Below are 115,343 nucleotides of genomic sequence, written 5' to 3' on the forward strand. Positions count from 1 at the left end.
ATCTTGGTGGTCGTCGCGGCACCGAGGTCGGCCACGAGCAGCGTGTCCTCGATCTCCTCCCAGGAGTCCTCGTCGAGATCGCCACCACCGAGCAGGCCGAGCAGGCTCTTGCCGACCGCTGACTGCGAGCGGGCCAGACGGCCGCGCAGGCGGACAAGGCGACCTGCGGTGGGTTCGATCTCCTCGATCGGGGCTGCCGGAGGAACAGCGGCCGGTCCGGCCGGTTCGACGATTTCCGGTTCGACGACCTCGGGTTCGGTGACCTCGGGTTCGGCAACGGTCTCTGTCGCCGGGGCGGGCTCGACCTCGGGCTCGACGGGCTCGGGAGCGGGACGCTCCGGCTCCGGGGCGACCTCGGGCTCGACCGGCTCCGGTTCGGCAGGCTTCGGCTCCGCAGGCTCCGGCTCGGGCTCGACCTTCGGCTCGGGCTTCGGTTCGACCTTCGGCTCGGGCTTCGGTTCCGCCTTCGGCTCGGCGGGTGCGGGTGCGCTCGGCGGAGCTTCGGTGATCTCCTCCGGCAACGGCACCGTGCGGGGCGCCGGCTCCGGCTTCACCGCAGGCTTCGGTGCCGGTTTCGGCGCAGGTCGGGGGGCCGGCGCCGGTGGCGCGGCCGTGCCCTGCGAGAAACTGAATCCGCTCTGCGCCTTGTAACCGCCCGAGCGGTCCTTTGTCTCGGCGGAATCGAGCTGCGGGGTCTCGGGCGCCTTCAGCGACACCTGCCGCCGCCGGTAGAGGGTCAGACCGACGACGAGCGCGACGAGAACGACCGCCAGCGCGGCGGCGATGACTATCCAGGCTCCGGTACTCACGCACCCATACTGTCAGGCCTGGAGCTCTTCCTCCGGTTCGGGGACCGGTGTCGCGATCTCGCGTCCGCGCAGTCGCTGCGAGATGACCCGGGTGATGCCGTCGCCCCGCATGCTCACGCCGTACAGCGCGTCGGCGACCTCCATCGTCGGCTTCTGGTGGGTGATGACGATGAGTTGGGACTTCTCGCGCAGCTGCTCGAACAGCCCGATCAACCGTCGCAGGTTGGTGTCGTCGAGCGCGGCCTCGACCTCGTCCATCACGTAAAAGGGCGACGGACGGGCCCGGAAGATCGCGACCAGCATCGCCACCGCGGTCAGGGATTTCTCGCCGCCCGACAGCAGCGACAGGCGCTTGACCTTCTTGCCCGGCGGCCGGGCCTCGACCTCGATGCCGGTGGTGAGCATGTCGCTCGGGTCGGTGAGCACGAGCCGCCCCTCACCGCCGGGGAACAACTTCGCGAAGACCTGTTCGAACTCGCGCTCGACGTCGGCGTACGCCTCGGTGAACACCTGCAGTATTCGCGCGTCGACCTCCTCGACGACAGCGAGCAGGTCCTTGCGGGCGCTCTTGACGTCCTCGAGCTGGGTAGACAGGAAGTTGTACCGCTCCTCGAGCGCCGCGAACTCCTCCAACGCGAGGGGGTTGACGCGTCCGAGCGTCGCGAGATCCTTCTCGGCGCGCTTGGCCCGCCGCTCCTGGGTGACCCGGTCGTAGGGCATCGGTTGGGGAGCGACGACCTGTTCGCCGCGTTCGCGGGCCTGCTCGTACTCGGCCATCTCCAGCGGCGTCGGCGGCAGCGGCACGTCGGGGCCGTACTCGGCCACGAGGTCGTCGAGGGCGATGCCGTGCTGCTCGAGGATGGTCTGTTCGAGTTGCTCGATCCGGAGCGAGGCCTGCGCCCGGGCCACTTCGTCGCGATGCACCGCGTCGGTGAGCTGGTCGCGCTGCACGGACAGTTCGCGGACGAGTTCGCGGGCCCGTTCGAGTTGCTCGGCGCATTCGGCGCGGCGCCGGTTCAGGTCGTCGCGCTGTGCGAGTGCCGTCGTCACGGCCACCTCGAGTTGTTCGGCGAGTCGCTGCCCTGATTCGGCCACCGCCGCGGCGACGGCCGCCGCCTGACGACGCGCGACGCGGGCACGTTCGGCACGAGCGCGGGCCTCGCGCTCGGCTTGCGCGGCGCGGCGGAGCGAATCCGCTTTGCCCCGAAGCGCTTCGGCACGTTCCTCGGCCGTGCGTGCCGCGAGTCGCGCCTCGACCTCGACGGCTCGGACCTCGACGAGCGCGGTCGCGGCCATCTCCCGCTCGGCGGCGGTGTGATCGGTGCCCGCACCGTCGCTACTTCCGGCCGAGTCGTCCTCGGCCAGGCGCAGTCGCTCCTCGAGCTCGACCAGCTTCTCCCGTGCCGCGTCGCGTTCCTTCTCTGCCTCCGTGCGTTGGGCTGCGAGGCGTCCGGATTCGGCGTGAGCGGTGCGTGCCGCCTGGCCGAGCCGACCGAGTTGTTCGTAGACGGCCGACATCGCCGCGTCGGACTCGTTGAGCGCGGCAAGGGTCTGTTCGACGTGTTCGGCGCGTTCGGCCTGTTCCGCGAGTGCGCCCGCGAGGGCTGCGGCCAGTTCCTCGGAGCGACGTTCGGCCTGTTCGAGGCCGGCACGGGAAGTATCGATCGCCGCCTGGATCTCGAGGGTGCTCGGGGCGCGGTGCGAGCCGCCGACCACCCAGCCCGCGCCGGCGAGGTCTCCTCCGCGCGTCACGGCGCGCAGATCGGGTCGGGCAGCGCAGACCCCGAGGGCAATGGGCAGGTCGTCGACCACGACGGTGCGGGCCAGCAGGCCGTCGACGCCTCCGCGCAGGTCTGCGGGGCACTCGACGACCTCGCGGAGCCATCGGGCACCGGACGGCAGGTCGCCGGTGTCGGTGGGACCGGCAGTGCCGGGCAGGACGAATGCCACCCGGCCCTGGTCGGCTTCGGCGAGCGCTGCGACCGCCGAGATCGCGGCGTCGGCCGACTCCACCTCGAGGGCGTCGGCCGCGGCGCCGAAGGCAGCTGCGACGGCGGCCTCGTATCCCGAGGACACCCGGAGCCGGTCGGCGAGGCGCCCCACGAGTCCGTCGCCGGAACGCGTGTCGATCAGCCAGGCCGCGCCGTCGGTGCGTTCGAGTCCCAGCGACAGGGCTTCGATACGGGCGCCGAGCGAGGCGACCACCTTGCCCGCGGCGCGTTCTGCCTCCTGGAGTTCGGTGACCCGCTCGTCGGCGAGCCGCTGTGCTTCCAGCGCTCGTTCGTGCTGCGCGTCGGCGTCGATCTCACCGGCGTCGAGATCGTCGATGCGTGCCTGAGCGGTCTCGAACTCGGCCTGTGCGGCGACGCCGCGGAGCCGGGCCTCCTCGATGGCGACGGTCAGGCGTGCGATCTCCGCGTCGATCGATTCGGCGCGGGTGCGCATCGTCTCGACCTGGCCTGCGAGACGCGCGAGGCCCTCGCGCCGGTCGGCGACGGCACGCACCGCGGCCAGATGTGCGCGTTCGGCGGCCGCTGCGGCCTCCTCCTGCGCGGCGAGCTGCTCGCGGGCCGCCTCGAGGGCTCCGTGCGCGATCTCGACGGCCTCGACCAGTTCCGCTTCCTCGGCGGCGATCCGGTCGGCGCGGGCTTCCATCTCGTCGGGATCCTGACCGGAGCGGTCCTCGGGTTCGGCGTGCAGGTGCCGGGCGCGTTCCTGCGCGACCCGCACGGTCGCCGAGACGCGCTCGGCGAGGGCGGACAGGCGGAACCAGGTCTGCGACGCCGCTTCGGCACCGGGAGTGAGCTGCGCGAGGGCCTGTTCGTGGCGGGCGAGTTCGGCGTTAGCGTCGTCGAAGGCCGCGAGCACGGTGTCGAGCCGCTCCCGGACCATCTTTTCCTGCTCGTCGTGCCCGGCGAGTTCGGCGCGGCGCGTGACGAGGTCGTCGGCGGCCAGACGTAACCGCGCGTCGCGCAGGTCGGCCTGGATGGTCTGGGCGCGACGCGCGACCTCGGCCTGCCGGCCGAGCGGTTTGAGCTGGCGGCGCAGCTCGGCGGTGAGGTCGGTGAGGCGCGCGAGGTTGGCCTGCATCGAGTCGAGCTTGCGCAGCGCCTTTTCCTTGCGCTTGCGGTGCTTGAGGACGCCGGCGGCCTCCTCGATGAAGGCGCGTCGGTCCTCCGGGCGGGATTCGAGGATCGCGGCGAGGCGGCCCTGACCGACGATGACGTGCATCTCGCGGCCGATACCGGAGTCGGACAACAGTTCCTGTACGTCCATGAGACGGCAGGAACTGCCGTTGATCTCGTATTCGCCCGCGCCGTCGCGGAACATACGGCGGGTGACGGAGACCTCGGAGTACTCGATGGGCAGCGCGCCGTCGGAGTTGTCGATGGTGAGCGTGACCTCGGCGCGTCCGAGCGGCGGGCGGCCGGCGGTTCCGGCGAAGATGACGTCCTGCATCTTGCCGCCGCGCAGGGCTTTGGCGCCCTGCTCCCCCATCACCCAGGTGAGTGCGTCGACGACGTTCGACTTGCCGGACCCGTTGGGGCCCACCACACAGGTGATACCCGGTTCGAAACGGAGAGTCGTCGACGAGGCGAAGGACTTGAAGCCCTTCAACGTCAGACTCTTGAGGTACATGGGTGAGAACTCTACCGGCGGGTTGTGACCGCTTTCCTAGGCCGGGTGCACCGCGCGGACCGTCCCGTCGAAACCGGTCGTGTACAGGACGTTCGGGTCCCAGCCCGGTCCCGAACCGAAGGCGAGCGAGGACATCAGTGGGATGCCCTCGGCGATGCGGCAGCTGTGCCCGGTCGCCGGATCGACCCGCAGGACCGCGCCGGCGAGGTTGAGCGCGATGTACAGCGCGCCGTCGGGACCGATCGTGAGGTCGTCGGGCATAGAGAGCAGCCCCGGCCCGGGCAGGTCGATGCTGCGCACGGGTCCTTCGAGGTCGCGTGCGTCGAGGATGTGGAGCCGGTTGACGTTCTCGAAGGTCGTCACGGTGTAGACGGTGTCGCCGTCGACGGCGATGCCGTTGACGGATCCGAGATCGGTACGGACGACGCGGGCCTCGCCACCGCCGGCGGGCACGAGGGTGAGTCCGACCTCGCCGAGATCGCGTGAGGTGAGCATCGATCCGTCCGACAGCCGGCCGAGGCCGTTGGGCATGACCAGCCCGGTGCCGTGGGTGCCGCGTTCACCCGTGTCGAGGTCGAGCGTGTCGATCGTGCCGTCGGCGATCCCGGCCAACCCCGAGACGGTCGTGTTGCCCACGTTCAGGTACACGGTGGGAACGTCGACGACGATGCCGCCCGGACCGGTCACCTCGGACAGCACGGTGGTCACGCTGCCGTCGGGAGTGATCCGGCGCAGCGCTCCGGGGCCGACGAAGGAGGTGTCCGAGACGAGCAGACCGCCCCGCTCGTCGAACGCCAGGTTCTCGAGGACACCGAGCCCCGACGCGACCGTCGTGACGGACCGCGGTGCGCAGGCAGCCGGAACGAACGCCGCCGGTGCTGTGGCAGCGGGACCGGCCGCCGCCGGTACTGCGGCAGTGGGACCGGCCGCCGCCGGTGCTGCGGCAGTGGGACCGGCCGCCGCCGGTGCAGCGGCCAGGGGTGCCACTGCCACAGCGGCGGCTGCTGCCGCCACCATCGTCGAACGTGCACGCCTGCCCATATGTCTCCCCCTCGCCGATCGCGACCCCCGGCCGCGTGAACCCGATCGCGGCAGGATACCAAGCCGAACGGACAAACAGGACGGACGTCAACGTTCGACGAAACCGTCGAGGTCGCCGCGCGCGGGATCCCACGAGTCGACGACGAGCCGCACCTCACCGGGGGTGTCGCCGGACCGCAGCCACGCGAGGAGCTGTTCGAGTGCCGGCCGGGGGCCCTCGGCCACGACCATGACGCGACCGTCGGGATGATTCGTCGCGTGCCCGACGAGACCGAGTTCGAGTGCGCGGGCACGCGTGAACCAGCGGAAACCGACCCCCTGGACGCGGCCGTGCACCCACGCCGTGAGCCGTTCGACGTCTGCGGGGGCGCTCATCGATCAGTCCTCGGGGGTGATCGTCAGCGAGACCTCGGTGCCCGCCTCGAGGGTGCGGCCCACCGTGCACACCTTGTCGACGGAGCGTTCGACGAGGGCGATGAGGCGGTCCCGTGCGTCTGCGTCGAGCTCCGACAGGTCGAGGACCATCTCCTCCTCGAGGTGCGGGTAGACCTCGTTCTCGCGGTCGGCGGCACCGGAGACGCGGATCGTCGCGTCGTAGTCGTCGCCGAGCCGGCGGGACAGCGGGAAGTCCGAAGCCATGCCGGAGCACGCGGCGAGCGCGATCTTGAGCAGCTCGCCCGGGGTGAAGACGCCCTCGACGCTCTCCGAGCCGATGAGCACCTCGGCGCCGCGGGAGCTGCGTCCGGTGTAACGGCGCGTGCCGGTGCGCTCGACCCACAGCTCGGTGGTGGGAAGGTCGGAAGTCTGGTCAGCCATGGAGGAAATCCTGCCATGTCCCGTCGACCGGGATGTCGCGCAGGATGGTCACGAAGTCCTCGACCTCGGCGGACGACGCGTCGGCACTGCGTCGCAGCACTCCGACCGGTTCGACGGTGCCCGCGGTGGGTAGGTCCAGGCGCCGGACCACGCCGTCGGCGAGGTCGTCCCGGGCCGCGCGTTCGGTGGTGATCCACACGGCGTCGCTGCGCCGCACCACCCCGCGTGCCACGGCGAGGTCGAGTGTCTCGATCAGCCCGACCGGCAGTCGCAGGCCGTGACGTTCGAACAATGCCTCGGTCGCGTGGCGCGGTACGGTTCCGCTGGTCGCGACCACCAGGGGGTGTTCGAGCGTGTCGGCGACGGAGACGGAACGCCCGGCGAGGGGGTGGCCGGGCCGGACGACGAGGATCAGCGTCTCGGCGTACAGGAGCTCGAACGACAGCCCCACCATCCGGGACGGTTCGGCCATGCGCCCGAGGACGACGTCGAGGGCGCCGGCGGCGAGCGCCGACAGCAGGACGGCATTGGGGTCGGTGCGGATCCGGATGTCCAGATCGGCGCGCACGCGGCGCAGCTCCGCCAGAGCTTCGGGGAGTACGTACCCGGCCACGGTGGGTAGGGCCCCGATCCGCAGCGGCTCGCGGGCGGGTTCGGCCGCTCCCGCCAGTGCGGCCACAGCTGCGTCCAGTGAGGTGGTGACGTCCTGCGCGTATCGCAGGAAGCGGTGACCCGCCGCGGTGAGGCGCGCACCGTGTCGGCCGCGGTCGAGGAGTTTCGCTCCGGCGAGCACCTCGAGCTCGTTGAGTGTCTTCGTGACGGCCGGCTGACTCAGCTGCAACAGCTCGGCGGCCCGACCGACCTGACCCTCGCGCGCGACGGTGACGAAACATCTCAGGTGCCGGAGGCGGATGCGTCGCACCTGCTCCGGGACGGACGAGGACGGACCGAACGCGGATTGCATTACTGAAAGTTATGAATCAACTGCCGTTTTGTCAATTTACATGAGTTTTTATTCACCTTATGGTTGTGTCCACAGCTCAGAGATCGGAGATCGCATGTCCACCGGCGAATACGTCGAGCGCGACCACACACTGCACCCACCCGCGCTCACCCCCGGCTACCGCACGTCGGTGCTGCGCGCACCGCGCAACGCGCTCATCACGCCGAAGCCGACCCTGTCGGAGATCACCGGACCTGTCTTCCGCAGCGACGAGCTCGGCGCCCTCGACAACGACCTGATCCTGAACTTCTCGAAGGACGGCCTGCCGATCGGTGAGCGCATCATCGTCCACGGCTTCGTCAAGGACGAGTTCGGCAATCCGGTCGAGGGCGCACTCGTCGAGGTGTGGCAGGCCAACGCCGGTGGCCGGTACCGCCACAAGAAGGACACCTATCTCGCTCCCATCGATCCGAACTTCGGCGGTTGCGGGCGGATGCTCACGGACGCGAACGGCTACTACCAGTTCCGGACGATCAAACCCGGCGCATATCCGTGGGGCAACAGCCGCAACGCCTGGCGCCCGGCGCACATCCACGTGTCGATCCTCGGCCGTGGGTGGGCCCAGCGCCTGATCACCCAGCTGTACTTCGAGGGCGACCCGCTCATCGAGAAGTGCCCGATCGCGCGGACGATCCCGACCGTGGATCAGCTCCGCAGCCTGATCGCCCAGGAGGACCCCGCCTCCAACGCGCCGTTCGACGCCCGCGCCTACCGCTGGGACATCACCCTGCGCGGTCGCCGCGCCACCTTCTTCGAGAACACCGACCTCCCGGGAGCCCCGCGATGAGCCTGCCCACCGATCCCTACCGGCCCGTGCCCCCGCTGCTCCCCCGCGCGATGGTCACGCGTTTCCCGGAAACGCCCTCGCAGACCGGCGGCCCGTACGTCCACATCGGGCTCGCGCCGCAGCAGGCCGGCTTCGACATCTTCGACAACAACTTCGGCAACGTCCTCGTCACCGACGAGACCGAGGGCGAGCGAATCGTGTTGGAGGGCCGCGTCATCGACGGCACCGGCACCCCGGTGCGCGACGCCCTGCTCGAGAGCTGGCAGGCGAACGCGCACGGCCGGTACGCACATCCGGACGACGCACAGGACAAGGATCTCGATCCGAACTTCCGCGGCTGGGGACGCACCGGCGGCGACTTCGAGACGGGCGTGTTCACGATCGAGACGATCAAGCCCGGGGCCGTCACCAACCCCGACGGCTCCGTCTCGGCACCCCACATCCTGCTGGTGATCTTCGCGCGCGGAATCAACCTCGGGCTGCACACGCGGGTCTACTTCGAGGACGAGGCCGGGCTCAACGCCGAGGATCCCGTCCTGAAGGGCATCGAATGGGAGGTGCGGCGCAACACCCTGATCGCGTCGCGTTCCGAGCGCGACGGACGCACCGTCTACACGATCGACATCCGGCTGCAGGACACTCCGGACGGTGGCGCCGAGACGGTCTTCTTCGACATCTGAACCACCACCTTTCCGAACGGCCCGGTATGCGCGTGCGCTACCGGGTCGTTCGCGGTCGTGGCTGACACTTCGGGCAGCTGTACGACGAGCGGTTCATGAACTTCTCGCGGCGGATCGGCGCGCCGCAGCGTCGGCACGGCTCGTTCTCGCGTCCGTAGACGTTCAGGGAACGCTCGAAGTAGCCGGACTCCCCGTTGACGTTGACGTACAGGGCGTCGAACGACGTACCACCCTGCCCGAGGGCCTCCGCCATCACCTCGGTGGCCGCATCGAGAGCCGACCGGAGCTTCGGACGCGACAGCGCGTCGGTGGGCCGGTTCCCGTGAATCCTTGCGCGCCACAGCGCTTCGTCGGCGTAGATGTTGCCGATGCCGGAGACGACGGTCTGGTCGAGCAGCGCACGCTTGATCTCGGTGTGCTTGGTGCGCAGCACGGCCACGACCGCATCCGGGTCGAACCGGGGATCCATCGGGTCGCGGGCGATGTGCGCGACCGGCAGCGGCAGACGATCACCGTCCACCTCCACGAGCGGGGCCAGGGCCCAGCCTCCGAAGGTGCGCTGGTCGACGAAACGCAGATCGGCACCGTTGTCGAGGACGGCGCGGATACGCAGATGCTTCTCGTCCGGCACGGTCGGAGGCTGCACGAGCATCTGCCCGCTCATCCCCAGATGCACCACGAGAGCCAGATCGGCCGGTTCGAGCACGAGCCACATGTACTTGCCGCGGCGCTCGACCGAAGCGACCTTCTGACCGGTCACCTGCAGTGCGAGATCGCGCGGACCGGGCTCGTGCCGTCGGACGGCACGCGGATGCAGCACCTGCACCGAGTCCACAGTCGCGCCGACGACGTGCGCGTCGAGTCCGCGACGGACCACGTCGACCTCGGGAAGTTCGGGCACCTGCGGTCAGTTGTCCTCGGTGGGCGTGTCGGCGGATCCGGACTGCTGGTCGGAAGCCCCGGCATCACCGGTCTCGGCAGCAGTGCCCTCGGTCAGCGCGTTCCATGCGGCCGACGCGGCCTTCTGCTCGGCTTCCTTCTTGGTGCGTCCGACACCGGTGCCGTAGGGATTGCCACCGATGAGGGCGGTGGCGGTGAATTCCTTGTCGTGATCCGGACCGGTGGCGGTGATCTCGTAGGCGGGAACACCGAGACCGCGCTCGGCGGTGAGTTCCTGCAGACTCGTCTTCCAGTCCAGACCGGCACCGAGGCGCGGGCCGCGTTCGAGCAGTGCGGCGAACAGGCGCAGAACCACTTCGCGCGCGACGTCGATGCCGTGCGCGAGATGGACGGCGCCGAGGAGCGATTCCATTCCGTCGGCCAGGATGCTGGCCTTGTCGCGTCCGCCCGTCAGTTCCTCGCCCTTGCCGAGCAGGAGATGCACTCCGAGCCCGCCTTCTCCGAGGCCGCGCGCCACCTCGGCGAGCGCGTGCATGTTGACAACGCTCGCGCGGATCTTGGCGAGTTCGCCCTCGGACTTGTCCGGGTGGGTGAGGTAGAGCTTTTCGGTCACCGCGAGCCCGAGGACGGCATCGCCGAGGAACTCGAGACGTTCGTTGGTGGGCAATCCGCCGTTCTCGTAGGCGTACGAGCGGTGGGTGAGCGCCAAGGACAGGAGTTCTGCGTCCAGAGGCACGCCGAGGGCGGCGAGGAGAGACTCGTGGCTCTCTTCGCCGCCCTCGGTAGCTGTTTCGGAGGACTTGCTCGTCACGTGAATACCGATTAGACGGGCGCGGTCACCTGACGGCCGTTGTAGGTGCCGCACGACGGGCACGCCACGTGGGGCAGCTTCTTCTCTCCGCAACCCCGGTTCGGGCAGGTGACGAGCGTCGGCGCAGTGGTGTTCCACTGGCTGCGCCGCGACCGGGTGTTGGAACGCGACATTCTGCGCTTGGGGACGGCCACGTCTACTTCTCCTCGTTGTTCGAGCTGTCGATTTGACTGCTGGGTTCTTCGGAGCCCGCGCCGAACTTGGCTGCCAACCCAGCCCAGCGAGGATCCATTGTCTCATGACGGTGCCCGGATTCTGCAATCGCCAGGCGAATGCCGCATTCGGGGCACAATCCCGCACAGTCGTCACTACACAACGGCTGCAGCGGAAGTTCCAGACCAACCGCGTTCACGAGGACCGGTTCGAGATCGATCAGATCGTTCTCGACGCGGTACACCTCGTCGTCCTCGGTGGTCTGCTCAGTGACGCTGTTCGGGTAGGCGAACAGCTCGGTGAGGTACACGTCCACCGGCTCGGTGAACGACTCGAGGCATCGAGAGCACTCGCCGAGGGCGTCGACACGAACACTACCGGTGACCAGGACGCCCTCGGACACCGACTCCAGGCGGAGATCGAGATCGATCTCGGAGCCTTCCTCGATCGCGATCAGATCGAGCCCGATGCGCGAGGGTGACGGCACCTTCCGCTCGACCGTACGCATCGAACCGGGCCGGCGACCCAGGGAGAGCGTGTCGAACACCAGCCCCGAGTCCCGGCCGGAACGGGACGTGCTGGAATCACGGGTGGACACGGGGAACTCACCTTCTTCGGACGACGCAGGACGCGACTCGGTCGTGATAGGGCAACCGCTCCATGATACGCGATGGGCGGCAGGAGCGAAAATCCCGCGGGTCAGCGGCGACGGCTCGCCCGGTGGTCGGCCTCCGCGAAGTCGGGAGCACCCGACAGCCGCAGCTGCTGCCGGCCGCGGCCGACGGACCGCAGCGTGGTGCCGAGCAGTTCCTCGAACTCTCCCAGCTTGCCGTCGATGTACTCGTCGCACTCCGTCCGGAGACGGTCGGACTCGGCGTGGGCCGAATCGATGACACGCGCCGACTCGGCGTGTGCGGCCTGCACGACCTCGGTCTGCGACACCAGACGTGCCTTCTCGGCCTCGCCCTCGGCCACGGAACGCTCGTAGGACGCCTGCCCGGACTCGACCAGACGGTCGGCCTCGACGCGGGCACGCCCGGTCACGCTCTCGTACTGCTTGTTGCCCTCGGCGACGAGATCGTCGGCCTCGGCCTGCGCATCGCGCACCAGTTCCTCGGCGTGGGCGCGGGCCTCCTTGACCATCCGGTCCGCTTGGGCCTTCGCGTCCGCGAGCATGCGGTCGGCGTCGGCGCGCGCGTCCTCGAGGAGGGTGCGTGCCTCCTCGTCGGCGTCCCCGACCGTCTTGTCGGCCTGAGCCCGCGCGTCGTTGATCAGCTTGTCACGGTGATCGAGGACGTCCTGCGCGTCGTCGAGTTCGGGCGGCAACGCATCGCGCACGTCGTCGAGCAATTCGAGGACATCGCCGCGCGGTACCACGCAGCTCGCCGTCATCGGAACGCTACGTGCCTCTTCGACGATTGCGACCAGCTCGTCGAGTGCCTCGAATACCCGGTACACGCCCAACCCCAATCACTCGCTCGACACGACCGGTGCGGCCGCGCCGCCGTCCAGTCTGCCGCAGCGCAGGGCACGCTCGTGTGCCCTGCGCTCGGTGTGTCGGGATACGGCCGTCACAGGCCGTGCGGAGGGTCCGGTCTATTTCGCGGCGGCCCGCTCGGCCAGGCGCGTGAGCAGACGATCGTGCACGGAGCCCGGCAGCATCTCGGAGACGTCGCCACCGTAGGTCGCGACCTCCTTGACGAGCGAGCTCGAAAGGTAGCTGTAGACCGGGTTGGTGGCGACGAACAGCGTGTCGACGCCGGTGAGCTTGTGGTTCATCTGCGCCATCTGCAGCTCGTAGTCGAAATCGTTGGCGCCGCGCAGGCCCTTGACGATCGCGGTGATCCCCCGCTCGCGGGCGTAGTCGACGAGCAGGCCCTGCCAGGCGTCGACCGTGACGTTCGGCAGGTGCGACGTGGCCTCGGTGAGCATCTCGAGGCGTTCGTCGATCGTGAACATCCCCTGCTTGTTGGGATTGATCGTGACGGTCACGACGACCTCGTCGAACTGGGCCGAGACCCTGCCGATGACGTCGAGGTGTCCGTTGGTGACCGGGTCGAAGGATCCTGGGCAGACCGCGCGGCTCATGACCCAGCACCGTAGCAGGTGGCGATTTCCACTCTCGTCTCGCCGTAGCGCTTCGACCTGCCGACCTCGAATCTCTGCGGCCACACCGTTTCCGGTGATCGCGACGACCGTTCGACCACGACGATCGAGCCGTCCTCGACCCAACCTCCGGACACCAGCGTCCCGAGCACGCCGGTGACGGCCTCCTCGGTCACGGCGTAGGGCGGGTCGGCCAGGACGAGGTCGTAGACGCGGTCGGGGGTGCCCGCAAGCACGGCGGATACCGGTGCGGTGCGCAGCACCGCACCGGACAGTCCGACCGTCGCGATGTTCTCGCGGATCACGCCCGCCGCCTTCGCGTCGGACTCGACGAGCATCGCGTGCTCGGCGCCGCGGGACAGCGCCTCGAGGCCGAGCGCCCCCGACCCCGCGTAGAGGTCGAGGACGGCGGCCCCGTCGATGTCCATGCGTGCGTCGAGCGAACTGAACAGGGCTTCGCGCACCCGTTCGGAGGTGGGCCGGGTTCCGCGGGGCGGCACCTTCAGGCGCCGCCCCCCTGCCCGGCCGGCGACGATCCGTGTCACTCGGCGCTGTCTCCCGTGGACACCTCGACGAGCAGGTCGCCACCTTCGACCTGTTGCACCGGCCCGATCGCGACGCGCGTGATGCGGCCGCCGCGCGGCGCGGTGATCGCGGCCTCCATCTTCATGGCCTCGATCGTGGCGACGGTGTCGCCCGCCGAGACGCTGTCGCCCTCGGACACGACGAGGGTGACCATGCCGGCGAACGGCGCCGCGACGTGACCGGGATGGTTGCGGTCGGCCTTCTCCGCGGCAGGGGTCTCCGCGGCCACCGAGCGGTCGCGCACCGACACCGGGCGCAGCTGCCCGTTGAGGATGCACATGACCGTGCGGTAACCCTTCTCGTCGGCATCGGAGATCGCCTCGAGGCCGATGAGCAGTTCGACACCCTTGTCCAGGCGCACCCGGTGCTCGTCGCCGTGCCGCAGACCGTAGAAGAACTGGTTGGCCGACAGCTCGGTGGTGTCGCCGTAGGTCTCGCGGTGCTGCTCGAACTCCTTCGCGGGGCCCGGGAAGAGCAGGCGGTTGAGCATGCGGCGACGCTCGTCGGACGAACCGCCGAGGGCCTTCTCCTCCTCCGGCGCGAGCGGGGTGATCGGCTTGGGCTCGGCGCGGCCCGACAGCGCCTTGCTGCGGAAGGGCTCCGGCCAGCCGCCGGCCGGGGTCCCGAGATCGCCGCGCAGGAAGCCGATCACCGAATCGGGGATGTCGTACTTGCCGGGCTCGGCGGCGAAGTCGTCGACCGAGACGCCCGCGCCCACGAGGTGCAGCGCGAGGTCGCCGACGACCTTGCTCGACGGCGTGACCTTGATCAGGCGGCCCAGGAGGCGGTCGGCGCCGGCGTAGGCGGCCTCGACTTCTTCGAATCGGTCGCCGAGGCCCAGCGCGATGGCCTGCTGGCGCAGGTTCGACAGCTGACCGCCGGGGATCTCGTGGGTGTAGACGCGGCCGGTCGGTGCGGGCAGCCCCGACTCGAACGGTGCGTACACCTTGCGCAGCGCCTCCCAGTACGGCTCGAGATCGCACACGGCCTGCAGGTCGAGACCGGTGTCGAACTCGCTGTTCGCCGCGGCGGCGACGATCGCCGACAGGGCGGGCTGGCTCGTCGTACCGGCCAGCGCCGCGGACGCACCGTCGACGGCGTCGGCACCGGCGTGCCAGGCCGCAAGGTAGGTGGCGAGCTGACCGCCCGGGGTGTCGTGCGTGTGCACGTGCACCGGCAGATCGAAGTTGCTCCGCAGCGCCGACACGAGCGTCGCGGCGGCCGGGGCGCGCAGCAGACCCGCCATGTCCTTGATGGCCAGGACGTGCGCACCGGCCTCGACGATCTCCTCGGCCAGACGCAGGTAGTAGTCGAGCGTGTAGATCGACTCGTTCGGGTTCGACAGGTCGCCGGTGTAGGACATCGCGACCTCGGCGAGGGTGGTGCCGGTCTCGCGCACCGCGTCGATTGCCGGACGCATCTGGTCGACGTTGTTCAGCGCGTCGAAGATACGGAAGATGTCGATGCCGGTGTCGGTGGCCTCCTGCACGAAGGCGCGGGTGACGGCCTCCGGGTAGGGGGTGTAGCCGACGGTGTTGCGTCCGCGCAGCAGCATCTGCAGGTTGATGTTCGGGATCGCCTCGCGCAGCGCCGCGAGCCGCTCCCACGGATCCTCGTGCAGGAAGCGCAGTGCGACGTCGTAGGTCGCGCCGCCCCACGCCTCGATCGACAGCAGTTGCGGCGTCATCCGGGCCACGTGCCCGGCCACCGTCAGCAGGTCCTTGCTGCGCACGCGGGTCGCGAGCAGCGACTGGTGGGCGTCGCGGAAGGTGGTGTCGGTGACGCCGATCGCCTTCTGGTCACGCAGCGCACGGGCGAAGCCCTCGGGTCCGAGCTCGAGCAGGCGCTGACGCGAACCGGCCGGCGGCTCGGCGTTCAGGTCGATCGCGGGCAGCTTGTCGTGCGGGTAGACCGTCGTGGTGCGCTCGCCGTGCGGCTTGTTCACCGTCACGTCGGCGAGGTACCGCAGGATCTTGGTGCCGCGGTCGGCGGACGAGCGCAGAGTCAGCAGGTGCGGGCGTTCCTCGATGAACGAGGTGTTGACGTTGCCGCCGCGGAAGTCCTCGTCGTCGAGCACCGCCTGCAGGAACGGGATGTTCGTGGCGACACCGCGGATACGGAACTCGGCGACCGCGCGGCGCGCGCGGGCGACGGCGGTCTCGAAGTTGCGGCCGCGGCAGGTGAGCTTGACGAGCATCGAGTCGAAGTGGGCGGAGATCTCCGCGCCGACCGAGGTGCCGCCGTCGAGACGGATACCGGCACCACCCGGAGTGCGGTAGCCGGTGATGCGGCCGGTGTCCGGACGGAACCCGTTGGCCGGGTCCTCGGTGGTGATGCGGCACTGCAGCGCCGCGCCGCGGATGGTGATGCCCTCCTGCGACAGGCCCAGTTCCTCGAGCGACTCGCCTGCGGCGATACGCAGCTGGGACTGCACAAGGTCGACGTCGGTGATCTCCTCGGTGACCGTGTGCTCGACCTGGATACGCGGGTTCATCTCGATGAACACGTGGTTGCCGCGTTCGTCGACGAGGAACTCGACGGTGCCCGCGCACTGGTAGCCGATCTCCTTGGCGAAGGCGACGGCGTCGGCGCAGATGCGGTCGCGAAGCTCGGGATCGAGATTCGGGGCGGGGGCGAGCTCGATGACCTTCTGGTGGCGGCGCTGCACCGAGCAGTCGCGCTCGTACAGGTGGATGACGTTGCCGTGCTTGTCGGCGAGGATCTGCACCTCGATGTGCCGCGGGTTGACCACGGCCTGCTCCAGGAAGACGGTGGGATCACCGAAGGCCGCGTCGGCCTCGCGGGAGGCGGCTTCGATGGCCTCGCGCAGTTGGGAGGGCTCGGCGACCCGGCGCATGCCGCGTCCGCCACCGCCGGCGACAGCCTTGACGAAGACCGGGAAGTTCATCGTTTCCGAGGCGGCGACCAGCTCGTCGACGTCCGACGACGGCTCCGACGACGCCAGCACCGGGAGGCCGGCGGCCTTCGCCGAGGCGATCGCGCGGGCCTTGTTGCCCGTCAGTTCGAGGATCTCCGCCGACGGACCGACGAAGGTGATGCCCGCTTCGGCGCACGCCGCGGCGAGGTCCGGATTCTCGGAGAGGAAGCCGTAGCCGGGGTAGATCGCGTCGGCACCGGCCGACACGGCCGCTTCGACGATCTTCTCGACCGACAGATATGCGCGGACCGGGTGCCCCTCCTCACCGATCTGATAGGCCTCGTCGGCCTTCAACCGGTGCAGGGAGTTCCGGTCTTCGTACGGGAACACCGCGACCGTCCCGGCGCCCAGTTCGTAGGCGGCACGGAATGCGCGGATCGCGATCTCGCCACGGTTGGCGACAAGCACTTTCGAGAACATTGGTCGACGGTACCGCGACGTAACATGCCGCCTTCGACGCGCGTTCCACATCGTGGGACAAGGCGCCCGGATGGCACGACTGGAACGATGCAGTCGGCCCCGTCGTAACACGGCGTCAACATGCCGGGCACGGCCACCGAAACCTCACCGCGGGTTCTGCGGCACGGTGTACGGAACGTAACTCAGGACTTGTCGAGATAGGCGACGCGCTCGGCGTCGAGCGCGGCCCGCACCATGCTTGCGAGCCCCGGGTGGTGTTCGAGGCCAGGATCCTTCTCCGTCACCGTCCGGGAGAAGTCGCGAGCCGCCTCGATGACGTCGGCGTCGTCGACGAGCGAGAGTAACCGCAGCGTCGACACGGTGCCGGACTGGGCGACGCCGAGGACGTCACCCTCCCGGCGCAACTGCAGGTCGAGCTGGGCGAGTTCGAAACCGTCGGTGGTGCCGGCGACGGCCTCGAGCCGCATCATCGTCGGGGTCGCGGGCTTCGCGTCGGTCACGAGCAGGCACAGGCCCTGATGGCCGCCACGACCGACGCGACCCCGCAGCTGGTGCAACTGGCTGACACCGAACCGGTCGGCATCGACGATCACCATCACGGTCGCGTTCGGCACGTCGACACCGACCTCGACGACGGTCGTGCACACGAGCACGTCGAGCTCCGCGGCGTTGAACGCCTGCATCACCGCGTCCTTCTCGTCGCCGGGGAGGCGACCGTGCAGCAGCCCCACCCTCAGATCCCGCAGCGGACCGGAAGTGAGGAACTCGAACTGCTCGAGCACAGAGACGGTCTCGGGCGGGGCCTGCTTACCCTTCCCCGTTCCCGACGGCTCGGGCCCGTCCGGATCGAAGAGCGCGTCGTCGTCGGAATCGCCGTCGCCGATGCGGGAACACACCACGTAGGCCTGCCGCCCCTCGGCGACCTCCTCGCGGATGCGTTCCCACGCGCGGTCGACCCACTTCGGATGCACCTTCGCCGGCACCACGCGGCTGACGATCGGCGACCGTCCTCTGGGGAGTTCGCGCAGGGTCGAGACCTCGAGGTCGCCGAGCACCGTCATCGCGATGGTGCGCGGGATGGGTGTTGCGGTCATCACCAGCACGTGCGGGGACGCGCCGTCGCGACCCCGCGAGCGCAGTGCGTCGCGCTGTTCGACACCGAAGCGGTGCTGCTCGTCGATCACCACCAGGCCGAGGTCGAAGAACTGCACCGTGTCCTCGATCAGCGCGTGCGTGCCGATGACGATGCCGGCATCGCCCGTCACCGCCTCGTTGAGCGCGGCCCGCTTGCGTGCGACCCCCATCGAGCCGGTCAGCAGGGTCACGCGGGTCGCGAGTTCGTGAGCGCCGAGTTCGCCCGCCGCGGCGAGATCGCCCAGCATCTTCGTGAGCGAGCGCGCGTGCTGCGCCGCGAGCACCTCGGTGGGTGCGAGCAACGCGCACTGCCGACCGGAGTCGATCACCTGCAGCATCGCCCGTAGCGCCACGATGGTCTTGCCGGAACCGACCTCGCCCTGGAGCAGCCGGTTCATGGGGTGTTCGCGTGCGAGATCGGCCGCGATCTCGTCGGCCACCGAGAGCTGTCCGGCCGTCAGTTCGAAGGGCAGCCGCCGGTCGAACTCGTCGGCGATCCCGCCCTCGCGGCGCGGGCAGGACGGCGCCGACCGCACCTCGACGTCGTGCCGGCGTCCGGCGAGCACGAGCTGCACCGCGGCGGCCTCGTCGAACCGCAGACGGTCGCGTGCCCGGTCGATCTCCTGCTTCGTGTCGGGCAGGTGGATCGAGCGGAGCGCCTCGTCGAGGCCCACGAAGCCGTGCTCGTCGCGCACCCACTCGGGCAGCGGATCGTCGACGTGGTCGAGCTGGTCGAGCACCTGCCGCACGCAGCGCATGACGGTCCACGACTCGACCTCGCGGGTCGCGCGGTACATCGGGATCAGCGCGCGGTCGAAGACCGACATGTCGACTCCCGATCCGTCCTGCGCGGTGCGGGCGAGACCCGCCAGGGCGCCGGCGCCCCGCACCCGCGCGGGGGTCGCCGAGACCAGGTCCTCGGCGTCGCGCGGTTCGGGCAGCACGAGATAGCTCGGATGGGTCAGGCTCCACTTGTCGCGGAAGTACTTCACGGTGCCGGAGAACATCGCGCGCACGCCGGGCTTGATGTTGTGCTTGACCCGGTGCGGGTTGAAGAAGGTGACGTCGATGCTGTGGCGATCGGAGCGCAACCGCACCGCGAGGCGTTTGCCGGCGCGGGATTTCATCGGCACCTCCTGCGCCGACTCGACCCGCGCGATGATCGTGATGTGCTGGCCCTCCGCGGGCCGGCTCTCGCCGAGTTCGGCGCCCTGGGTGGCGTAGCGGTGCGGATAGTGCCTCAGTAGATCCTCGACGGTGGTCATCCCGAACGCGTCGTGCAAGGCGTCCGCCGTCTTGCGGCCGAGGACATGATCGAGCCGGTCCGCGAGTGTCGCCACTGCCGTCCCTTCCGCTACTCATGCGGTGGCCTCGCGGCGCACCGGCTACTCGACGCCGAGCTGCAGCAGGTCGCTGCGCTGACCGCCCTGGTAGACCGCCACGTCGATCTCCGGGTGACGGCGATCGAGGTGGGCGGCCAGTTGCTCGACGAGTCCGTCGGGGGCGTCGGCGCCGACCAGCATCGTCACGAGCTCGCCGCCCGCGGCGAGAATCCTGTCGAGCAGCGACGCTCCCGCTGTCACCAGATCATGCTCGATCACTACGACATCATGGCCGGCCAGTCCGAGACTGTCGCCGGGCTCGCACGTTCCGACCCAGGTCAGCGCGCGTTCGTTCGCGTACCGCAGCGATCCCCAGCGCACGCACGACGCCGCCTCCGACATCGTGAAGGCGTCGTCGACCGTCGCGCGCATCGGATCGTGCACGGCCAACGAGGCCAGCCCCTGGACGACGGAGGAGGACGGCAGGAACATCACGTCACGGTCGTCCCGCCGCGCCCGGGCGCCCACGGCGACGACGTCCTGCGCGGAGAGCGCACCGTTGGGCAGCACCAGGACGTCCCGGCTCGGCAGTGCCCGGATCGCCTCGAGCAGTTCGTCCGGGGCTGAGATCTCCTCGGCCCGCAGCACCCGGGCACCCTCCGCCTCGAACAGTTCGGCCGCGCCCTCGCCGCCCACCACTGCGAGGACGGCCCGGGACTGTTCCTCCGCCGACTCGGCACGGACCCGGGCGGGGGCCGTGCCCAGCGCCACGGGACCGTCGCCGCACCCGCGACGCGCGGACTCGAGCGCGAAGCACGTGATGTCGATGCGGCTCAGCGAACCCGCCGCGAGACCGGCCTCCACGGCAGCTCCGGGCTCGCAGCAGTGCACGTGAACGGACCAGCACCCCGATCCCCCGGAAACGATCGCGACCGAGTCGCCGAGCGCGTCGAGGGAGGACCTCAAGGCATCCATGCGCGCGTCGTCGGAATTCCCGACGAGATACATCACTTCGTACTCCTGCTGGTCGCTGTCGTGACGTTCGTCGACGATCTCGGGTTCGACGACAGGCCGCGAGGTGCCGGCGAGCACCATCCGGCGATCGGGCCGTATTCCGGTGGTGACCTCCACCAGGCAGTCGAGCAGCACGAGCAGGCCGAGGCCGCCGGCGTCGACGACCCCTGCCTCGGCGAGGACGTCGAGCTGGGTGGTGGTGCGCTGCAGCGCGTCGGCGGCGGCGTCGGCACTCGCGACGGCGACATCGCACAAGGTCGCATCCGTCTCCGAAGCGACGCGGGTCGCGCCCTCGGCCGCAGCTTCGAGGACGCTGACGATGGTGCCCTTCGCGGGTGCGCTGAGCGCTCCGGTCACGAGCGTCGCGGCGTTGGAGAAGGCGGCGGCGAGGTCCCGGGCGCCGACCGTCGTCAGTCCCGCGATCGCGTCGGCGAGACCGCGCAGTGCCTGTGCCAGGATGATCCCGGAGTTGCCCCGCGCCCCGGCGAAGGCACCACGCGCGAGCCCTTCGGCGACGTCGGATGCGGTGAGCGCGCCGTCCACGGGCCCGCCGATCCGGGCCGCCGCGGCCTGCAGGGTGATCAGCAGATTGTTTCCGGTGTCCCCGTCGGGCACCGGGAAGACGTTGAGCGAGTTGATCTCCGCTCGGCGCTGTTCGAGCGCTTCCACACCGAACTCGACCCACCGGCGCAGCGCCCGCCCGTCCACCGTGTCCTCGGCTCCGAGCAACGATTCCACCCCCTTCGCCTCGTCCTGCGAGCATCGTCCACCTCTGCGATCGGTACCGTTGCGCACGGTGCCGAGCCCTGGCGAACAGGTTAGCCGCGAGTCGTCGCACCGTCCGGTTTGGCCAACCGCCCTCGAGTTCGCTAAGCTTGCCGGGTTGCCTCGCACGGGCGGCTCGTTCCCCGTGTTCGCAAGGCGAAACAACAGACAGAAGATCTATCCACTAGACACAAGGAGTTCGCGACATGGCTGCCGTCTGCGACGTATGCGCCAAGGGCCCCGGCTTCGGGAAGTCGGTCTCGCACTCGCACCGGCGTACCAACCGTCGCTGGAACCCGAACATCCAGAGCGTGCGCGCTCAGGTTGCACCGGGCAACACCCGCAAGATGAACGTGTGCACCTCCTGCCTCAAGGCCGGCAAGGTCGTCCGCGGCTGATTCCCGGTCGAGTCGTCGCGAAGGCCCCCTGCGCTGATTGCGCAGGGGGCCTTCGCCGTTCGATCCTGCGGCCCGATATCGTGCGGGAATGACCGAGAACCAAGTTTCCTTCCCCGACAGCGACTCTCTCCGTTCACTGGTGAGCGTGGAGGACCGCGTCCTGCGGATCGCCGTGGCGACCTCCGAGCACGGCACCTCCCTGTCCCCCGCAGGGATGGAGCAGGGCATCGCAGCCCTGCGTGCGGCAGGCCCGGAGATCGGCGCCGTGCTGCTCGTCGGTGAGGGTGCGAACTTCTGCGCGGGCGGCAACGTCCACGGATTCGCCGCGGCCGAGGACCGTGGCGCCCACCTGCTCGAGATCGCGAACCTCTTCCATGACTTCGTGCGCGCACTGGAGAAGGCGGCCGTGCCGGTCGTCGCCGCCGTGCACGGCTGGGCCGCCGGCGCCGGCATGAGCCTGGCGCTGCTCGCCGACATCGCGCTCGCCGGCCCCGGCACGAAGATGCGCGCCGCGTACCCGTCGATCGGCTTCTCCCCCGACGGCGGCATGTCGTGGACCCTGCCGCGGATCGTCGGCCCGTCGCGGGCACGGGAGATCATCATGACCGACGCCGTGATCGGCGCCGACGAAGCCGTGCGCCTGGGTCTGCTCAGCCGGCTCGTCGCCGACGGCGAGATCCAAAGCGAAGGGTTGCGACTCGCACGAACCCTCGCGCACGGCCCCACGCAGTCCTACGCCGCCATCCGCTCGCTCGTGGCGGGCTCGGCCGGACGATCGCTGTCCGACCACCTCGATGCCGAAGCCGCCTCGATCTCCGCGGCCGCGACGACGCCCACGGGTATCGAGGGTGTCGACGCCTTCGTCGCCAAGCGGCGTCCGGACTGGGATTCGGCCCGCGCCTGACATCCGGGCGGCGGATCGGTGGTCAGGGCAGTCGCCAGTCCACCGGTTCGCCGCCCTGCTCGACGAGCAGGGCGTTCACGCGGCTGAACGGACGCGACCCGAAGAATCCGCGTGAGGCCGACAGCGGGGACGGGTGCGCCGACTTCACGGTGGGCACACCACCGAGCATGGGTTCGAGGGTCGCCGCGTCGCGGCCCCACAGGATCGCGACGAGCGGGGTACCGCGCGCGACCAGCGCGCGGATCGCCTGCTCGGTGACGGCCTCCCAGCCCTTGCCGCGATGCGAGGCCGGCTGGCCCGGCGCGACGGTGAGGACCCGGTTGAGCAACAGGACACCGTGCTCGGTCCACGGCGACAGGTCGCCCGTGGAGGGCTGCGGCAGACCGAGATCGTCGGTGTACTCGCGGTAGATGTTGGCGAGACTGCGCGGGATCGGCCGGACGGCCGGAGCCACCGAGAAGCTCAGTCCCACAGCGTGACCCGGAGTGGGATAGGGATCCTGCCCGACGATCAGGACGCGGACGGACTCGAACGGCTGCGTGAAGGCACGCAGCACGTTCGGACCGGACGGCAGATAACTGCGGCCCGCGGCGAGTTCGGCGCGGAGGAACTGCCCCATCGCGGTGATGTCACCTGCGACGGGTTCGAGTGCTCGCGCCCAACCCGCCTCGACGAGTTCGGACAGGGGCCGACCGGAACGGGGCTCGTCCGCTCCCCCGGCCGCGGACTGTGTGTCGACGGTGTCGGCCACCTGTCACTCCTGGTCGATGCGGCGGAGGGCGGTCCGGTAGTAGGCGGCGTTCGCCGCATACATCTCGGCGTTGGCGTCGAAGTTGTTCTCGGGGATCTCGTAGCCCTCGCGGACCTTCGCGGGGATACCCATCGCCATGCGGCGGGGCGGCAGTTCGAAGCGCGGCGGGATCAGGGCGCCGGCGGCGACCTGCGCGCCGGCACCGATGACCGATCCGTTGAGGACGAGCGAACCCGAGCCGATCAGCGCGCCGTCACCGATCGTGGAGCCCTCGATGTGCGCGTTGTGCCCGACGACGCACCGCGCGCCGATGACGGTGGCCTCGATCGCGGTGCAGTGGATGATCGTGCCGTCCTGGATGTTGGTCTTCTCCCCCACGGTGATCGTGCCGTAGTCCCCGCGCAGCACCGCCGAGGGCCACACGGAGGCACCGGCACCGAGGGTGACGTTGCCGATCACGACCGCGTCGGGGTGAACCCACGCGTCGGGATGGATATCGGGGACACGCTCGCCGAGTGCGTAGACAGCCATGACTGCAGAACCTATCTCGAGCGAACCCCACCCGGAGTGAGCGGCCTAGAGACCAGCGCCCGCCGCGAAGCTCTCCCAGCCGCCGGATCCGTCGTGGCGCTGCCCGTCGACCGTGACGCCGGAGCCTTCCAGGACCACGCCGATCGGCCGCCATCCGTCCGGCAGGGTGACCTCGCGAGGGAAGCAGGCCGCGAGGGCGTGATCCTCGCCACCGGTGAGGATCCATTCCCACGGGTCGGCCGTCAGTACCCGACCGGCCTCGCGGAGTTGCGTGTCGGGAGCGAGTGCACCGGAGTCGAGGTCGATCGCGACCTCCGAGGCCGTGCAGATGTGCCCGAGATCGGCGACGAGACCGTCGGAGATGTCGGTGCAGGCGTGGGCGCCGGCTGCGGCCGCTGCAGGACCTGCGGCGTAGGGCGGAGTAGGCACACGATGCGCAGCGACGAGTTCGGGGAAGTCCCGGTTGCCGGCCAGCAGCAGGGCCAGACCCGCCGCGGAGCGACCGGTGCGACCGGCGAGGGCGACGACGTCACCGGGGCAGGCGGCGGAGCGGAGCAGCGGTGGCCGTCCGTCGAGTTCGCCGAGCACGGTGACCGAGACGATCACCTGACCCGCCTGCACGAGATCGCCTCCCACGACTCCGGCGCCGACCTCCTCCGCAGCCTCCCCGATGCCCGCCGAGATGCCGTCGAGCACGGCGACGGGAGTCTCGGGCGGACAACCGAGGCCGACGACGAAGGCCGTGGGGCGTGCGCCGACCGCGGCGACATCGGCTCCGTTCTGGGCGACCGCCTTGCGTCCCACCTCTTCCGGGCTCGACCAGTCGAACCGGAAGTGACGTCCTTCGACCAGCATGTCGGTCGAGATCGCGATGCGCCCGTCGGCCGCTGTCACGACCGCCGCATCGTGGCCCGGCCCGACGAGTGTGCTGTCGGGTTGCCGCCGTGCTCTCACCGCGCGCTCGATCACGGGGAATTCGCCGATGTCGGCGACGGTGGGTCCGGTCGGGTTCGTCACGGTGACGGTCGCCTCTTTCTCGGTCGCCGGTGGGAGAGAGCCGGCACGTGCCCTGCTACGTTCGATCACGCTACCGCCCCCTGCCCCCGAGCCCGGATGCTGGACACGATGACCGACACCTCTGCTTCCGATCGCGAACCTTCCGACGACGCCCCCGCCGAGGCACCCGGATCGGACGGGACGCGACGCAGTCCCGCTCTGATCGCCACGGCGATCGCATTGCCCGTCGCTCTGCTGGTCGGCGTGGTGGTGGCGGCCGTGATCGTGTCGCAGTCACCTGTGAACACGCCTGTCGGCCTCGGTCCCGTGCCCGCTCCGGAGGCGGAATCCGAATCCTGCTCGCAGTTGCTCGACGCGCTGCCGGAGGAGCTCGGCGACTACACGCGCGCCGAACTGGCCGACCCGGCACCGGTGGGTGCTGCGGCCTGGCAGTCGGACGACGGCGAGGAGGTCGTCCTGCGTTGCGGTCTCGACCGGCCCGACCAGTTCGACCGAGCGGCGGCGCTGCAGGTGATCGACGACGTGCAGTGGTTCGAGGTGTCGGGCGCCGAGCAGGGCATCCCGGCGAGTACGTGGTTCGCCGTCGACCGTCCGGTCTACGTGGCCTTGACCGTGCCCGACGGATCCGGGCCGACCCCGCTGCAGGACATCACGGCGACGATCTCCACGACGCTCCCGCAGCAGGAGATCGATCCGGCGCCGATCCGCTGAGCCGGACGGACGAGAAAGGTCGGCCCCGGCACCGTGATGTGGTGCCGGGGCCGACCGTGTTCGTCGCCGCGTCGATCAGGACGCGTGCATGGTCCCCGTGCGCTGGTAGCGCTCGTGGAAGGAGAACGCCTCACCGAGCAGGTGCGGGGTGTGACCTGCTCCGGGGGTGGCTTCTGCGCGCTCGATGTAGTCGAGCAGTTCGGCGCGGTAGTCGGGATGCGCGCAGCGCTCCACGACGACCCGCGACCGACGGCGGGGGGACAGTGCGCGCAGATCGGCGAGACCCTGTTCGGTCACGATGACCTGCACGTCGTGCTCGGTGTGGTCGACGTGCGGCACCATCGGGACGATCGACGAGATCGCGCCGTCGCGGGCCGTCGACGGGCTCAGGAACATCGACAGGTAGCCGTTGCGCGCGAAGTCGCCGGAGCCACCGATGCCGTTCATGATGCGGGTGCCCATCACGTGGGTGGAGTTGACGTTGCCGTACACGTCGGCTTCGAGCATGCCGTTCATGGCGATGATGCCGAGTCGGCGGACGATCTCGGGATGGTTGCTGATCTCCTGCGGCCGCAACATGATGTGGTCGCGGTAGAAGTCGATGTTCTCGACGAAGTCGTTCAGCCCCGCTTCGGACAGTGCGAGGGAAGTCGCCGAGGCGAACCGGACGGTGCCGTGTTTGACGAGGTCGAGCATGCCGTCCTGGATGACCTCCGAGTAGCAGGTCAGCCCCCGGTACGGTCCGCTGTCGAGACCGGCGAGAACGGCGTTGGCGACGTTGCCGACACCCGACTGCAGCGGAAGCAGCGTGTCGGCGGGCAGCCGTCCCGCGGCGACCTCGTGCGCGAAGAAGTCGAGGACGTGGTCGGCGATGGCCCGGCTGGTGGCGTCGGGCGCCGTGAGCGCGGTGGCGCTGTCGGAACGGTCGGTCTCGACGACCGCGACGACGCGTTCCGGATCGATCCGGAAGTAGGGCTGGCCGATGCGGTCCTCGACGTCGGTGAGGTCGATCGGACGACGGTTCGGGGGAAGCGCGGTGCCGTAGTAGACGTCGTGCACGCCGTCCATGGCGGCGGGGATCCACGAGTTGACCTCGAGGATCACCTTCTCGGCGACGTCGAGCCAGGTCTTGTTGTTACCGATGGACGTGGCGGGGATCAGCTCGCCCGTCTCCGTGATGCCGGAGATCTCGACGACGGCGACGTCGATGTGTCCGTAGTAGCCCTCCCAGACCTGCTGGGCGACGTGCGACAGGTGTATGTCGACGTAGTCCATCCGGCCTTCGTTGATCCGCCCTCGGGCGGTGGGCTCTGCCTGGTACGGCATACGCAGCGCGATTCCGTCGACGTCGGCGAGCATGCGCTCGGTGTCGGAGGCCACCGACGCTCCGGTGAGCAGGTTGATCCGGAAGTCGCCGCCGGTCGCCCGCGTGCGCCGGATGTGTTCGGCGAGGGCCGGGGTCACTGCCTTCGGGGTGCCTGCGCTGGCGAAGCCGCTGATGGCGACCGTGTCGCCGGGGCGAATCCACTGGACGGCGTCCTGAGCCGACACGATCTTCTTGCGGTAGGTCTCATGACGTACCCGAGCCTCGGCCGGGGTCACGACGACCGCCTCCACAGACGGCGCTGCGGGGGATGAAAGGGCTGCGTACATGACGACGACCATAGCGGCGCGGATGATCCGCTCATCACACTCGGTCCGGATCAGCGATCGCCGTCACCAATTCGGACACAGAGTGCCACGAGTCGCACTCCAAGATCGATGCAATCGGAAGTTGTTGTTTCGCAAGCTTTTACATCATGCTCTCTGCCACGTCGACTGACACTGGGTGCCACCCTCTTTCGTGAGAGCCACTCCGTCGCCATCTCTAGGGTATCCCCGTTCGCCGCCGCGTCAGTACCGTTCGCCGCCCCCGGAGAACCGTTCACCGTCGCCGTGACGGAACGTCGTCGGGCACGATTGCAGCATGACGAACTCCACCGACCTGTTGCGCGACGATGCCGAGCACCTCCTCCGCGAGCTGGCAGGCCCCGATGCCCGGCTCCGCGACGACCAATGGGTCGCGATCGAGGCGCTCGTGGTACACCGTCGCCGCGCCCTCGTCGTCCAGCGCACAGGCTGGGGAAAGTCGGCCGTCTACTTCATCTCCGCCAAACTGCTGCGCCGGCAGGGCCGCGGTCCCACGGTGATCGTCTCGCCGCTGCTCGCCCTGATGCGCAACCAGGTCGCGGCCGCCGAGCGGGCGGGTGTCCACGCCGCGACCATCAACTCCGGCAACGTCACCGAATGGGCGGCGATCCACGAGCGGATCGCGGCGGGTGAGGTCGACGTCCTCCTCGTCAGCCCCGAACGCCTCAACAACCCCGACTTCCGCGACCAGGTCTTGCCCTCCCTCGCCCGCGACGCCGGATTGGTGGTCGTCGACGAGGCGCACTGCGTGTCGGACTGGGGTCACGACTTCCGGCCCGACTACCGCCGCATCCGCACCCTCGTCGCCGAACTCGGCGACGACATCCCGGTCCTGGCGACGACGGCGACCGCCAACGACCGGGTGGTCGCCGACATCGCCGCCCAGCTCGGTGTCGGCGGCAACAGCGATGTCGGCGGGAGCAACGATGCCGCCTCCGGTGGCACGCTCGTGCTGCGCGGTGGCCTCGACCGTCCGTCGCTGCACCTGTCGGTGGTGCGGATCGACGAGCCGGCGCGACGCGCGGCGTGGCTCGCGCAGCATCTGAAGGATCTGCCGGGCTCGGGCATCGTGTACGCGCTGACGGTCTCCGCCGCCCGCGACCTCGCCGCGCTGCTCGCCGACCACGGTTACGCGGTGGCCGCGTACACCGGACAGACCGAACCGACCGAGCGCGAACAGCTCGAGGCCGATCTGGTCGACAACAAGGTCAAGGCGCTCGTCGCGACCTCGGCGCTCGGCATGGGCTTCGACAAACCCGACCTCGGCTTCGTGGTGCACCTCGGCGCTCCCTCGTCCCCGATCTCCTACTACCAGCAGGTCGGGCGTGCGGGTCGCTCCACCGAACGCGCCGAGGTGGTTCTGCTGCCCGGCCCGGAGGACCGCCGGATCTGGCAGTGGTTCGCCTCGGTCGCCTTCCCGGACGAGGAGCTCGTACGACGCGTGATCGCGGCGCTCGATACCGAACGGCCGGTATCGACACCCGCGCTCGAACCGCGGGTCGACCTCACGCGCTCCCGCCTGGAGATGGTCCTCAAGGTCCTCGACGTCGACGGAGCGGTGAAGAGGGTCAAGGGCGGCTGGATCGCCACCGGGCAGCCCTGGGTGTACGACGAGGAGCGCTACGGGCGCCTCGAGGAGGCCCGCGCCGCGGAACAGGAGGCGATGCTCGAATACGAGCGCACCACCGAGTGCCGCATGGTCTTCCTCCGCCGGCAGCTCGACGACCCCGATCTCGACGCTGCAGGCACCGGCTGCGGCCGGTGCGACAACTGCATCGGGTCCCGGTGGGAGACGTCCGTCGGCGACGACGAGGTCGCCCGGACCCGCGCCCGCCTCGAACGCCCCGGCGTCGATCTGCCGCCGCGCCGGCAGTGGCCCACGGGGATGTCGACCCTCGGGATCGCGCTGTCGGGCCGGATCACGGACGGTCCGCGCCCGGGGCGCGTACTGGGCCGGTTGTCGGATCTGGGATGGGGACCGCGACTGCGCGAACTGCTCGACGGGCCGGACCGCGAGGTGCCGAAGGCGGTGGTCGACACGTCGATCGCGGTGCTCGCCGCGTGGGACTGGGAGGAGCGGCCCACCGCCGTCATGGCCATGGACTCCCCCACACATCCCCTGCTCGTCGAGTCACTCGCGTTCCGATTGGCACAAATCGGACGATTACGAGATCTAGGTGTATTGCGACGCCGAAGCGGGAATACGGAGCCGACGGCAGCGAACTCGGCATATCGGGTCGCCGCACTGATCGATGCGTGGGAGCGACCCGACAACCTCGGGTCGAGTGGTCCGATCCTTCTCGTCGATGCGGTGACCGACACCGGCTGGACGTTCACGATGGCGGCGAGAACTCTCGTCGCCGCGGGAGCCGACGCGGTGTTGCCGTACGCACTCGCGAGCCCGAAGTAATCGCCACGAGGAGGACCGACGTAACATGTTTGTGACCGGCATCACAACATGCGCTCGACCTGCACGGACCACAGGGTTCCGATCCCGATTCCGGACACGGGCGTGATCTCGACACCGGAAGTTGTTAGGTTGAAAGGACATATGAGGCCCGTCAAGGAAAGAAGTACCCCGACCCCCGACTCGGCTGAATCGAATACCGCGACCACCCCTTCGGAGGTGGCCGCAACCGAGTCCGGTAGTGAGCCGGCTGCAATCGAATTCCGGCGTCCGCGTATCGCCGACGGTAGACGACTCTGGCAGATCGCGCGTGATTCGCAGGTTCTCGACGTCAATTCCGGTTACGCATATGTGTTGTGGTGTCGCGATTTCGCCGACACATCGGTCGTCGCAACGGATGACACCGATCGCCCCGTGGGATTCGTGACCGGCTACCGCCGTCCCGACTCCCCGAACACCCTGTTCGTCTGGCAGGTGGCAGTCGACGCAGACCAGCGTGGACGTGGAGTGGCCGGCCGTATGCTCGACGCTCTGCTCGACCGACTCGAGCCGCTCGGCGTGACCCGTCTGGAAACGACGGTGAGTCCCGACAACGAAGCGTCGATCGCAATGTTCACCGCTCTCGCGCGTCGCCGCGGAACGCATATCACTCGCACCGAGTTGTTCGCGCCCGACGATTTCCCCGATTCACATCTGGCCGAGGATCTCTACACCATCGGCGAATGATCGCAGCGCGTGTGCGCACGACATCTTCATAATTCTCGAATAATCACAGGAGGACCACGACATGACCATCCTGGAAAACAAGCCCGAGACCACCGGTAAGCCCGATACTGCGATTTTCTCGCACCTCGAATCCGAGGTCCGGAGTTACAGCCGCGGCTGGCCCGCCGTTTTCGACAAGGCATCGGGATCCTGGCTGCGCAGCGAGGACGGCAAGGACTACCTCGACTTCTTCGCCGGCGCCGGAGCCTTGAACTACGGCCACAACAATCCGGTTCTCAAGTCGGCCCTGGTCGACTACATCATGAGCGACGGCGTCACCCACGGCCTCGACATGTACACCGTCGCCAAGCGCAAGCTGCTCGAGACCTTCGAGTCGCACGTGCTCGCGCCGCGCGGCCTGGACTACAAGGTCCAGTTCCCCGGCCCGACCGGCACGAACGCCGTCGAGGCGGCGCTCAAGCTCGCCCGCAAGGTGACCGGTCGCGAGTCGATCATCAACTTCACCAACGCTTTCCACGGCATGACCCTGGGTGCGCTGTCGGTGACCGGTAACTCGATGAAGCGCGCCGGCGCGGGTATCCCCCTCGTCCACGCCACGCCGATGCCGTTCGACAACTACTTCAACGGCGTCACCGAGGACTTCCAGTGGTTCTCGCGCGTCCTCGACGACGCCGGCAGCGGCCTGAACCGTCCGGCCGCGGTCATCGTCGAGACTGTGCAGGGTGAAGGCGGCGTGAATGTTGCTCGCCCCGAGTGGCTTCGCGCTCTGGCCGATCTGTGCAAGGAACGCGACATCCTGCTGATCGTCGACGACGTGCAGATGGGCTGCGGCCGCACCGGCCCGTTCTTCTCGTTCGAGATCGCCGGCATCACGCCCGACATCGTGACCCTGTCGAAGTCGATCGGCGGATACGGAATGCCGCTGGCGCTCACCCTGTTCAAGCGTGAGCTCGACGTGTGGGGCCCGGGCGAGCACAACGGCACCTTCCGCGGCAACAACCCGGCTTTCGTGACGGCGGCTGCCGCCCTCGAGCACTACTGGGCCGACGACAAGCTCGAGCGCGACACCCTGCGCAAGGGCGAGCGCATCCGCCAGACCTTCATGAACCTGTCGGACATGTTCGACGGCGTCTCGACCCGCGGCCGCGGCCTGGTCCAGGGCCTGGTCTTCGACAAGCCGGAGGACGCCGACAAGGTTTGCGCCCTGGCCTTCGAAGAGGGTCTGCTCGCCGAGACCTCCGGTCCGTCGGACGAGGTCGTCAAGCTGCTGCCGCCGCTGACCATCACCGACGACGAACTCGAGTTCGGGCTGAACATCCTGGCGGAAGCGACCGCCAAGGTCCGTTCCTGAGCGGTCCCCCGCTCCGCCCGTTCCGAACCGACTTGCAGAAGAAGGACTTTCGACACCCATGATCGTTCGTACGACAGAAGAGATCACCGGCACCGAGCGCGACGTCGTCTCGGAGGACGGCCAGTGGCGCAGCAAGCGCATCGTCCTCGCCGGCGACAAGGTGGGCTTCTCGTTCCACGAGACCACCATCGAACCCGGCACCGTCAACGAGTTCCACTACGCCAACCACGTCGAGGCCGTGTGGCTCGTCGAGGGCACCGGCAAGCTCCAGGACCTCGACAACGACGTGGAGTACGACCTCGCTCCGGGCACGATGTACCTGCTCAACGGACACGAGCGTCACCGCGTGCTCCCCGAAACGCGCATGCGCATGCTGTGCGTCTTCAATCCCCCGGTCACCGGCCGTGAGGTGCACGACGAGAACGGTGTGTACCCGTTGATCGTCGAACCCGCCTGAGTGCGGTAACCACGTGACCGATGCGGGGCGGACGCTTAGAGTCGAGACCATGACTCCCGAGCGTGCGCCCCGCATCGCTGTCGGCCCCGAGCGCGACCCCCGTTTCGAACGGGCGGTCACGGGCGGGGGCGGCGTGCCCTGCGGACTCGAGGAGACCCCCGACGCGCTCGTCTGGACGGCCGGGCCGCAGGATTTCCCCGAGGTCCTCCCCGCCTCCGTCCGCTGGGTGCAGCTACCGTCCGCCGGTGTCGAGTACTGGCTGTCGCAGGGCGTCGTCAAGGCCCATCCTCGCGTCACCTGGACGTCGGCGGCCGCGGCCTACTCCACGACCGTCGCCGAGCACGCGCTCCTGCTCCTGCTCGCCGGGGTCCGGGCCCTGCCGGCCCATCTGGCGGCCACCTCGTGGACACCCGAGAGCCTCGCGCCGGCCGTCGGCACCCTCCGCGGCGCGACGGTCGGGATCATCGGTGCCGGGGGTGTCGGCCGGGCGCTGATCCCGATGCTGGCCGCGCTGGGGGCGCGCGCGCTCGCCGTCACCCGCAGCGGTCGTCCCGTGCCGGGAGCCATCGAGACGTTCCCCGTCGAACGTATCGACGAGATATGGCCTCTGGCAGATCATTTCGTCATCTCCGCGACGGCCACTCTCGACGTCGAGCAGCTCGTCGGCGCAACCGAGCTCGCAGCGATGAAGTCCACGGCGTGGGTCGTCAACGTCGCCCGGGGCGATCTCGTCGACACCGACGCCCTCGTCGCCGCTCTCCGATCCGGCGCGATCGGTGGTGCAGGGCTCGACGTCACCGATCCCGAACCGCTCCCCGAGGATCATCCGTTGTGGACGCTCCCCAACGCCGTGATCACTCCCCACGACGCCAATCCACCCCCGCTGCGCATCCCGGCCTATCTCGAGCACGTGATCGAGAACGTCACACGCTTCGCATCCGGCCTCGTGCCGATCGGGGTCGTCGATCCCAGCGCCGGCTACTAGACCACGTCTACCGGGCCACCGTTACCGGGCCATAGGGCTCACTCCGACGGCTTCTCGTCGCGTTCCGCCCATTCCAGGAGCGGATCGAGGGAGAAGACAGCGTCGTCGATACCCGAGTGCAGGTCGCCGAGTTCCTCGAACCGCTTCGGCACGGTCCGGATCGTGAAGTCCCGTGGTTCGAGGTCGTCGATCTCCTCCCACCGCACCGGAGTGGAGATCGTCGCCTCCGACACACCGCGGACCGAATAGGCACTGGCGATCGTATGGTCGCGCGAGTTCTGGTTGTAGTCGACGAAGACCGCCGACGGGTCGCGTTCCTTGCGCCACCATGCCGTCGTCACGTCGCCGGGCGCGCGTCGTTCCACCTCCCGCGCGAAAGCCCATGCGGCCCTTCGGACGTCGTCGAACTCCCATTCCGGCGCGATCCGGACGTAGACGTGCAGGCCGTCGCCGCCCGAGGTCTTCGGCCAGCCCACGGCACCGAGTTCGTCGAGCACCTCGTGCGCCACCTTCGCGACACGCCGGACCCGGTCGAAATCGCAGTCGGGCATCGGATCGAGGTCGATCCTCCACTCGTCGGGTCGCTCCACGTCGCTGCGCCGCGAGTTCCACGGATGGAACTCCACGGTGGACATCTGCACGGCCCACACGACGTCGGCGAGATGGGTCACGCACAGTTCGTCGGCATCGCGGTCGTAGCGCGGGAAGTGCACCCGAACGGTCTCGACCCAGTCCGGAGCCCCGCGCGGCAAACGCTTCTGGTGTACCTTCCGCCCTTCGAGCCCGTCGGGGAACCGGTGCAGCATGCAGGGCCGTTCGCGGAGTGCCCGGACGATCCCCTCCCCCACGCTCAGGTAGTAGTTCGCGAGGTCGAGCTTGGTCGCCCCGATCTCGGGGAAGTACACGCGCTCGGGGTGCGAGATGCGCACCGTGCGACCGTCCACGTCGAGTTCGACTGCATCGGCGTCCTTGCTCATCCGCGTCTCCCGTCCCTCCCTGCGTGGAGGCGTCCTGTGCACCATCCTGGCCTCTCGATTCCCACCCCGTGCGGAAATACACCCCGGCGCACGATTTCCTCCGCGTGGCACGTCCGGGCGCTAACGTCGAAGCGATGTTGCTGCACTCGGTTGTCGACACCTCCGTCGCCGTCGCCGCCACACGGTCACGACGCACCAAGATCGATCTGCTGCGGGAATTACTCGGGCGCGCCGAACCTCACGAGGTCGAAGCGGTGGTCTCATGGTTGTCCGGAGAGATGACCCAGGGTCGCCTGGGTGTCGGTTTCCGCACCCTCGCCGGCCTCTCCGCACCGGTCGCCGACGATCCCGTGCTCGACGTCGACGAGGTGTCCGGCTTCCTCGACCGCCTCGCCGGCATCTCCGGTTCCGGATCCACCGCCGCGCGGCAGCAACTGCTCCTGGATCTGTTCGGACGGGCCACCGAGGCCGAGCAGCGTTTCCTCGTCGTGCTCCTCGGCGGTGAGCTGCGGCAGGGCGCGCTCGAAGGGGTGATGACCGATGCGGTCGCAGCGGCAGCCGGTCTCCCCGTCGAACCGGTCCGTCGGGCGGTGATGTTGTCGGGCCGACTCGCGCAGGCCGCAGCGGCGGCCTTCGAGGGTGGTGTCGACGCGCTGGCGGAGTTCGGCCTGGAGCTCGGCCGACCGGTCCGGCCGATGCTAGCCTCACCCGCCGAGTCGCTCGAGGCGGCACTCATCGAGTTCGACGGGGCGGTGAGCGTGGAGTACAAACTCGACGGTGCACGCATCCAGGTGCACCGCCACGAGGACGCGGTGTGGATCTTCACCCGCACGCTGCGCGACATCACCGCATCGGTCCCCGAACTGGTCGAACTCGTCCGGGCGCTGCCGTGCCGCAGTGTCGTGCTCGACGGCGAGACACTCGCGCTCACCGATGCCGGCCGTCCCCGACCGTTCCAGGAGACCATGAGCCGGTTCGGTGCCCGCTCCGAACGCGAACTGCTTCTCCACCCGTACTTCTTCGACTGCCTGCACCTCGACGGCGCCGACCTGCTCGACGAGCCGCTGTCGGTGCGTCGCGACCATCTCGCCCGCGTCGCGGGTGAGCACCGCATCCCCGCGCTCGTCGCTCCGGACGCCGACAGCGCCGAGGCGCACCTCGGTGACTCGCTCGGCAACGGCCACGAGGGCGTCATGGTGAAGTCGCTCACATCGACCTACACCGCCGGCCGCCGGGGCCGAGCCTGGCAGAAGGTCAAACCCGAGCACACCCTGGATCTCGTGGTGCTCGCCGCCGAATGGGGTTACGGGCGCCGCACCGGCTTCCTGTCCAACCTGCACCTCGGTGCCCGCGACCCCGACGGTGGTCCGCCGATCATGGTCGGGAAGACGTTCAAGGGACTCAGCGACGCGCTGCTGCAGTGGCAGACAGAGGAATTCCCACGCCACGAGACACACCGCGACGAGCACACCGTCCACCTGCGACCCGCGATCGTCGTCGAGATCGAACTCGACGGAGTGCAGACGAGCAGCCGCTATCCGGGCGGGGTGGCGCTGCGCTTCGCACGGGTGCTGCGGTACCGGCCCGACAAGTCGGCCGCCGACGCCGACACCATCGATGCGGTCCGCGCGCTGCTGCCCGCGGCACCGGTTCCCGGAAGCCGCCTACCGTAGAAGGAGTGATCGACGTTCCACTCCGTTCCGACGACCTGCCCACTCTCCTGCACGGCCGTCGGATCGCTGTTCTCACCGGCGCCGGGCTGTCGACGGACTCCGGTATCCCCGACTATCGCGGACCGGACTCGCCGCCCCGCAACCCGATGACCTACCAGCAGTTCGTCGGCGACGCGGAGTTCCGGCAACGCTACTGGGCCCGCAACCACGTCGGCTGGAAGCACATGGACGCCGCCCGCCCGAATCCCGGGCACCGGGCGCTCGCGGCCCTCGAACGCGCCGGTTCCGTCGTCGGCGTGATCACCCAGAACGTCGACCTGCTGCACACGAAGGCCGGCAGCCGGCAGGTCATCGACCTGCACGGCACCTACGCGCAGGTCCGATGCCTGTCGTGCGAACACCGCATCTCGCGGTTCACGCTGCACGAACGGCTGTGCGCGGCCAATCCGGGATTCGACGATCGGATGCGCGCGACGACCGGTCTCGAGGTCGCCCCCGATGCGGACGCGGTGGTCACCGACACCGAGGACTTCGTCGTCGTCGACTGCGAGCGCTGCGACGGGATGCTCAAACCCGACATCGTGTACTTCGGGGAGACGGTGCCGCGCCCGCGCGTCGATCTCGCCTTCTCGGTGGTGGACGGTGCCGACGCCCTGCTGGTCGCCGGGAGTTCACTGACGGTGCAGTCGGGGTTGCGGTTCGTACGTCGCGCCGTGCAGCGGAACATCCCGGTGGTGGTGATCAATCGTGGCCCCACCCGCGGGGATGCGCTGGCGACCCTCAAGCTCGAGGCGGGTACCTCGGAGACCCTCGCCTTCCTGGCCGACGCGGTGACCGCACCGACTTCGTGAGGTTCTCAGACCACCCGGACGAGGTCGTCGGCGTGCACGACGGGTCGCTGGAGATCCGGCGGCAGCTGACCGGTCGAGAAGCCGATCATGAAATCGAGTTCGGACGCGTCGTAGGCCACCACCCCGCGCGCGACCGTGCGGCCGTCGGGCGCGACGATGCCGACGACGTCGCCGGCGTGGAAACCGCCACTGGTGCCGGTGATTCCGGCGGCGAGCAACGAGCGTCGCCGCTCCATCACGGCCCGCACGGCACCCTCGTCGAGATACAGCGAACCGTGGACGTCGGCGGCGTGCCGCACCCAGAAACGTCGCGCCGACAGACGCTGTGGGCGGGCCGCGAAGGCCGTGCCGACGTCGGCGGCGCCCAGCGCACGATCGGCCTGGGAGGCCGCGGCGAGCAGCACCGGCACGCCGGAGTCTGCCGCGAGACGGGCCGCGGACAGTTTCGACGCCATGCCACCGGTGCCCAGCGCGCCGCCCGACCCGGCGACCACACCGTCGAGATCCTCGGGGGTGCGGACCTCGGGGATGAGGTTCGCGGAGCCCTTGCGGGGATCCCCGTCGTACAAGCCGTCGACGTCGGACAGCAGGATCAGCGCGTCGGCGCCGATGAGATGCGCGACGAGTGCAGCGAGCCGGTCGTTGTCGCCGAAGCGCAGTTCGACGGTCGCGACGGTGTCGTTCTCGTTGACCACCGGCACCGCCCCGAGCGAACGCAGCCGGTCGAGGGTGCGTTGCGCGTTGCGGTGCTGAGTGCGCCGGCCGATGTCGTCGGCGGTGAGGAGCACCTGGCCCACCGTGCGGTCGTAGCGGGCGAAGGAGGTGCCCCAGGCGTGGGCGAGGGTGAGCTGCCCGACGCTGGCCGCGGCCTGCTTCGTCGCGAGATCACGCGGCCGACTCGTGAGACCGAGCGGTGCGAGCCCGGCACCGACCGCACCCGAGGAGACCACGATGACACTCGAACCCGTGCGGATGCGGGCCTCGATGGCATCGACGAGACGATCGAGCCGGCCACGGTCGAGTCCACCCACCAGGCTCGTGATCGCCGACGAGCCGATCTTGACCACTACGCTGCGGGCGTGGGAGACGACCTCCCGGGTGTCGCTCATGTTCTCCTCGGTACGCTTCGGGTTTCCTGAACGGTGGGGGCGCGCGGACGGTTACTCGAACTCGTCGTCGGTGGCCAGGCCGCGGCGCACCTTCTTCGCGTGGCGACGCTCGGCAGCGCCGACGCGGTCGACCTGGTCGAGACGGGCATCGGTGCCGCGACCGGTGGGCACGACGTCCACGCCGGCCTGCGTCTGCGGTTCCCACTCGAAGCCGACCTCGCCGATGGTGACCCAGCATCCGGGTTCCGCGCCGAGCTTGACGAGCTTGTCCTCGACGCCGAGACGGGCGAGTCGGTCGGCGAGGTAACCCACGGCCTCGTCGTTGTCGAAGGCCGTCTGGCGCACCCACCGCTCGGGACGGGTGCCCCGCACGATGAATCCGCCGGGCACCTCGGGATCGCGGACCACGGTGAAGGCCTCCTCGTCGCGGGCGACGGGACGGATCACCGGGCGGGTGGGCGCGGCCGGCGGATGCGCCGCCCGGTACTCGTCGACCATCCTCGCGAGGGCGAACGTCAGCGGACGCAGGCCGTCGCGGCTCACGGCCGAGATCGTGAAGACCGGCCAGCCACGGGCCTCGAGTTCGGGGGTGACGAACTCGGCGAGTTCTTTCGCGTCGGGCACGTCGGCCTTGTTGAGGATGACGATGCGGGGGCGCTCGGCGAGGTCGCCGAGTCCGCTGTCGCCCGACAGCGCAGGCTGGTAGGCGGCGAGTTCGGCCTCGAGCGCGTCGATGTCGGAGATCGGGTCGCGGCCGGGTTCGAGGGTCGCGCAGTCGACAACGTGCGCGAGCACGGCGCAGCGCTCGAGATGACGGAGGAAGTCGAGGCCGAGGCCGCGACCCTCACTGGCGCCGGGGATCAGGCCGGGCACGTCGGCGACGGTGAAGGTCGTGTCGCCCGACTGCACCACACCGAGATTCGGCACGAGGGTGGTGAACGGGTAGTCGGCGATCTTCGGCTTGGCGGCCGACAGCACCGACACGAGCGACGACTTGCCGGCCGAGGGGAAGCCCACGAGGCCGACGTCGGCGACGGACTTCAGTTCGAGGACGAGGTCGAGTTCCTCGCCTTCCTCACCGAGGAGCGCGAAGCCGGGGGCCTTGCGTGCCTTCGACGCGAGTGCGGCATTGCCGAGACCACCGCGACCGCCGTGCGCGGCGACGAAACGCGTGCCGGTGCCCACGAGGTCGGCGAGGATGCGGCCGTCGCGGTCGAGTACGACGGTGCCGTCGGGAACCTTCAGGACGAGGTCGCCGCCGTTGGCACCGTTGCGGTGGCCGCCGGCGCCCTGGGCACCGTTGGTCGCCTTGGCGTGCTGGTGGAAGTGGAAGTCGAGCAGGGTGTGGACGTTCCGGTCGACTTCGAGGACGACATCGCCGCCGTTTCCTCCGTTACCGCCGTCGGGGCCGCCGAGCGGCTTGAACTTCTCGCGGTGGACGGAGGCGCAGCCGTTGCCGCCCTTGCCGGCGCTGACGTGCAGCACCACCCGGTCGATGAAGCGGGACATGGGTGGACCTTCTCTCGTCCTAAAAAACAAACCTGGTGATCAACGCAACAAGGGCGGGTCAGGGTGTGCGACCCTGGCCCGCCCCTATTGGGAGTATGTCGCGGGAGCTGGTCCCGCGGTGTCCGTTACCGGACGGCAGATCAGGCGTCTGCCGCAGCCGGAACGATGTTGACGGTCTTGCGACCGCGCTTGGTACCGAACTCGACGGCACCGGCCGCGAGGGCGAACAGCGTGTCGTCGCCGCCGCGTCCCACGTTCACGCCGGGGTGGAAGTGGGTGCCGCGCTGGCGCACGATGATCTCGCCGGCGTTGACGGCCTGGCCACCGAAGCGCTTGACGCCGAGTCGCTGTGCGTTCGAATCGCGACCGTTACGGGAGCTGGATGCGCCCTTCTTGTGTGCCATGACGAACCCTCCTGGGGTTGAAGCTCGAAGCTCGGTTTACTTGATGCCGGTGACCTTGACGACCGTCAGCTTCTGACGGTGGCCCTGGCGCTTGTGGTACCCGGTCTTGTTCTTGAACTTGTGGATGCGGATCTTCGGGCCCTTGGTGTGCTCGACGATCTCGCCGGTGACCGAGACCTTGGCCAGCTTGTCGGCGTCGGTGGTCAGTTCGGATCCGTCGACGACGAGGACCGGGGCAAGCGAGACAGCAGCGCCGGGCTCACCCTCGATCTTCTCGACCTTGACGAGGTCGCCTTCAGCGACCTTGTACTGCTTACCGCCGGTCTTGACGATCGCGTACGTTGCCATCGGACGGCTACCCCTTGCTTCTTCGAACGTGCTCGCGCCACAGTGCTGCGGACGCGACTGGTCTGGTGTGGTTGCTGACTCGGGTCCCGCCGGCATCCTGAATCCGGACGCGGCTGGGCACTATCGCCGAGTAGCGACTGAACAAGATTACGGGAAGGTGACTCCCAGGGTCAAACCGGGTGGCACGGTAGTGCCCGCTTCCGGGCCGGTCGTGACCGGCCCGGAAGCGGAGGGTCACGCTTCGGCGTCCACCGGAGGTCCGGCGGGGCGCCCTGCGGCACGCCGCGAACGCGGTCGCCGCACGATCTCCACCGGCGTCTCGACCGGTGTGCTCGGCCGGGAGTCCGACTCGGCCCCCGTGGACGACCCGGTCGTCGCGGGGACGACGAACACCTTGGCTGTAGGCCCACCGTCCCCGGCGGGCGCTGCGGCCGCCCGGGCGACCCTGCGTGCCCGACGGCGACGCGGAGCCGGTCCTGCGGCCTCGACGGAAGCCGCTCCGTCGGTGCTCTCCCCTGCGCCGGAGACGGCCGTCTCGGACACGGCAGCCTCGGGAACAGCGGTCTCCGCGACCGCGGCTTCGGCTGCTGCGACCTCTGCCTCGATCTCGGCGGGCTCGTCGGAGGCGGTCGTCACCGTGGTGGCGTCCTCCCCTGCGACGGGCTCCTTCGTCGGTGCGGCGCCCTTCTCGGGCTCGACGGCCCGCAGCGGCTCGGTGACCTTGACCGGGTCGACGTCGCCCGCAGGTGCGGACGCCGCCTCGGATGCGGTCTCGGTCGCTGCCGGCTCTGCGGCCGGAGCGTCCGCGGCCGGTGTCGAGTTGTGCGCGGCCATCGCGAGCGCGACGGGGTGCGCGGCACGCTTGACGACCTCTTCGGGCGACGACGTCGTGTGCGTCTCGGCGGCGGGCTCCTGCGAACTCTTGTCGCGTCCACGCTTACGCCGCGAACCACCGCCGGACGAACGACCGGAGTCGTCCGAGGACTTCGACTCGATCGGCTCCGAGTGCACGATGAGGCCGCGGCCGCTGCAGTGCTCACAGGTGGTGGAGAACGCCTCGACGAGACCGGTCCCGAGCCGCTTGCGCGTCATCTGGACCAGGCCGAGCGAGGTGACCTCCGAGACCTGGTGGCGGGTGCGGTCCCGGCCGAGGGCCTCGGTCAGGCGACGCAGTACGAGGTCGCGGTTCGACTCGAGGACCATGTCGATGAAGTCGACGACGATCATGCCGCCGATGTCGCGCAGGCGCATCTGGCGGACGATCTCCTCGGCCGCCTCGAGGTTGTTGCGGGTGACCGTCTCCTCGAGGTTGCCGCCGGAACCGGTGAACTTGCCGGTGTTGACATCGATGACGGTCATCGCCTCGGTGCGGTCGATGACGAGCGTGCCGCCGGACGGCAGCCACACCTTGCGGTCGAGAGCCTTCGCGAGCTGCTCGTCGATGCGGTGCGCACCGAAGACGTCCACCGAGTTCTCCGAACGGTAGCGCTCGACGCGCGGCAGCAGGTCGGGTGCGACCGTCCGGATGTAGCTCTCGACGGTGTTCCACGCCGAGTCGCCCTCGATGACGAGCTTGGAGAAGTCCTCGTTGAACAGGTCTCGCACGACCTTCACGAGCAGATCCGGCTCCTCGTAGAGCGTCTTCGGCTGGCCCGAGGCGTCGGCCTGCAGCTTCTCGGACTGCTCGCGGATCGACTCCCACTGCGTCTGCAGGCGGGTGACGTCGCGCGAGAGTTCCTCCTCGCTCACGCCCTCGGCGGCGGTACGGATGATCACGCCCGCCTCTGAGGGGACGATCTCGCGGAGGATGTCCTTCAGACGCTTGCGCTCGGTGTCGGGGAGCTTGCGGCTGATGCCCGTGGACGAACCTCCCGGCACGTAGACCAGGAAGCGTCCGGCGAGGCTGATCTGGGTGGTCAGACGCGCGCCCTTGTGACCGACCGGGTCCTTGCTGACCTGCACGACCACCTGGTCGCCGGGCTTGAGGGCCTGCTCGATCTTGCGGGAGTTGCCTCCGAGGCCGGCGGCCTCCCAGTTCACCTCACCCGCGTAGAGCACGCCGTTGCGGCCACGGCCGATGTCGATGAACGCCGCCTCCATGGACGGGAGGACGTTCTGCACGCGACCGAGGTAGATGTTGCCGACCATCGACGCCGAACCGGAGGTCGTGACGAAGTGCTCGACGAGGATGCCGTCCTCGAGCACCGCGACCTGCGTCATGCCCGCGTGGGAACCGCCCGTGCGTTCGCGGACGACCATGACCCGGTCGACGGCCTCGCGGCGGGCGAGGAACTCGGATTCGGTGAGGATCGGGGGCCGGCGGCGACCGGCCTCGCGACCGTCGCGACGACGCTGACGCTTCGCCTCGAGACGCGTCGAACCGCTGATGCCCTGGACCTCGTCCTTGGCGCGGCTCTTCGGACGCGGCTCCCGCTCGTGGACGACCGTGGGAACCGAGTCGTCGTCGGTGCTCGCGGTGTCGGTGTCGGAACCGCGACGACGACGGCGACGGCGGCGGCGACGGGACGTCCCCCCGCCCTGCTCGTCGTCGGTGTCGTGCTCGTCGCTGCTCTGTTCGTCACCCGAGGCGGCCTCGTCGGAGGTGCCTTCCTCGGTGCCGGCGGTCTCCTCGGCGGGAGTCTCCGCTGCGGTGGACTCCGCTTCGGCGGACTTCTCCGTCTCCGCGGCGGCGGACTCGGAGTCCTCGCCGGTCGCGGTCGTCTCGTCCTGCTGGTCGGTGTCGGTGCCGTCCCCGCGTCCACGTCCACGACCGCGACGTCCGCGTCGGCGGCGACGCGGCTGGTCGTCCTGGTCTTCGTCCGCCTGGTGCGACGGCGCTTCCTCGGTGGACTCGGCGGCCGGCTCGGCGGTCTGCTGCTCGTCCTCGGCCGGTGCCTGCTCGGTGTCCTTTCCGCGGCGTGCGCGCCGGCGACGCGGGCGGGTCTCCTCCTCTCCCTCGGCAGGCGAGGGTACCTCGGGCTGGAGGAACAGCGGTGCAGCGACGATCGGCTCGGCCGTGGTGGACGGCTCGGGCATCTCGAACAGCGGCGTGCTCTGCTCCACCGACGTGAACAACCCGGTGGGTCCTCCGACGGAGGGGATCTCGACGGCCTGCGGTGCGGTCTCGTCCGCGGTCTTCTCGGCGGGTCGCAGCTCGTCGCTCTCGACCGGCTCGGCCTCGGCGGTCTCCGCAGCCTCGGCCGCAGGCTCGGGAGTCGTCTCCGCGGCAGGCTCGGGGGCGGCGGTCTCGGCCTCGGGAGCCGTCTCCGCCACAGCTTCGGGAGCTGTCTCGGCTGCAGCTTCGGGAGCCGTCTCGGCTTCCTGCACGGCGGGCTCGGCCGTGCCCGTGTCGTCGCTCAACGCAGCGTGCAGGTCCTCCGCGACGTCGCGTGGGAGGGTCGAGTGCGCACTGCGCAGCTCGGTGCCGCGCTCGGCGGCTTTCGCAATCACCTGCTTACTGGTCAGCCCCAGCAGCTTGGCGAGGGCATGGACGCGGATCTTGGCAGGCAGACCGAGGAGGTTCCGTCCCCCTGCGTCCGACGCTTCGATCGAGTTGTTCTCCGGCGGCTCTTGATCGGCCACGTAGGTCTCCTAAGGCCCCCGGGCGCGTCCACCACCGACAACAGCGATGTGAGCGGCCACGCGGGGGCGCAGCTTGTGTACTCGCGCCGGGTGGGCGCGAGTCCTTCCGGTCTCGCATCGCGCGGTCGTCCGGTGCCCGTTTTCACTGCACGGCCGAGCAATGCCTGGCTTGATCGCGGGTCGAGCGCCGGAACATCCAGCGTGCCGCCGAGCGAGGTGTCTCCTTCGTCCTCGGCCACAGCGATGTCGGGCATCGATCCGTGATGTCGTTCGGCCGCTCCGCACGCGGTGTGTGCGGAGCAACCTCTGCCAGTATCCCACACGGAGATGCACGGATACGCCAACGGCGCCCCGGAGGGCGCCGTCGGCGGTGTCGGGAGGCGCGAAGCGCGACGCCCCGAGAGGTTTCGTGAGCGACACGCCAGGCGCCGCTCGTGCGGGGCTGTTACTTCGCAGCCAGGGCGGGGAACCAGAGAGCGATCTCGCGCTCGGCGGACTCCACCGAGTCGGAGCCGTGGACCAGGTTCTCGCCCGGGTCCAGGCCGAGGTCGCCGCGGATCGAGCCGGGCACGGCCTTCTCGACCGGATCGGTGCCACCGGCGAGTTGACGGAACGCCGCGATCGCGCGCGGGCCTTCGAGGACCGCGGCCACGAGGGGGCCGCCGGTAATGAACTCGATCAGCGAGGGATAGAAGGGTTTGCCCTCGTGCTCGGCGTAGTGCGCTCCGGCGACCTCCTCCGTCGCAGTGCGCAGCTCGAGAGCCACGATGTCCAGCCCCTTGCGCTCGATGCGCGAGAGGATCTCTCCGACGTGACGGCGTGCGACGCCGTCGGGCTTGATCAGTACCAGGGTCCGCTCAGTCACGCGACAAGCCTAGAGGTCGTCCCGCTGGCCCGGCAGCAGACCCCTGGATTCGCGATCCCTGATGTCCTTGCGCAGGTAGAAGATGTACGCCCACACCGCGGCGAAGAGCACACCCACCGCACCGAACGCGAGGTCGACGAAGAAGCCGAGCACGGCGAGCACCTGCAGCGTGATGTTGAACGGGATCGCCCACGACTTCTTCTGCACCCCGGCTCCGAGGAACATGAGAACGGCGAGGCCCACGACGTAGGTCGTCGACCACGCGCTCAGTCCCCCGCCGACGGTCGCGATCACCGGCAGCACCAGCAGCACCACGATCGCCTCGAGCACGAGGGTTCCCGCCATCACGCCGCGGAAGCCCTTCCAGGGGTCCGTCGTCGGCGGCCGGAACTTCTGTTCCTCCGGCTTGTCGTTGCTCACGCGGGATCCTTTCCGAACAGACTGCGGGCCGCACCTGCGGTCACCACCGAACCGGTGACCACGACCCCGGCGCCCGACACCGCTTCACCGGGCTCGCCGACCTCCTCCGCGATCGCGATCGCGGTTTCGATCGCATCCGGGAGCGTCGCCGCGGTGACGACCCGTTCGTCGCCGAATCGGGCGACGGCGATGTTCGCGAGATCGTCGACGTCCATCGCTCGCGGCGACCCGTTGTGGGTGACGACGATCTCGTCGAAGACCGGTTCGAGCGCCTCGATCAGACCTGCGACGTCCTTGTCGGCCATCACGCTCACGACGCCCACGAGCTTGCGGAAGTCGAATTCCTGGGCGAGCGCGGCCGCGAGGGCCTTCGCGCCGTGCGGATTGTGCGCGGCGTCGAGGAAGACGGTGGGCGCATTGCGCACCCGCTCGAGCCGGCCCGGCGTGGTCACCGACGCGAACGCGTCGCGCACCGCCTCGACATCGAGCTGCTTGCCGGGGCCCGCCCCGAAGAACGCCTCGACCGCGGCCAGCGCGACCGACGCGTTGTGCGCCTGGTGCTCGCCGTGGAGCGGCAGGAAGATGTCGGTGTAGAGACCCCCGAGGCCCTGCAGGTCGATCTGCTGTCCGCCGACGGCGACCGCACGCCGCACCACCGCGAACTCCGATCCCTGACGGGCCACGGCCGCGTCGGCCTCGACGGCCTGCCGCAGCAGCACGTCCATCGCCTCCGGTTCCTGCTGCGCGATGATCGCCACGGTGTCGCGGGGCACGAGACCGTCGTCGGGTGCCTTCTTGATGATCCCGGCCTTCTCCCCCGCGATCTCCGTGAGGGTGTCGCCGAGATAGCCGGTGTGGTCGATGCCGACGGGCGTGATCACCGCGACCTGCCCGGTGACGACGTTCGTGGCGTCCCACCGTCCGCCGAGACCGACCTCGACGACCGCCACGTCGACGGGTGCATCGGCGAACGCCGCGAACGCCATGGCCGTGGTGACCTCGAATTTGCTCATCTTCGGGCCACCGGCCGCCTCGGACTGCTCGTCGATCATCCGGACGTACGGTTCGATGTCGCGGTAGGTGTCGACGTAGGTCCGCGGCGAGACCGGCGCGCCGTCGATGCTGATCCGCTCGGTGGCGAGCTGCAGGTGCGGGCTCGTCGTCCGGCCGACCCGGTGGTGCATGCGGGTGAGCAGCGCGTCGATCATCCGGGTTGTCGACGTCTTGCCGTTCGTGCCGGCCACGTGGATCGACGGGTAGCTGTTCTGCGGCGAGCCGAGGATGTCCATGAGCGCGGCGATCCGCGCCAGGGACGGCTCGATCTTCGTTTCCGGCCAGCGCTTGTCGAGCTCGGCTTCGACGAGCGTCAGTTCGGCCAGGTCCACCGGGGACGGCGCCCCCGGGGTGTCGGTGCTCACGCCGCGCCCAGCTCCTTCAGTCGTGCGGTGATCCGTGCGATCTCCTCTTCCGCGATCTGCTTGCGACCGCGGATCTTCTCGACCACCTGATCGGGTGCCTTCGCGAGGAAGGCCTCGTTCGACAGCTTCGCGGAGGTGCCCGTCAGTTCCTTCTCCGCGGCGGCGAGATCCTTGCGCAGGCGCGCGATCTCGGCGCCGACGTCGATGCTGCCGGAGGTGTCGAGCTCGACGGTGACCGTCGCGCGGCTCAGCCGGACCTCGATCGACGCGGTGGCCGAGAACGAGTCCTCCGGCGCGGTCAGGCGCGCGAGCGACTGCACGGCCGGCACCTGCGCGACGAGATCGGCGTCCTCGACACCGACGAGCCGGGCCGCGACCTTCTGCGACGGCTTGAGACCCTGGTCGCTGCGAAACCGGCGGATCTCGGTGACGAGCCTCTGCAGGTCGGCGACCCGCTGCGCCGCGGTCTCGTCGGTGGCGATGCCGGACGTCTCGGGCCAGGACGCGATGACGACGGACTCGCCGCCGGTGAGCACCTTCCACAGGGTCTCGGTGACGAACGGGATGACCGGGTGCAGCAGGCGCAGCAGCTGGTCGAGGACGGTGCCGAGCACAACCTTGGTGCCGTCGGCGTGGGCGCTGCCCTCGGCGAGCTGGACCTTGGCGAGCTCGAGATACCAGTCGCAGACCTCGTCCCACGCGAAGTGGTAGAGCGCCTCGCACGCCTTCGAGAACTCGTAATGATCGAAGGCCGCGTCGACCTCGGTCCGCACCTGCTCGAGGCGGTCGAGGATCCACCGGTCGGCGTCGGTGAGCTGCTGGCGGGCCGGGAGCTCGCCGATCACCGCGCCGTTCATCAATGCGAACTTGGTCGCGTTGAACAGCTTGTTCGCGAAGTTGCGCGACGACTGGGCGTGGTCCTCACCGACGGCGAGATCGCCACCCGGGTTCGCGCCGCGCGCCAGCGTGAAGCGCAGGGCGTCGGCGCCGAAACGCTCGACCCAGTCGAGCGGGTCGATGCCGTTGCCGCGCGACTTCGACATCTTCTTGCCGAACTGGTCGCGGACGAGGCCGTGCAGGAACAGATCCCGGAAGGGCACCTGCGCCTGGTGCACCGCGTCGTCACCCGACACGTAGGTGCCGAACATCATCATGCGGGCGACCCAGAAGAACAGGATGTCGTAACCGGTGACGAGAACGCTGGTGGGATAGAACTTGTCGAGCTCGGGGGTCTTCTCCGGCCAGCCCATCGTGGAGAACGGCCACAGGCCGGACGAGAACCACGTGTCGAGCACGTCCGGGTCCTGCTCCCAGCCCTCGGGCGCGCTCTCGTCGGGGCCGAAGCACTCGACCTCGCCGTTCGGGCCGTACCAGATCGGGATGCGGTGACCCCACCACAGCTGACGCGAGATGCACCAGTCGTGCATGTTGTCGACCCAGTCGAACCAGCGCGGTTCCTGGCTCGCCGGGTGGATGACGGTGTGACCGTTGCGCACCGCGTCGCCGGCAGCCTTGGCGAGCTTGTCTACCTTGACCCACCACTGCATCGACAGCCGCGGCTCGATGGTCTCGCCGGACCGCTCGGAGTGGCCGACGCTGTGCAGGTAGGGGCGCTTCTCGGCGACGACGCGGCCCTGCGCGGCGAGTTCCTCGCGGATCGCGATGCGCGCCTCGAAACGGTCCATGCCGTCGAAGCGGGTGCCGGAGTCGGCGATACGACCGGCCTTGTCCATGATCGTGGGCATCGGCAGGTCGTGCCGCAGGCCCATCTCGAAGTCGTTGGGGTCGTGCGCAGGCGTGATCTTCACTGCGCCCGTACCGAATTCGGGGTCGACGTATTCGTCGGCGATGATCGGGATCTGCCGGCCGGTGATCGGGTGCTCGAGCGTCGTGCCGATGATGTCCTTGTAGCGCTCGTCTTCGGGGTGCACCGCGACGGCGGTGTCGCCGAGCATCGTCTCCACACGAGTGGTAGCGACGACGACGTGCGGCTCGTCGTCGTTCAGGGAGCCGTAGCGCAGGGAGACGAGTTCGCCCTCGACCTCCTCGAACTTCACCTCGATGTCGGAGATCGCGGTCTGCAGCACGGGCGACCAGTTGACCAGGCGCTCGGCCCGGTAGATCAGCCCCTCGTCGTAGAGGCGCTTGAACATCGTCTGTACCGCGCGGGACAGCCCCTCGTCCATGGTGAAGCGATCGCGCGACCAGTCCACACCGTCGCCGATGCGACGCATCTGGCCCTGGATCATGCCGCCGGACTCGGCTTTCCACTGCCAGACCTTCTCGATGAAGGCCTCGCGACCGAGGTCCTCCTTCTTCTTGCCGTCGGCGGCGAGCTGCTTCTCGACGACGGTCTGGGTGGCGATGCCGGCGTGGTCCATGCCGGGCAGCCACAGCACCTCGTAGCCCTGCATGCGCTTACGGCGGGAGAGCACGTCCATGAGGGTGTGGTCGAGGGCGTGACCCATGTGCAGGCTGCCGGTGACGTTCGGCGGCGGCAGGACGATCGAGTACCCGGGCTTGTCGCTCGTGGGGTCGGCCTCGAAGTAGCCGGCGTCGACCCACTGCTGGTAGAGCTCCGCTTCGACGGCGCTGGGGTCCCAGCTCTTGGGAAGGGCGTCGGCGGGGTTCTGCGAGTTCTCTGGCGCACTGGTCACCCGTCAATCGTAAGCGTCGCGGCGAACCTCCTGGACACGGGCCACGACAGAGATGGACAAGGGTCGCGACAGAGCCGGACAGGGGTCGCGACAGAAGAGTGTGGCCCGCTCCCCGACCGGGTATCGCAGTGCCGGGCGGCCGAATGCGCGGACGCCGAACGGACAGGACGGAGGACACCGTCATGATGCGGGCATTGATCTTCGCTGCAGGTGCGGCCGCGGGATTCGTCGCGGGGATCCGGGCGGGGCGCGAGACCTACGACAAGATGCGGGGGCGTTCGAACGAGCTGTGGCACAACCCGGCAGTGCAGGAAAAGGTCATTCCTGCGGTACAGGACAAGGTGACGGAAGCGGCCGGCGTCGTGAAGGAGAAGGCACCGCACCTCCAGGAGACGGTCGGTGGTCTCGCCGAGAAGGTCACCCATCGCGGCGGATCGGGTCAGCACTCGGCCGGTTCCGGTTCCGCGACGAGCGAGTCGACACCGGCCACCGACGAGCCCACGCGTCCGCCGGTCTCGCCGGGCGACCAGCCGCGCCCGAATAGCGAGGCAGTAGACCCCGAGCGGACGTCCTCGGTCAGCCCAGCTCGTCCGGCAGGTCGAGCGGGCGACCGAGCACGTGCTCGGACAGGAACGCCTCGACGGCCCGGTACCAGATCTTCGAGTGCTGAGGCTTCAGCACCCAGTGGTTCTCGGACGGGAAGTACAGGAAGCGGTGGACGGTGGTGCCGTCGTCCTCGGCGGGTCGACCCGATTCGTTGAGCAGCTCGTACCACAGGCGCAGGGCTTCGCCGATCGGGACGCGATAGTCCTTGTCGCCGTGGATCACGAGCATGGGCGTGACGATGTCGGCGACGAACAGGTGCGGTGAGTTCTCGACCGCCATCTCCGGGGTCATCTCCCGCTGCCAGTACCAGGCAACGTCGGTGGTCGGGGTGAACTGGTCCAGCGCCCACAGACCCGCGTGGGTGACGACCGCGCGGAACCGGTCGGTGTGCCCGGCGATCCAATTGGCGAGATATCCACCGAACGATCCGCCCATCACCGCGGTCCGCTCCTCGTCGATATCCTCACGCGCGACCGCGGCATCCGTGACGGCCATCAGATCGGTGTACGGTTCGTTCCCCCACCGACCCCAGCCACGCCGCACGAAGTCGTCGCCGTAGCCGGTGGACAGTGCGGGATCGGGCAGCAGCACCGCATAGCCGCGGGCGACGAGGAGCCACGGGTTCCAGCGCCACGACCAGGTGTTCCAGCTGCTCAGCGGACCGCCGTGCACCCACAGAAGCATCGGCGCGGGGTCGTCGGCAGACGCCGTGTGCGGAAGCGCGAACCACGCCCGCAGCGGCGTGCCGTCGGCGGCCTCGGTGGTCAGTTCCTCGAGACGTCCCGGCAGTTCCGGAAGCGCAGCGGGAGCACGTAGCGGCGTGACGGTGCCGGCGTCCGGTCCGGTGAGGTCGATGCGCACGGGGTGCGGCGGCGCTTCGTAGGAGGCCCGCAGCGCGTATGCCGTGCTGCCGTCGGGCGCGATACGGACGTCCGTGTAGGCGGCGTCGTCCGAGGTGAGGTGGTCGGGCTGTGCGGACCCGAGCCTCTGCACGAACACCGGCGCGCGACCGTGATCGTCGGCGGTGAGCACGAGACCCGAACCGTCGGGCAACCACGTGACGGAAGTGGGACGCCTGTCCCACTCCGGGGCCTCGACGGTCGTGCTTCCGGTCGCGATGTCGAGGACGCGGACAGTTATCTGCGGCGGGTTCTCCGCGTCGCCGATCGATTCGTGCAGGTAGGCGAGCTTCGTCCCGTCATGCGAGATCACCGGGTGCGTCGCGTCGCCGGTCTCGTCGTCGACGAGCGGGGTGCGCAGGCCGGTGCCGAGATCGACCCGCACGAGCGTGACCCGGCGCGAGGCGAGCGGACCGGGGACCACCCAGGTCGCGGCGGCGAACGAACCGTCGGCAGCGATGTCGACGGAGCCATCACGCAGCGACCCTCGGATCCCGGGCGTGAGGTCGGTGAACCCGTGGCCGCAGTTGTCCGGGACGAGCAGGTGCGGCTGGTCGGGTCCGAGATCGTGGTCCCAGTAGCGCACCGGATAGCCCGTGTGCAGCACCGCGGTGACGACCTTGTCCTTACGGGCGTCCCGGATCCGTTCGTCGTCGGACTCGCTGTGGCCGAGGACGGACGCGACGAGGACGATCCGGTCGGCCTCGGATGCCGCGTGCACCGATGCGAATCCACCCTTGCGGGATCCGACCTGCTCGGCCTCGCCGCCCGCTGCGGGCAGTCGCCACAGCGACACCGGCGGATCGTCCTTGCCCCGGGCGGCGGTGAACAGCAGGTCGCCGGACGCGGTGAAGGTCGGGTTCGATTCACCCGTGGTGCCGTGAGTGAGGCGTCGCGCCGGGGCGTTGCCTTCGGGATCCACCTCCCACAAAGCCTCGGTGTACGAGGTGGCCTTGTCGTCGAGCGTCGACTGCGTGATCACCAGGCGATTCCCGTCCGGGGACATCGTGAGGGAGGTGACGCGAGGAAGCGCCAGGTAGTCGTCGAGCTCGTGGAAGGCCGTCATGCCTGGACGATATCGGGAGCGGCGGTGGGCGGTCCGCAAGGTGGCACCGAGTTCGTCTGTAACCTGGTCGTTCGGCGGGTACATCCCGTGGCAACGCCGTCACCCAGTCCGAACGGAGCACTCACATGGTCGACCTCGCATACGTCATCGCCGGCTCGGAAGCGACCGGTGGCGCCGGTCTGCAGGTCGACCTCAAGACGTTCCAGCAGCTCGGTGTGTACGGGGTGGGCACCACGACGTGCATCGTCTCGTTCGACCCGAAGAACAACTGGGGCCACCGCTTCTTCCCCGTCCCGGCCGACGTGATCGCCGAGCAGATCGAGGCCGCCACCGCCGCCCACAATCTCGACGTGGTGAAGATCGGCATGCTGGGCACGCCCGCGACGATCGACGTCGTCGCCGAGGGACTCGAGAAGCAGGACTGGCGGCACGTCGTGCTCGACCCGGTCCTGATCTGCAAGGGCCAGGAGGCCGGCGCGGCCCTCGACACCGACAACGCCCTGCGCGCGCAGGTGCTCCCCCACGCCACGGTCGTCACCCCGAACCTGTTCGAGGCACGGACGCTGTCCGGGATGGACGAGATCACCTCGGTCGACCAGCTCATCGAGGCGGCGCGTCGCATCCACGACCTCGGCCCGAAGTACGTCGTCGCGAAGGGCGGCGTCGAACTCGACGGCGAGGACGCCGTGGACGTGCTGTTCGACGGCTCCGAGGTCACCCTCCTGACGGCACCGAAGGTCGGCAACGAGCGTGTCTCCGGCGCCGGCTGCACCCTCGCCGCCGCGATCACCGCCGAACTCGCGAAGGGCGCGTCGGTCGCCGACGCCGCGGCCCGCGCGAAGGATTTCGTCACGACCGGGATCAAGGGCCGCGTGTCCGCCAACACCCCGTTCGACACCGTCTGGCAGGGCGCCTGATCCGAAGGCGGGAAGCATCCCGTCAGCGCGGCTGCCGCCACATCCCCCACAGGGTCGGCCCACCACCGGGGATGACGATGGCGCGGGTGACCTCGAACCCGAACCGCTCGTAGTAGGGAACGTTCGATTCCTTGCTCGACTCGAGGTAGGCGGGGGCGTGTTCGGCGTCGGCGCGGTCGAGGCCGGCCTTCATCAGGGCTTTGCCGAGGCCGGTCCCCCGCGCATCAGGTGAGGTGCCGATCGTCGACAGGTACCAGTGCGGTTCGTCCGGATGCGCCGCGTCGAGGGTGACGTTGACCTGCCCTCCCCGCTTCATGTAGCGGCCGAGCGCGGCGTAGAAGCCGGGCAGGAGGCGGAGGGAGGTCCACGCATCGGTGCGCCATCGTCCGGGCGGCGCCCACATCGCCGCGCCTCCGACGGTCCCATCGGACTCGGCGATGTCGGTGGCTCCCAACGGCACCATGTGGTGGCGGGCGTCGGCGGCGAAGAAACGGGTCATGCGGCGGATACGGTGCTCCTCGTCCGGGAACATCCACGCGAAGACCGGATCGTCGAAGAACGCCTCGGCGATCACCCGAGCGAAGACCGGAATGTCGCGGCGCGTGGCGGTTCTCGGTTCGACGGCCATGTCGGCAGCCTACGACGAAGACGTGCCCGACGACCTGCCTTCCGTCGCCAGTTCCTTCGCGAGGGGCGTGGGGAACCGCGGCATCACCCGCACCCCACCCAGCCAGTCGTCGAGGCGGGCGGCTTCCTCGCGTAGCACCGCGGTGCCCTCGGCGCCGATGTCCTCGAGCAGATGCAGGCTCACCGCTCCCGTGTCGGTCTGCCACCACGTGCCGACGATCCGTCCGTCCCACCAGGCGGTGGGACCGGCGTTGCCGTTGGAGTCGAACAGCGCCTCCTTGTACGGCCCGAGATACCACTCGCGTTCGGTCCACCCCATGACCGTGGGGTCCAGACCGGGCAGCAGTGCACCCCACGGTTCGACGGGAGCGGGCTCGTCCACGTCGTCGGCCAGGAGGTAGCCGGGACGGCCGTCGAGATCGACCTCCACCACGTCGAGTTCGGCGAGGGCCGCGCGGACGGCAGTGAGGGTGGAGCCGAGCCACCATTTCAGATCCCCCTCGGTGCCGGGACCGAATGCGCGCAGCCACATCCGCACGAGTTCGCGCACACCCGTCGCCTCGTCGACGGGGTCGACGGCCGAGCCCAGCCACGACTCGGTGGTCGTCCAGGTGGGGCGCGAAACCCGCCACGACCCCTTGTTCGACGCCCGGACCACTTTCCCCTCGGCGGAGAGCACCGTGAGCACGCGAGGCGCGAAGGTGACCGGCCCACCCCAGGATTTGCCGGCACCGAACTCCAGCGCGCCGTCGAGGAGCGGGATCTCGGCCTTGAGCTCGCTCGATGTCGCCTCCCGCCCGTCGGCCAGGGCGGCGAGGATGTGGCGGCTCACCTCGTCGAGCCAGCTCTCGCCGTCGTCGTGCAATCCGGCCTTCACGACGTCCTTGACGACCGTGCGCCGTTGTGCGGCGGCAACCCGGGCGCTCGCCCCGGCCTGCACCACCGGGAGGGTGTCGCGCGGGACGACGAAGACGGTGCGCCGCATGGCCATGTGTTTGACCATGGTGCGGTCGTCGTAGAGCACCCTGTCGAGGTCGGCCACGGTGAACCCGTCCACACGTGCCCACGCCGACAGGTAGACGGTCGCCGGGTCGGTGCCGTGCAGGCACACCAGGGACGTCGCCGCGTCGACGGCGTCGGGGGCGCGGTGGGCGGGATGCAACCGGTGCCGGACGGCCAGTCGTGCCCGGCGTTCGTCCACGTCGATCCTGGGTGCGGCCATGGCCGTCATCGTAGGACCGGCCACCGACCTCGGGCGCGCGGTGAAGGGGCCCCGCGGCCTCAGGCTGCTCGTTCGCGCAGCCAGGCCATCGCCTCCATCCGGTACTCGTCGATGCCCTTGTACTGCGCGATCTCGCGCGGCAGCTCCTCGACGATGTCGGCGAGCTGGTACGCCCACTGCGGGTAGGCGGCGATCTCGGCGAGGGGTGCCATGTAGGTGCGGATGTTGAACACGATCGCACCGGTCGTCGGCAGCCGGATGAGGTGCTCGAGTTCGATGCGCAGCTGGATCCTCCCCCAGTCCTTCTCGGCCATCAGGCGGGGGATGTCGTCCATCCACTCGGGCATCGTCTCGAGGCTCGTGTCGCGGCGCCGCGAGCCGACGGCCGAGAAGGTCCAGTTCACCCGTCGGTAGGGCTGGTCGGCGGTGAGCCGGCGCAGGAACTGCTCGGCCCGGTCGGTGACCCCGTCGCGCGTGAGACCGGGTACGGGACGGTGGATCTCGTGCATGCTCATGCCGATGTCGAACTTCACCGACCAGTCGGCGGAGGAGGTCACCACGGCGGCGTCGAAGTAGAGGTGGCCGTCGCGTTCGGTGACGAGCAGGACGTCGTCGGGGATCTGGCAGGCGACGAACACCAGCGGGTGTTCGGGCAGCGTCTCCGGATCACCCGGGACGAAGGTGCAGTCGATTCCGAGAGGTTGGTTGCGCCAACGGTATCCGGATCCGAGGCGGTCGAGGGTCATGAGGTCGGGATACGACGCGGCCATCTCGCGGAAGTAGAACATCAGCAGGTCCCACGAGGCCGGGGTCATGTGCGGGAGGTAGCGGACCCGGTGCGGGTCCCGCTCGAGGATCCCCTGTCGCAGGGCCATCATCTCGACGTAGTCAGGTCCGAGGTCGACGATGTGTTCGCCCCAGCCGCCGGCGAACGTGTCGACGCGGCGGCGGGCGGGTTCGACGTTGACCCCGTAGCGGAATCTGTTCTCACCTTCGAGAAAAGGCCACGGGAGATAGGACAGGTCGCTGGTAACGGTCACATTCGGTCCTTCCGGTCGGTTCTGTCAGGCGACGGCTCCGAGATAGGTGCCGTGGTGACTCGACAGGTGCGGGCGGATCTCGAGGGAGATCCCGCACCCGGCGCACGAGATCCTGTCGCCGGGTCGCGCGTCGGCCCGCTGTGTCGTCTCGCAGTGGGGGCAGAAAACCGTCAGCGTCACCGTCGACGTGACGTAGGTGATGAGTTCGCAGGGCAGGGCGCCGGCCTGCCGGGCGGCGGCGGTGTAGGCCATGGCCTCGGCGGCCGGACCGGCGACGAGGATGCGTGATCCCGCCCGCAGCGCGGCGACCGCTTCGGCGGCGCGACCGGGTGTCGGGTCGTAGAGGGCGGCGGCGTCGCGTCCAAGTTCGGAGGCGTCGGCCACCCAGTGCCGCACCGCCTTTCGCGCGAGTTCGCAGTCGCTCGCGGCGAGGACGAGGAAGGCGCGACCGGCACGGTCGAGTGCGGGTGGGTCGCCGTGGACGAATCCGGAGGCCTTCACGTCCGCACACCCCCGTAGGTGCGGAGCCAGCGCACCCCCGGTTCGCGGGTGCGGGTGATGCCCTTGTAGTCGGCCATATCCTCGGGCAGCTCCTCGAGGACACGGCACAACCGCTCGGCCCATTCCGGTACGCGGGCGATGTCCTCGAAGGGCAGCAGGTAGGTGCGGATGAGGAACATGATCGCGCCGGAGACACCGAGGCGCACGAGGTGCTGGACCTCGACGCGCAGGTTCAGCCGGCGCCCCACGTCCTCGAGCGGCCCCTCGGCGAGCAGCCGCCGGTCGCGTCCCCACACGGGATAGGTCTCGGTGGACTGGTCGAGGAGGCGGTCGACGCTGAGCGACCAGTTGGTGCGGCGGTACTGCCGGCCGGGCTGCAGGCCCATGAGGAACTGCTGGGCGCGCGGGATGACCCCTTCGGTGTGCACGCGCGGGACGGGCCCGTGGATCTGCAGGAAGCTCATGCCGACGTCGAAGCGCAGCGACCAGTCGGCGGCGAAGGTCACCAGTCCGGCGTCGCCCCAGAGGGCACCCTCACGCTGGTCGAGCAGCACGACGTCCTCCTGGAGGTGCCTGCCGACGAACAGCAGGGGTGGTTCGGGCAGGGTGGACGGATCACCGAACACGAAGGACTGTTCGACGCCGAGTGCCCGGTTGGTGAATCGCCGGGCCGCACCGTCCCCGTCGAGCGAGAACGTCTCGGGGTGGGCGTCGGTGAGCATCCGCATGAGGGTGAGCATCGCGTCCCACTGGGCGATCTCCATGTGCGGCAGAGCCTGGAACCGGGTGGGGTCCTCGGCGAGGATGCGGGTGCGTTCGGCGAGATCCTCCCGGTACCGGCCGTCGACGTCGACGGGGTGGGTCCCCCATCCCCCGACGGGTGTCTCCACGACACTGCCGGCGGGTTCGACGTTGGTGCTGTAGCGGTAGGTGTCGCGGGGGAAGGGGAACGGGAAGCGGGCGATGCGGTCGGGGATCGCCGCGCTGTCGCCGAGGGCCTCGAGGTCGATCGTGGTACTCACAGATCCAGCTCCAATCGGGGTCCGTTCGCGCGGGAGACGCACGGCATGAGGCAGTCTCCGGCCTCCTTCTCGGCGGCGCCGAGATACAGGTCGCGGTGTTCGATGTCGCCGCTCACCACGGGCAGCCGGCACTCCCCGCACACGCCCTGACGGCAGAGGCTGGGGACCGCGATGCCGCGGGATCCGAGCGCTTCGAGGAGGCTGACACCCGAGGCGACGTCCACGTCGACGCCGCTGCGGGTGAGGTGTGCGGTGAACGGTTCGCCGGGGTCGAGGTCGCCGACCCCGAAGTGCTCGTAGTGCACGCGGGCGCCGGGCCAGCCGGCGCGACCGGCACGGTCGGTGAGTTCGTCGATGAGCGCAGCCGGGCCGCACGCGTAGAGGTGGGTGCCGATCGGCTGGTCCAGCAGCGCGGGTCCCATATGCTCCCAGAAGCCGTCGCGGCCGGTGTGGAGGTGGAGGCGGTCGCCGCACAGCTGCTCCAGGTCGTCGAGGTGGGCGGCGTCGCCCTCCCGGTGGACGTAGTGCACCTCGAACGAGCGGCCCCACTGCACGGCGGCGCGGACGTGGGACAGGATCGGGGTGACGCCGATTCCGCCGGCGACGAGCAGGTGGTGCCGCGCGGTGAGGACCGGGGCGAAGGCGCTGCGCGGGGTGCTCACCTGCACCCTGTCCCCCGCTCGCAGGGAGTGGATCCAGCGGGAGCCACCGCGGCCGTCCTCCTCGAGCCGTACGGAGATGCCGTAGTGGTCGGGCTCGAAACCGGGTCCGGTGAGGGAGTAGGAGTTCCGGCGGGATTGCCCCTCCGGCCCGGTTCCGCAGGTCACGACGATGTGACTGCCCGGGGTGAAGGAGGGCAGGAGTGCGCCGTCGGACGCGACCAGCCGCATGTGCCGCACGGTCGGGGTCAGTGCGGTGACCTCGTCGACCGCCAGCACCAGGCCGGCGCCGGACGGCACGTTCGTTGCGGGGCTGTCGGACATCAGGGTCATCAGCGTTCCTCCGCGTCGATCATGTAGCCGAGGTAGGCCGCGTGGTGACGCGAGACATGGTGGTAGACCACGAGTTCCGCGCGGCAGTTCGGGCAGGTGGTGCACCGGCCGACCTCGACGTCGGCGAGATGGGTGGTGTGACAGTGTGCGCAGTAGACCGCGCGGTCGGCGGTGTCGATCGGGACGGGCATGATCTCCTCGTCGACGAGCCCGCCGGCCACCGCCACGGCCCTTGCGGCGAGGACGGCGGCCTCGGATCCGACGAGGACGAGTCGGCAGCCGACCCGGGAGGCGTCGAGCTGCCGTCGGAGGACGCGGGCAGCTGTGTCGCCCCACCCGGCGGGCAGACGCATCCAGTCCACCCGCCGACCGTCGAAGGACAGCAAGAGATTCCGCGCCTGCTCGGCGGCCTCGTCGCCGAAGGACAGGATCGTGAAGGTCCGTCCCCCGCCGGCGATGCTCCGTTCCTCGTCCCACCTCGGCACACTGGTGGTGTCCATACAGACGTTCACGGCATCTCCTAGGGAGCGAAGGAGCGGAGGCCGACGTAGAAGGCGAGCGCGCCTTCGGGGGTGGTGAAGCGGATGCGGGATCCCTTGGGGAAGAAGATCGCGTCGTACGCACGGGCGATCTCGACCTGGCCGGTGTCGAGGTTCTCGAGGCGGAACTCGCCGTCGAGGACGACCTTCATCTCGTCGTATTCGTAGGTGTAGTCGAGGGGCGCCTCGGTGGGTTCGAGACGGAAGTAGCCGGAGGCCATGGGGCAGCCTTCGGGATTCGGGTGGACGTCGTCGATGTAGCCCTTCGTTCCCGGGAACTCGTCGACCGACATCTGCGGGAGGTTCTTCCAGAAACCGGAGGTCACTCGGAATGCGGGCACGGTGGTGGTCTCGGACATGGCAACTCCTCAAAGGGAAGGAATGCGCGAACGCGCGGTGTGCAACGAGAACGTCGATCGCTGACGTGAAACAGACGATAATGGGAAGAAACGCAGCGATGGTTGCAGTTCTGTTAACGCGCGTAACCGATTCCTCTCGAGGGCAAGGGAATCCGGTCCCTCGAGGAGGTTCCCCGGAGCCGGACGGAACATCCGTCAGCGGCCGGGATCGAAGAGGGCGCGATGCCAGATACGCGTGACGATCTCTGCGGCCCGTTCGAGCGGTATGGGCGTCTCCTGCAGGGCGTCCTGCGCGTACCAGACGTAGGCCGACCCAGCGCGGGCGGATCGCCCGGTCCGACTCCGGTGCCGTCGCCCGGCTGCGCGCCGCGGACTCGGTGATGCCCGGCAAGACCCACATACCCGAGTTCTGCCAGTGCGCGACCAGCGACAACCTGCTCGGCCGGGAGACCGGGAACCCGTGGGGTCCGTCCCGTACGCCGGGCGGTTCGAGCGGTGGCGCCGCGGCTTCCGTCGGCGCCGGTCTCGCGACGATCGCGCTCGGCTCGGACGGCGGCGGGTCCATCCGCATCCCGTCGGCCTTCAGCGGACTCGTCGGGTTCATGCCGACCACCGGATCGTGCGCGGACGAACGGGGTTTCCGCGCGATGACTGATTTCGTCACTGCCGGCCCGCCGGCCTGGACGGTGGACGACGCCCGCATCGTGACGGAGATCCTCGCCGCCCAGATGCTCGGCGTCGCCGAACGCGCCTTCGACGACCCCTAGGGTCTGGCGCGGGCGTCGTCGATGGCCCAACTCGAGGCGACGGAGGTCGCCAAGAACACGGCCCTCGAGTGCATGCAGATGATGGGCGGCTACGGCTACTCCACCGAGTTCGACATGGTGCAGCACGTGCGCGCGGCCCTCGGCGCGACGATCTACGGCGGAACCAACGAGATCCAGCGCGACATCATCGGGAACTCGTTCGGTCTCCGATAGAACCCTCGCTCACACGAACATCGCAGCGGCGGGACGGTCCTTCGACCGTCCCGCCGCTGTTTGTCGTTCGCATACAGGGCGGTTTCCACGCCAAGCGTCACCGCGATCTCACGGTTGCGTAACACGCTCGTCATGGATACCGTGTTTCCTTCTATTCGACAGCGATTCCTACAGTGAAACTTCGTCGAACCGAGGAGCCCCCATGACGCTGGAAGCCACCGACACGTCCGTGCTGCGCCTCCCGTCCGCGAACGGCCGGTCCCCCGAGACCTCCGGATCCCCCAGCCTGACCGAACTCGCCCATGCCGCCGGCACCCGCTACATCCTCGCCGTCTTCACCACCCTGTCCGGAAAACCCTGCGCCAAACTCGTTCCCGTCGAATCCGTCGGTGAGCTCGAGACCGAGGGAGTCGGGTTCGCCGGCTACGCCGCCGGGTCGATGGGCCAGGTCCCGAAGGATCCCGACCTCGTCGCCATCCCCGACGCCGCGTCGTTCACGCCCATCCCGTTCGTGCGCGAAGGCCTCGCTCTCGTCCACTGCGACCCGCACGTCGAAGGCAAGCCCTGGCCGTACGCACCGCGTGTGATCCTCAAGTCCGTGCTGGCACAGGCCGCCGAACTCGGCCTCGAGGTCAACGTAGGCGCCGAGATCGAGTACTTCCTCGTCAACAAGGACGAGAACGGAACGCTGCGCACGGCCGACGCCCTCGACACCTCCCGTCAGCCCTGTTACGACGCCCGCGACGTCACCCGCATGTACGAGCACCTGACGTCGATCTCCTCGGCGATGAACACCCTCGGATGGGGCAACTACGCTAACGACCACGAGGACGGCAACGGTCAGTTCGAGCAGAACTTCCAGTACGCCGACGCCTTGACCACCGCCGACCGGGTCGTGACCCTGCGCTACCTCATCTCCGTGCTCGCCGAGCAGCGTGGCATGACCGCGACCTTCATGCCCAAGCCGTTCGCCGACCGCACGGGCTCGGGCATGCACATGCACCTGTCGCTGTGGAGCGACGGTGCCTCGGCGTTCCCCGACGCATCCGACCCGCGCGGCCTGGGCCTGTCGAAGACCGCCTACTCGTTCATCGCCGGCATCCTCGAGCACGCCTGTGCTCTGCAGGGCGTCATCGCGCCGACGGTCAACTCCTACAAGCGCACCGGCGCGACCAGCACGTCCTCCGGCGCCACCTGGTCGCCGCGCTACGCGACCTACGGCGGCAACGACCGCACCCACTACCTGCGGGTCCCCGATTCCAACCGCGTCGAACTGCGCGGCGGCGACGGTTCCGCGAACCCCTATCTCGCCACTGCCGCGACCGTCGCTGCCGGCCTCGACGGCATCGAACGCAATCTCGACCCCGGCACTCCCGGCACCGGCGGTTCCACGGAGACACTGCCGATGACCCTGCTGCACGCGATGGACGCCCTCCAGGCCGATCCTGTCGTCTCCGGCGCGCTCGATTCGGCCGGCGCGAGTGTCGCCGACTACTTCGCCTCTCTCAAGCGCGAGGAGTTCTTCCACTGGCACAACACCGTGACCCCGTGGGAGATCGACAGCTACCTGACCGCCTTCTGAGAAACCTTCGCCTACTTCCCTACCCCATCGAACAGGAGAGACGACCATGTGCGGAATCGTCGGACTTCATCTGCGGGACACCTCGCTCGAATCCCGGCTGGGCAGCCTGCTCACCGGAATGCTCGGGCAGATGGTGGACCGCGGACCGGATTCGGCGGGCGTCGCCGTCTACGGCAACCCGGTCTTCTCCCCCGCCGGAGAGTCGTCGGTCTCGGTGCTCGACGCACCCTCGGACCTCGCCACGATCGTCGGCGACGCACTGGGCGTGACCATCCGGGCACTCGACCTCGCCCCCACCACCGTGCTGCACGCTCCCGTCCCCGCGCCCCTGCTGGCCGACACCGTCCGCGCACTGGCACCCGCGGCGACCGTCATCGGCTTCGGTGACGACGTGACCGTCCTCAAGGGCACCGGCGATCCGCGTGTCCTCGCCGAGGACTTCGGCCTGCCGGCCGCATCCGGATGGCAGGGCGTGGGCCACACCCGCATGGCCACCGAATCCGCCGTCACCGCAGCCGGATCGCATCCCTTCGCCGTCGGACCGGACCAATGCCTCGTCCACAACGGCTCGTTCTCCAACCACCTGTCGATCAAGCGCGAACTCGAGGACGAGGGCGTGGTGTTCGACAGCGAGAACGACACCGAGGTCGGCGCACGCTTCGTGGCCAAGCACCTGGCGGAGGGCGCGGATCTCGAAAAGGCGTTGCGCCTCCTCGGCGAGCGCTTCGACGGGTTCTACACCCTGTTGGTCTCCACCTCCGATTCCTTCGCCGTGGTCCGCGATCCGATCGCCTGCAAGCCCGCGATCGTCGCCGAGTGCGACGCCTACGTCGCCATGGCCTCGGAATTCCGCGCCCTGGCGGGACTTCCCGGCATCGCCGACGCCCGCATCTTCGAACCCGAACCGGACCGGGTCTACGTGTGGCAACGCTGATCGCCGTCACAACTCCCGATTCCGCTGTCCGACCTCGTTCCCCGGAGGCAATCATGACCACCGAGACCCTGCTCCCGACCGCCACCTACGACCTGACGACGACCAACACCCGCGAACTCAATGCGGCACTGCACGCGACGGAGGCACCGGCCTCGGTCGAGGTGGTGAACCCGCAGGGCGCGCACGCACTCGCCTGCGGCCTGAACCGGCCGATCGACGTCCGCATCGACGGCCACGTCGGCTACTACGCCGCCGGGATGAACCAGCACGCCCACGTGACCATCGACGGCAACGCCGGCGTCGGGGTCGCGGAGAACATGATGTCGGGCAGTGTGCGCGTCACCGGCGACGCCTCGCAGTCCGCCGGTGCGACCGCCCACGGCGGGCTGCTGGTGATCGAAGGCAACGCCGCCGCACGCTGCGGTATCTCGATGAAGGGCGTCGACATCGTCGTCGGCGGTGATATCGGGCACATGAGCGCCTTCATGGGACAGGCGGGCCGACTCGTCGTCCTCGGCGATGCCGGTGAGGCCCTGGGCGATTCACTGTACGAGGTGCGGATCTACGTGCGGGGCAGCGTCGCCTCGCTCGGCGCGGACTGCGTCAAGAAGGAGATGCGCCCCGAGCACATCGCCGAACTGCAGGAACTGCTCGACGCGGCCGGTTTCGACGCCGACCCGGCCGAGTTCACCCGCTACGGCTCGGCCCGGCAGCTCTACCACTTCCACGTCGACAACGCTTCGGCCTACTGAGAGCCCCCGACGTTCTTCCGCCCGCTCGACCCCCGAGGAGACTTCCATGACCTTCCAGCCCGGACTGCGTGAGTCGGCCACCTTCGACCGCAACGTCATCCACGAGATCCAGCGCGCCGCCGCGACCGGCATCTACGACATCCGCGGCTGGGGTGCCAAGCGCAAGGTTCCCCACTTCGACGACCTGCTCTTCCTCGGCGCGTCCATGTCGCGTTACCCACTCGAGGGCTACCGCGAGAAGTGTGAGACCGACGTCGTCCTCGGCGACCGCAACGCGAAGTACCCGCTGCACCTCGACATCCCGGTCACGATCGCCGGAATGAGCTTCGGTGCGCTGTCCGGTCGCGCGAAGGAGGCCCTCGGGCGTGGCGCCAGCGAGGTCGGCACGTCCACCACCACCGGCGACGGCGGCATGACCCCGGAAGAACGTGGGCAGTCCAAGCACCTCGTCTACCAGTACCTTCCGTCGCGATACGGCATGAACCCCGACGACCTCCGCAAGGCCGACGCCATCGAGGTCGTGCTCGGCCAGGGCGCCAAGCCCGGTGGCGGCGGCATGCTCCTCGGGCAGAAGATCACCGAGCGGGTCGCGGGGATGCGTACCCTGCCGGTGGGCATCGACCAGCGCAGCGCGTGCCGACACCCCGACTGGACCGGCCCCGACGACCTCGCCATCAAAATCCTCGAACTGCGCGAGATCACCGGCTGGGAGAAGCCGATCTACGTCAAGGTCGGCGCGACCCGCACCTACTACGACGTCAAGCTCGCCGTGAAGTCCGGCGCCGACGTCGTGGTGGTCGACGGGATGCAGGGTGGCACCGCTGCCACCCAGGACGTCTTCATCGAGCACGTCGGCATCCCGACCCTGGCCGCGCTCCCCCAGGCGGTGCAGGCCTTGCAGGAGATGGGTGTGCACCGCACCCCGGGCGGCGTGCAGCTGATCGTCTCCGGCGGTATCCGCTCCGGCGCCGACGTTGCCAAGGCGATGGCCCTCGGCGCGGACGCCGTCGCCATCGGCACGGCCGCGCTGATCGCCCTCGGCGACAACGATCCGAAGTACCAGGCCGAATACGAGAAGCTGGGCTCCGCAGCCGGTTTCTACGACGACTTCCAGGACGGCAAGGACCCCGCCGGCATCACCACGCAGGATCCCGACCTGCAGGCCCGCTTCGATCCGGTAGAGGGTGGCCGCCGCCTCGCGAACTACCTGCGGGTGCTCACCATGGAGGCCCAGACCATCGCCCGGGCGTGCGGCAAGTCGCACCTGCGCAATCTCGAACCGCAGGACCTCGTCGCGGTCACGATGGAGGCCGCCGCGATGGCTCGGGTGCCCCTGGCCGGCACCGACTGGATCCCCGGCCGCAGCGCCTTCTGACCGTGGCGACAGGCCTGCCACCGCACTTCCCGAGAGGACACAAGATATGACCGCCTTCGACACGCTCTGGGCATCGATCCTGGATGTCGGTAAGCATCCGACGACCGGAGGCTATCGTCGATTCGCTTGGAGCGAAGCAGATCTCACTCTCCGCGAGTGGTTCCGCGGCTGCGCCGCCGAGCGCGGCATGGACGTCGAAGAGGACCGGAACGGGAACCTGTGGGCGTGGTGGCTCCCCGTCGGCTGGGAAGGCGATCCCACCGACGCCTTCGTCACCGGTTCGCACCTGGACTCGGTGCCCGACGGCGGCGCGTTCGACGGACCACTGGGCGTGGTCTCGGCGTTCGCCGCGGTCGATCTGGTCCGTGAGCGCGGCATCGTCCCGACCGTGCCGATCGCGATCACCGCGTTCTCCGACGAGGAGGGTGCCCGCTTCGGTGTGGCTTGCGTGGGCAGTCAGCTCACCACCGGGGCGCTCGCTCCGCAGCGTGCGCTCGGCCTGCGTGATCGTGACGGAATAACGTTGGCCGAGGCCATGACCCGCGCCGGTCGTGTGCCCGAACACATCGGCACCGACCCCACCCTCGTCGACCGGGTCGGGGTGTACGTCGAACTTCACGTCGAACAGGGCCGGGCCCTCGACCTCGTCGATGCACCGGTCGCGGTCGCGTCGTCGATCTGGCCGCACGGCCGATGGCAGTTCACCTTCACCGGTGAGGCCAACCACGCCGGAGCCACGCGCCTGGTGGACCGCCGCGACCCGATGCTCGCCTACGCCTCGTCGGTGCACAGCGCCCGCTCGTGTGCCGCGGCGGCCGGTGCGGTCGCCACCTTCGGCAAACTCGAGGTGCTGCCCAACGGGGCCAACGCGATCCCCTCCGAGATCAAGGCCTGGCTCGACGCTCGCGCCGCGGACGAGGAGACCCTGACGACGCTGGTCGCCGAGATCGAGGCCGAGGCCCGCAAGCACTGCCTGCCGGACGAGATCGGACTCGATGTCTTCGCCGAATCGATCACCCCGATCGTCGAGTTCCCGGCCGGACCGCGCGAACGGTTGCGCCGCGCGCTGTCGCATCTCGGGGACATCCCGGTACTGCCCACCCAGGCGGGACACGACGCGGGCATCCTCTCGGAGAAGGTTCCCACCGCAATGTTGTTCGTGCGCAACCCCACCGGTGTCTCGCATTCACCGCACGAGTTCGCCGAGGCCGACGATTGCAATATCGGAGCGCAGGCGCTGGCCGACATCATGGCGGACTGGACGACGGGCAGTTAGGTGGCCGCGCAGGTGATCCGGTCCGGCGAGCGGCGGCGGGTGCCCTGGCGCAACGGCGCCGGGATCACGGAGGAGGTCGCGACCGGACCCGACGGCCCCTCCGGCCGTCCACTGTGGCGGATCAGCGTGGCCGAGCTGGGCTCCGAGCCCAGCGAGTTCTCGGCCTTTCCCGGCACGGAACGGATCTTCACCGTCATCGGTGAGCACGGCGCCGACCTCGACTCGGGCCACGGACCCCGTTCGCTGGATCCGTGGCGTCCACACTCGTTCGCCGGTGAGGACGCGCCCCACTGCGTCCCCCGAGGCGCCACCCGTGCATTCAATGTCATGACCGAGCGCGGGGGCGCCACTGCGGCCGTCGGGTACTTCGCGCTCGACACGGTGTGCGACACCGCCGCAGATGGTGTCACGGCCCTCTACGTGCGATCGGGCTCGGTGCAGGCCGGTACCGAACGAGCTGCGCCCGGGGACTGCGTCCTGATCCGCGGCGAGGCCGTCACCCTACGAGGCTCGTCGGCCACCGGACTACTGGTCCGCATCGAACCCACTTCCTCCCTCTGACATCGACTCCCCCACCGACCTCCTGATTCGGAGGCCGACCGAACAAAGGATCCTCAGGTGACGGATACGACCAAGTTTCTGATCGTCGGCGGCGGCCTCGAAGGCCTGGCCATCGCCTACTCCCTCGCCGACCGCGGCGAAACCGACGTCCTCGTCCTCGAGCGCGACACCCTCTGCTCGGGCATGACCGGTAAATCGAGCGGCGTCGTGCGGTGCCACTACGGCACCCCTTCGCTGGCCGCGATGTCCTGGTACGGCGTCGATATTTTCACCAGGGCGACCGAAATCTTCGGCGACGACATGGCATTCCGCCGGTGCGGTTACGTCGTCGGTGTCGCGGAGAACAACGTCAAGCCGCTCGAGGCGAACATCGAGATGATGCAGGGCCTGGGCATCGCCACCGAACTCATCTCCCACGACAAGATGGCCGAACTGTGGCCGGGCCTGAACCTCGACGATTTCGCCCTGTTCGCCTACGAACCGCTCGGCGGTCGCGGCGAGGCCTACATGGCGGGAATGGCGTTCGGTGCAACGGCACGTCGGATGGGCGTGAAGATCCGACAGAGCACCCCGGTGGTGTCGTTGCTGCAGAACGCCGCGGGCCGGGTCTACGGCGTCACTCTCGCCGACGGGTCCGAGGTGCACGCCGAGCAGGTCGTCGTCGCGGCGGGACCGTGGACGCCGGCACTCGTCGCCGGTGTCGGCGTCGACATCGACGTCCGGGCGCAGCGCGCGCAGTTGGTTCTCGTCGACCAGGGTGTCCCGACCCCGGAGGTGCCCGTGCTGTCCGATCTGGCGGGTCTGCAGTACATCTGCCGTGAGCCGAACGGTGAACTCCTGGTGGGCAATTCCGATCATCAAACGCCGCAGTACATCGATCCCGACAAGTACGTGAACCGCGCCGACGACTCGACGATCGAGAAGAACATCATGAAGCTCGGCAACCGCCTTCCCGACATGCCGGACCCGCGGATCACCAGTTCGTACGTCGGTGCCTACGACGTCACCGAGGACTACAACCCCGTCATCGGTCCGGCACCGGTCGAGGGTCTGTTCCTGGCGACGGGATTCTCCGGGCACGGATTCAAGATCTCCCCCGCGGTGGGCAAGCTGGTCGCCGACCTGCTGATCGACGGGAAGACCGACCTTCCGAACGTGAACCCGGACGACTTCCGTTTCTCCCGCTTCGAGGAGGGTGATCTGCTCCTGAGTCTCAACCCCTACGAAGGCGCCGGCGAGATGCGCTGATCCCCACCTACTCAGCACTCGTGCCCTCCACGGACCCGGCCGGATCCCTGTCGTCCGGATCTGTGGAGGGCACCGCCATGTCTGCATTGCGGCGTTCACCACCGGTGGACACACGCTACGCTGACGAGATGGCCAGCCCAGATCGTCCCGTCTTGTACGACGATTCCGGACGCGAAGTTCCGCGCGGCACCCCGACGGGTGTGGATCTCGAGCGCGCGATCGCCCACCAGGTGCGGTCGTTGCGGCTGGCCAGCGGCCTGTCCGTCGGCGACATGGCCGCGAAGGTGGGGATCTCCAAGGCGATGCTCTCGAAGATCGAGAACGCCCAGACCTCGTGCAGTCTGTCGACGCTCGCCCGGCTCGCCGTCGGCCTCGACGTCCCCGTCACCTCGCTCTTCCGGGGCGCGGACGCGCACCGCGACGCGGTGTTCACCAAGAACGGGCACGGCGCCGAGATCGTCGGTCGCGGTACGCGGGTGGGCCATCACTACGAACTGCTCGGCGCGCTGCGGGGACAGCACAAGAGACTCGAACCGGTGCTGGTGACCCTCACCGATGCGAGCGACGTCTTCCCGCTCTTCCAGCATCCCGGCACGGAATTGCTGTACATGCTCGAGGGCGAGATGCTCTACGGCCACGGCGATTCCGAGTACCACCTGCAACCGGGCGACGCCCTGCTCCTCGACGGCGAAGGGTTGCACGGACCGAACGAGCTGCTGAAGCTGCCCATCCGGTTCCTCGCCGTCACGGCGTATCCCGACAATCACCAGCCGTGAACGACCGGCAACCGTGAACACGACGGAGCCCTCACCGCCCGGTGCGGTGAGGGCTCCTGCCGTTCGATCGGTGAAGCTCGCCGGTCAGGACTTGGGCACGATCACGTCGCGATCCTCGGCGAACGCCTCGGGACGCAGCGTCGACGGACCGGTGGGTGAGAACGAGTCCATCACGTAGGCCGTCTCCCCATGGACCGGGACGTCGATGCCCCGCATCTCCGTCTCGGTGTCGACCCGGATGCCCATGATCTTGTCGAGCGCCTTCGCGATCAGGAAGGTCACCGCGAACGAGTAGGCGAACACCGCGGCCATCGCGACGATCTGGCGTCCGAGGAAGTCGATCCCGCCGCCGAAGAACAGACCGTCGACACCGGCCGGCGCGGCGGCCGTCGCGACGAAGGCGATGAGGGTGGTGCCTACGACGCCGCCCATGAGGTGGATGGCAACGACGTCGAGTGAGTCGTCGTAGCCCATGCGGAACTTCCAGCTCACGGCGAAGCAGCCGACGGCACCGGAGACCACGCCGATCAGCAGGGCACCGAGCGGGGACACGAGGCTCGCTGCGGGCGTTATGCCCACGAGTGCGGCGATCACGCCCGAGATGGCACCGAGCGTCGTCGCGTGCTTCTCCTTGATGCGTTCGACGATCAGCCAGCCGAGCAGGCCGGCCATCGCGGCGACGAGCGTGTTGAGGACGACGACACCGGCCGTGTGGTTGGCGCCGCCCGCCGAACCGCCGTTGAAGCCGAACCAGCCGAACAGCAGGATTCCGCCACCGAGCACGACGAGGGGCAGGTTGTGGGGACGTGCCACGTGCGGGAATCCACGGCGGCGACCGAGTGCGATGGCGAGTGCCAGCGCCGCGACACCCGAGTTCATGTGCACGGCGGTGCCGCCGGCGAAGTCGTGGGCGGCGAGCGTGTTGGCGATCCATCCGCCCTTCGTGCCCGCTTCCTCGTCGTCGAAGGCGAAGACCCAGTGCGCGACCGGGAAGTAGACGAGGACGACCCAGATGCCCGAGAACACCAGCCACGCCGAGAACTTCATCCGGTCCGCGACACCACCGGCGATGATCGCCACCGTGATGCCTGCGAAGAGGAGGTGGAAGGCCGCGGTCAGTGCGGCGGGCATCCCTCCGTCCGGGTCCTCCTCGAGCAGCGAGCCCAGACCGATGTCGGTGAAGGGATCGCCGATGAGGCCGAGGCCCCCGACGCTGTCACCGAGCACGGCGGCCGGACCGAACAGCACCCACAGGACGGCTGTGACGGCGAATCCACCGAACACCATCATGATCATGTTGAGCGCGCTCTTGACTCCGAGCATGCCGCTGTAGAACAGCGCCAGGCCCGGAACCATCAGTACGACTGCTGTGAACGCCGCCAAAACCCAGGCGGTATCGGCGGCCGCGAGTGCCTGTTCCATATAAGTCCACCCTGTTCGATCCCGGGGTCCACGACCCCTACGTCAGTCGGTGACCCACATTCATCACCGTCCCCTGAGAGTGGACCCACTCTGTAATGTCCCTGCGAGGCGCGGGTGAACTTCGTGTAACGCCACCGCCGTTCACCGGACGGGGATGCCGTTGCGTCCGGGCAGGCAGTATGGAGGACGAGACGCCGCATCCCGCGGTGTGCACAACCTGTGCCACCCGGGTATCCCTGCCCTGCCCGGGTTCCGCGGGAACGACGGCTCGAACCGCTGCACGCATCTGGGAGGTAGACGATGGGACGGGTCACGACACGTCGACCGGTACTGCGCATCACTGCGGACAGGGCGACGCGACGTCCCGACACCCTCGCCGTCGAGGAACCGCTCGAGATCAGGGTCGGCGGTGAGTCGCTCACCATCACGATGCGCACCCCCGGTCACGACGTCGATCTCGTCCACGGATTCCTGCTGGCCGAAGGGATGATCGGCAGTCGCGAGGACATCGCCGCCGTTCGCTACTGCGACGGGGTGGACGAGAGCGGCGCCAACACCTACAACGTTCTCGACGTCGCCCTCGCGCCCGGCGTCACCGTCCCCGAAGGGACGGGGCGACGCGCATTCACGACGACCTCCGCGTGCGGGGTGTGCGGGAAGAACTCGCTCGACGAGGTGCGCACGCGCACGCGATATCCACTGAAGGATGCCGGCACCACCTCTATCGGAACGCACACCCTCACCGAACTGCCCGACACGCTGCGTCGGCACCAGCAGGTCTTCGAGTCGACCGGCGGTCTGCACGCGGCCGCACTGTTCACCCCCGACGGGGCGCTGCTGGCCCTGCGCGAGGACGTCGGCCGGCACAACGCCGTCGACAAGGTGATCGGCTGGGCCCTGACCGACAACCGGGTGCCGCTCTCGCACAGCGTGCTCATGGTGAGCGGACGCGCCTCGTTCGAACTCGTGCAGAAGGCGGTCATGGCCGGGATCCCCGTGCTCGCGGCGGTCTCGGCGCCGTCGTCGCTGGCCGTCGATCTCGCCGCGGAGTCCGACCTCACCCTCGTGGGCTTCCTCCGCGGCGACACGATGAACGTCTACACCGTCCCCGAACGCATCAAGACCGACTGATCGGCGGCATCAACCGCACGTGCCGTCCTGCGCCTCGCCCGCGCGTACTCCGTCGACGAACGCCCGCACGTCGTCGACGGACTCCTCGAGTACCGCTCGGTGATCGGCTCCGTCGTATACCCGATAGCTCAGGTCGGCTCCGTTGCCGCACAGCGCCGCGGTCACCTGATCGGTGACCGGACGCAGTACCAGCGCGTCGTCGCTTCCCTGCACGACGAGCGTCGGCACCCTCAGGGTGAGCGGTTCGACCTCCTGACCGGCGTAGTACTCACGGAGCGGTTCGAGGTCCGCATCCGGAGCGAACACCTGATCCACCGGTACCGTGCTCGCCACCTCGCGGATGTCGTCCATGCACCCGGTGCGCGCGGCGTCGAGCAAGGGGCGCGAGGCGTCGGTGAGCATCGCGTCGGCGTCGATGCTCGGGTCCGCCGCCTGCGCTCCGAGCAGCAGCACCGGCAGGAACCCGAGCGCCGGACCGATCGCGGGTCCGGCGGTCGCGTAGTACTCGGCCGTCTCACTCGTGCGACTGCCCGGGGCGAAGGCGACCGCGCCCTGCAGTTCGAGTTCAGGGGCGCGTTCCGTGCCACGAGCCGCCGCATACAGCGCGGCGTGCCCGCCCTGACTGTGTCCCATCGCGATCCATCGGGTGCCGATAGCCGGATCGAGTTGACGAGCGGCACGCACGATGTCGACGACACTGTCGGCTGCGCTGTCTCCGTTCATGTAGGGATGTCCGCCCGGTGTGCCGAGGCCTTCGTAGTCGGTCTGGACCACCGCGTAGCCGTCTGCGACCCACCGGTCGAGCATGGCAGTCGTCCTGCTGATGTAGGAGTGGGCGGGACCACCGGGGGTGTCGGCGGACGGCGCACAGGCGTCACCGACCCCGGTGGTGCCGTGCGCCCAGCTGATCACGGGCCAGCCTCCGGCAGGCGCTTCTCCCTCGGGGATCGCGACCGTGCCCGAAACGAGGGTGGGGCGCCGATCGGCACCATCGGACAGGTAGGTGATCAGATGCGTTCGCGACGCGCTGGGAAGCGCCGCCGTACCGGTGAGGGTGCGTTCGGTGACGAGGGAGCCGGGTCCCCCGGCAGTCTCCTCGGCGTCGTCGCCGAAGTCGGAGCAGGACGTGATGCCGAGCATCGACGCTGCGGCGAGTACTGCCATCACACGCCGGGAAGTACGAGAGAGCATGAATCCTCCGTTGGGATGTCAGTCCACGTTCGGCGCTCACTGCACGCCGTTGACGTGGCTACCGCCGTCGACGAACAGCGTGTTGCCTGTGGGATAGCGGGAGTCGTCGCTCGCGAGAAAGGCTGCGACCGTGCCGATGTCGTCGAGAGGGTCGCCGATGCGGCCCATCGGGTTCGCCGCGGCCTGCGTGGCGGCCATCTGCGGGTCGGCCGCCGCCACCCGTCGGTATGCCGCGCTCTGCACGCCGGGGCAGATCACGTTGCAGCACACCTGTTTCGGCGCCCATTCCCGAGCCGCAGTACGGTCGTGCTGCGCAGTGCCGAATTCGCGCACCGCGGCATCCACCATGGCGTGCACCTGTTCGCGGTCGGTGACGTCGGTCGGGACGAAATCCGCGGCCGATCCCCATCCCGGCGCCGGTGACGATCGCCACCCGCCCGTCCAACTTCCCCGTGCCGTTCCTTTCCGATACGACGGCGTGTGCGGCGCAGGCCGTCAGCGAGGACGGGGAACCGTCCTGTCGATGAACAGCGCTTCCACGGACACGCACACCGTGCCGTCCGCGGTCCTGATCTCGCCGACTGTGTTGATCTTGCGGCCGTCCTGCTCGACCAGACGACCGGTGATCGTCAGCGGCTCGAACAGTGGGGTCGGCCGGTGGTACCGCACGTTGAGCTGTGCGGTGGCGCCGCTGCGCCCGGCCCAGGCGTTCGCCACACCCAGCGTGTGATCGAGCAGGAGGGCGGAGACTCCGCCGTGCACGTGCCCGGGCGGGCCCTGGTACGGGAAGGTCAGTTCGACGACGCCTTCCACCGATCCGTCTTCGCGACCGGCCAACACCAGCGGCGGAGCGAGCGCGTTCTCCGGACCGGTGACCGGATCGTGCCGGGTGACGCCCTCCCCGTGCCACATGTCGATCAGTCGCTCCCGCACTTCGGGAGCGTGTTCCTCGAGGTGCTCGGCGATATTGTCGAGCTCTTCGGCGACCCGCTCGAGATTCGCGTTGCCACGGTCGGTGCGCAGCAACGCGTCCACCACGCGCCGCGCGGCGGCGGTGGCGCGGTCGACGGCGGTGTCCTGCGGTGCCGAGGTCAGAACCGTACCGTCGGGCGCGTGTCCGACGACGGGGTGGGTGTCCGGGTCGACTCTCATCGAATCTCCATCGTGGCGTGGGTGAGCACCGGTTGCCCGTCGCGCTCGGGACATGTGGCGAGCAGGGTGAGGGTGTCGTCGTCTCGCCAGACCTCCGTCTCGATCGTCTCCCCGGGGTACAGCGTGCCGGCGAAGCGGACCGAGAACGACCGGACCCGGGTCGGGTCTCCACCGAGCACACCGTCGACGACGGCCTTGCACACGACACCGTACGAGGCGAGTCCGTGCAGGATCGGCCGATCGAAACCGGCTGTCTTCGCGAATTCGGGATCCGCGTGCAGCGGGTTCATGTCGGCACTGAGCCGGTACACCAGTGCCTGTTGCGTGCTCGTAGGTGACACCAGGGTCTTGTCGGCGTCCCGTTCCGGCACTGCGTTCGACACATGGGGCCCGGCGTCTCCGCCGAAGCCGCCCTCACCGCGCGCCCAGATCTGCATCGCACTGGTCCACAACGGGTTTCCGTCGGCATCCACTGCGGACTGTTCGAGCACGATCACGGCGGCCTTGCCCTTGTCCCACACATCGGAGATGCGAGACGAGACGGTCGCCGAACCCGAGATCGGGATCGGGGCGTGCACGGTGACGGACTGGCCACCGTGCAGGATCCTGCGCAGGTCGATGTCGATTCCCGGCAGGCTCAGTCCGGCCTGTGTCACCGCACCGGCAGAGACACCCTGACCGGCGACCATCGCGAAGGTCGGCAGGACCCGCAGGTCCTTCTCGTACACCCACCGCAGTTCGGCGGGATCGAGCGAGTCGACACCCGCACCCAGACCGAGGTGGTAGAGGATCACATCGCGTTCGGTCCACGAGGCATCGCGGACGGTGGGCGCAGCGGAGAGCGCGACATCGGTATCGATGGGCATGGGGCGTCACTTTCCGGGCTCGGGATCGCGGGGCAGGCCGAGAAGCCTCTCACCGATGATGTTCAGCTGGACGTTGGTCGTCCCACCGGCGATGGACATGCACTGCACGTTGAGGAACATGTGGGTCGCCGAAGTTCGGTCCTGGTCGTCGAGCAACGACGCAGTACCGGCCCAGTCCATCGCGGTCTCCCAGACCTGCTGGAGGTGCTCGACGCCGAGGAGCTTGGCGACGGAGGATTCGGCACCCGGCTGTGCACCGGCCAGGGAGCGGAGAGCGGTGCGCAGACCCATGAGGCCACCGGACGCGGCATCGCCGAGAACCTTGCCGAGGACGGTGAGTTGTTCGTCGTCCGGCCCACCGGGCATACCGTTCGCGAGCGCCATGAGGGTCTCGCAGCCGGCACCGAAAGTCGAATCGTGCGAGAGGGAGACGCGTTCGTTCGCGAGGGTGGTACGGGCGAGCTTCCATCCGTCCCCGGGCTCGCCGACGAGGCACTCGTCGGGCACGAACACGCCGTCGAGGAACACCTCGTTGAACAAGGCTTCGCCGGTGATCTCCCGCAGCGGCCGGATGTCGAGCCCCTCGGTGTTCCTGATGTCGATCAGGAAGTAGGACAGGCCTTTGTGCTTGGGCGCTTCCGCGTCGGTGCGGGCGAGGCAGATGCCCCAGTCCGCGACCCGCGCCATCGACGTCCACACCTTCTGGCCATCGAGCCTCCATCCGCCGTCCACCTTGACGGCCTTGGTGGACAGGCCCGCAAGGTCGGACCCGGCGCCGGGCTCGGAGAAGAGCTGACACCACACGAGATCCCCGCGCAACGACTGCGGGACGAATCGCTCGATCTGCTCGGTACTGCCGTGCGCGATCAGGGTCGGCACCACCCAGTTGCCGATGATCATGTCGTGCGGTTCGAGTTCGGCGGCGCGCAGTTCCTCGGCGACGACGAGTTGCGTGACGGCGTCGGCGGCCTTCCCCCACGGTTCGGGCAGGTGGGGAGCGGTGTAGCCCTTCTCCGCCAGATACGCCTTCCGCGCTGCGTTCTCCAGCGACTTCGCCGGCTCGAGTTCGGCACGGACGTCGGCGCGGATCCGTTCCGCCTCGGGCGGAAGATCGACACTCAGTACGCGGCGGGCACCGTCGAGCGTGAGGTGGGCGACCCGGCGCCGCCACGACGCCGTGGAGCCGAGCAGGATCCGGAGGGACTGCGCGCGGCGCATGTACAGGTGCGCGTCGTGCTCCCAGGTGTAGCCGATACCGCCGAGCACCTGGATGCAGTTCTTGGTGACCTGGAAGGCGGCCTCCGGGGCGATGGACGCGGCGACCGCCACGGCCAGCGACGCCTCGTCGTCCGGCACGTCCTCGCGCCGCGCTCGCGCTGCGTCCCAGGCCACGACCCGAGCCTGTTCGGTGAGGCAGAGCATCCGGGCGACGGTGTGCTTGACACCCTGGAACTGCCCGATGACACGTCCGAACTGCTTACGGACCCGCGCATAACCCGCAGCGGTGGTGGTTGCCCAGTCCGCGAGACCGGCAGCCTCGGCGGCGAACAAGGTCCCGGCGATATCGACGATCCGATGCGAGTCCGATCCCAGTACGTCCTCGTCGGACAATGTCACGGCACTTGCGGTGATCTCGGCGTTGCGGCGGATCACGTCGTAGCTGGGCAGGTTCGTGACCTCGACCCGGTCACGGGTCACGACGACGAAGACCCGCTCACCACCGTCGTCGGCCGCGAGCAGGAACACATCCGCGACCTGGCCGCCGAGGGCGACACCGGAGGTTCCCGAGAGTGTGACGGAATCGCCGTCGCGCTCCACGCGCAGGTCCCCGGGCTGCAGGGCGACCGCACCGAACAGCGAACCGTCCGCGAGCCCGTCGAGTTCGCTGCGACGGCCGGCCTCGTCGAGGACCGCGGACACGATCACGGTCGGAAGGAACGGGCCGGGCACCATGGCCCGTCCGAGTTCCTCTGCGACGATTGCTGTTTCGAGCAGACCGAAACCGGCGCCTCCGACCTCTTCGGGCAGGTGCAATCCCAGCATTCCGAGTTCGGCGAACGAGCTCCAGTACGTCGGGCGGGCTTCCGTCTTCGCTTCGACGGCCGTGCGGATCACGTCGGGTGTGGCGTGTCGTGCCGCCCAGCCGCGTACGGAATCACGGAGCTCGCGGTCCTCGTCGCTCAATCCCAGAGTCATGATCGGGTCCCTTCGGATAGCAGAATGTCCGGCGTCAGATGCGCTCGATGATGGTGGCGGAGGCCATCGCGCCACCCGCACACATCGTGACCAGCGCAGTCGAACGGCCCGAGCGCTCGAGTTCGTGCAGGGCACTGGTGATCAGTCGCGAGCCGGTGGAACCGACGGGGTGGCCGAGCGCGATGGCGCCGCCGTTGACGTTGACCTTGCTCATGTCGGCCCCGTGGACCTGCGCCCAGGACAACACGACCGAAGCGAAGGCTTCGTTGATCTCGACGATGTCGATGTCGGACAAGGACATTCCGGTGCGCTCGAGTACCGCGCGAGTCGCGTCGATGGGGCCGTCGAGGTGGTAGTACGGGTCCGAACCGACGAGCGTCGACGCGAGGATACGGGCACGTGGCCGCAGACCCGACTCGCGCGCCTTGTCCTCACTCATCAGCAGTACGGCGGCCGCGCCGTCGCTGACCTGGGAGGAGTTTCCGGCGGTGTGGATTCCGTTCTCGATGACCGGCCGGAGACCGGCGAGTCCTTCCGCGGTGGTTTCGCGAAGACCTCCGTCACGCGTCACGGTCGCGATCTCACCGGTGGGCTCGCCCTCCTTGGTCACGACCGGCGCCTGCACCGGGACGATCTCGCGGTCGAAGCGCCCCTCGGCCCACGCGGCTGCGGCGCGACGCTGCGACTCGAATCCGAGAGCATCGACATCGTCACGTTTGATGCCGCGCTTGTGGGCGATACGTTCGGCAGAGGTGAACTGGTCGCCCATGTCGATCGACCAGTCGTCCGGATAGGGGTTGCCGGTGCCCGGGGCGTTTGCCTGGCCGAGGAACACGCGACTCATGACCTCGACGCCGCATCCGATTCCGGCGTCGATCTGCCCGGACGCGATCAGGCCCGCCACCATGTGGACCGCCTGCTGCGACGAACTGCACGCGCAGTCGATGGTGGTCGCGGCGGTCGTGTACGGGAGACCTGCGTGGAGCCAGGCCTGCCGGGTCACGTTGTTCGACTGTTCCCCCGCCTGGGTGACGGCGCCTCCGACGAGCTGACCGATCTGGTCGGCGGGGAGGCCGGTGCGGTCGAGAACGGCCTTCTGGGCGGCACCGAGCAACACCGCGGGGTGGACCCCGGCCAGCTGTCCGCGGCGACGACCGATCGGTGTCCGCGCGGCCTCCACGATGACGACCTTGCTCATGCCTACTCCCAGCTCTCGAAGATATTGAAATTTATTCTAGTGACGGTGACCGCAGTTTCCTGCGCAGTCCCAACGAGCGGGACGGACCTTGCGGAATGCGGTCTTCGAGAATTGCCCGTCAACGCGTACCGGCGGGCAGATCGACCAGCAGAAGGTCGCATGCGACGCGCAGATCGGACTCCACCTCGGGGATCGATATCCGCCCGTTGAGCGCGGACTGGACGAGACCGAACCACAGCGCCACGACCAACCGCACGACGGTCGCGTCCCGCACCGTGGGTTCCGCGATACCCGCGGCGGCCAGGAGCAGTCCGTCGAAGTGCTGGTCGATCTTCGCCACGTCGGGAATGGTGGCGGCGTTCGACGACGCGGCGGATCGGATCATCGCGTTCGCCAGCAACGGAGTGCGCACGAGCGCCCGGGTGGCCTGCAGCAACGCGTCGTATACGACGTCGACAGGCGACGAGGACGACTGCGAGCGCCTGGAGAGGTGGATTCCCATCCGATCGATCCGATCCACCATGACCGCGACGAACAGATGGGTCTTGGACGGAAAGTAGCGGTAGAGGGTCCCGATGGCGACGCCGGCGAGTTCGGCGACCTCCTGCATCCGAACGCGTTCGAGTTCCTTCACCGCCCCCAACTGTGCGGCAGCGTCGATGATCCGGCTGTATCGCGCATGCTGTTCCGCCGAACTCGGTTCTGCGGCGTCCCGGGCCTCCGCAAGTCTGGGCATGCTCGGTTCCTCCCCTTCACGACCGGTGGCGCATCGACCACTGCGGCGACGAACGTTCCAGGTGGGCACGTCTCGTATCCCGCCTGATCCCGGCCAGTGGGACCTGTCCAGTGGGTGGACCAACCACCACCCGAGACTAGAATGAATACTAATTCCGGCGCGGTGCACTGACGAACCGCCGCCATCGAAAAGGAGACGTTTCATGGGTGAATCCGTAAGTCTGGCCGGGCGCGCGGCGGTCGTGACCGGCGCCGGGGCCGGCCTGGGCCGCGCCGAAGCCCTCGCCCTCGCCGAGGCAGGCGTCGCAGTCGTCGTCAACGACGTGGGCGACGCAGCGCACGAGGTGGCAGAGGAAATCGTCGCGTCGGGAGGCCAGGCCATCGCCGTCACCGGCGACGTGTCCGACTGGGCTCTCGGCGGTCGCCTCGTCGAGGAATCGGTCAAGGCATTCGGGTCCTTCGACATCCTCGTCAACAACGCGGGCATCATCCGCGACAAGATGATCTTCAACCTCACCGAGTCCGACTGGGACGACGTGATCCGAGTGCACCTCAAGGGCCATGCCGCCACCTCACATGCGGCGGCGGTGTACTGGCGTCAGGCGAGCAAGGCTGCGGGTGGACCGGTCTACGGCCGCGTCGTCAACACCTCGTCGGAGGCCTTCCTCTTCGGTTCCGCCGGACAGCCGAACTATTCCGCTGCGAAGGCAGGCATCACGGCACTGACACTGTCCACGGCGCAGGGGCTGGCGCGCTACGGCGTCACCGCGAATGCGATCTGCCCCCGCGCACGCACCGCGATGACCGCGGAGGCCTTCGGCGAGGCCGGCGCCACGACCGGACTCGATCCCCTGGCGCCGGAGCGCGTGGCCACCCTCGTGCGTTACCTCGCCTCGCCGGCCTCCTCGGAGATCACCGGACAGGTGTTCGTGGTGTACGGAAAAATGGTCGCGCTCATGGCAGCGCCGACCGTCGAGAACCGCTTCGACGCAGCCGGTTCGGCATTCACGGTCGAGGAACTCGACGAGCAGCTCTCGTCGTACTTCATCGGCCGCGGCCCGTACGAGACCTACGCCGCCTACAGCATCGCGGAACTCGAGAAGGTCGCACTGGCCGTCGACTGATCGCTTGACACCGCACCCACGAAGGGAGCAAACATGAGACTTGCAGACAAGGTCGCGATCGTCACCGGTGGTGCCGGAGGGATCGGACGCGGCATCGTCAGAGCATTCATGGGCGAGGGTGCCCGCGTCCTGTTCGTCGACATCGACCGGCCCGCGGGTGAAGCCCTCGAAGCCGAGGTCGGCGAAGCCGGGAAGTTCCTGTACGCGGACATCTCCGACGAGTCGAGCGCCGAGACGATCGTCGCGGCGGCCGTCGAACGGTTCGGAAAGCTCGACGTGCTCGTCAACAATGCGCACGCATCCCGACAGGCGCCACTGCTCGAGACCACACAGGAGATGCTCGACCTGTCGTTCGGCACGGGCTTCTATCCGACCTTCCGATTGATGAAGGCAGCGCACGCCCAGCTCGCCGCGAACAAGGGGTCGGTGATCAACTTCGCGTCGGGAGCCGGGATCGAAGGGAGCGCCACGCAGAGTTCGTACGCCGCTGCGAAGGAAGCGATCCGGGCGATCAGCCGGGTCGCGGCGAACGAATGGGCCGCGGAGGACATCAATGTCAATGTCATCTCGCCTCTGGCACTGACCGAGGGCGTCGAGGCGTACATCGCGGCCAACCCCGGCGTCGAGGAGGCGCTACTGGCGAAGACCCCGATGCACCGCTTCGGTGACCCGCAGGCCGATATCGGCCGTGTCGCGGTCTTTCTGGCCAGTGAGGATGCGTCCTACATGACGGGCCAGACACTCATGGTCGACGGCGGGACCATCACACTGCGCTGATCCACCGACGGACCGGATTCGACCGCCAAAGACGACGAGCGCCTCGGCACTTTCGTGCCGAGGCGCTCGTGCAGTTCCGAAGGGTCTTCGGAATCAGGCGGTCTTGTCGCGCCGTTCCCGATCGGTCTTGCGCGGCACGATCGTCGGAAGGACGTTGTCGTTGACGGTCTCGGCGGTGACCACGACCTTGGCGACGTCGTCGCGGCTGGGGATGTCGTACATCACGGGCAGGAGCACCTCCTCCATGATGGCGCGGAGCCCGCGGGCGCCGGTGCCACGGAGGATCGCCTGGTCGGCGATCGCTTCGAGTCCGTCCTGGGAGAACTCGAGTTCGACGCCGTCCATCTCGAACAGGCGCACGTACTGCTTGACCAGAGCGTTCTTCGGCTCCGACAGGATCTGGACGAGTGATTCCTTGTCGAGATTGGTCACTGACGCGAGGATCGGCAGACGACCGATGAACTCCGGGATCAGGCCGAACTTGATGAGGTCCTCGGGCATGACGTCGGCGAAGTGGTCGGTGGTGTCGATTTCGGCCTTCGACCGAACCTCGGCGCCGAAGCCGATGCCGCGCTTGCCGACGCGGTCGGAGACGATCTTCTCGAGACCCGCGAATGCACCCGCCACGATGAACAGCACGTTCGTGGTGTCGATCTGGATGAACTCCTGGTGCGGATGCTTGCGACCACCCTGCGGCGGGACGGATGCCTGGGTGCCTTCGAGGATCTTCAGCAGCGCCTGCTGCACGCCCTCGCCCGACACGTCGCGAGTGATCGACGGGTTCTCGCTCTTGCGGGCGATCTTGTCGACCTCGTCGATGTAGATGATGCCGGTCTCGGCGCGCTTGACGTCGTAGTCGGCGGCCTGGATGAGCTTGAGGAGGATGTTCTCGACGTCCTCACCGACGTAGCCGGCCTCCGTCAGTGCGGTGGCGTCGGCGATGGCGAAGGGCACGTTGAGCATCTTCGCGAGCGTCTGCGCGAGGTAGGTCTTGCCACAACCGGTGGGGCCGAGAAGCAGGATGTTGGACTTCGCGAGTTCGACCGTCTCACCGCGGGAGTCGCGGCCCTTGTCGCCGGCCTGGATGCGCTTGTAGTGGTTGTAGACCGCCACGGCCAGCGTGCGCTTGGCGTCGTCCTGGCCGATCACGTAGTTGTCGAGGAAGTCGCGGATCTCGGCCGGCTTGGGCAGCTCGTCGAGCTTGACCTCGCTGGTCTCGGCCAGCTCCTCCTCGATGATCTCGTTGCAGAGATCGATGCACTCGTCGCAGATGTAGACACCGGGGCCCGCAATGAGCTTCTTGACCTGCTTCTGGCTCTTTCCGCAGAAGGAGCACTTGAGCAGATCTCCGCCGTCACCGATACGTGCCATCAGTCAGGTCCCTACTTCCTCGTGTGCGTGCAACCGGTCCCGCAACCACCACACGGGGCGGTCCCGGGGAGCGGGCCCTTTGATCGACCGTACCCGGATGTCGGCGCGCAGGTCGACCGGTTCTGCGCGTTTCCGGTCATATTTGTACACCACAACATGTGTCGGCGATCACAGTCCCGGCGTCGGTGGTTCCGGAAGGCACCGTGCCTTCCGGAACCGCCTGCGACGTTCTACTTCTGGGCCGAGAGCTTGCGGTACTCGAGGACCCGGTCGATCAGACCGTATTCGACGGCCTGCTCCGCCGTGAGGATCTTGTCCCGATCGGTGTCCTTGCGGATCTGCTCGGGATCCTTACCGGTGTGCTTCGAGAGCGTGTTCTCCATGAGGGTACGCATGCGCTCGATCTCGGCGGCCTGGATCTCGAGGTCGGAGACCTGTCCCTGGATGCCACCCGTCGCGGGCTGGTGGATGAGCACGCGAGCGTTGGGCAGCGCCAGACGCTTGCCGGGAGTGCCGGCGGCGAGCAGGACGGCCGCGGCGGATGCCGCCTGCCCGAGGCACACCGTGGTGATGTCGGCGCGGACGTACTGCATGGTGTCGTAGATCGCCATGAGCGAGGTGAACGAACCACCCGGCGAGTTGATGTACATGGTGATGTCGCGGTCGGGATCGAGCGACTCGAGCACCAGCAGCTGGGCCATCACGTCGTTGGCGGACGCGTCGTCGACCTGGACGCCGAGGAAGATGATGCGCTCTTCGAACAGCTTGTTGTACGGGTTGGATTCCTTGACGCCGTAGCTCGAGTGCTCGATGAACGACGGGAGGATGTAGCGGCTCGCGGGCGAGGCAGGAGCGGCGCCGCCGAGCTGGCGCGGATCGAACATGTTGGTCATCGCTTCTCCAAGAATTCGGTGGTGTGAGGGCAGATCGGGCCGGGACCTAGTTGGCGGTGCCGCCGGCCTGCTGCGCCCGGGAGACGACGTGGTCGACGAAGCCGTATTCGAGCGCCTGCTGCGCCGTGAACCAGCGGTCGCGGTCGGAGTCCTTGGTGATCTGCTCCACCGACTGGCCCGTGTGCTCCGCGATGAGCTCGGCCATCTCGCGCTTGGTGTGTGCGAACTGCTCCGCCATGATCGCGATGTCGCTCGCCGTACCACCGATGCCTGCGGACGGCTGGTGCATCATGATCCGCGCGTGCGGGAGTGCGTAACGCTTGCCCTTGGTACCGGCGGAGAGCAGGAACTGACCCATCGAGGCGGCGAGACCCATCGCGAAGGTCGCGACATCGCACTCGACGAACTTCATCGTGTCGTAGATCGCCATACCGGCGGTGACCGAACCGCCCGGTGAGTTGATGTACAGGGAGATGTCGCGGGTGGGGTCCTCGGCCGACAGCAGAAGGATCTGCGCGCACAGTTTGTTCGCGATGTCGTCGTCGACCTGGGTGCCCAGGAAGATGATGCGCTCGCGGAGCAGGCGTTCGTACACCGAGTCGCTGAGGTTCAGCCCAGCAGTGGCCGAGGTCATCGCGGGACCGATGGATGTCGCCGGATTCTGAGGAGTCACGGGTACCTGCCTTCTCGTCGATCGTGGGTTGCTGACACTGACACTAACGAAACGGGGCGGCACCGGATGCCCGGTGCCGCCCCTCTTCGCTGAAAGCGGAAATTCGTGACCCCTGGGGTTTCGAATCTCCGCGGGTCGCCCGACTACTCGGAGGCCGAGTCCTCGGTGGTCTCCGCCTCGGCGTTCTCGCCCTCGGCGTCATCGTCCTTCTTGGTGCCGAACAGCTCGGCGGTGTCGACGGTCGCACCCGTGGTGTCGGTCACGTTGGCGCGGTCGACGACGGTGCCGAGCGCCTTGCCGCGGCGGACGTCGGCGAAGACGGCACCGAGCTGGTTGGCCTGGCTGATCTGCTGGATGAACTGCTCCGGCGGGATGCCGTAGCGCTGCGCCTGGAAGAAGATGCGCTCGGTCAGCTCCTGCTGCTCGACCGTGGTGTTCTCCGCCTCGGCGATCGCGTCGAGGAGCAGCTGGGTCTTCACCGAACGCTCGGCGGACTCGCGTGCTTCCTTGTCGAACTCCTCGCGGCTCGAACCCTGGGCCTCGAGCAGCTCGTTCAGCTTGGTCTCGTCGTGATCGAGCTCGTGGATGGCGTCGTGCAGCGCGCTGTCGACCTCGGCCTGGACGGCAGCCTCGGGAACCGGGATGTCGACGGTCTCGAGGAGAACCTCGAGGACCTTGTCGCGGATCTGGCCGGCCTGCTCGACCTGCTTGACGCGCTGGACGCGCTCGCGGAGGTCGGCCTCGAGCTCGCCGATGGTGTCGAACTCGCTCGCGAGCTGCGCGAACTCGTCGTCGGCCTCGGGCAGCTCGCGCTGCTTGACGGTGTTGACCTTGACGGTGACGACGGCTTCCTTACCGGCGTACTCGCCGGCGACCAGCGTGGAGGTGAACTCCTTCGACTCGCCGGCGGACAGGCCGATGATCGCCTCGTCGAGTCCGTCGATGAGCTGGCCGGAGCCGACCTCGTGCGACAGGCCCTCGGTGGCGGCCTCTGGAACCTCGTTGCCGTCGACCGTCGCGGACAGGTCGATGGAGACGAAGTCGCCGTCCTGCACCGGACGCTCGACACCCGTCAGGGTGCCGAAGCGCTGACGCAGCGACAGAAGCTGCTCGGCGATGTCCTCGTCGGTGATCTCGACGGGATCGACGGTGACGGCGATCTCGGAGAAATCGGGGAGGGTGATCTCGGGACGCACGTCGACCTCGGCGGTGAACGCCAGCTCGACGTTGTCCTCGAGCTTGGTGACGTCGATCTCGGGCTGGCTGATGACCTTGACGTCGTTCGCGGTCACGGCTTCGCTGTAGCGGCTCTGGATGGCCTCGTTGATGACCTGGTCCAGGACGGCTCCGCGGCCGACGCGGGCCTCGAGGATCTTGCGAGGTGCCTTACCGGGGCGGAAGCCCGGGATGCGGACCTGGCCGGCGAGGGCCTTGAAAGCGCGGTCGAAATCAGGCTGGAGCTCCTCGAAGGGCACCTCAACATTGATACGGACTCGCGTCGGGCTCAGCTGCTCGACGGTGCTCTTCACGGACATGCTCCTTCTGTCGTGCTCTCTTGTCGGTCGTTCGTGTCACTACTGAGCGCGCTGACGCTGTTCGATCTGGTCGGGATGACAGGATTCGAACCTGCGACCCTCCGCTCCCAAAGCGGATGCGCTACCAAGCTGCGCCACATCCCGGTCGTGAAGGCACCGCATCCGACCGCGGGACCCATCGCAGAATCCTACGGCCCCCCGATTATGAAATCCAAAGCGAGGTCCGGTACAGTCTCATCTCGCAAGCCGCAGCACCGGTCGACACCGGCACTGCAGGCGCAACGGGGATGTAGCTCAATGGTAGAGCCCCAGTCTTCCAAACTGGCTACGCGGGTTCGATTCCCGTCATCCCCTCCACGGAGGAAGCCCGCCGGGTGCACACAGCACCGGCGGGCTTCGTCGTTCCGGACCGTCCCGTCCGGCCCAGCCCATCCGCATTCCGACGACCGCACGAACCACCGTGTCGTGATCCTTCGTCGCGTCCCTCCAGCGGACGCGACCGCGAACGGGTGGGGCGTCGTCGGATGACACCGTAGGGGGTGTGGAGGGACCGACCCCGCCCCACCTCCGGTCGGTCCCTCTCCACCATCGAATGCCGTTCTCCGGTGTGAAATCCGAGTATCGTCGTCTCACCCCCGTAGGTCAGCGGTCGGTCGAGAAGGCGCCGGCGTCAACGACGGCGCCGGCTGTACCGACGGCGCCTCGCTATGCAGGGAAGCAACGATGCCTCGGCGCCACAGACCGACTCCGGACATGCCCCCGACCCCCGCTCCGACCGTCGGCGTCGAGGAGGAGTTCTTCCTCGTCGACCCGACCTCCGAACGGCTGACCGCGAGCAACGACCTCGTCGTGGCCGCAGCCGCCCGGCTCGGACTCGACATGGACTACGAGCTCAAACGCATCCAGGTCGAGGTGAACACACCGGTCTGCCGCAGCTCGGCCGAGTTGCGCGCGCGTATCGTCGAGGGCCGGACCGTCGCAGCCGCGGCCGCGCGGGAGGCGCACGCGGGTCTGCTCGCGTCGGGTGTGTCGCCCACGCTCCAGAAGCTCGCGTCCGTGACGGATGTGCCGCGCTACCGGACGATGGCCGAGCGGTACGGACGTCTCGCCGAGGAGCAGGAGGTCTGCGGCTGCCACGTCCACGTCGGTGTCGCGGACCGCGAAACCGCCGTCCTGGTGTGCAATCACGTCCGGGTGTGGTTGCCCACCCTGCTGGCCGCGACGGCCAACTCGCCCATCCATCGGGGCCGCGACACCGGGTACGCCAGTTGGCGGGCGATCATGGCCTCCCGGTGGCCGTGCGCGGGTCCTCCCCCGCGGTTCACGTCGGCGGAGCACTACGACGCGATCGTCGCCATGATGATCGAGAGCGGCAACATCCTCGATCCGGGCATGATCTATTGGGACGTGCGTCCCTCGGCGCATCTGCCCACCGTCGAGATCCGGGTGAGCGACGTGCCGGCGACGGTCGACGAGACTGTTCTCCTGGCGATGCTCGTCCGCGCGCTCGTCGCCACCGCCGAACGAGAGGTCCGGGCGGGCATCACTGCTCCTCCGGTCGCCGACGAGGTCGTCCACGCCGCGTACCTGTGCGCTGCTCGTGAGGGGCCGACCGGACGTGCCGTCGACGTGTTCACCGGGCGGCCCACCACCGCGCAGCAGTCCTTCCGCGCCTTCCTCCGGTACATCGGCCCCCGACTCGAGGAGGCCGGCGACCGCCGGTGCGCGGTGGCGATGTGGGAGGCGATCCTCGCCCGCGGCACCGGGGCGATGCTGCAGCGACGCGCGTTCGCCCGCCGTCACGCCGTCGCCGACGTCGTCGACGCGCTCCACCGGGCGTTCGTCGCCGGACCGCAGACCCCTCCACTGTCCGGCGGAGCCCATCCCGCCCCGGACGTCCCCGCGCTCTGATCCCGCGACCTGCCGTTTGGAGCGCCTTCCCTCGGGTATTCGCGACCACACGAGCCAGGACGAGGGAGCACGTATGCGCGCGATGGTCTATCGCGGCCCCTATCGGGTCCGCGTCGAAGAGAAGGACATTCCCCGGATCGAGCACCCCAACGACGCCATCGTGCGCGTCGAGTTGGCGGCGATCTGCGGTTCCGACCTGCACCTCTACCACGGGATGATGCCCGACACCCGCGTCGGTACGACCTTCGGTCACGAGTTCGTCGGGGTGGTCCACGAGGTCGGGCCGTCGGTGCAGAACCTGAAACCCGGCGACCGGGTCATGGTCCCGTTCAACGTCTTCTGCGGGTCGTGCTTCTTCTGCGCGCGCGGCCTGTACTCCAACTGCCACAACGTCAACCCCAACGCCACCGCGGTCGGCGGCATCTACGGCTACTCGCACACCTGCGGCGGCTACGACGGCGGCCAGGCCGAGTTCGTGCGGGTGCCGTTCGCCGACGTCGGCCCAACGATCGTGCCCGACTGGATGGACGGCGAGGACGCCCTGATGCTCACCGACGCCCTCGCGACCGGCTACTTCGGTGCACAGCTGGGTGACATCGTCGAGGGCGACACGGTCGTGGTCTTCGGCGCCGGACCGGTGGGCCTGTACGCGGCGAAGTCCGCCTGGTTCATGGGTGCCGGCCGGGTCATCGTGATCGACCACCTCGAGTACCGGCTGGAGAAGGCCCGGACCTTCGCTCACGCCGAGACCTACAACTTCGCGGAGTACGACGACATCATCGTCCACCTGAAGAAGATCACCGGTCATCTCGGAGCGGACGTCGCATCGATGCGGTCGGGGCGGAGGCCGACGGCAACTTCCTGCAGCACGTCACGGCCGCGAAACTGAAGATGCAAGGTGGCTCGCCGGTCGCGCTGAACTGGGCCATCGACGGTGTCCGCAAGGGCGGCACCGTCTCGGTGGTGGGCGCCTACGGCCCGATCTTCAGTGCCGTGAAGTTCGGCGACGCGCTCAACAAGGGGCTGACCTTGCGGATGAACCAGTGCCCCGTCAAACGTCAGTGGCCCCGTCTGTTCGAGCACGTCCGCAACGGCCATCTGAAGCCGAACGACATCGTCACGCACCGTGTCCCGCTCGAACACATCCCCGAGGCCTACCACATGTTCTCGTCGAAGCTCGACAGGTGCATCAAGCCGATCATCGTCGCCGACGGGAGTTGAGGAGGATCCGCCATGGCCTACACCGCAGACAAGCCCGAACCCCCGGAGACCCCCGACCAACTGCGCGCCCGCATCCCCGGATGGGGAGTCGACCTGGATCCTCGCGATCGGCCCTCGGTGCCGAAGGAACGCTTCGCACCTGAGACGACCGGCGCGCACTGGGACTTCCCCGAACGCCAGCCCGGGTACGAGACCCGCGAACGCTCGATCGAGCATGCCTTCGTCACCCCGGTCTTCGGCACCACGGCGCCGCTGAAGGGACTGTCCGGCGTCGTGCGCAGGCACGCCTACCGCCGCTACAGCGAAGGCCGCGCCGCGCACTGGTTGCTCCTGATCGGCGCCGACCGCATCGACGTCGCCGAGAGCCGGGTCCGGGCCCTGATGCAGGGCCGTCCCGACAATCCCGTGACCGAGAGCGGGATCCGGTCGGAGATCACCGCGCACGGCGGGGCGTCGAGGCGGCGGAGTTCGCGTGCCGACGTCAACCACCAGTGGCTCGATCCGTTCGTCTCCGGCGCACCGTGGATCGCCGCAGCGGGTCTGGGCGCAGCGGTGGTGATACGCCGGAAAGGGCGCTCACGGAGGTGAGAACCGGCACGTGGGGAGATCCCGAATCCAGCAACGACGTGTCACCTTTTCGACTCGATAGTGCAAAGCGAGAGTCAAGCAGGGGTGTGCGTCGTTCACGATATGAGACCGTCCCTCTTGTGAAGGACACCTCCGACGACCTCCCTCGGGCCCTCTCTCCCGGCTCCTCCGTCGTCGCCGCGGTCCTTCTCGATGCCACCCCCGACTGGGATCGGGTCGCCGCCGTGCTCGCGCCCGGCAACCACGAGTCGCCCAGTTTCCGGCACCGGGTGGTGGAACTGCCGTTCGGGCTCGATCCGCCGCGCCGCGCCGGGCATCCCGACTCGGATCCGCCGTGGCATCTCGAGCGGGTCGCCCTGCCCGCCCCGGCGACTTTCGAGGAGGTACTCGCCTACGCCCGCACGGCCCCCGACCCCTCGGGTCTCCGGCACCCGCGCTGGGAACTGACCTTGCTCGACGGCCTCGGCGGTGGCCAGTCGGCGCTGGTGATCCGGCTCCGGCATCTCGGCTCGGCACCCTCACCCGGTCAGTCCGAGTCCATGTTGTCGTGGGCGAGATCGGTGTCCGAACAGGGCGTCGAGTCGTTCCGCACCGCGGCGCACATGTTCACCTCGCTGGGCACCGGATTGATCAACGCCCTGCTCGGACGCACCGGCGACCACGAGGAGCCCGCACCCCGCGCGCCGCGACTGCACGTACTCGACGCGGATCTCGCCGCCCTGCGTCACGCCTGCGAACGCGCCGGCTGCCGCGTGTCGAGCGGGTTCTCCACTGCGATGCTCCTCGCGTGCAGCGAGTACCGGCGGCGGCACGGCCGCTCGATCGACGATCTGCGTGTCGTCGTCCCCGGGCCGGACGGCGGGGCGGTGCCTATGGCACCCGAGGACGAGGCGGACATCCACGCGATGGACACGGTCGATCTCATGCGACGCATCGACATCTCGTTCCCGTCCTCCGCCGGAGCACACTCCGACATCGCCGTCGGTCCGCGGGACGTGGTGGTGTCCACGCTCCCCGGTTCCCACGCGCCGCTCTACGTCGGCGGCGCGAAGATCGAGCGGTACTACGGCTTCGGTGCGGCCGACGGCGCGATGATGACCGCGTCGGCGATGTCCTATCGCGACACCTGCTGCATGGGCCTGGCGGTGGACCCCACGGTCGTCCCCAACCGCGATTCGTTCGATTCGTGCCTGCAGGAAGGGCTGCGCGCGGTCCTCGGGGAGTGACTCCCCGCGTCGGTACGCTGGAGGACAGGACCCTCCCCCACCGGAAGGATCGGCCCGTGGAACTTCTGCTCATCCTCGCCGCCGTCGGTGCCGTGGTGTACTTCGTCTCCCGCTCCCAGAAGAGCACCACCCGTCACCGCACCGTCACCCTCGACGACGCCAAGGCCGACGCACGGCAGGCGATCGAGCGTCTCGGCGGCCAGATCTACAACCTGACCGGCACCGACGACGCCTCGCGTCAGTCGCTGGCGGACGCCTCCGAGCGCTTCACCGCCGCCGGCTCCCAGATCGAGCAGGCGAACTCGCCGATGCAGGCGCGTCTCGCGAAACAGACCGCGCTCGAAGGTCTGTACTACATCCGAGCTGCGCGCCTGGCGATGGGCATGGACCCGGGGCCGGAGATCCCAACGCTCGACGGACAGAAGTCCGCCGGCGAGGTCACCGAGAAGCGCACCGTCGACTTCGAGGGCCGCACCATCGCTGCGTCGCCGTCACCGTCCTCCGCGACGCCGAACTACTACCCCGGCGGCCGCGTCGCGGGCCGGCCTGTCCCTGCGGGCTGGTATTCGGAGCCGTGGTGGAAGCCCGCCCTGGTCGCGGGCGCGTGGGGCGTCGGCTCGATGCTGCTCTTCTCGACGATGTTCGCCGGGATGGCCGGTGTCCCCTACGACGCGCAGGCATTCGAATCCGGTGTCGGTGATCCGTCGGCGGAGACAGGTGCCGGCGACGACTTCGGCGGTGGTGACGAGTACGGCGGGGGCGACGAGTACGGCGGGGGCGACGAGTACGGCGGGGGCGACGAGTACGGCGGGGGCGACGAGTACGGAGGCGGTGACGACTTCGGTGGCGGAGACTTCGGTGGCGGCGACGGCGGCGGATTCGATTTCGGGGGCTTCGATTTCTGAGTCGGATCTGCTGAGTCGGGTCAGCTCGGCTGACAGACCGGGCACCAGAACAGGTTCCGCGCCTGCATGACCGAGTGCAGAACGGGAGTCCCGCAGATCCGGCAGGGTTCGCCGGCACGGCGGTAGACGTACGTCCGGGGCCTGTTCTTGGCGTAGGCCGGTGCGCCGTGGTCGTGTTCGGGTCGCACGACGTGCATGCGCCCGTACTCCACACCGACGTTCATCAGTTCGACGAGGTCGGCCCAGATCGCGTCGAACTCTCTGCGGGACAGCTTGTTTCCCGGACGTTCCGGGTGGATGCCGTGACGGAAGAGCACTTCTGCGCGGTAGACGTTGCCGACGCCGGCGATGACGGCCTGGTTCATGAGCAACGCGCCGATCGCGGTGCGTGATCTGCCGATACGGCGCCATGCCCGCTCGGGATCGGCGTCGGGTCGCAGCGGGTCTGGACCGAGCCGGACCTCGATCGCCTCGACCTCGCCGGGGGTGAGCACCTCGCACGCCGCCGGACCACGCAGGTCGCTGCCGTGGCGCGCGCCGATCATCCGCATCCGCACCTGTCCGACCGGTTCGCCGAGCGGCAACTCGCGGTCGGTGAACTCACCGTAGATACCGAGGTGCACGTGGACGGCGAGACCGCCCTCGTAGTGGTGGAAGAGATGCTTGCCCCACGCGTCCGCGTGGGTCAGGACGCGCCCGTCCACGGCGGCGGCACCGTCGGCGAACCGCCCCTGCGGACTGGACACCCGCACCGGCGCACCCGAGTACCACTCGTGGTGCAGCCGGGCAAGCCGGTGCAGGATGTGTCCTTCGGGCACGGATCAGGCAGGTGCGCCGGGAACTGCCGGAGCCTCGCCGGTCTTCTCGTACTCGGCGAGGATGTCGATACGGCGCTGGTGACGCTCCTCGTTCGACCACTCGGTCGACAGGAAGGCGTCGACGATCGCGAGGGTCTCCTCGAGGCTGTGCATGCGGCCACCGATGCCGATGAGCTGCGCGTTGTTGTGCTCGCGCGCAAGCTTGGCGGTGTCGACGCTCCAGGCGAGGGCGCAGCGCGCACCTCGCACCTTGTTGGCGGCGATCTGCTCGCCGTTACCGCTGCCACCGAGCACGATACCGAGGCTGCCCTCGTCGGCGACGGTGCGCCGAGCAGCCTCGATGCAGAAGGCCGGGTAGTCGTCGAGGGCGTCGTACTCGAACGCACCGCAGTCGATCGGCTCATGGCCGTTCTTCTTCAGGTGCTCGATGATCTCATTCTTCCGTTCGAAGCCCGCGTGGTCGGCTCCCAGGTAAACGCGCATGGGCCGAGTCTAACGAGACTCGTCCGCTCGCCCGCACGCGCCGTTCGCCGTGCGAGGGGCGGGTCGGAGCACACCCCGCCGGGGCGGGTCAGAGGGCACCACGCCGGGGGCGGGTCAGAGGGCACCGTAGCGCGGCGGGTGGGTGCCGCTGGCAGTCCGGAGGCCGCGAGCCGTGATGCATCACGGTAGTCCGCGCCCGACCCGAAGCCGAGAATCGAATTCGGAGTGAGCACAAGTCTGTACGGCGGAGCGTTGCGACCTTCGGTCCCGAGCGTGGCGAACCCCGCCCCGGCAGGTCAGCGGCGCATCGCCCAGACCTTCGGGCCGCCGTCCGGCAGCTCCACGACACCGGTAACGACGAATCCGAGACGTTCGTAGAGCGCGACGTTCGCCTCCGAGGAGGTCTCCAGACAGGCCGCGACCCCCTGCCGCTCGGCCGCGCGAAGTCCTGGTTCGAGGACGGCCCGTCCCAGGCCGCGCCCCTGCGAGGCGGGATCGACGCCCACCGTGGCCAGGAACCACCCTGGCTCGCTCGGTTGCAGTTCCGCGGTGGCCTGCTCGGCCAGTTCGGCGGCGCGGGCACGATCACCCCGCAGCTCCGTCACCCGATCGGAGACGGACGTGAACGCCTCCTCGAGTCCGGTGGAGCCGGGCGTCGTCCAGACGGCCACGGCGTCGACGTCGTCAGAGACCCATACCTCGCCGCAGCGCATGCCGATCTCGGCGAGGAAGAGCCCTTGGAGGTCGCGGACCCGGGTCTCGTGGTCCCGGCCGTCGACGGTGTAGCGGGTGAACGGATAGTCGCGGAACGCTCGTCCGAGCGTTGCCGTCGCCTTCTCGACATCGTGCACCGTCGCCGGCCGGACCACATGATCGTTCGACACGCCGTTGCACTCTACCGAGCGCCACGGCGGTGCCCGGTCAGGAGAAGTCGGGCTCCTCGTCGCGGCTGCGCTTGAGCTCGAAGAAGTGCGGGTAGGACGCGAGGGCAACCACACCGTCCCATACCTTGCCGGCCTCTTCCCCGCGCGGGATCTTCGACAGGACGGGCCCGAAGAAGGCGATGCCGTTGACATGGATCGTCGGGGTACCGACGTCCTGGCCCACCTTGTCCATGCCGGCGTGATGGCTCGTGCGCAGAGCCTCGTCGTAGGCGTCGCTGTCGGCGGCCTCGGCCAGCGAGGCGTCGAGGTCGAGTTCGGCGAGCGACGCGGCGATCACGTCCGCGAAGTCCTTGTTGCCCTCGTTGTGGATGCGGGTGCCCATCGCCGTGTACAGCGGGGAGAGGATGTCGTCGCCGTACTTCTGCGCCGCAGCGATCGCGACGCGCACCGGGCCCCAGGCTTTCGTCATCAGCTCGGCGTACTCCTCCGGCAGGTCGCGCCCCTCGTTCAGCACGGCCAGGCTCATGACGTGGAAACGCGCCTCGATGTCGCGCACCTTCGTGACCTCGAGGATCCAGCGCGAGGTGATCCAGCACCACGGGCACAACGGATCGAACCAGAAGTCGGCGATGTCCTTGCCGGTCGAGGACGCGGCGGTCAGGTCGCTCAAGAGATCTCCTCACAAGAGTTCGTACGGGCCGGACAACTACAAGCATGTTCAACACGGCCCCGTCGACGATTCTTCCTGAACCGGGCCGTAGTGCGGGCGGTAGCCGTAACGTCGGAGCCGGGAAGCAGGTCCGGCACGCATCACAGCGGAGGCACCACGATGTCGGGTGAGGAAACGTTTCTGATCGTCGGCGCGGGTCTGGCCGGCGCCAAGCTGGCAGAGGAACTGCGCGCCCGCGACTTTCCCGGGCGCATCCTGCTCATCGGCGCGGAGGAGCACCTGCCCTATGAGCGACCGCCGTTGTCGAAGGACTACTTCGCCGGACGCAAGCAACTCACCGACTTCACGGTGCACGACGGCGACTGGTACCGCGACCACCGCGTCGAACTGCTGCTCGGCACGAAGGTCACCGCGATCGATCCGGCCGCCCACACGGTGACGCTGCCCGACGGGTCGACGCTCCACTACGACAAGCTCGCGCTCGCCACGGGCTCGACGCCCCGCACGGTCCCGATTCCCGGAGCCGACGCCGAACGCGTGTACGTCATGCGCACCATCGAGGACTCCGATGCGCTGCTCACCGCGATCCAGGGCGAGACCGACCACGCGGGATGGCTGGCCGTCATCGGCGCGGGATGGATCGGCATGGAGATCGCCGCGAACGCCCGCGACCGGGGCGCGGGCGTGGTGGTCGCGGAGACCGCGAAGCAACCCCTGTCCGGTGCCCTCGGCGAGGAGATGGGTGCGGTGTTCGCCGACCTGCACCGCGCGCACGGTGTCGATCTGCGGACGAACACCTCGGTGCGCGAGATCGTCGCCTACGACGGTCGCGCGAGCGGCATCCGGTTCGGCGACGACAGTGTGGTGCCCGCCGACGCCGTGCTCGTCGCGGTCGGGGCGCGCCCGAACATCGAGCTGGCCCGCGACGCCGGACTCGCGGTGGACGACGGCGTGCTCGTCGACGCATCGATGCGGACGAGCGACCCGGACATCGTCGCCGTCGGCGACATCGCGTCGGCGGAGCATCCGCTGCTCGGCACCCGTGTGCGCGTCGAACACTGGGCGAACGCCCTGAACCAGCCGGCCGTCGCGGCCGCGACGATGCTCGGACGTGAGGCGACCTACGACCGGCTCCCTTATTTCTTCACCGACCAGTACGACCTTGGCATGGAGTATGTCGGGCTCGCGCCCCGCGACGCGCGGGTGGTCACCCGCGGCGACGTGCCGGGACGGCAGTTCCTCGCGTTCTGGCTCGACGACGAGCAGCGGGTCCGGGCGGGGATGAACGTCAACATCTGGGATGCCGGGGACGACCTCCGCGCACTCATCGCCTCCGGGCGGCCCGTCGACGTCGGCCGGCTGACGGACACCACGGTGCCGTTGTCCGACGTCGCTCCGTGAGGGTTCGCCGATCATGATGGGATGGACGCCGACCGACATTCCGTCGTGAGAAGGAGTTCTCCCGTGGCACCACCGAATCTGACCCGCGAGCAGGCCGCCGAACGGGCCGCGATCCTGTCCGTCGACAACTACAGCATCGAACTGGATCTCACCGACGGTGCCGGCGCGCCGGGCACCACGACCTTCCGATCGGTGACCACCGTGCGATTCGACGCGACCGAGGGAGCCTCGACGTTCATCGACCTCATCGCGAAGACCGTGCATTCGGCGACCCTCAACGGCGACCCCGTCGACGTGTCCGGATACTCCGAGGAGACCGGCATCACCCTTACCGGGCTCGCCGCTCACAACGAACTCGTCGTCGACGCCGACTGCCTGTACACGAACACCGGCGAGGGCCTGCACCGGTTCGTCGACCCCACCGACGACGCGGTGTACCTGTACTCGCAGTTCGAAACGGCCGACGCCAAGCGGATGTTCGCGTGCTTCGACCAGCCCGATCTCAAAGCCACCTTCGACCTGCAGGTCACCGCGCCGCAGGACTGGGCCGTGATCTCCAACGCCGACACCGTACAGACGGCGGCCGCGCAGCCGGGTCTGCACATCTTCCGCACCACCCCGCGGATGAGCACCTATCTCGTCGCGCTCATCGCCGGTCCGTATGCCGTGTGGTCCGACGAGTACACCGACGAGCACGGCACCATCCCGCTGCGCATCTTCTGCCGAGCGTCGCTCGCGGAGTACATGGACGCCGACCGGCTGTTCACCGAGACCAAACAGGGCTTCGGCTTCTACCACGCCAACTTCGGGATCCCCTACGCCTTCGGCAAGTACGACCAGCTGTTCGTGCCCGAGTTCAACGCCGGGGCGATGGAGAACGCCGGAGCGGTGACCTTCCTGGAGGACTACGTCTTCCGGTCCAAGGTCACCCGCTACTCCTACGAGCGCCGCGCCGAGACCGTCCTGCACGAGATGGCGCACATGTGGTTCGGCGACCTCGTCACCATGCGCTGGTGGGACGACCTGTGGCTCAACGAGTCGTTCGCGACGTTCGCGTCGGTGCTGTGCCAGGCCTCGGCCACCGAGTACACCAACGCGTGGACGACCTTCGCGAACGTCGAGAAGTCGTGGGCCTACCGGCAGGACCAGCTGCCGTCGACGCACCCGATCGCCGCCGACATCCCCGACCTCGCCGCGGTCGAGGTCAACTTCGACGGCATCACCTACGCCAAGGGCGCGTCGGTGCTCAAGCAGCTCGTCGCCTATGTGGGGCAGGAGCCCTTCCTCGCCGGTCTGCGCGAGTACTTCCGCGACCACGCCTACGGCAACGCCACCTTCGACGACCTGCTCGCCGCGCTGGAGAAGGCCTCCGGCCGCGACCTGTCGGACTGGGGTGCCCAGTGGCTCAAGACCACCGGCCTGAACATCCTGCGACCGGACTTCGAGGTCGACGACCAGGGACACTTCACGCGTTTCGCGGTGGTGCAGGAAGGTGCCCAGCCCGGCGCCGGTGAGTTCCGCGTGCACCGCCTCGCGATCGGTGTGTACGACGACGACGGCTCCGGCAAGCTCGTCCGCACGCACCGCGTGGAGATCGACGTCGACGCCGCCGAGCGCACCGAGGTCCCCGATCTGGTGGGCGTGCCGCGCGGCGCGTTCGTCCTCGTCAACGACGACGACCTGACGTACTGCTCGGTGCGGCTCGACGAGGAATCGCTCGCGACCGTCATAGACCGGGTCGGCGACATCGCCGAGTCGCTGCCGCGCACCCTGGTGTGGTCGGCGGCGTGGGAGATGACCCGTCAGGCCGAGATGAAGGCGCGCGATTTCGTCGCCCTCGTGCAGCGCGGTATCGCCGCCGAGACCGAGGTCGGTGTCGTCCAGCGTCTGCTCATGCAGGCGCACACCGCGCTGGAGAGCTACGCCGACCCGTCCTGGGCCGCGGAGCAGGGCCGGGCGGACTTCGCCAACCGTCTGCTCGAGCTCGCCCGCGAGTCCGTCGCCGGCTCCGACCATCAGCTCGCGTTCGTCAACGCGCTGACCACCGCGTACCTGTCGCCCTGGCACACCGAGGTGCTCGAGGAGCTGCTGGGCGCCGATCCGGCGACGGTCGGCCTGCCCGGGCTGACGGTCGACACCGATCTGCGCTGGCGGATCGTCCAGGCGCTCGCCGCGGCGGGTGAGGTCGACGCCGAGGGCGTGGAGTCGCCGTTCATCGACGCGGAGGCCGAACGCGACCCGACGGCCGCGGGTGCCCGCCAGGCGGCGGCCGCCCGCGCGGCCCGTCCGCAGGAGGCCGTCAAGGAGCAGGTGTGGCAGACCGTCGTGCACGACGACAGCGTCCCGAACATCACGGCGCGCGCCGTGATCGGCGGTTTCGCCCCGGCCGGTCAGGGCGAATTGCTCGAGCCGTACGTCGCGCGGTACTTCGCGGAGGTGCCGGGAGTGTGGGAGCGTCGTTCGAGCGAGGTCGCGCAGACCGTCGTGATCGGGCTCTACCCGTCGTGGTCGATCAGTGAGCAGTCGGTGGCTGCGGCAGACGAGTTCCTCGCCGGCGACCATCCGCCGGCGCTGCGCCGGCTCGTCGTCGAGGGTCGTGCCGGGGTCGTGCGCTCGTTGAAGGCACGCGCGTTCGACGCGTCCTGACGCGCCGACCTCACCGAACGACCGTGGGCGGTGCCCACATGAGACGCCCACATGAGACGACTGTGGCCCGCCGCCTCTCCTTCGCGGAGTGGCAGCGGGCCACAGATGGTCGTGGGCTCCGGACTAGGGAGCGACCATGGCGTTCGCGATGACGCGGACGGCACTGGTGATGCCGTCGAGCAGATTCCCCTGGCCGAAGGACGACACGGCCGCGGTCACGCCGAGCTGCAGCACCCGGTCGGTGGCGCGGTCGGCGGCGGTGCGACCCGAGCGGATCTCGATGCTCCGCTGGTTCGGGAAGACGGCGACGAGGACCGAGTTGTCGGCGTCCGGCGTCGTCGGCAGCAGGGCGTCGGTCGCCGCGGCCGGATTCTCGTCGTCACCGATGTAGACGGTGAACCGCACATTGGTGATCCGCGTCGCGTGCGTGAGCGTGTCGTCGAGGGTGATGAGGTCGCGGTCCTTGAAGGGCGCACCCGTGAAGGCCTGACCGAGACCGCGCACGGCGGAGATGCGTCCGCTCGCGGTGAGTGCCGCACCGTGCGGCAGGTTCTCCGGCGCGACGACCGGACGCTGGATCACGTCACCACTTGCCACTTGCGGTACCTCCGATCAGCTCCGCCGAGGTCAGAGCGGCATGACCGTGACCATGATGCGGGTATTTCCAGGGATGGGTCGATTCGTCGGTCGCGGTCCACAGGAGCGGTCCGTGCTCCCATTTCCGGTCGAGCGTGTACGGGTCGTCCGACGGCGTGGAGCCCGGGTACTTGCTCAGGACGAAGGACAGCCCACCGAAGACCAAGACGATCAGCAGCGGGATGCCGACGAAGATCAGGGTTGTCTCGAGAATGCTCACAGCCAAACGTTAGCCCAGCCGGGCCCGAAAGGCCTCATACGCCCCGGAGAACGGCCCGATCAGGCCGCGCCCTCCCCCAGATAGGGCAGCCAGGTGGGGTGCAACTCGGGCAGGTTGGCGAGCAAGCGCCAGTGCCGGCCCTTGGGCGGATTCGGCACCACACGCAGGGTCCATCCGAGTTCGGTGAGCAGCTTGTCGGCCTTGCGATGGTTGCACGGCGCGCAGCATGCGACGCAGTTCTCCCAGGTGTGCTCGCCGCCTCGGCTGCGCGGCACGACGTGGTCGATCGTCTCGGCCTTGCCACCGCAGTAGGCGCACCGGTTCAGGTCGCGGTGCATGAGCGCGGCCCGGGTGAGCGGCACCCGCGCGTGATACGGAACGCGCACATAGTTGCGCAGACGGATCACCGATGGCAGCTGCACGGACCATTCTGCCGACCGCACCAGCGGGGCGAGCGGATCGTCGTGCACGGTATCGGCCTTGCCCCCGGCCATCAGGACCACGGCCCTGCGAGCGGGCAGGGCCGTGAGTGGCTCGTAGGTGGCGTTGAGCAGCAACACTCGACGTTTCAACCAGTCGGGTACCGTCGCGGTGCTGTCGTGCACCACGCGCAGTGTGGTAGCCCCCGGCACCCCTGCAGGGGCGTCCGCGGGCGGGAGTTGTCGATGCGAGCTGCTGCTGTGCTTCATACGACCTCCGAAAAGACTGGGAACAGTGGACCACGGATGCTCCCGAATCGCACCCCGAATCAGCGGACCGGTCCAGGTCGGGCCGGTGAACATCCGGTGACGGTCCCGCCCGGCACGGCTCGTCGGGCGGTGTGCGGTCGGGAGCGGGCACAATGGACGGTCGAGAGGGACGGTGAACGAATACAGATGAGTGACGAGCAGACCTTCTACGAGGCGGTCGGTGGCGCCGAGACGTTCCGCCGGCTCACTGCACGGTTCTACGAGGAGATCGCACGGGACGAGATCGTCCGGCCCCTGTATCCCGAGGAGGATCTCGGTCCGGCCGAACGACGCATGCGGATGTTCCTCGAGCAGTACTGGGGCGGCCCGCGCACCTACTCCGAGGAGCGGGGCCACCCGCGGCTGCGCATGCGTCATCATCCCTTCCGGATCGGGCCGCTCGAGCGCGACGCCTGGTTGCGCTGCATGCACACCGCGATCGCGTCGATCGACGAGAAGACGCTCGACGACGAGCACCGCCGGCAGCTCGTCGACTACATGAACATGGCGGCCGACTCGATGATGAATTCCCCCATCTGACCGAGGTCGGCGCAGCTCAGCGGCCCAGAATCCGGCGCAGGCGGTCCTCCACCTTCTGGGTGAACCGCGCCGCCGGCGACAGGTGACGACGCAGGACGGCGTGCTTGCGCACGTATTCGGGGACCTCCCACAGAGCGGTGGTCCCGGCTCGGAAGAGCGCCGCGTCCCCGGCACGCAAGGTGCGCGGCTCGGAATCGGCGGACGAGACGACGACCGAGCCCTCCACGATGTGAACAATCTCGTCGACGCCGAAATGCCAGTCGAAGCGACCGGCCGTGCAGTCCCACACGTGTGTGGTGGTGGTGCGGTCGGCGCTGGTCGCCCACTGACCGCTGCGCGCCACGGGGGCGCCCTCGCGGATCCACGCAGGGTCGATCGGGTCGTCGCGCAGCTCCACGTCGTCCAACCGGACCGCGACGATCGATGTCGTATTCATGCCGTTCGTCCTATCATGCGGCCCGGTCCCGACGGAACGGCCGCGGGCACCGTTCGCCCTGCCTTTCGCCCTGCCGTCTGACACGATGACTCCCGTGGCCCACCCCGCAGCACCGACCTCCGGACGAGGCGACCCCACGGCGCCGTGGTGGCGCAACGCGGTCTTCTACCAGGTCTATCCCCGCTCGTTCGTCGACGCGAACGGTGACGGCATCGGCGACCTCGCGGGGGTGCGCAGCCGCCTCGGCTATCTCGAACTGCTCGGTGTCGACGCGATCTGGCTCAACCCGGTGATGCGTTCACCGATGGCCGATCACGGCTACGACGTCTCCGATCCTCGCGACATCGACCCGCTGTTCGGGGACATCGCCGATCTCGAAGCGCTGGTCGCCGACGCCCACGCGCGCGGCATCCGGGTGGTGATGGACCTCGTGCCGAACCACGTCAGCGTCGAGCACCGCTGGTTCCGGGCCGCGCTCGAAGCCGGGCCGGGCAGCCGTGAACGCCGGCGCTTCCACTTCCGCGACGGGCGCGAACCGGACGGCAGCGCACCACCGAACAACTGGCCGAGCGTCTTCGGCGGGCCGGCCTGGACCCGCATCACCGAACCCGACGGCACGCCCGGTCAGTGGTATCTGCACGTCTTCGCTCCCGGGCAGCCCGATCTGAACTGGGACGACGAGGAGGTCGTCGAGGACCTCGACAAGACCCTGCGGTTCTGGCTGGACCGGGGCGTGGACGGTTTCCGGGTCGACGTGGCCCACGGGATGGCCAAGCCCGCAGATCTTCCCGACCACGAGGGGTGGGAGACCAACGAACTGCTCGGGCACTCCCCCGCCGACCCTCGGTTCAACAATCCCGAGGTGCACGACATCCACCGCCGCATCCGGCGGGTCTTCGACGAGTATCCGGACTCGGTGGCGATCGGTGAGATCTGGGTCGACGACCACGAACGGTTCGCCGAGTACCTGCGCCCGGACGAACTGCATCTCGCTTTCGACTTCCACCTGACGCTGTCGGACTGGGACGCCGACGCCGTCCGCGACGCGATCGAGAAGGGCCTGGCGGCGGTGACGGCGGTGCATGCCTCACCGACGTGGACGCTGTCGAACCACGACGTCGACCGCGAGGTCACTCGGTACGGAGGCGGTGAGGTCGGGCTCGCGCGGGCACGCGCGATGATCCTCGTCGCCCTCGCGCTCCCGGGAGCAGTGTTCGTCTACAACGGTGCCGAACTGGGGTTGCCGAACGTCGACCTGCCCGACGAGGTGCTGCAGGATCCGGTCTGGGAGCGATCCGGCCACACCGAGCGCGGACGCGACGGATGCCGCGTGCCGCTGCCGTGGGAGGGCGAAACACCGCCCTTCGGGTTCACCTCCGCCGGGTCCGCGTGGCTGCCCCAGCCGCCGGAGTGGTCGGCGCTCACCGTCGAGAAGCAACTCGAGGATGCGGGCTCGACGCTCTCGCTGTACCGCCAGGCGATCGAGATCCGTACGGAGCGAAGGCGATCCATCAGCACGGAGCGAAGGCGATCCGAGGGCGGTGGGATCGGCTGGTACGGAAGCCCGGCGGGGTGCCTGGCCTTCCGCCGTTCCGACGGCCTGACCTGTGTTCTCAACGCCGGCGACGTCGCGGTCGATCTGCCTCCCGGCGAGGTGCTGCTCGCGAGTGCGCCGCTCACCGGACACGCACTGCCACCGGACACCGCCGCCTGGTTGGCGTGACGCTCCCTCAGAGGACGCTCAGACCGAGCCCCCCGCCGCGGCGCAGATAGACCGACCCGAAGCGGGCGTCGAGGCGCATCCAGGTGGCGGACGCCCGGACCCGGACCACCTCGGCGGGATCGATACCCGTCGAGTCGACGCTGTCACGACCGGAACCCGGCACGAAGCCCATCGCACCGAGCGCGAACACCATGCGCATCGGCACACCCACGGTCGTCCCGGCACCGCTCACCTCGAGAACCTCTTGGGCGAGCAACGACGCCGGCGGTCCCTGCGCGCCGTGCTCGCGGGTGAGCGCGACGCCGCGTTGCGCGAGTGCGACGAGGATCCGTGCCGGCACGTCGTCGACGTGGACGTAGCCGTCGTCGGGTGGAAGTGCGCCGCGCCAGGCGGAATCCATCGCCCAGCCCGGGTCGACCTCGGTGCGCGGTTCGGACCCGGCGAGAAGCGCGGCCCGCAGCGACTCGGCGGCCACGCAGGTGTCGGCCGGAGCCACGGTTCCGCGGACGACGCGTCCGGCGAGCACCTCGAAACCGGTGCGTGTCCACACACCGAGCAATCCGTCGCCGCGGCGGCGCAACCGCACCACGGCAGCCTCGTCGAGACGCGCAGCCCGGGCCAGGAATGCGGCGAGGTCGACGCTGTCGTCGGGGTCGGCGAGCGTCAGGAGGCGCTCTGCGCGTCGGATCCGGTCGTCGGTCACGTCGGCCTCGTCCCTCGTCAATTGCGGTGCCACCGTCAGTTTCGTTGCCACTGACGCAGGAACTCGCGTTCGTCGTCGCTGAGCCGGCGCAGGCGCTGGGTCTCGATGTCGAACGCCGCGATCTGGGTGGACGCGACCACCGCCGGCGCCGAGTCGACCGGGGCACCGCCCGGCCGCACCTCGTACCCGATCGTGAAGTCGACCGCGCGTACCTTCTCCGTCCACATCAGCACGTCGAGCGGACCGTCGTCGTGACGCAACTGCCCGCGATAGCGGACGTGGAGGTCGGCGATGACGGCCCCCTCGCGCAGGTCCCGGGTGGGGCGACCGTCGGCGAACAGCCACGGGATCCGTGCTTCCTCGAGGAGCGTGACCATCCGCGCGTGATTGATGTGCTGGAAGACGTCCATGTCGGACCACCGCACCATCACCTCGGTGTGGAAACCGAACTGTTCGCCCGCACCGCTCACTCGTTACCTCCGATCGGATGCGCGCGTGCGCACCATGCCCCTGATCTGTCGTGCCGCCACCGAGAGGGTGGCGAGGTCCAGACTTCCAGACGCGAATATCTCGTCGAGCGCCGCCCTCGCACGGACGAGTTTGGAGCCGTTGGACGACTCCCAGTCCTCGATTATCTCCTCGGTCGACTCCCCGGGTTCGGCGCCGGCGAGCACGTCGAGGACGAGCGACCGCAACGAGCCGTACAGGTCGTCGCGCAGCGCGAGTCGTGCCAGCGAATGCCAGCGGTCGCCCCGTTCGAGGCCGGAGACCGCCGTGAGCAGGCGGTCGACGCCGAGATGCGCGTCGAGGGCGTAGTAGAGGTCGGCGACCTCCGCCTCGTCTCGTTGTTCGATGTCGGCGATGTCGATGACGTCGAGCAGCGGGAACTGGTCGAGGAGCCGGAAGACGACGCCCGTGAGCTCCTCCGGCGCTCCTCGTTCGAGGAGCGGGCGGGTACGACGAAGGAAGTCCTCGGCGTGGTGCCCGCGCATCCAGTCCGCGACCCGCGGTGCGAGACGCGCGAAGGCATCGCGGTAACGGCTGATCTCGGCACCGACCGCGAGGGGCTGCGGTCGCGTGGCGAGGAGCCGGCGCGACGCCCGGTCGAGCACGCGGCGGGATTCGAGCAGCAGGTCGTCCTCGATGTCGACAGGCAGCCCAGCGGCCCGGATCTCGTCCCACAGGGCCGGTAGCCCGAAGATGGTGGTGACGGCGGTGTAGGCGCGGATGGCGTCGGTCGCCGACGCCCCGGCCTCCTCGGCGAGTCGGTAGACGTAGGTGGGGCCGCCGTTGTCGACCGTGGTGTTGGCCAGCATGGTCGCAACGATCTGCCGACGCAGCGGATGCGTCCGGATCCCGGCCCGGAACCGCTCGCGCAGAGCGGGCGGGAAGTAAGCGGGCAGGATCGACGCGAAGGTCTCATTGTCGGGCAGGTCCGTGGCCAGCAGGTCGTCGACGAGGGCGAGCTTGACGTGGGCGAGGAGCTGCGCCAGCTCCGGCGACGTCAATCCCTCCCCCGCCGCTTCACGACGATCGAACTCGGCCTCGTCGGGCAGGGCCTCGAGGCCGCGGTCGAGTCCACGATCGAGTTCCAGGGCTGCGAGCATCCGACGGTGCACCCCCAGCAGGGACGGCGCGACGGCCCGCTCGAGTCCGAGCACGGCGTTCTGCGAGATGTTGTCGGCGAGAACGAGTTCGGCGACGTCGTCGGTCATCGACGCGAGCAGCGGATTGCGGTCCTCCGCCGCGAGTTCGCCGGCGGTCACCATAGCGTCGAGGAGAATCTTGATATTGACCTCGTGGTCGGAGCTGTCGACGCCGGCCGAGTTGTCGATCGCGTCGGTATTGATCTTCCCGCCGGCGCGCGCGAACTCGATGCGGCCGCGTTGCGTGACACCGAGATTGCCGCCCTCGCCCACGACCCGGGCACGCAGTTCCCGCCCGTCGACGCGCACGCCGTCGTTGCTCTTGTCCCCCACGTCCGCATGGGTTTCCGTCGACGCCTTCACGTAGGTGCCGACACCGCCGTTCCACAACAGGTCGACGGGTGCGCGCAGGATCGCGCGGATCAGTTCGGGCGGTGGGAGTGCGGTGACGTCGTCGGGCAGGTCGAGCACCGCACGCACCTCGGGACCGACGGGCACCGACTTGGCCGTCCGGTCCCACACCCCGCCCCCGGCCGAGACGAGTTCGGTCGAGTAGTCCTTCCACGACGACCGCGGCAGTTCGAACAACCGGCGCCGCTCCTCGAACGACCGCTCCGGATCGGGATCGGGATCGAGGAAGATGTGCCGATGGTCGAAGACCGCGACGAGCCGGATGTGCCGGCTGAGCAGCATGCCGTTGCCGAAGACGTCACCGCTCATGTCACCGATGCCGACGACGGTGAAATCGTCCGTCTGCGGGTCGGATCCGAGTTCGCGGAAGTGACGCCGGACGCTCTCCCATGCACCGCGCGCGGTGATGCCCATCTCCTTGTGGTCGTAACCGGCGGAGCCACCTGACGCGAACGCGTCGCCGAGCCAGTAGCCGTATTCCGCCGCAACGGAATTCGCGAGGTCGGAGAATGACGCGGTGCCCTTGTCCGCGGCCACCACGAGATACGGGTCGTCGTTGTCGTGACGCACGACCCGCTGCGGCGGGACCGTGTCGTTGCGGGCGGCGTCGAGGTTGTCGGTGATGTCGAGCAGACCGGCGATGAAGCACCGGTAGCACCGCTCGCCACGCTCGCGGACGGCGCGCCGGTCCGCCTCGGCGTCACCGGTCGGACGCGGGGCGTGCTTGACGACGAAGCCACCCTTCGCACCCACGGGCACGATCACCGCGTTCTTCACGGCCTGCGCCTTGGCCAGGCCGAGCACCTCCGTGCGGAAGTCCTCCCGGCGGTCGGACCAGCGCAGACCACCGCGGGCGACGGGACCGAACCGCATGTGGACGCCCTCGACGCCCGGGGCGTAGACGAACACCTCGAAAGCCGGTCGCGGCTGGGGTAGTTCGGCGATCCGTCGCGGATCGAACTTGAGCGACAACGCCCGGCCGTCCGGGCGCTCGTGCCCGATACCGCCGGCCACGTAGAAGTTGGTGCGCAGGGTCGCACGGATCAACGAGAACAGTCCCCGGAGGATGCGGTCGGTGGCCAGGGCGGTCACCTCTGCGATCGTCGTCGTGAGTTCCTCGGCGATCTGCTGTTCGCGTTCGGCGGAGGCGTTCTCCGGATCGAATCGGGACTCGAACAGCCCGACGAGCAGCGCCGCGGTGTGGGGGGCGCCGAGCAGCACACCTTCGATGTTGTACTGGCTGTACGGAAATTCGGTCTGGCGCAAGTACTTCGCGTAGGCGCGGAGAAGCACGATCTGCTTCCAGGTGAGCCCGGCACGCAGCACGAGCTGGTTGAACCGGTCGGTCTCGACCGCCCCCCGCCAGGCCACGGTGAAGGTGTCGGTGAGACGATCCGCCAGGGTCGGATCGGCCTCCACGATGCCGTGCTCGATGTCCTCGGGCAGGCAGAGTCCGAAATCGTATATCCCGCACTCGATTCCGTCCGATCGCGGCAGCCGGTAGGGCCGCTCGTCGACGACCTCGACGCCGAGGCTCTGCAACACCGGGAGGATCCGGCCGAGGGTGACCGTCTCGTCGGCGATGTACAGGGTGAAACGCAACGACAACGGATCGTCGGAACCCGGACGGTACAGGTGCGTGTCGAGATCGCCGGAGTCGAGCGCTTCCAGACGCCGCAGGTCGTCCAGGGCACGTTCGGAGCCGAAGTCCTCCTTGTACGCCTCGGGCACGACCTCGGCGTACCGCTGCACCAGCAACGGATCGAGATCGCCGGTCGCGGCCGCCGCCTCACCGAGCCGATCGGCCCAGTTGCGGGTCACTTCCGCGAGCATCGCCTGGATCCGCAGGCGGTTCTCCTCGGAGGTGTCCACCTCGCGACGTGCGCGCCCGGAGAAACGGATCGTCACGTGCAGCAACGCGAGGTCACGTTCGGAGACCCGCGCGGTGTAGTCGAGTACGCCGCCACCGAACTCGCGCAACAGGATGTCCTGGATCGCCACGCGCACCTTCGTCGTGTAGCGGTCGCGCGGCAGGTAGACGAGGCACGAGATGTACCGCCCGTAGGTGTCGACGCGGACGAACAACCGCACCTGCCTGCGGATGCCGACCACCGCCGTGACGGTCTCGTAGAGGGTGTCGGTGTCCATGGAGAACAGTTCCGCGCGGGGCACCGTCTGCATGATCTCGAGCATCGCCTGGCCGCTGTAGGACGACAGCTCGACCCGCGCCCGCGCGACGATCTCCCGCACCCGGCGCGAGACCACGGGGATGTCGAGGATGTTCTCGTGCAGAGCGGTCACGGTGAGGACACCGAGGAAACGATCCTCCCCGACGAGCGCGCCGTCGGCGTCGAGCCGGGCGACGCCGACGAAGTACGGATAGACGGAACGGTGCACGGTGGCGGGAAGCGCGCCCTGAGTGAGCACGAGCAGCGGGCGGCGGCACGTGCCGACCTCACCGGGCAGGTCGAGCGGGTCCGCGACCGAGGCATCGGTGCGCAGCACTCCCCTGCCGCTGCCGGGCACGGGCGTCGCGCGCACGTTGTCGTCGCCGCCGTCGGGAACGAAGTCGTAGCGCCGGTAGCCGAGAAGGGTGAAGTTCCCGCCGCTCAACCAGCGCAGCAGTTCGGCGGTCTCGGTGAGCTCGTCGGCCGTGTAGTGCGCCGGCGGATCGGCGGCCAGGCCGTCGAGCGCGTCCGCGAGGTCGCGCTGCAGGGCGTGCATCTTCCCGGAGTCCGACGCCACCTGCCGCACATCGGACAGTACGCGCCGCAGGCCGTGATCGATCTCCTCGAGCGATTCGTCGTCGACGGGCCCGCGCAACTCGATGTGCATCCACGATTCGGCGACTCCACCCGAGGCCCGTCCGCCTTCGTCGGCCAGGCGCTCGAGGTCGCCCTCGGCGGTGCGGCGCGCAGACAGGACGGGGTGGATGACCGTCGCCACCGAGACACCCAGCCGGGACAGCAGTGCCAGCACCGATTCGACGAGCAGCGGCATGTCGTCGGTGACGATCTGTACGGCGACACCCATGCCCTCGGTGCGGCGCACACCGACGACAGCGGTGCCCGGTGCGCGGCGACGACCGAGACGGACGTGCTCGAGCGCGGCCGCGCCGTGGTCCGTGGTGAACTCTCCGGAGCTCTGATAGATCCACTCGAGGACCGCCTCGGGAGAGGCATCACTGTCCGTTGCATTTGTCTGCACCACAGCCGGATCGGCCATCGACACCCTTCCTGCTCTGTCGGGCGGATACTCCGCGCGCCGCGGACGGACTCGTGATCGAGCCTATCCGCGGCGCGCAATCGGGGGGTCGGAACCGGCGGGTCGGGTAACAGCCGGGCCGGTCGACAGGATGTACCCGCTCAGCCGGTGGGCGTGACGGCGCGGTGCCGGTCGAGCACCCCCCGTACCTCGTCTGTCAACGGCTGCGACGTGTCGGTCTCGGGATCGAAGCCGACGAGCACGGTGTCGGCGACCGCGCACACCACGCCGTCCCGGTCGAGGATCGTCTGACGCACCGTGAACGAGCTCGTGCCGAGACGCAGCACCGTCGTCTCGACCTCGATCGGCGCCGAGGAATCCTTGATCGGACGCAGGAACTCGACGTCCATCTTCCGGAGCACGACGGCATCGCGGGCCGGCAGCTCGCTCCGGAAGAACTTGATGCGCCCTTCCTGCAGGTATTCCACGACCTTGGCGTTGTTGACGTGCCCGAGCCGGTCGGAGTCGCCCCAGCGCACCTCGACCGGGCACCGGTAGGGCCGGTGGCCGTTGCGCTCAGTCACGCGTGAGCTTCCGGTGCGTGACGCGGTGCGGACGTGCCGCATCGGCTCCGAGACGCTCGATCTTGTTCGCCTCGTAGGCCTCGAAGTTGCCCTCGAACCAGAACCACTTGCCCTCTTCGACGTTGCCCTCCCACGCCAGGATGTGGGTACAGGTGCGGTCGAGGAACCAGCGGTCGTGGGAGATCACGACGGCGCAACCCGGGAACTGCTGCAGCGCGTTCTCGAGCGACGACAGGGTCTCGACGTCGAGGTCGTTGGTCGGCTCGTCGAGGAGGATCAGGTTGCCGCCCTCCTTGAGCGTGAGCGCCAGGTTCAGGCGGTTGCGCTCACCACCGGAGAGCACACCGGCCGGCTTCTGCTGGTCGGGACCCTTGAACCCGAACGCGCTCACGTACGCGCGCGACGGCATCTCGTTCTGCCCGACCTCGATGAAGTCGAGACCGTCGGAGACCACCTCGAAGACCGTCTTCTTCGGGTCGATGTTCGCGCGGTTCTGGTCGACGTAACTCAGCTTGACCGTGTCGCCCACCTTGACGGTGCCGCTGTCGGGCTCCTCGAGACCGACGATGGTCTTGAACAGCGTGGTCTTGCCGACGCCGTTGGGACCGATGACACCGACGATGCCGTTGCGCGGCAGCGTGAACGACAGGTCCTTGATCAGGACACGGCCGTCGAAGCCCTTGTCGAGGTGCTCGACCTCGACAACGACGTTGCCCAGACGCGGCGGCGTCGGGATCTGGATCTCCTCGAAGTCGAGCTTGCGGTACTTCTCGGCCTCGGCTGCCATCTCCTCGTAGCGGGCCAGACGCGCCTTGTTCTTCGTCTGCCGTGCCTTGGCACCGGAGCGGACCCACTCGAGTTCCTCGCGGAGCCGCTTCTGCAGCTTCTGGTCCTTCTTGCCCTGGACCTCGAGACGCTCGGCCTTCTTCTCCAGGTAGGTGGAGTAGTTGCCCTCGTAGGGATGCAGCTTGCCGCGGTCGACCTCGCAGATCCACTGCGCGACGTGATCGAGGAAGTACCGGTCGTGGGTGACGGCCAGCACGGCGCCCGGGTAGGACGCGAGGAACTGCTCGAGCCACAGCACCGACTCGGCGTCGAGGTGGTTGGTGGGCTCGTCGAGGAGCAGCAGGTCGGGCTTGCTCAGCAGCAGCTTGCACAGCGCGACACGGCGGCGCTCACCACCGGAGAGATGGGTGACGGGCTCGTCCGGCGGAGGGCAGCGCAGCGCGTCCATGGCCTGCTCGAGCTGCGAGTCGAGATCCCACGCGTTGGCGTGGTCGAGCTCCTCCTGGAGCTTGCCCATCTCCTCCATCAGCTCGTCGGAGTAGTCGGTGGCCATGAGCTCGGCGATCTCGTTGAACCGGTCGAGCTTGACCTTGATCTCGCCGAGGCCCTCCTCGACGTTCTCCCGGACCGTCTTCTCCTCGTTGAGGGGCGGCTCCTGCTGGAGGATGCCGACGGTGGCCTCCGGATCGAGGAAGGCCTCGCCGTTGCTGGGCTGATCGAGCCCGGCCATGATCTTGAGAATCGACGACTTGCCCGCGCCGTTGGGTCCGACGACGCCGATCTTCGCGCCGTGGTAGAAGCTCATGGTGACGTCATCGAGGATGACCTTGTCACCGTGCGCCTTGCGCACCTTCTTCATCGTGTAAATGAACTCCGCCATGACCACCAGCGTATCGGTCGACGGTCGATAACCCACATCGTGCGACCACGGGATGCCCGGGCCGCGCCCGCGTCAGCGCCGCAGCAGCTCCGCGACGAAGCCTGTCGTGTCGGGCAGCGACGCGAACATCGTCTCCGAATGCCCCGTCGGGTACGTCCGGAACTGCGCGTTCGCGCCCCCGGCCCACAGGCCCCCGATCAGTTCGAACGCGAGCGGCGCGGGCACCGTCGTATCGCGCAGACCCTGCGCGAGGAACAGTGGCCGGTCGTAACCACGGGTCGGCACCGCGACATAGTCGGTGAAGGCGGCGCGGAACCGGTCGTCGCTCAGTGGACGGGCGAGGACCTCACCGATGCCGACCTCGCCGTAGCGGTCCATCAGCTCGTCGTAACAGAGTCGCTCGGCGGCGTCGACCACCTCGCGACCGAGGGGAGTGAGGTATCCGTCGACGTCCAGGGAAGGATCGGCGTCGCGCAGACCCGCGAAGATGTAGGCGGCGAACGCCGTGAGCCCGTCGAGGCCGAGATCGGGGAAGCCCGGGAATCCGAGCGGGAACAGGTACTCGAGGTTGGACGGGGCGCCGGTCGTGAGCGTCCCGCGAAAGTCCAGTTCGGGCGCGCGGGAGGTCGCAGCGTGCGCGGTGTGTAGACCGGTGTGCCCACCCTGCGACTGGCCGATCACGACCCAGCGGTCGGACAGCGACGGTTCGACAGCGCGTCCCGCCCGCACGATGTCGATGACGCTGTTCGCGGCGCTCTGCCCGTCCAGATAGCGGTGCAGCCCGCCCGACCCGAGGCCCGGATAGTCGGCTGCCACGACGGCATAGCCCTGCCCGAGCCAGTGGTCGAGATAGGCAGTGTCGCGCGGTGTGCGCGGCAACCGCGAGGGCGCGCACGAATCGTCGAGACCGACGGTCCCGTGGGCCCATGCGACGACGGGCCACCCGCCCTCGGGCGGCGTGCCGGGAGGGACGAACAGTGCCCCGGTCGCCGTGGTCGGGGTGCCGTCGCGCCACTGCGTGGTGTAGGCGAGGACGCGAGCCGAGGACGCCCCGGGCAGGGACGATTCCGGGTCGAGCGTGGCGACCTCGACAACCTTTCCCGGCGCCGGGTTCGCGCCCACCGCGGGAGGTGACACGACGGTCGTCAGCAGTGCCAGAGCACCGGCGAGCAGCAGGGCGGGGACGTGCGTGGTACGGGTCACGCCGAGGACGATACGGACCGTCCGGCCGCGGCGTCCGTATTCGTCCGATTCGCCGCGGCGCGACAGGATGTGCACGTCGGATCGGCGCGGCTAGCGGCCTTCGCGGTCGCGGCGCGCCAGCTCGGCGAACATCGCGTTGTGTGCCGCGAGATCGGCGTCGTCGTCGCGTTCGGCGGCCCGGTCGACACGTCGCGCCGTGCGCCGGTCGCTGCGCGACCACTGGACGAGCAGGGCGAGCATCACGAGCACGAGCGGGATCTCGCCGGCCGACCATGCGATGCTGCCGCCGACCTTCTGATCGGAGAACAGGTCGTAGTTCCACGGTAGTGCCAGGCCGCGGTAGTAGCTCTCGGCCATCACCGTGCCCATGCTCATGAGGGTCACGCCGAAGAAGGCGTGGAACGGCAGCGAGCCGAAGACCATCGCCAGCTTCGTCACGGGCTGCAGGTCGCGTGGCGACGGGTCGACGCCGATCACCACCCAGTAGAACAGGTAGCCGCTGAGCAGGAAGTGCAGGTTCATCAGGACGTGGGCGGTGTGACTGTCGATGAACGCGGTGAAGATCCCTCCGAGATACAACGCGTAGAAACCGCCGACGAACATCACCGATGCGACGATCGGATGCGTGAAGAAGCGCGACAGCGGGCTGTGCAGGAACTCGAGGATCCATTCGCGCGGTCCGGGAGGGGCGTTGCGGCCGGCCGGCTTGAACGCACGCAGGGCGAGGGTCATCGCCCCGCCGAGCGCAAGGAGCACCGGGGCGAGCATCGACAGAGCCATGTGCGCGCCCATGTGCACGCTGAACATCGCCGGCGAGTACATCCCGACGCCCGAACTGGTGGCGACGAACAGCACGAAGCAACCCGAGAACCAGGCGATCGACCGGCCGGCCGGCCACGAGTCGCCGCGCTTGCGCAGCGTCCACAGACCGATGGCGTAGGCGGCGGCGAACACGAGAGCAGCCGTGCCGAAGATCAGGTCGAAGCGCCACTGGCCGAAGAACAGGCTCACGAACGACGGCGGTACGTCGAGCTGGTAGCCGAGCTCGACCTCCTGGATCGTCGGTACCGAGGCCGGCGGCGGCGGGGGCGTGCGGCCGAGTCCCACGGCCAGGCCGATGGTCGCGGCGAGGACGAACGCCTCGGCGAGGGTGAACCGGACGAGAGCGGACCGGCTGGTGGGGTCGGCCTCGAGGGCCGGAAGCGCCCGGCGTCGCTGAGCCCAGCCGAAGATGCCGAGCAGGACCAGCGCGACGGTCTTCGCGAGCAGCAACCCGCCGTAGGTGGTGGTCGTCAGGTCGTCGAACGACATGCGGACCGCGGCGTTGATCACGCCGCTGACAGCCATCACGACGAACGCGAGTCCGGCGACGAAGGAGAACCGCCGGGCGGCGACATCGGTGTGCTCCCCTCCCCGCATCGAATGGGCGAGCAGCGCGAACAACCCGCCGGCCCAGACGGACGCCGCGCCGAGGTGCAGCACGAGGCTGTTGGTCGCCATATCGTGCGAACCACCCGACGAGGAGTGCCCGGTCAGGGCGATCGGCATGAGGGCGACGAACGACAGCAGCAACAGATACGGCGTCCACGACCAGCGCACTGCGAGTCGGGTCAGCAGCGCGGTGATCAGCGCGAGCACGGTCGTCCAGGCCCAGGCCAGCGCGACCTCCACCTGACCGAGCGCCGAGAACAGGTTCTCCGGACGGATGGCCTCACTCAGCGGACTACCGGAAGTGTCGGACAAGGTCAGCGGCACCATCAGCGCCGCTGTCACGGCCCACACCGTCGCCGCGACGCCCGCCGTCCGCACGGCGCGATAACCGCCGACGTCGAGTACCCCGCTCCGCTGCGGGGGCACGAGGAAGGCGGCGAAGAACAGCGAGCCGATCGTGATGACCGTCGCGATCTCGGAGATCGCGCGGACCGCCGGGAGACCGTAGGTGGTGAGCGGACCGGGATCGGGGATGCCGAGCAACACCAGAGCCTGCGCAGCGGACAGTCCGACCGCGAACGCCGCGACGAGGGCGGCGAGGAGGCCGAAGAGAATCAGCAGTGCCGGCGGGTTTCCCCTCATGGGGGCGGGCGCCGGAGGCTGCGCGGGAGACGCGAGCTCGGATGTTGCCATGCCTACCAGGGTAGGACGTTCACGCCATGACCTACGACACGCCGTCGGAGTCCCCCGTCCCCCGTATCCGTGGACGTAACAACGTCGACGGCGTGCTGCAGGGCCACGAGTGTGTCGGCCGCCACCATCGCGTCGCAGTGTGGAAGCGCGGCGGACATCGACCCGGTCGAGGGCGTGAAACCGGACTGCCCGGCCCGGGGGTTGAGCCACACCAGCCGGTGCGCGCGACGCCGGATCCTGGCCAGGACGTGGGCGAGTTCGGTGGGATCGTCGCTGTCCCAACCGTCGGACGCGACGACGACGATCGCTCCGCGCATCAGGTGTCCGTGATGGGAGGCGACCACCTCGGCGAGCGAACCGGCGATGCGGGTGCCTCCGAACCGCGTCCGTACCCGCTCGTTGGCGACGCCGATCGCCTGATCGACCGACCGGTGCCGGAGGACCGGCGTCAGACGCGCAGCTGTGGTGGAGAACACGAAGACCTCAGCCGTTCCGGTGTGGGCGAGCGCACGCACGAGATGCAGATACACCCCGATGTAGGGACGCATGGAACGGCTGACATCGCAGAACACGACGACCTGCCGCCGGCGTCGACCCGGTCGCGTGCGGATCAGCCGGAGCGGCTCGAACCCGGTGCCGCGGGAGGCTGCGATGCTCGCGCGGATGTCGACGCGTCCGGTGTGGCGTTGCACCCGGCGGCGGGTGCGGCGGATCGCCCAGCGCGCTCCGGCCGCCTCGATCCATGTCTCGAGGAGTGCGAGTTGCGCCGGGTCGAGGTCGTCGAACCGCTGATCGGCGATCTCGGCCAGTGCGCTCGCCACCTCGCGCCCCGGGCGGCCGGGTGCCCGCTCCCCCTCTGCGGATTCGACGATCGTCCTGGTGACCCATGGAACGTCGTGCCCGGAAGTGGGAACCCCGATGGGCCGGCTGGGTCCGTCCGGTGTCGACGCCCCCGGCGCGCCTTCGTCCTCGGGTCCCGTGCGACGGGCGTGCGGGTCGAGCGGAACTGGTGCCTCGCCGAACACCCGGTCGAAGACCGTATCGAAGGTGGACAGGCTCTCGTACCGGTCGACGAGGGTGAGCCGCGCGGTCCAGTACAACCGAGTCCGCGTGGTTGGCGGACACGCACGCAAGCCGCGCGTGAAGGTCGCCGCTCCGTCCGCCGGGACCACGATCCCGGCGGACCTGAGCCGGTCGACCAACGCGACTGTGAAGGCGGCGTGATCGACCCCGGGGAGCAGCCCGGCGCTCATTACACTTCGGTGGAGACGAAGCGGGTCAGCGCCTCCCCCAGCGCGTCGCCGTCGTCGGGAGTCTTCGCCAGTGCCGCGAGCGACATCGCCGCTTCGGGCCGGACGAGGTCGGTGACACCGAGCGCGGCGAGGGCCGATACCCAGTCGATGGTCTCCGCGATTCCGGGTGCCTTGTCGAGATCGAGTCCGCGGGCCACCGCGACGAAATCTGTGGCACGTTCGACGAGCGCGAGGTTCGCCGATGGCACCGTGCGACGCAGGATCGCCACCGCCCGGGCGCGGTCGGGGTAGTCGATCCAGTGGTACAGGCAACGTCGCCGCAGTGCGTCGTGTAGGTCGCGGCTCCGATTCGAGGTCAGCACGACAACGGGCGGGCGGGTCGCGGTGAGGGTGCCGAGTTCGGGAATGGTGACGGCGAACTCCCCCAGGAACTCGAGCAGCAACGCCTCGAATTCGTCGTCGGCACGGTCGATCTCGTCGACGAGCAGAACGGCGGGTGTGTCGCCGCGGTGGCGGACGCAGCGCAGGATGGGGCGTTCGAGGAGGTATTCCTCGGAGTACAGGTCGGCTTCGGCGGGAACGTCGCCGCGCGCCTCGGCGAGCCGGATCGCGAGCAACTGGCGTTGGTAGTTCCAGTCGTAGAGGGCCTCGGCGACCGACAGTCCCTCGTAGCACTGCAACCGGATCAGCGGGCTGCCGAGAATCTGCGCGAGCACCTTGGCGGCAGTGGTCTTGCCGACCCCAGGTTCGCCCTCGAGCAACAGCGGTCGCCCCAATGCGACGGCGAGGTGGATCGCGGCGGCGGTGCCCTGATCGAGTAGGTGATCGTGGCTGTCGAATCTGGCCATCACGTCGTCGACGCCGGTGAAGATGCCCGGAGAGGACGGGTCGGTCACGCGACGTCGTCCTTCTCGAAGCGGCTGCGGCAACCCGGGCAGCAGAACCACATCGTCCGGCCCGCAACGACGAGGTGCGGGGTGGACTCGGTGATCGTGACGGTCATCCCGCACACCGGGTCGACGGCCGTCTGCGGCTTCGACTCCGTCTCCCTCGGCACCTCGACGCGTCGACAACTCTCCTCGGAGGGGCGGATGAGGCTGCCGCTGCGCGCGACTCGCACGATGTCGGCCACGATCGACAGACCGATCTCCGCGGGGGTGCGGGCACCGATATCGAGCCCGACCGGGGTGTGCACGTGGGCACGCTCGTCGTCGGTCGGATCCACCTCGTCGAGCACCGCGGCGCCACGGGT

Annotated in this window: 100 protein-coding genes, 2 tRNA genes and 5 pseudogenes (2 of these 107 cut by a window edge); 37 read left to right on the forward strand and 70 right to left on the reverse strand. The window is 68.9% G+C overall.

Features of this window, described 5'->3' with window-relative positions; genetic code table 11:
* The 6 genes from ftsY to M3330_RS02825 form a co-directional block, all read right to left on the reverse strand.
* Nucleotides 1-809: the 5' portion of a signal recognition particle-docking protein FtsY gene (ftsY, locus tag M3330_RS02800; RefSeq protein WP_255026923.1), read on the reverse strand. 745 nt of this gene lie to the left of the window's left edge; only the first 809 of its 1,554 coding nucleotides appear in the window; it begins with the start codon at nucleotides 807-809; the stop codon falls past the left edge of the window.
* A gap of 12 nt (nucleotides 810-821) precedes the next feature.
* Nucleotides 822-4,448, reverse strand: a complete 3,627-nt coding sequence (gene smc, locus M3330_RS02805; RefSeq protein ID WP_255026925.1) for a chromosome segregation protein SMC — start codon at nucleotides 4,446-4,448, stop codon at nucleotides 822-824.
* 36 nt (nucleotides 4,449-4,484) lie between these two features.
* On the reverse strand, nucleotides 4,485-5,489 hold the full coding sequence (locus M3330_RS02810) for an SMP-30/gluconolactonase/LRE family protein (RefSeq protein WP_255026927.1): 1,005 nt from the start codon (nucleotides 5,487-5,489) through the stop codon (nucleotides 4,485-4,487).
* 87 nt (nucleotides 5,490-5,576) lie between these two features.
* Entirely contained in the window at nucleotides 5,577-5,864 is a 288-nt protein-coding gene (locus tag M3330_RS02815) for an acylphosphatase (RefSeq protein WP_006551215.1), read from the reverse strand.
* A gap of 3 nt (nucleotides 5,865-5,867) precedes the next feature.
* The gene (locus M3330_RS02820; RefSeq protein WP_006551214.1) at nucleotides 5,868-6,305 is read right to left on the reverse strand and encodes an OsmC family protein; all 438 of its coding nucleotides are present in this window, start codon (nucleotides 6,303-6,305) and stop codon (nucleotides 5,868-5,870) included.
* Complete coding sequence (locus M3330_RS02825) at nucleotides 6,298-7,269, reverse strand: LysR substrate-binding domain-containing protein (RefSeq protein ID WP_006551213.1); 972 nt, start codon at nucleotides 7,267-7,269, stop codon at nucleotides 6,298-6,300. Before M3330_RS02825 ends, M3330_RS02820 begins: the two co-directional genes overlap by 8 nt.
* 94 nt (nucleotides 7,270-7,363) lie before the next feature.
* On the opposite strand from M3330_RS02825, the gene pcaH reads away from it, so the two are divergent.
* Entirely contained in the window at nucleotides 7,364-8,095 is a 732-nt protein-coding gene (gene pcaH, locus M3330_RS02830; RefSeq protein WP_006551212.1) for a protocatechuate 3,4-dioxygenase subunit beta, read from the forward strand.
* Complete coding sequence (pcaG, locus tag M3330_RS02835) at nucleotides 8,092-8,775, forward strand: protocatechuate 3,4-dioxygenase subunit alpha (RefSeq protein WP_006551211.1); 684 nt, start codon at nucleotides 8,092-8,094, stop codon at nucleotides 8,773-8,775. Before pcaH ends, pcaG begins: the two co-directional genes overlap by 4 nt.
* A gap of 37 nt (nucleotides 8,776-8,812) precedes the next feature.
* Here pcaG and mutM read toward each other — a convergent pair whose 3' ends face one another.
* From mutM to M3330_RS02885, 10 genes are all read right to left on the reverse strand, one after another.
* Complete coding sequence (mutM, locus tag M3330_RS02840; RefSeq protein ID WP_255026929.1) at nucleotides 8,813-9,676, reverse strand: bifunctional DNA-formamidopyrimidine glycosylase/DNA-(apurinic or apyrimidinic site) lyase; 864 nt, start codon at nucleotides 9,674-9,676, stop codon at nucleotides 8,813-8,815.
* 6 nt (nucleotides 9,677-9,682) lie between these two features.
* Nucleotides 9,683-10,486, reverse strand: a complete 804-nt coding sequence (rnc, locus tag M3330_RS02845) for a ribonuclease III (protein ID WP_006551209.1) — start codon at nucleotides 10,484-10,486, stop codon at nucleotides 9,683-9,685.
* Between the two features lie 11 nt (nucleotides 10,487-10,497).
* Complete coding sequence (gene rpmF, locus M3330_RS02850; protein ID WP_006551208.1) at nucleotides 10,498-10,680, reverse strand: 50S ribosomal protein L32; 183 nt, start codon at nucleotides 10,678-10,680, stop codon at nucleotides 10,498-10,500.
* Nucleotides 10,681-10,682: 2 nt separating this feature from the next.
* Nucleotides 10,683-11,297 (reverse strand): DUF177 domain-containing protein, encoded by a 615-nt coding sequence (locus M3330_RS02855; RefSeq protein ID WP_006551207.1) that lies wholly within the window; start codon nucleotides 11,295-11,297, stop codon nucleotides 10,683-10,685.
* Between the two features lie 101 nt (nucleotides 11,298-11,398).
* A complete protein-coding gene (locus M3330_RS02860; protein WP_006551206.1) occupies nucleotides 11,399-12,157 on the reverse strand; it encodes a DivIVA domain-containing protein in 759 nt (252 codons plus the stop codon).
* A 138-nt stretch (nucleotides 12,158-12,295) separates the two neighbouring features.
* Nucleotides 12,296-12,787 (reverse strand): pantetheine-phosphate adenylyltransferase, encoded by a 492-nt coding sequence (gene coaD / locus M3330_RS02865; RefSeq protein WP_006551205.1) that lies wholly within the window; start codon nucleotides 12,785-12,787, stop codon nucleotides 12,296-12,298.
* Nucleotides 12,784-13,350, reverse strand: coding sequence for a 16S rRNA (guanine(966)-N(2))-methyltransferase RsmD (gene rsmD / locus M3330_RS02870; protein WP_255026933.1), 567 nt, complete (start codon nucleotides 13,348-13,350; stop codon nucleotides 12,784-12,786). Before rsmD ends, coaD begins: the two co-directional genes overlap by 4 nt.
* Entirely contained in the window at nucleotides 13,347-16,748 is a 3,402-nt protein-coding gene (locus tag M3330_RS02875) for a pyruvate carboxylase (protein ID WP_006551203.1), read from the reverse strand. Before M3330_RS02875 ends, rsmD begins: the two co-directional genes overlap by 4 nt.
* 182 nt (nucleotides 16,749-16,930) lie before the next feature.
* Complete coding sequence (gene recG / locus M3330_RS02880) at nucleotides 16,931-19,222, reverse strand: ATP-dependent DNA helicase RecG (RefSeq protein ID WP_255026936.1); 2,292 nt, start codon at nucleotides 19,220-19,222, stop codon at nucleotides 16,931-16,933.
* A gap of 45 nt (nucleotides 19,223-19,267) precedes the next feature.
* Nucleotides 19,268-20,956 (reverse strand): DAK2 domain-containing protein, encoded by a 1,689-nt coding sequence (locus M3330_RS02885; RefSeq protein WP_255026938.1) that lies wholly within the window; start codon nucleotides 20,954-20,956, stop codon nucleotides 19,268-19,270.
* Between the two features lie 233 nt (nucleotides 20,957-21,189).
* Between M3330_RS02885 and rpmB the strand changes: the two genes are divergently transcribed.
* Both rpmB and M3330_RS02895 read left to right on the forward strand, forming a co-directional pair.
* A complete protein-coding gene (gene rpmB / locus M3330_RS02890; protein ID WP_006551201.1) occupies nucleotides 21,190-21,381 on the forward strand; it encodes a 50S ribosomal protein L28 in 192 nt (63 codons plus the stop codon).
* Between the two features lie 88 nt (nucleotides 21,382-21,469).
* Nucleotides 21,470-22,285, forward strand: coding sequence for an enoyl-CoA hydratase/isomerase family protein (locus M3330_RS02895; RefSeq protein WP_006551200.1), 816 nt, complete (start codon nucleotides 21,470-21,472; stop codon nucleotides 22,283-22,285).
* 22 nt (nucleotides 22,286-22,307) lie between these two features.
* Here M3330_RS02895 and M3330_RS02900 read toward each other — a convergent pair whose 3' ends face one another.
* From M3330_RS02900 to M3330_RS02910, 3 genes are read right to left on the reverse strand one after another with little or no spacing between them, the layout of a single operon-like run.
* A complete protein-coding gene (locus M3330_RS02900; protein ID WP_255026939.1) occupies nucleotides 22,308-23,036 on the reverse strand; it encodes a uracil-DNA glycosylase in 729 nt (242 codons plus the stop codon).
* Nucleotides 23,037-23,039: 3 nt separating this feature from the next.
* Nucleotides 23,040-23,567 carry a gamma carbonic anhydrase family protein gene (locus tag M3330_RS02905; RefSeq protein ID WP_120282228.1) on the reverse strand — a complete coding sequence of 176 codons (528 nt, stop codon included), beginning with the start codon at nucleotides 23,565-23,567 and terminating at the stop codon, nucleotides 23,040-23,042.
* Nucleotides 23,568-23,612: 45 nt separating this feature from the next.
* Nucleotides 23,613-24,584: a thiamine-phosphate kinase gene (locus tag M3330_RS02910; RefSeq protein WP_255026940.1), complete on the reverse strand. Its 972-nt coding sequence runs from the start codon at nucleotides 24,582-24,584 to the stop codon at nucleotides 23,613-23,615.
* A gap of 96 nt (nucleotides 24,585-24,680) precedes the next feature.
* On the opposite strand from M3330_RS02910, the gene M3330_RS02915 reads away from it, so the two are divergent.
* Nucleotides 24,681-25,295, forward strand: coding sequence for a DUF3515 domain-containing protein (locus M3330_RS02915; RefSeq protein ID WP_255026942.1), 615 nt, complete (start codon nucleotides 24,681-24,683; stop codon nucleotides 25,293-25,295).
* Nucleotides 25,296-25,370: 75 nt separating this feature from the next.
* Here M3330_RS02915 and M3330_RS02920 read toward each other — a convergent pair whose 3' ends face one another.
* Complete coding sequence (locus M3330_RS02920) at nucleotides 25,371-26,912, reverse strand: acetyl-CoA hydrolase/transferase family protein (protein ID WP_255028810.1); 1,542 nt, start codon at nucleotides 26,910-26,912, stop codon at nucleotides 25,371-25,373.
* A gap of 349 nt (nucleotides 26,913-27,261) precedes the next feature.
* On the opposite strand from M3330_RS02920, the gene M3330_RS02925 reads away from it, so the two are divergent.
* The 5 genes from M3330_RS02925 (at nucleotide 27,262) to M3330_RS02945 (ending at nucleotide 32,910) form a co-directional block, all read left to right on the forward strand.
* Entirely contained in the window at nucleotides 27,262-29,394 is a 2,133-nt protein-coding gene (locus M3330_RS02925; RefSeq protein ID WP_255026943.1) for an ATP-dependent DNA helicase RecQ, read from the forward strand.
* Between the two features lie 216 nt (nucleotides 29,395-29,610).
* Nucleotides 29,611-30,117 carry a diaminobutyrate acetyltransferase gene (gene ectA, locus M3330_RS02930; protein WP_006551193.1) on the forward strand — a complete coding sequence of 169 codons (507 nt, stop codon included), beginning with the start codon at nucleotides 29,611-29,613 and terminating at the stop codon, nucleotides 30,115-30,117.
* Between the two features lie 61 nt (nucleotides 30,118-30,178).
* The gene (gene ectB, locus M3330_RS02935; RefSeq protein ID WP_039586920.1) at nucleotides 30,179-31,468 is read left to right on the forward strand and encodes a diaminobutyrate--2-oxoglutarate transaminase; all 1,290 of its coding nucleotides are present in this window, start codon (nucleotides 30,179-30,181) and stop codon (nucleotides 31,466-31,468) included.
* A 58-nt stretch (nucleotides 31,469-31,526) separates the two neighbouring features.
* Nucleotides 31,527-31,925 (forward strand): ectoine synthase, encoded by a 399-nt coding sequence (locus M3330_RS02940; RefSeq protein ID WP_006551191.1) that lies wholly within the window; start codon nucleotides 31,527-31,529, stop codon nucleotides 31,923-31,925.
* Between the two features lie 49 nt (nucleotides 31,926-31,974).
* The gene (locus M3330_RS02945) at nucleotides 31,975-32,910 is read left to right on the forward strand and encodes a D-isomer specific 2-hydroxyacid dehydrogenase family protein (protein WP_255026944.1); all 936 of its coding nucleotides are present in this window, start codon (nucleotides 31,975-31,977) and stop codon (nucleotides 32,908-32,910) included.
* A 38-nt stretch (nucleotides 32,911-32,948) separates the two neighbouring features.
* Here M3330_RS02945 and ligD read toward each other — a convergent pair whose 3' ends face one another.
* The gene (ligD, locus tag M3330_RS02950; RefSeq protein ID WP_006551189.1) at nucleotides 32,949-33,887 is read right to left on the reverse strand and encodes a non-homologous end-joining DNA ligase; all 939 of its coding nucleotides are present in this window, start codon (nucleotides 33,885-33,887) and stop codon (nucleotides 32,949-32,951) included.
* Between the two features lie 134 nt (nucleotides 33,888-34,021).
* Between ligD and M3330_RS02955 the strand changes: the two genes are divergently transcribed.
* Entirely contained in the window at nucleotides 34,022-35,560 is a 1,539-nt protein-coding gene (locus M3330_RS02955) for an ATP-dependent DNA ligase (protein ID WP_033096701.1), read from the forward strand.
* Nucleotides 35,561-35,565: 5 nt separating this feature from the next.
* Nucleotides 35,566-36,411: an NAD-dependent protein deacetylase gene (locus tag M3330_RS02960; RefSeq protein WP_006551187.1), complete on the forward strand. Its 846-nt coding sequence runs from the start codon at nucleotides 35,566-35,568 to the stop codon at nucleotides 36,409-36,411.
* Between the two features lie 5 nt (nucleotides 36,412-36,416).
* On the opposite strand, the gene proB is transcribed toward M3330_RS02960, so the two are convergent.
* The 9 genes from proB to M3330_RS03005 all read right to left on the reverse strand — a co-directional run bounded on the left by proB (nucleotide 36,417) and on the right by M3330_RS03005 (nucleotide 48,723).
* Entirely contained in the window at nucleotides 36,417-37,520 is a 1,104-nt protein-coding gene (gene proB / locus M3330_RS02965; protein ID WP_006551186.1) for a glutamate 5-kinase, read from the reverse strand.
* A gap of 51 nt (nucleotides 37,521-37,571) precedes the next feature.
* Nucleotides 37,572-39,029, reverse strand: coding sequence for a GTPase ObgE (gene obgE, locus M3330_RS02970; RefSeq protein WP_019289071.1), 1,458 nt, complete (start codon nucleotides 39,027-39,029; stop codon nucleotides 37,572-37,574).
* A 140-nt stretch (nucleotides 39,030-39,169) separates the two neighbouring features.
* Complete coding sequence (gene rpmA / locus M3330_RS02975) at nucleotides 39,170-39,433, reverse strand: 50S ribosomal protein L27 (RefSeq protein ID WP_006551184.1); 264 nt, start codon at nucleotides 39,431-39,433, stop codon at nucleotides 39,170-39,172.
* A gap of 36 nt (nucleotides 39,434-39,469) precedes the next feature.
* Nucleotides 39,470-39,781, reverse strand: coding sequence for a 50S ribosomal protein L21 (gene rplU / locus M3330_RS02980; RefSeq protein WP_006551183.1), 312 nt, complete (start codon nucleotides 39,779-39,781; stop codon nucleotides 39,470-39,472).
* 234 nt (nucleotides 39,782-40,015) lie between these two features.
* Nucleotides 40,016-43,330 (reverse strand): translation initiation factor IF-2 N-terminal domain-containing protein, encoded by a 3,315-nt coding sequence (locus tag M3330_RS02985; RefSeq protein ID WP_219130456.1) that lies wholly within the window; start codon nucleotides 43,328-43,330, stop codon nucleotides 40,016-40,018.
* A gap of 478 nt (nucleotides 43,331-43,808) precedes the next feature.
* Nucleotides 43,809-44,228, reverse strand: coding sequence for a nucleoside-diphosphate kinase (gene ndk, locus M3330_RS02990; RefSeq protein ID WP_006551181.1), 420 nt, complete (start codon nucleotides 44,226-44,228; stop codon nucleotides 43,809-43,811).
* A gap of 9 nt (nucleotides 44,229-44,237) precedes the next feature.
* Nucleotides 44,238-44,648, reverse strand: a complete 411-nt coding sequence (locus M3330_RS02995) for a DUF4233 domain-containing protein (protein WP_006551180.1) — start codon at nucleotides 44,646-44,648, stop codon at nucleotides 44,238-44,240.
* A complete protein-coding gene (locus M3330_RS03000; protein ID WP_006551179.1) occupies nucleotides 44,645-46,066 on the reverse strand; it encodes a folylpolyglutamate synthase/dihydrofolate synthase family protein in 1,422 nt (473 codons plus the stop codon). The genes M3330_RS02995 and M3330_RS03000 overlap by 4 nt, the downstream gene beginning before the upstream one ends.
* Nucleotides 46,063-48,723 (reverse strand): valine--tRNA ligase, encoded by a 2,661-nt coding sequence (locus tag M3330_RS03005; protein ID WP_200359931.1) that lies wholly within the window; start codon nucleotides 48,721-48,723, stop codon nucleotides 46,063-46,065. Before M3330_RS03005 ends, M3330_RS03000 begins: the two co-directional genes overlap by 4 nt.
* Before the next feature lie 182 nt (nucleotides 48,724-48,905).
* Here M3330_RS03005 and M3330_RS03010 point away from each other — a divergent pair.
* A pseudogene (locus tag M3330_RS03010) lies at nucleotides 48,906-49,154 on the forward strand (YtxH domain-containing protein); the annotation flags it as partial.
* A 145-nt stretch (nucleotides 49,155-49,299) separates the two neighbouring features.
* Here the strand turns inward: M3330_RS03010 and M3330_RS03015 are convergent.
* Complete coding sequence (locus tag M3330_RS03015) at nucleotides 49,300-51,294, reverse strand: alpha/beta fold hydrolase (protein WP_006551176.1); 1,995 nt, start codon at nucleotides 51,292-51,294, stop codon at nucleotides 49,300-49,302.
* Nucleotides 51,295-51,419: 125 nt separating this feature from the next.
* Here M3330_RS03015 and thiD point away from each other — a divergent pair, with 125 nt between their 5' ends.
* A complete protein-coding gene (gene thiD, locus M3330_RS03020) occupies nucleotides 51,420-52,211 on the forward strand; it encodes a bifunctional hydroxymethylpyrimidine kinase/phosphomethylpyrimidine kinase (RefSeq protein ID WP_006551175.1) in 792 nt (263 codons plus the stop codon).
* A 22-nt stretch (nucleotides 52,212-52,233) separates the two neighbouring features.
* Here the strand turns inward: thiD and M3330_RS03025 are convergent, their stop codons facing one another.
* Genes M3330_RS03025 through M3330_RS03060 form a run of 8 tightly spaced genes read right to left on the reverse strand, consistent with a single transcriptional unit; the run spans nucleotide 52,234 to nucleotide 58,513 of the window.
* On the reverse strand, nucleotides 52,234-52,839 hold the full coding sequence (locus M3330_RS03025) for a GNAT family N-acetyltransferase (protein ID WP_006551174.1): 606 nt from the start codon (nucleotides 52,837-52,839) through the stop codon (nucleotides 52,234-52,236).
* 9 nt (nucleotides 52,840-52,848) lie between these two features.
* Entirely contained in the window at nucleotides 52,849-54,060 is a 1,212-nt protein-coding gene (locus tag M3330_RS03030) for a winged helix DNA-binding domain-containing protein (RefSeq protein ID WP_255026946.1), read from the reverse strand.
* Nucleotides 54,061-54,119: 59 nt separating this feature from the next.
* Nucleotides 54,120-55,100, reverse strand: coding sequence for a DUF3445 domain-containing protein (locus M3330_RS03035; RefSeq protein WP_019289064.1), 981 nt, complete (start codon nucleotides 55,098-55,100; stop codon nucleotides 54,120-54,122).
* Between the two features lie 24 nt (nucleotides 55,101-55,124).
* The gene (locus M3330_RS03040; protein WP_039586906.1) at nucleotides 55,125-55,601 is read right to left on the reverse strand and encodes a dimethylamine monooxygenase subunit DmmA family protein; all 477 of its coding nucleotides are present in this window, start codon (nucleotides 55,599-55,601) and stop codon (nucleotides 55,125-55,127) included.
* Nucleotides 55,598-56,623 (reverse strand): DUF3445 domain-containing protein, encoded by a 1,026-nt coding sequence (locus tag M3330_RS03045; RefSeq protein WP_255026947.1) that lies wholly within the window; start codon nucleotides 56,621-56,623, stop codon nucleotides 55,598-55,600. The genes M3330_RS03040 and M3330_RS03045 overlap by 4 nt, the downstream gene beginning before the upstream one ends.
* Nucleotides 56,620-57,615, reverse strand: a complete 996-nt coding sequence (locus M3330_RS03050) for a PDR/VanB family oxidoreductase (protein ID WP_255026949.1) — start codon at nucleotides 57,613-57,615, stop codon at nucleotides 56,620-56,622. The genes M3330_RS03045 and M3330_RS03050 overlap by 4 nt, the downstream gene beginning before the upstream one ends.
* Entirely contained in the window at nucleotides 57,615-58,115 is a 501-nt protein-coding gene (locus M3330_RS03055) for a dimethylamine monooxygenase subunit DmmA family protein (protein WP_255026951.1), read from the reverse strand. The genes M3330_RS03050 and M3330_RS03055 overlap by 1 nt, the downstream gene beginning before the upstream one ends.
* A 20-nt stretch (nucleotides 58,116-58,135) precedes the next feature.
* Nucleotides 58,136-58,513, reverse strand: a complete 378-nt coding sequence (locus tag M3330_RS03060) for an ethanolamine utilization protein (protein WP_006551167.1) — start codon at nucleotides 58,511-58,513, stop codon at nucleotides 58,136-58,138.
* A gap of 377 nt (nucleotides 58,514-58,890) precedes the next feature.
* On the opposite strand from M3330_RS03060, the pseudogene M3330_RS03065 reads away from it, so the two are divergent.
* The 10 genes and pseudogenes from M3330_RS03065 to M3330_RS03110 form a co-directional block, all read left to right on the forward strand.
* Nucleotides 58,891-59,178 (forward strand): annotated as a pseudogene (locus M3330_RS03065) (amidase family protein); the annotation flags it as partial.
* A 36-nt stretch (nucleotides 59,179-59,214) separates the two neighbouring features.
* Nucleotides 59,215-59,493, forward strand: a pseudogene (locus M3330_RS03070) (acyl-CoA dehydrogenase family protein); the annotation flags it as partial.
* A 202-nt stretch (nucleotides 59,494-59,695) separates the two neighbouring features.
* Nucleotides 59,696-61,075: a type III glutamate--ammonia ligase gene (glnT, locus tag M3330_RS03075; protein ID WP_247848855.1), complete on the forward strand. Its 1,380-nt coding sequence runs from the start codon at nucleotides 59,696-59,698 to the stop codon at nucleotides 61,073-61,075.
* Between the two features lie 46 nt (nucleotides 61,076-61,121).
* Nucleotides 61,122-62,009, forward strand: coding sequence for a glutamine amidotransferase (locus M3330_RS03080; protein ID WP_247848854.1), 888 nt, complete (start codon nucleotides 61,122-61,124; stop codon nucleotides 62,007-62,009).
* Nucleotides 62,010-62,062: 53 nt separating this feature from the next.
* The gene (locus M3330_RS03085) at nucleotides 62,063-62,761 is read left to right on the forward strand and encodes a protein glxC (RefSeq protein ID WP_255026955.1); all 699 of its coding nucleotides are present in this window, start codon (nucleotides 62,063-62,065) and stop codon (nucleotides 62,759-62,761) included.
* A gap of 46 nt (nucleotides 62,762-62,807) precedes the next feature.
* Nucleotides 62,808-64,136: an FMN-binding glutamate synthase family protein gene (locus M3330_RS03090; RefSeq protein WP_006551158.1), complete on the forward strand. Its 1,329-nt coding sequence runs from the start codon at nucleotides 62,808-62,810 to the stop codon at nucleotides 64,134-64,136.
* 46 nt (nucleotides 64,137-64,182) lie between these two features.
* Complete coding sequence (locus M3330_RS03095) at nucleotides 64,183-65,412, forward strand: allantoate amidohydrolase (RefSeq protein ID WP_006551157.1); 1,230 nt, start codon at nucleotides 64,183-64,185, stop codon at nucleotides 65,410-65,412.
* Nucleotides 65,413-65,973 (forward strand): HutD family protein, encoded by a 561-nt coding sequence (locus tag M3330_RS03100; RefSeq protein WP_024100582.1) that lies wholly within the window; start codon nucleotides 65,413-65,415, stop codon nucleotides 65,971-65,973.
* A 57-nt stretch (nucleotides 65,974-66,030) separates the two neighbouring features.
* Complete coding sequence (locus M3330_RS03105) at nucleotides 66,031-67,221, forward strand: FAD-binding oxidoreductase (RefSeq protein ID WP_006551155.1); 1,191 nt, start codon at nucleotides 66,031-66,033, stop codon at nucleotides 67,219-67,221.
* Nucleotides 67,222-67,349: 128 nt separating this feature from the next.
* A complete protein-coding gene (locus M3330_RS03110; RefSeq protein ID WP_024100581.1) occupies nucleotides 67,350-67,997 on the forward strand; it encodes an XRE family transcriptional regulator in 648 nt (215 codons plus the stop codon).
* Nucleotides 67,998-68,081: 84 nt separating this feature from the next.
* On the opposite strand, the gene M3330_RS03115 is transcribed toward M3330_RS03110, so the two are convergent.
* Nucleotides 68,082-69,419 (reverse strand): ammonium transporter, encoded by a 1,338-nt coding sequence (locus tag M3330_RS03115; protein ID WP_006551153.1) that lies wholly within the window; start codon nucleotides 69,417-69,419, stop codon nucleotides 68,082-68,084.
* Nucleotides 69,420-69,719: 300 nt separating this feature from the next.
* Here M3330_RS03115 and fdhD point away from each other — a divergent pair, with 300 nt between their 5' ends.
* On the forward strand, nucleotides 69,720-70,550 hold the full coding sequence (gene fdhD, locus M3330_RS03120; RefSeq protein ID WP_019289053.1) for a formate dehydrogenase accessory sulfurtransferase FdhD: 831 nt from the start codon (nucleotides 69,720-69,722) through the stop codon (nucleotides 70,548-70,550).
* A gap of 9 nt (nucleotides 70,551-70,559) precedes the next feature.
* Here fdhD and M3330_RS03125 read toward each other — a convergent pair whose 3' ends face one another.
* The 7 genes and pseudogenes from M3330_RS03125 to M3330_RS03155 form a co-directional block, all read right to left on the reverse strand.
* Nucleotides 70,560-71,741, reverse strand: a complete 1,182-nt coding sequence (locus tag M3330_RS03125) for a S9 family peptidase (protein WP_039586891.1) — start codon at nucleotides 71,739-71,741, stop codon at nucleotides 70,560-70,562.
* Between the two features lie 36 nt (nucleotides 71,742-71,777).
* Nucleotides 71,778-72,150 (reverse strand): annotated as a pseudogene (locus M3330_RS03130) (SDR family oxidoreductase).
* Between the two features lie 86 nt (nucleotides 72,151-72,236).
* On the reverse strand, nucleotides 72,237-72,893 hold the full coding sequence (locus M3330_RS03135) for a PaaI family thioesterase (protein ID WP_016691875.1): 657 nt from the start codon (nucleotides 72,891-72,893) through the stop codon (nucleotides 72,237-72,239).
* Nucleotides 72,890-73,759 (reverse strand): MaoC/PaaZ C-terminal domain-containing protein, encoded by an 870-nt coding sequence (locus M3330_RS03140; RefSeq protein WP_039586890.1) that lies wholly within the window; start codon nucleotides 73,757-73,759, stop codon nucleotides 72,890-72,892. The genes M3330_RS03135 and M3330_RS03140 overlap by 4 nt, the downstream gene beginning before the upstream one ends.
* 6 nt (nucleotides 73,760-73,765) lie before the next feature.
* Nucleotides 73,766-75,955: an acyl-CoA dehydrogenase gene (locus M3330_RS03145; RefSeq protein ID WP_200359919.1), complete on the reverse strand. Its 2,190-nt coding sequence runs from the start codon at nucleotides 75,953-75,955 to the stop codon at nucleotides 73,766-73,768.
* 34 nt (nucleotides 75,956-75,989) lie between these two features.
* Complete coding sequence (locus M3330_RS03150) at nucleotides 75,990-77,153, reverse strand: steroid 3-ketoacyl-CoA thiolase (protein WP_033096458.1); 1,164 nt, start codon at nucleotides 77,151-77,153, stop codon at nucleotides 75,990-75,992.
* Nucleotides 77,154-77,271: 118 nt separating this feature from the next.
* On the reverse strand, nucleotides 77,272-77,889 hold the full coding sequence (locus M3330_RS03155) for a TetR family transcriptional regulator (protein ID WP_255026958.1): 618 nt from the start codon (nucleotides 77,887-77,889) through the stop codon (nucleotides 77,272-77,274).
* A 202-nt stretch (nucleotides 77,890-78,091) separates the two neighbouring features.
* Here M3330_RS03155 and M3330_RS03160 point away from each other — a divergent pair, with 202 nt between their 5' ends.
* Nucleotides 78,092-79,012 (forward strand): 3-oxoacyl-ACP reductase, encoded by a 921-nt coding sequence (locus M3330_RS03160; RefSeq protein WP_033096456.1) that lies wholly within the window; start codon nucleotides 78,092-78,094, stop codon nucleotides 79,010-79,012.
* A gap of 33 nt (nucleotides 79,013-79,045) precedes the next feature.
* Nucleotides 79,046-79,789 (forward strand): SDR family NAD(P)-dependent oxidoreductase, encoded by a 744-nt coding sequence (locus M3330_RS03165; RefSeq protein ID WP_006551143.1) that lies wholly within the window; start codon nucleotides 79,046-79,048, stop codon nucleotides 79,787-79,789.
* A 93-nt stretch (nucleotides 79,790-79,882) separates the two neighbouring features.
* Here the strand turns inward: M3330_RS03165 and clpX are convergent, their stop codons facing one another.
* The 5 genes from clpX to M3330_RS03190 form a co-directional block, all read right to left on the reverse strand.
* A complete protein-coding gene (gene clpX, locus M3330_RS03170; protein ID WP_006551142.1) occupies nucleotides 79,883-81,160 on the reverse strand; it encodes an ATP-dependent Clp protease ATP-binding subunit ClpX in 1,278 nt (425 codons plus the stop codon).
* Nucleotides 81,161-81,390: 230 nt separating this feature from the next.
* On the reverse strand, nucleotides 81,391-82,053 hold the full coding sequence (locus M3330_RS03175) for an ATP-dependent Clp protease proteolytic subunit (protein ID WP_016691867.1): 663 nt from the start codon (nucleotides 82,051-82,053) through the stop codon (nucleotides 81,391-81,393).
* A gap of 46 nt (nucleotides 82,054-82,099) precedes the next feature.
* Nucleotides 82,100-82,687 (reverse strand): ATP-dependent Clp protease proteolytic subunit, encoded by a 588-nt coding sequence (locus tag M3330_RS03180; protein ID WP_006551141.1) that lies wholly within the window; start codon nucleotides 82,685-82,687, stop codon nucleotides 82,100-82,102.
* A 182-nt stretch (nucleotides 82,688-82,869) separates the two neighbouring features.
* Nucleotides 82,870-84,255 carry a trigger factor gene (tig, locus tag M3330_RS03185; protein ID WP_346772272.1) on the reverse strand — a complete coding sequence of 462 codons (1,386 nt, stop codon included), beginning with the start codon at nucleotides 84,253-84,255 and terminating at the stop codon, nucleotides 82,870-82,872.
* 73 nt (nucleotides 84,256-84,328) lie between these two features.
* A tRNA-Pro gene (locus M3330_RS03190) sits at nucleotides 84,329-84,405 on the reverse strand.
* A gap of 139 nt (nucleotides 84,406-84,544) precedes the next feature.
* On the opposite strand from M3330_RS03190, the gene M3330_RS03195 reads away from it, so the two are divergent.
* The 6 genes and pseudogenes from M3330_RS03195 (at nucleotide 84,545) to M3330_RS03220 (ending at nucleotide 90,112) form a co-directional block, all read left to right on the forward strand.
* Nucleotides 84,545-84,618, forward strand: a tRNA-Gly gene (locus M3330_RS03195).
* A gap of 396 nt (nucleotides 84,619-85,014) precedes the next feature.
* Nucleotides 85,015-86,172, forward strand: a complete 1,158-nt coding sequence (locus M3330_RS03200) for a glutamate--cysteine ligase (RefSeq protein ID WP_230809561.1) — start codon at nucleotides 85,015-85,017, stop codon at nucleotides 86,170-86,172.
* 73 nt (nucleotides 86,173-86,245) lie between these two features.
* Nucleotides 86,246-87,393, forward strand: a pseudogene (locus M3330_RS03205) (zinc-dependent alcohol dehydrogenase).
* A gap of 12 nt (nucleotides 87,394-87,405) precedes the next feature.
* Entirely contained in the window at nucleotides 87,406-87,981 is a 576-nt protein-coding gene (locus tag M3330_RS03210) for a hypothetical protein (RefSeq protein WP_006551137.1), read from the forward strand.
* 119 nt (nucleotides 87,982-88,100) lie between these two features.
* The gene (locus tag M3330_RS03215) at nucleotides 88,101-89,207 is read left to right on the forward strand and encodes a wax ester/triacylglycerol synthase domain-containing protein (RefSeq protein WP_255026960.1); all 1,107 of its coding nucleotides are present in this window, start codon (nucleotides 88,101-88,103) and stop codon (nucleotides 89,205-89,207) included.
* 56 nt (nucleotides 89,208-89,263) lie between these two features.
* The gene (locus M3330_RS03220; protein ID WP_255026961.1) at nucleotides 89,264-90,112 is read left to right on the forward strand and encodes a DUF1542 domain-containing protein; all 849 of its coding nucleotides are present in this window, start codon (nucleotides 89,264-89,266) and stop codon (nucleotides 90,110-90,112) included.
* A 20-nt stretch (nucleotides 90,113-90,132) separates the two neighbouring features.
* Here M3330_RS03220 and M3330_RS03225 read toward each other — a convergent pair whose 3' ends face one another.
* The 4 genes from M3330_RS03225 to M3330_RS03240 form a co-directional block, all read right to left on the reverse strand.
* Nucleotides 90,133-90,930: an Fpg/Nei family DNA glycosylase gene (locus M3330_RS03225; protein WP_255026962.1), complete on the reverse strand. Its 798-nt coding sequence runs from the start codon at nucleotides 90,928-90,930 to the stop codon at nucleotides 90,133-90,135.
* Between the two features lie 3 nt (nucleotides 90,931-90,933).
* A complete protein-coding gene (locus M3330_RS03230) occupies nucleotides 90,934-91,413 on the reverse strand; it encodes a ribose-5-phosphate isomerase (RefSeq protein WP_006551133.1) in 480 nt (159 codons plus the stop codon).
* A 296-nt stretch (nucleotides 91,414-91,709) separates the two neighbouring features.
* A complete protein-coding gene (locus M3330_RS03235; protein WP_024100565.1) occupies nucleotides 91,710-92,297 on the reverse strand; it encodes a GNAT family N-acetyltransferase in 588 nt (195 codons plus the stop codon).
* Nucleotides 92,298-92,334: 37 nt separating this feature from the next.
* Nucleotides 92,335-92,958, reverse strand: coding sequence for a DsbA family protein (locus M3330_RS03240; protein ID WP_024100564.1), 624 nt, complete (start codon nucleotides 92,956-92,958; stop codon nucleotides 92,335-92,337).
* A 168-nt stretch (nucleotides 92,959-93,126) separates the two neighbouring features.
* On the opposite strand from M3330_RS03240, the gene M3330_RS03245 reads away from it, so the two are divergent.
* Nucleotides 93,127-94,368 carry an NAD(P)/FAD-dependent oxidoreductase gene (locus M3330_RS03245; RefSeq protein ID WP_255026963.1) on the forward strand — a complete coding sequence of 414 codons (1,242 nt, stop codon included), beginning with the start codon at nucleotides 93,127-93,129 and terminating at the stop codon, nucleotides 94,366-94,368.
* Nucleotides 94,369-94,431: 63 nt separating this feature from the next.
* Nucleotides 94,432-97,014 carry an aminopeptidase N gene (gene pepN / locus M3330_RS03250; RefSeq protein ID WP_255026964.1) on the forward strand — a complete coding sequence of 861 codons (2,583 nt, stop codon included), beginning with the start codon at nucleotides 94,432-94,434 and terminating at the stop codon, nucleotides 97,012-97,014.
* Nucleotides 97,015-97,137: 123 nt separating this feature from the next.
* Here pepN and M3330_RS03255 read toward each other — a convergent pair whose 3' ends face one another.
* Genes M3330_RS03255 through M3330_RS03265 form a run of 3 tightly spaced genes read right to left on the reverse strand, consistent with a single transcriptional unit; the run spans nucleotide 97,138 to nucleotide 98,559 of the window.
* A complete protein-coding gene (locus M3330_RS03255) occupies nucleotides 97,138-97,611 on the reverse strand; it encodes a DUF5130 domain-containing protein (RefSeq protein WP_006551128.1) in 474 nt (157 codons plus the stop codon).
* A complete protein-coding gene (locus M3330_RS03260) occupies nucleotides 97,598-97,870 on the reverse strand; it encodes a membrane protein (protein WP_006551127.1) in 273 nt (90 codons plus the stop codon). Before M3330_RS03260 ends, M3330_RS03255 begins: the two co-directional genes overlap by 14 nt.
* A gap of 59 nt (nucleotides 97,871-97,929) precedes the next feature.
* Nucleotides 97,930-98,559, reverse strand: coding sequence for an HNH endonuclease (locus M3330_RS03265; RefSeq protein ID WP_255026965.1), 630 nt, complete (start codon nucleotides 98,557-98,559; stop codon nucleotides 97,930-97,932).
* Between the two features lie 186 nt (nucleotides 98,560-98,745).
* Here M3330_RS03265 and M3330_RS03270 point away from each other — a divergent pair, with 186 nt between their 5' ends.
* Nucleotides 98,746-99,138 carry a globin gene (locus M3330_RS03270; protein WP_006551125.1) on the forward strand — a complete coding sequence of 131 codons (393 nt, stop codon included), beginning with the start codon at nucleotides 98,746-98,748 and terminating at the stop codon, nucleotides 99,136-99,138.
* A gap of 16 nt (nucleotides 99,139-99,154) precedes the next feature.
* Here the strand turns inward: M3330_RS03270 and M3330_RS03275 are convergent, their stop codons facing one another.
* On the reverse strand, nucleotides 99,155-99,574 hold the full coding sequence (locus M3330_RS03275) for a cupin domain-containing protein (protein ID WP_255026969.1): 420 nt from the start codon (nucleotides 99,572-99,574) through the stop codon (nucleotides 99,155-99,157).
* A gap of 94 nt (nucleotides 99,575-99,668) precedes the next feature.
* On the opposite strand from M3330_RS03275, the gene M3330_RS03280 reads away from it, so the two are divergent.
* The gene (locus M3330_RS03280) at nucleotides 99,669-101,297 is read left to right on the forward strand and encodes a glycoside hydrolase family 13 protein (RefSeq protein WP_255026971.1); all 1,629 of its coding nucleotides are present in this window, start codon (nucleotides 99,669-99,671) and stop codon (nucleotides 101,295-101,297) included.
* Nucleotides 101,298-101,304: 7 nt separating this feature from the next.
* On the opposite strand, the gene M3330_RS03285 is transcribed toward M3330_RS03280, so the two are convergent.
* From M3330_RS03285 to M3330_RS03330, 10 genes are all read right to left on the reverse strand, one after another.
* On the reverse strand, nucleotides 101,305-102,000 hold the full coding sequence (locus M3330_RS03285) for a hypothetical protein (protein ID WP_082331782.1): 696 nt from the start codon (nucleotides 101,998-102,000) through the stop codon (nucleotides 101,305-101,307).
* A gap of 35 nt (nucleotides 102,001-102,035) precedes the next feature.
* Nucleotides 102,036-102,470, reverse strand: a complete 435-nt coding sequence (locus tag M3330_RS03290) for a thioesterase family protein (protein WP_016691845.1) — start codon at nucleotides 102,468-102,470, stop codon at nucleotides 102,036-102,038.
* A gap of 3 nt (nucleotides 102,471-102,473) precedes the next feature.
* Nucleotides 102,474-107,282 (reverse strand): NAD-glutamate dehydrogenase, encoded by a 4,809-nt coding sequence (locus M3330_RS03295; RefSeq protein ID WP_255026974.1) that lies wholly within the window; start codon nucleotides 107,280-107,282, stop codon nucleotides 102,474-102,476.
* A gap of 140 nt (nucleotides 107,283-107,422) precedes the next feature.
* Nucleotides 107,423-107,845: a thioesterase family protein gene (locus tag M3330_RS03300; RefSeq protein ID WP_255026977.1), complete on the reverse strand. Its 423-nt coding sequence runs from the start codon at nucleotides 107,843-107,845 to the stop codon at nucleotides 107,423-107,425.
* A complete protein-coding gene (gene ettA / locus M3330_RS03305) occupies nucleotides 107,838-109,511 on the reverse strand; it encodes an energy-dependent translational throttle protein EttA (RefSeq protein ID WP_006551119.1) in 1,674 nt (557 codons plus the stop codon). The genes M3330_RS03300 and ettA overlap by 8 nt, the downstream gene beginning before the upstream one ends.
* A gap of 72 nt (nucleotides 109,512-109,583) precedes the next feature.
* Nucleotides 109,584-110,789 carry a lipase family protein gene (locus tag M3330_RS03310; RefSeq protein WP_006551118.1) on the reverse strand — a complete coding sequence of 402 codons (1,206 nt, stop codon included), beginning with the start codon at nucleotides 110,787-110,789 and terminating at the stop codon, nucleotides 109,584-109,586.
* A 15-nt stretch (nucleotides 110,790-110,804) separates the two neighbouring features.
* Complete coding sequence (locus M3330_RS03315; protein WP_255026980.1) at nucleotides 110,805-112,838, reverse strand: cytochrome c oxidase assembly protein; 2,034 nt, start codon at nucleotides 112,836-112,838, stop codon at nucleotides 110,805-110,807.
* A 2-nt stretch (nucleotides 112,839-112,840) separates the two neighbouring features.
* Nucleotides 112,841-114,091 carry a VWA domain-containing protein gene (locus M3330_RS03320; protein ID WP_019289028.1) on the reverse strand — a complete coding sequence of 417 codons (1,251 nt, stop codon included), beginning with the start codon at nucleotides 114,089-114,091 and terminating at the stop codon, nucleotides 112,841-112,843.
* A complete protein-coding gene (locus M3330_RS03325) occupies nucleotides 114,091-114,939 on the reverse strand; it encodes a MoxR family ATPase (protein ID WP_138845521.1) in 849 nt (282 codons plus the stop codon). The genes M3330_RS03320 and M3330_RS03325 overlap by 1 nt, the downstream gene beginning before the upstream one ends.
* A 44-nt stretch (nucleotides 114,940-114,983) precedes the next feature.
* Nucleotides 114,984-115,343 carry the end of an XdhC family protein gene (locus tag M3330_RS03330; RefSeq protein ID WP_037216509.1) on the reverse strand. Its footprint extends 552 nt past the window's final position, so the window shows 360 of its 912 coding nt (coding positions 553-912); its start codon lies off the right edge, out of view — the gene reads right to left on this strand; the stop codon is at nucleotides 114,984-114,986.

The organism is Rhodococcus sp. GA1, from assembly GCF_024321955.1.
Lineage (GTDB): Bacteria > Actinomycetota > Actinomycetes > Mycobacteriales > Mycobacteriaceae > Rhodococcus > Rhodococcus pyridinivorans.

Bases quoted from the DNA above. Each gene is read 5' to 3' on its own strand.
- M3330_RS03025 (WP_006551174.1), bottom strand. From the start codon at position 52,839: ATGGCCGTCGAACCGAGAACCGCCACGCGCCGCGACATTCCGGTCTTC.
- proB (WP_006551186.1), bottom strand. From the start codon at position 37,520: ATGAGCGACACCCGGGAGGTCGTCTCCCACGCCCGCAGCGTAGTGGTC.
- M3330_RS02925 (WP_255026943.1), top strand. From the start codon at position 27,262: ATGACGAACTCCACCGACCTGTTGCGCGACGATGCCGAGCACCTCCTC.
- M3330_RS03030 (WP_255026946.1), bottom strand. From the start codon at position 54,060: ATGGCCGCACCCAGGATCGACGTGGACGAACGCCGGGCACGACTGGCC.
- M3330_RS03295 (WP_255026974.1), bottom strand. From the start codon at position 107,282: ATGGCCGATCCGGCTGTGGTGCAGACAAATGCAACGGACAGTGATGCC.
- M3330_RS03145 (WP_200359919.1), bottom strand. From the start codon at position 75,955: ATGACTCTGGGATTGAGCGACGAGGACCGCGAGCTCCGTGATTCCGTA.
- thiD (WP_006551175.1), top strand. From the start codon at position 51,420: ATGGTCGACCTCGCATACGTCATCGCCGGCTCGGAAGCGACCGGTGGC.
- M3330_RS02815 (WP_006551215.1), bottom strand. From the start codon at position 5,864: ATGAGCGCCCCCGCAGACGTCGAACGGCTCACGGCGTGGGTGCACGGC.
- M3330_RS03165 (WP_006551143.1), top strand. From the start codon at position 79,046: ATGAGACTTGCAGACAAGGTCGCGATCGTCACCGGTGGTGCCGGAGGG.
- M3330_RS02875 (WP_006551203.1), bottom strand. From the start codon at position 16,748: ATGTTCTCGAAAGTGCTTGTCGCCAACCGTGGCGAGATCGCGATCCGC.
- M3330_RS03090 (WP_006551158.1), top strand. From the start codon at position 62,808: ATGACCTTCCAGCCCGGACTGCGTGAGTCGGCCACCTTCGACCGCAAC.
- M3330_RS03140 (WP_039586890.1), bottom strand. From the start codon at position 73,759: ATGCCCATCGATACCGATGTCGCGCTCTCCGCTGCGCCCACCGTCCGC.
- M3330_RS03085 (WP_255026955.1), top strand. From the start codon at position 62,063: ATGACCACCGAGACCCTGCTCCCGACCGCCACCTACGACCTGACGACG.
- obgE (WP_019289071.1), bottom strand. From the start codon at position 39,029: ATGTCCCGCTTCATCGACCGGGTGGTGCTGCACGTCAGCGCCGGCAAG.
- M3330_RS03095 (WP_006551157.1), top strand. From the start codon at position 64,183: ATGACCGCCTTCGACACGCTCTGGGCATCGATCCTGGATGTCGGTAAG.
- M3330_RS03135 (WP_016691875.1), bottom strand. From the start codon at position 72,893: ATGAGAGTCGACCCGGACACCCACCCCGTCGTCGGACACGCGCCCGAC.
- M3330_RS03275 (WP_255026969.1), bottom strand. From the start codon at position 99,574: ATGAATACGACATCGATCGTCGCGGTCCGGTTGGACGACGTGGAGCTG.
- M3330_RS03325 (WP_138845521.1), bottom strand. From the start codon at position 114,939: ATGGCCAGATTCGACAGCCACGATCACCTACTCGATCAGGGCACCGCC.
- pcaH (WP_006551212.1), top strand. From the start codon at position 7,364: ATGTCCACCGGCGAATACGTCGAGCGCGACCACACACTGCACCCACCC.
- M3330_RS03200 (WP_230809561.1), top strand. From the start codon at position 85,015: ATGCCCCCGACCCCCGCTCCGACCGTCGGCGTCGAGGAGGAGTTCTTC.
- smc (WP_255026925.1), bottom strand. From the start codon at position 4,448: ATGTACCTCAAGAGTCTGACGTTGAAGGGCTTCAAGTCCTTCGCCTCG.
- M3330_RS03175 (WP_016691867.1), bottom strand. From the start codon at position 82,053: ATGACCAACATGTTCGATCCGCGCCAGCTCGGCGGCGCCGCTCCTGCC.
- M3330_RS03180 (WP_006551141.1), bottom strand. From the start codon at position 82,687: ATGACCTCGGCCACTGCTGGGCTGAACCTCAGCGACTCGGTGTACGAA.
- M3330_RS03015 (WP_006551176.1), bottom strand. From the start codon at position 51,294: ATGACGGCCTTCCACGAGCTCGACGACTACCTGGCGCTTCCTCGCGTC.
- M3330_RS02825 (WP_006551213.1), bottom strand. From the start codon at position 7,269: ATGCAATCCGCGTTCGGTCCGTCCTCGTCCGTCCCGGAGCAGGTGCGA.
- M3330_RS02905 (WP_120282228.1), bottom strand. From the start codon at position 23,567: ATGGCTGTCTACGCACTCGGCGAGCGTGTCCCCGATATCCATCCCGAC.
- glnT (WP_247848855.1), top strand. From the start codon at position 59,696: ATGACGCTGGAAGCCACCGACACGTCCGTGCTGCGCCTCCCGTCCGCG.
- M3330_RS03230 (WP_006551133.1), bottom strand. From the start codon at position 91,413: ATGCGCGTTTACCTGGGAGCCGACCACGCGGGCTTCGAACGGAAGAAT.
- M3330_RS02915 (WP_255026942.1), top strand. From the start codon at position 24,681: ATGCTGGACACGATGACCGACACCTCTGCTTCCGATCGCGAACCTTCC.
- M3330_RS02820 (WP_006551214.1), bottom strand. From the start codon at position 6,305: ATGGCTGACCAGACTTCCGACCTTCCCACCACCGAGCTGTGGGTCGAG.
- ectB (WP_039586920.1), top strand. From the start codon at position 30,179: ATGACCATCCTGGAAAACAAGCCCGAGACCACCGGTAAGCCCGATACT.
- M3330_RS03160 (WP_033096456.1), top strand. From the start codon at position 78,092: ATGGGTGAATCCGTAAGTCTGGCCGGGCGCGCGGCGGTCGTGACCGGC.
- fdhD (WP_019289053.1), top strand. From the start codon at position 69,720: ATGGGACGGGTCACGACACGTCGACCGGTACTGCGCATCACTGCGGAC.
- M3330_RS03210 (WP_006551137.1), top strand. From the start codon at position 87,406: ATGGCCTACACCGCAGACAAGCCCGAACCCCCGGAGACCCCCGACCAA.
- M3330_RS03315 (WP_255026980.1), bottom strand. From the start codon at position 112,838: ATGGCAACATCCGAGCTCGCGTCTCCCGCGCAGCCTCCGGCGCCCGCC.
- M3330_RS03265 (WP_255026965.1), bottom strand. From the start codon at position 98,559: ATGAAGCACAGCAGCAGCTCGCATCGACAACTCCCGCCCGCGGACGCC.
- M3330_RS02940 (WP_006551191.1), top strand. From the start codon at position 31,527: ATGATCGTTCGTACGACAGAAGAGATCACCGGCACCGAGCGCGACGTC.
- pcaG (WP_006551211.1), top strand. From the start codon at position 8,092: ATGAGCCTGCCCACCGATCCCTACCGGCCCGTGCCCCCGCTGCTCCCC.
- M3330_RS03125 (WP_039586891.1), bottom strand. From the start codon at position 71,741: ATGCTCTCTCGTACTTCCCGGCGTGTGATGGCAGTACTCGCCGCAGCG.
- M3330_RS03150 (WP_033096458.1), bottom strand. From the start codon at position 77,153: ATGAGCAAGGTCGTCATCGTGGAGGCCGCGCGGACACCGATCGGTCGT.
- rpmA (WP_006551184.1), bottom strand. From the start codon at position 39,433: ATGGCACACAAGAAGGGCGCATCCAGCTCCCGTAACGGTCGCGATTCG.
- ligD (WP_006551189.1), bottom strand. From the start codon at position 33,887: ATGAGCAAGGACGCCGATGCAGTCGAACTCGACGTGGACGGTCGCACG.
- M3330_RS02945 (WP_255026944.1), top strand. From the start codon at position 31,975: ATGACTCCCGAGCGTGCGCCCCGCATCGCTGTCGGCCCCGAGCGCGAC.
- M3330_RS03060 (WP_006551167.1), bottom strand. From the start codon at position 58,513: ATGTCCGAGACCACCACCGTGCCCGCATTCCGAGTGACCTCCGGTTTC.
- M3330_RS02955 (WP_033096701.1), top strand. From the start codon at position 34,022: ATGTTGCTGCACTCGGTTGTCGACACCTCCGTCGCCGTCGCCGCCACA.
- M3330_RS02895 (WP_006551200.1), top strand. From the start codon at position 21,470: ATGACCGAGAACCAAGTTTCCTTCCCCGACAGCGACTCTCTCCGTTCA.
- M3330_RS03320 (WP_019289028.1), bottom strand. From the start codon at position 114,091: ATGAGCGCCGGGCTGCTCCCCGGGGTCGATCACGCCGCCTTCACAGTC.
- M3330_RS03050 (WP_255026949.1), bottom strand. From the start codon at position 57,615: ATGACCCTGATGTCCGACAGCCCCGCAACGAACGTGCCGTCCGGCGCC.
- M3330_RS03270 (WP_006551125.1), top strand. From the start codon at position 98,746: ATGAGTGACGAGCAGACCTTCTACGAGGCGGTCGGTGGCGCCGAGACG.
- clpX (WP_006551142.1), bottom strand. From the start codon at position 81,160: ATGGCACGTATCGGTGACGGCGGAGATCTGCTCAAGTGCTCCTTCTGC.
- M3330_RS03080 (WP_247848854.1), top strand. From the start codon at position 61,122: ATGTGCGGAATCGTCGGACTTCATCTGCGGGACACCTCGCTCGAATCC.
- rpmB (WP_006551201.1), top strand. From the start codon at position 21,190: ATGGCTGCCGTCTGCGACGTATGCGCCAAGGGCCCCGGCTTCGGGAAG.
- M3330_RS03055 (WP_255026951.1), bottom strand. From the start codon at position 58,115: ATGGACACCACCAGTGTGCCGAGGTGGGACGAGGAACGGAGCATCGCC.
- coaD (WP_006551205.1), bottom strand. From the start codon at position 12,787: ATGAGCCGCGCGGTCTGCCCAGGATCCTTCGACCCGGTCACCAACGGA.
- M3330_RS02810 (WP_255026927.1), bottom strand. From the start codon at position 5,489: ATGGGCAGGCGTGCACGTTCGACGATGGTGGCGGCAGCAGCCGCCGCT.
- M3330_RS03115 (WP_006551153.1), bottom strand. From the start codon at position 69,419: ATGGAACAGGCACTCGCGGCCGCCGATACCGCCTGGGTTTTGGCGGCG.
- M3330_RS03245 (WP_255026963.1), top strand. From the start codon at position 93,127: ATGTCGGGTGAGGAAACGTTTCTGATCGTCGGCGCGGGTCTGGCCGGC.
- M3330_RS03155 (WP_255026958.1), bottom strand. From the start codon at position 77,889: ATGCCCAGACTTGCGGAGGCCCGGGACGCCGCAGAACCGAGTTCGGCG.
- ettA (WP_006551119.1), bottom strand. From the start codon at position 109,511: ATGGCGGAGTTCATTTACACGATGAAGAAGGTGCGCAAGGCGCACGGT.
- rplU (WP_006551183.1), bottom strand. From the start codon at position 39,781: ATGGCAACGTACGCGATCGTCAAGACCGGCGGTAAGCAGTACAAGGTC.
- M3330_RS03110 (WP_024100581.1), top strand. From the start codon at position 67,350: ATGGCCAGCCCAGATCGTCCCGTCTTGTACGACGATTCCGGACGCGAA.